This is a genomic window from Aureimonas ureilytica DSM 18598 = NBRC 106430 (genome assembly GCF_000382705.1).
Classification (GTDB): Bacteria; Pseudomonadota; Alphaproteobacteria; order Rhizobiales; family Rhizobiaceae; genus Aureimonas; species Aureimonas ureilytica.
The window spans coordinates 1-112912 of the sequence record NZ_ARQE01000011.1; the positions used below are offsets into that span (position 1 = coordinate 1).

108 protein-coding genes, 1 pseudogene and 1 riboswitch (1 of these 110 cut by a window edge) are annotated in these 112912 nt (G+C 67.0%); of the genes and pseudogenes, 60 read left to right on the forward strand and 49 right to left on the reverse strand.

Annotated elements, in window-relative coordinates; all coding sequences use genetic code 11:
• The first annotated feature begins 14 nt into the window (after nt 1-14).
• From B146_RS0119625 to B146_RS29935, 5 genes and pseudogenes are all read left to right on the forward strand, one after another.
• On the forward strand, nt 15-287 hold the full coding sequence (locus tag B146_RS0119625; protein WP_026358772.1) for a hypothetical protein: 273 nt from the start codon (nt 15-17) through the stop codon (nt 285-287).
• Between the two features lie 35 nt (nt 288-322).
• Nucleotides 323-484, forward strand: coding sequence for a hypothetical protein (locus B146_RS0119630; RefSeq protein ID WP_155897603.1), 162 nt, complete (start codon nt 323-325; stop codon nt 482-484).
• Entirely contained in the window at nt 481-1587 is a 1107-nt protein-coding gene (dnaN, locus tag B146_RS0119635) for a DNA polymerase III subunit beta (RefSeq protein WP_019998189.1), read from the forward strand. The genes B146_RS0119630 and dnaN overlap by 4 nt, the downstream gene beginning before the upstream one ends.
• Before the next feature lie 2 nt (nt 1588-1589).
• Nucleotides 1590-1703 (forward strand): annotated as a pseudogene (locus B146_RS29930) (helix-turn-helix domain-containing protein); the annotation flags it as partial.
• A gap of 59 nt (nt 1704-1762) precedes the next feature.
• Nucleotides 1763-2839 (forward strand): tyrosine-type recombinase/integrase, encoded by a 1077-nt coding sequence (locus tag B146_RS29935; protein ID WP_019998190.1) that lies wholly within the window; start codon nt 1763-1765, stop codon nt 2837-2839.
• A 208-nt stretch (nt 2840-3047) separates the two neighbouring features.
• On the opposite strand, the gene B146_RS29155 is transcribed toward B146_RS29935, so the two are convergent.
• Entirely contained in the window at nt 3048-3656 is a 609-nt protein-coding gene (locus tag B146_RS29155; RefSeq protein WP_155897604.1) for a hypothetical protein, read from the reverse strand.
• Between the two features lie 397 nt (nt 3657-4053).
• Here B146_RS29155 and B146_RS28515 point away from each other — a divergent pair, with 397 nt between their 5' ends.
• The 3 genes from B146_RS28515 to B146_RS0119650 all read left to right on the forward strand — a co-directional run bounded on the left by B146_RS28515 (nt 4054) and on the right by B146_RS0119650 (nt 9531).
• Nucleotides 4054-4935, forward strand: coding sequence for a helix-turn-helix transcriptional regulator (locus tag B146_RS28515; protein ID WP_162141958.1), 882 nt, complete (start codon nt 4054-4056; stop codon nt 4933-4935).
• Between the two features lie 1284 nt (nt 4936-6219).
• Nucleotides 6220-6540 carry a helix-turn-helix domain-containing protein gene (locus B146_RS0119645; protein ID WP_051091607.1) on the forward strand — a complete coding sequence of 107 codons (321 nt, stop codon included), beginning with the start codon at nt 6220-6222 and terminating at the stop codon, nt 6538-6540.
• 330 nt (nt 6541-6870) lie between these two features.
• A complete protein-coding gene (locus B146_RS0119650; protein ID WP_019998192.1) occupies nt 6871-9531 on the forward strand; it encodes a beta strand repeat-containing protein in 2661 nt (886 codons plus the stop codon).
• Nucleotides 9532-9629: 98 nt separating this feature from the next.
• Here B146_RS0119650 and B146_RS29590 read toward each other — a convergent pair whose 3' ends face one another.
• The gene (locus B146_RS29590) at nt 9630-9944 is read right to left on the reverse strand and encodes a hypothetical protein (RefSeq protein WP_155897605.1); all 315 of its coding nucleotides are present in this window, start codon (nt 9942-9944) and stop codon (nt 9630-9632) included.
• Between the two features lie 71 nt (nt 9945-10015).
• Complete coding sequence (locus tag B146_RS0119660; protein ID WP_019998194.1) at nt 10016-11098, reverse strand: 2'-deoxycytidine 5'-triphosphate deaminase; 1083 nt, start codon at nt 11096-11098, stop codon at nt 10016-10018.
• Between the two features lie 125 nt (nt 11099-11223).
• A riboswitch (SAM riboswitch) is annotated at nt 11224-11301 on the forward strand.
• Between the two features lie 56 nt (nt 11302-11357).
• On the opposite strand from B146_RS0119660, the gene B146_RS0119665 reads away from it, so the two are divergent.
• On the forward strand, nt 11358-12551 hold the full coding sequence (locus tag B146_RS0119665; RefSeq protein ID WP_026358774.1) for an O-succinylhomoserine sulfhydrylase: 1194 nt from the start codon (nt 11358-11360) through the stop codon (nt 12549-12551).
• A gap of 118 nt (nt 12552-12669) precedes the next feature.
• The gene (gene apaG, locus B146_RS0119670; protein ID WP_019998196.1) at nt 12670-13062 is read left to right on the forward strand and encodes a Co2+/Mg2+ efflux protein ApaG; all 393 of its coding nucleotides are present in this window, start codon (nt 12670-12672) and stop codon (nt 13060-13062) included.
• A 54-nt stretch (nt 13063-13116) separates the two neighbouring features.
• On the opposite strand, the gene B146_RS0119675 is transcribed toward apaG, so the two are convergent.
• From B146_RS0119675 to B146_RS0119685, 3 genes are read right to left on the reverse strand one after another with little or no spacing between them, the layout of a single operon-like run.
• The gene (locus B146_RS0119675; RefSeq protein WP_019998197.1) at nt 13117-14130 is read right to left on the reverse strand and encodes an Hsp33 family molecular chaperone; all 1014 of its coding nucleotides are present in this window, start codon (nt 14128-14130) and stop codon (nt 13117-13119) included.
• Nucleotides 14123-15079, reverse strand: coding sequence for an ornithine carbamoyltransferase (gene argF, locus B146_RS0119680; RefSeq protein WP_019998198.1), 957 nt, complete (start codon nt 15077-15079; stop codon nt 14123-14125). The genes B146_RS0119675 and argF overlap by 8 nt, the downstream gene beginning before the upstream one ends.
• Nucleotides 15076-16284: an aspartate aminotransferase family protein gene (locus tag B146_RS0119685; RefSeq protein ID WP_019998199.1), complete on the reverse strand. Its 1209-nt coding sequence runs from the start codon at nt 16282-16284 to the stop codon at nt 15076-15078. The genes argF and B146_RS0119685 overlap by 4 nt, the downstream gene beginning before the upstream one ends.
• A 386-nt stretch (nt 16285-16670) precedes the next feature.
• Between B146_RS0119685 and B146_RS30200 the strand changes: the two genes are divergently transcribed.
• Both B146_RS30200 and B146_RS0119695 read left to right on the forward strand, forming a co-directional pair.
• Nucleotides 16671-17366, forward strand: a complete 696-nt coding sequence (locus tag B146_RS30200) for a GcrA family cell cycle regulator (RefSeq protein WP_019998200.1) — start codon at nt 16671-16673, stop codon at nt 17364-17366.
• A gap of 272 nt (nt 17367-17638) precedes the next feature.
• Nucleotides 17639-17893: a DUF3297 family protein gene (locus tag B146_RS0119695; protein WP_026358776.1), complete on the forward strand. Its 255-nt coding sequence runs from the start codon at nt 17639-17641 to the stop codon at nt 17891-17893.
• Nucleotides 17894-17981: 88 nt separating this feature from the next.
• Here B146_RS0119695 and phoB read toward each other — a convergent pair whose 3' ends face one another.
• From phoB to B146_RS0119735, 8 genes are all read right to left on the reverse strand, one after another.
• Nucleotides 17982-18713 carry a phosphate regulon transcriptional regulator PhoB gene (phoB, locus tag B146_RS0119700; RefSeq protein ID WP_019998202.1) on the reverse strand — a complete coding sequence of 244 codons (732 nt, stop codon included), beginning with the start codon at nt 18711-18713 and terminating at the stop codon, nt 17982-17984.
• 6 nt (nt 18714-18719) lie between these two features.
• Entirely contained in the window at nt 18720-19442 is a 723-nt protein-coding gene (gene phoU, locus B146_RS0119705; protein ID WP_019998203.1) for a phosphate signaling complex protein PhoU, read from the reverse strand.
• A 73-nt stretch (nt 19443-19515) separates the two neighbouring features.
• A complete protein-coding gene (gene pstB, locus B146_RS0119710) occupies nt 19516-20325 on the reverse strand; it encodes a phosphate ABC transporter ATP-binding protein PstB (RefSeq protein ID WP_019998204.1) in 810 nt (269 codons plus the stop codon).
• 17 nt (nt 20326-20342) lie between these two features.
• Nucleotides 20343-21668 (reverse strand): phosphate ABC transporter permease PstA, encoded by a 1326-nt coding sequence (pstA, locus tag B146_RS0119715; RefSeq protein ID WP_019998205.1) that lies wholly within the window; start codon nt 21666-21668, stop codon nt 20343-20345.
• Complete coding sequence (gene pstC, locus B146_RS0119720) at nt 21668-23143, reverse strand: phosphate ABC transporter permease subunit PstC (protein WP_026358778.1); 1476 nt, start codon at nt 23141-23143, stop codon at nt 21668-21670. Before pstC ends, pstA begins: the two co-directional genes overlap by 1 nt.
• 118 nt (nt 23144-23261) lie before the next feature.
• Complete coding sequence (locus B146_RS0119725) at nt 23262-24263, reverse strand: PstS family phosphate ABC transporter substrate-binding protein (RefSeq protein WP_155897611.1); 1002 nt, start codon at nt 24261-24263, stop codon at nt 23262-23264.
• Between the two features lie 165 nt (nt 24264-24428).
• Nucleotides 24429-25730: an ATP-binding protein gene (locus B146_RS26745; protein ID WP_019998208.1), complete on the reverse strand. Its 1302-nt coding sequence runs from the start codon at nt 25728-25730 to the stop codon at nt 24429-24431.
• 125 nt (nt 25731-25855) lie between these two features.
• A complete protein-coding gene (locus B146_RS0119735) occupies nt 25856-26848 on the reverse strand; it encodes a hypothetical protein (RefSeq protein WP_155897606.1) in 993 nt (330 codons plus the stop codon).
• A gap of 215 nt (nt 26849-27063) precedes the next feature.
• Here B146_RS0119735 and B146_RS26750 point away from each other — a divergent pair, with 215 nt between their 5' ends.
• Together B146_RS26750 and B146_RS0119745 are read left to right on the forward strand one after the other, a co-directional pair.
• Nucleotides 27064-28944, forward strand: a complete 1881-nt coding sequence (locus B146_RS26750) for a glycoside hydrolase family 15 protein (protein ID WP_040408810.1) — start codon at nt 27064-27066, stop codon at nt 28942-28944.
• Entirely contained in the window at nt 28931-29746 is an 816-nt protein-coding gene (locus B146_RS0119745; protein ID WP_019998211.1) for an SDR family oxidoreductase, read from the forward strand. Before B146_RS26750 ends, B146_RS0119745 begins: the two co-directional genes overlap by 14 nt.
• A 65-nt stretch (nt 29747-29811) precedes the next feature.
• On the opposite strand, the gene B146_RS0119750 is transcribed toward B146_RS0119745, so the two are convergent.
• Both B146_RS0119750 and B146_RS0119755 read right to left on the reverse strand, forming a co-directional pair.
• Nucleotides 29812-30510 carry a DUF1013 domain-containing protein gene (locus B146_RS0119750; protein ID WP_019998212.1) on the reverse strand — a complete coding sequence of 233 codons (699 nt, stop codon included), beginning with the start codon at nt 30508-30510 and terminating at the stop codon, nt 29812-29814.
• Between the two features lie 126 nt (nt 30511-30636).
• Nucleotides 30637-31638: an NAD(P)H-quinone oxidoreductase gene (locus tag B146_RS0119755; RefSeq protein WP_019998213.1), complete on the reverse strand. Its 1002-nt coding sequence runs from the start codon at nt 31636-31638 to the stop codon at nt 30637-30639.
• A 359-nt stretch (nt 31639-31997) separates the two neighbouring features.
• Here B146_RS0119755 and rcdA point away from each other — a divergent pair, with 359 nt between their 5' ends.
• Entirely contained in the window at nt 31998-32522 is a 525-nt protein-coding gene (rcdA, locus tag B146_RS0119760) for a protease adaptor protein RcdA (protein WP_019998214.1), read from the forward strand.
• Nucleotides 32523-32679: 157 nt separating this feature from the next.
• Here rcdA and rpmE read toward each other — a convergent pair whose 3' ends face one another.
• Nucleotides 32680-32901, reverse strand: a complete 222-nt coding sequence (gene rpmE, locus B146_RS0119765; RefSeq protein WP_019998215.1) for a 50S ribosomal protein L31 — start codon at nt 32899-32901, stop codon at nt 32680-32682.
• A gap of 171 nt (nt 32902-33072) precedes the next feature.
• Here rpmE and B146_RS0119770 point away from each other — a divergent pair, with 171 nt between their 5' ends.
• The gene (locus B146_RS0119770) at nt 33073-34884 is read left to right on the forward strand and encodes an ABC transporter transmembrane domain-containing protein (RefSeq protein ID WP_244498258.1); all 1812 of its coding nucleotides are present in this window, start codon (nt 33073-33075) and stop codon (nt 34882-34884) included.
• Nucleotides 34885-34897: 13 nt separating this feature from the next.
• Here B146_RS0119770 and B146_RS0119775 read toward each other — a convergent pair whose 3' ends face one another.
• From B146_RS0119775 to B146_RS28520, 7 genes are all read right to left on the reverse strand, one after another.
• Nucleotides 34898-35926 (reverse strand): peptidoglycan -binding protein, encoded by a 1029-nt coding sequence (locus B146_RS0119775; RefSeq protein ID WP_019998217.1) that lies wholly within the window; start codon nt 35924-35926, stop codon nt 34898-34900.
• Between the two features lie 4 nt (nt 35927-35930).
• Nucleotides 35931-36902: a flagellar motor protein MotA gene (locus tag B146_RS26755; RefSeq protein WP_155897607.1), complete on the reverse strand. Its 972-nt coding sequence runs from the start codon at nt 36900-36902 to the stop codon at nt 35931-35933.
• Nucleotides 36903-37118: 216 nt separating this feature from the next.
• Nucleotides 37119-37955: an inositol monophosphatase family protein gene (locus B146_RS0119785; protein ID WP_040408812.1), complete on the reverse strand. Its 837-nt coding sequence runs from the start codon at nt 37953-37955 to the stop codon at nt 37119-37121.
• 120 nt (nt 37956-38075) lie between these two features.
• Entirely contained in the window at nt 38076-38639 is a 564-nt protein-coding gene (gene efp / locus B146_RS0119790) for an elongation factor P (protein WP_019998220.1), read from the reverse strand.
• A 98-nt stretch (nt 38640-38737) separates the two neighbouring features.
• Nucleotides 38738-39961 (reverse strand): tetratricopeptide repeat protein, encoded by a 1224-nt coding sequence (locus tag B146_RS29160; protein ID WP_019998221.1) that lies wholly within the window; start codon nt 39959-39961, stop codon nt 38738-38740.
• Between the two features lie 2 nt (nt 39962-39963).
• On the reverse strand, nt 39964-40623 hold the full coding sequence (locus B146_RS0119800; RefSeq protein WP_019998222.1) for a thiamine phosphate synthase: 660 nt from the start codon (nt 40621-40623) through the stop codon (nt 39964-39966).
• A 212-nt stretch (nt 40624-40835) separates the two neighbouring features.
• Complete coding sequence (locus tag B146_RS28520; RefSeq protein ID WP_019998223.1) at nt 40836-41009, reverse strand: YdcH family protein; 174 nt, start codon at nt 41007-41009, stop codon at nt 40836-40838.
• Nucleotides 41010-41249: 240 nt separating this feature from the next.
• On the opposite strand from B146_RS28520, the gene B146_RS0119810 reads away from it, so the two are divergent.
• The 5 genes from B146_RS0119810 to B146_RS0119830 all read left to right on the forward strand — a co-directional run bounded on the left by B146_RS0119810 (nt 41250) and on the right by B146_RS0119830 (nt 44142).
• On the forward strand, nt 41250-41453 hold the full coding sequence (locus B146_RS0119810) for a YdcH family protein (RefSeq protein WP_019998224.1): 204 nt from the start codon (nt 41250-41252) through the stop codon (nt 41451-41453).
• Nucleotides 41450-41959 carry a 5-(carboxyamino)imidazole ribonucleotide mutase gene (gene purE, locus B146_RS0119815; RefSeq protein ID WP_019998225.1) on the forward strand — a complete coding sequence of 170 codons (510 nt, stop codon included), beginning with the start codon at nt 41450-41452 and terminating at the stop codon, nt 41957-41959. Before B146_RS0119810 ends, purE begins: the two co-directional genes overlap by 4 nt.
• Nucleotides 41956-43044 (forward strand): 5-(carboxyamino)imidazole ribonucleotide synthase, encoded by a 1089-nt coding sequence (locus B146_RS0119820; RefSeq protein ID WP_019998226.1) that lies wholly within the window; start codon nt 41956-41958, stop codon nt 43042-43044. The genes purE and B146_RS0119820 overlap by 4 nt, the downstream gene beginning before the upstream one ends.
• Nucleotides 43045-43194: 150 nt before the next feature.
• Nucleotides 43195-43320 carry a type B 50S ribosomal protein L36 gene (ykgO, locus tag B146_RS0119825; RefSeq protein ID WP_019998227.1) on the forward strand — a complete coding sequence of 42 codons (126 nt, stop codon included), beginning with the start codon at nt 43195-43197 and terminating at the stop codon, nt 43318-43320.
• Nucleotides 43321-43533: 213 nt separating this feature from the next.
• The gene (locus B146_RS0119830; protein WP_019998228.1) at nt 43534-44142 is read left to right on the forward strand and encodes a tetratricopeptide repeat protein; all 609 of its coding nucleotides are present in this window, start codon (nt 43534-43536) and stop codon (nt 44140-44142) included.
• A 153-nt stretch (nt 44143-44295) separates the two neighbouring features.
• On the opposite strand, the gene pyk is transcribed toward B146_RS0119830, so the two are convergent.
• Entirely contained in the window at nt 44296-45732 is a 1437-nt protein-coding gene (pyk, locus tag B146_RS0119835; RefSeq protein WP_019998229.1) for a pyruvate kinase, read from the reverse strand.
• Nucleotides 45729-46199: a DUF1036 domain-containing protein gene (locus B146_RS0119840; RefSeq protein ID WP_019998230.1), complete on the reverse strand. Its 471-nt coding sequence runs from the start codon at nt 46197-46199 to the stop codon at nt 45729-45731. The genes pyk and B146_RS0119840 overlap by 4 nt, the downstream gene beginning before the upstream one ends.
• A 206-nt stretch (nt 46200-46405) precedes the next feature.
• Between B146_RS0119840 and B146_RS0119845 the strand changes: the two genes are divergently transcribed.
• Nucleotides 46406-46711, forward strand: a complete 306-nt coding sequence (locus tag B146_RS0119845) for a DUF1244 domain-containing protein (protein WP_019998231.1) — start codon at nt 46406-46408, stop codon at nt 46709-46711.
• Between the two features lie 168 nt (nt 46712-46879).
• Nucleotides 46880-47137, forward strand: coding sequence for a DUF2312 domain-containing protein (locus B146_RS0119850; RefSeq protein ID WP_019998232.1), 258 nt, complete (start codon nt 46880-46882; stop codon nt 47135-47137).
• Between the two features lie 217 nt (nt 47138-47354).
• Here B146_RS0119850 and B146_RS0119855 read toward each other — a convergent pair whose 3' ends face one another.
• The 3 genes from B146_RS0119855 to B146_RS0119865 all read right to left on the reverse strand — a co-directional run bounded on the left by B146_RS0119855 (nt 47355) and on the right by B146_RS0119865 (nt 51943).
• Nucleotides 47355-47783 (reverse strand): Ros/MucR family transcriptional regulator, encoded by a 429-nt coding sequence (locus tag B146_RS0119855; RefSeq protein ID WP_019998233.1) that lies wholly within the window; start codon nt 47781-47783, stop codon nt 47355-47357.
• 732 nt (nt 47784-48515) lie between these two features.
• On the reverse strand, nt 48516-50366 hold the full coding sequence (locus B146_RS26765) for a DUF882 domain-containing protein (RefSeq protein WP_019998234.1): 1851 nt from the start codon (nt 50364-50366) through the stop codon (nt 48516-48518).
• A gap of 185 nt (nt 50367-50551) precedes the next feature.
• Complete coding sequence (locus B146_RS0119865; protein WP_019998235.1) at nt 50552-51943, reverse strand: sigma-54-dependent transcriptional regulator; 1392 nt, start codon at nt 51941-51943, stop codon at nt 50552-50554.
• A gap of 95 nt (nt 51944-52038) precedes the next feature.
• On the opposite strand from B146_RS0119865, the gene B146_RS0119870 reads away from it, so the two are divergent.
• A complete protein-coding gene (locus B146_RS0119870) occupies nt 52039-53880 on the forward strand; it encodes a M3 family oligoendopeptidase (RefSeq protein WP_019998236.1) in 1842 nt (613 codons plus the stop codon).
• Between the two features lie 9 nt (nt 53881-53889).
• On the opposite strand, the gene B146_RS0119875 is transcribed toward B146_RS0119870, so the two are convergent.
• A complete protein-coding gene (locus B146_RS0119875) occupies nt 53890-54861 on the reverse strand; it encodes a small ribosomal subunit Rsm22 family protein (RefSeq protein WP_019998237.1) in 972 nt (323 codons plus the stop codon).
• A gap of 175 nt (nt 54862-55036) precedes the next feature.
• Between B146_RS0119875 and B146_RS0119880 the strand changes: the two genes are divergently transcribed.
• From B146_RS0119880 to hemH, 4 genes are all read left to right on the forward strand, one after another.
• Nucleotides 55037-56482, forward strand: coding sequence for a homospermidine synthase (locus B146_RS0119880; RefSeq protein ID WP_019998238.1), 1446 nt, complete (start codon nt 55037-55039; stop codon nt 56480-56482).
• Nucleotides 56483-56611: 129 nt separating this feature from the next.
• Nucleotides 56612-57070: a hypothetical protein gene (locus B146_RS0119885; protein ID WP_019998239.1), complete on the forward strand. Its 459-nt coding sequence runs from the start codon at nt 56612-56614 to the stop codon at nt 57068-57070.
• 62 nt (nt 57071-57132) lie between these two features.
• Nucleotides 57133-57507 (forward strand): hypothetical protein, encoded by a 375-nt coding sequence (locus tag B146_RS0119890; RefSeq protein WP_019998240.1) that lies wholly within the window; start codon nt 57133-57135, stop codon nt 57505-57507.
• Between the two features lie 157 nt (nt 57508-57664).
• On the forward strand, nt 57665-58729 hold the full coding sequence (gene hemH / locus B146_RS0119895) for a ferrochelatase (protein ID WP_019998241.1): 1065 nt from the start codon (nt 57665-57667) through the stop codon (nt 58727-58729).
• 30 nt (nt 58730-58759) lie between these two features.
• Here hemH and B146_RS28525 read toward each other — a convergent pair whose 3' ends face one another.
• From B146_RS28525 to efp (B146_RS0119910), 3 genes are all read right to left on the reverse strand, one after another.
• Entirely contained in the window at nt 58760-60739 is a 1980-nt protein-coding gene (locus B146_RS28525) for a methyl-accepting chemotaxis protein (protein ID WP_019998242.1), read from the reverse strand.
• Nucleotides 60740-61035: 296 nt separating this feature from the next.
• The gene (locus tag B146_RS26775; RefSeq protein WP_019998243.1) at nt 61036-62376 is read right to left on the reverse strand and encodes an O-antigen ligase family protein; all 1341 of its coding nucleotides are present in this window, start codon (nt 62374-62376) and stop codon (nt 61036-61038) included.
• A 150-nt stretch (nt 62377-62526) separates the two neighbouring features.
• Entirely contained in the window at nt 62527-63096 is a 570-nt protein-coding gene (gene efp / locus B146_RS0119910) for an elongation factor P (RefSeq protein WP_019998244.1), read from the reverse strand.
• 96 nt (nt 63097-63192) lie between these two features.
• Between efp (B146_RS0119910) and epmA the strand changes: the two genes are divergently transcribed.
• From epmA to B146_RS0119940, 6 genes are all read left to right on the forward strand, one after another.
• Nucleotides 63193-64245 (forward strand): EF-P lysine aminoacylase EpmA, encoded by a 1053-nt coding sequence (epmA, locus tag B146_RS0119915; protein WP_019998245.1) that lies wholly within the window; start codon nt 63193-63195, stop codon nt 64243-64245.
• A complete protein-coding gene (locus B146_RS0119920; RefSeq protein ID WP_019998246.1) occupies nt 64242-65288 on the forward strand; it encodes a lysine-2,3-aminomutase-like protein in 1047 nt (348 codons plus the stop codon). The genes epmA and B146_RS0119920 overlap by 4 nt, the downstream gene beginning before the upstream one ends.
• A gap of 202 nt (nt 65289-65490) precedes the next feature.
• Nucleotides 65491-65664, forward strand: a complete 174-nt coding sequence (locus tag B146_RS29950; protein WP_244498257.1) for an HNH endonuclease — start codon at nt 65491-65493, stop codon at nt 65662-65664.
• A gap of 176 nt (nt 65665-65840) precedes the next feature.
• Entirely contained in the window at nt 65841-66023 is a 183-nt protein-coding gene (locus B146_RS0119930; RefSeq protein WP_019998248.1) for a hypothetical protein, read from the forward strand.
• A gap of 125 nt (nt 66024-66148) precedes the next feature.
• Nucleotides 66149-67036 carry an EamA family transporter gene (locus B146_RS0119935; protein WP_019998249.1) on the forward strand — a complete coding sequence of 296 codons (888 nt, stop codon included), beginning with the start codon at nt 66149-66151 and terminating at the stop codon, nt 67034-67036.
• Nucleotides 67037-67099: 63 nt separating this feature from the next.
• Nucleotides 67100-67306, forward strand: a complete 207-nt coding sequence (locus B146_RS0119940; protein WP_019998250.1) for a hypothetical protein — start codon at nt 67100-67102, stop codon at nt 67304-67306.
• Nucleotides 67307-67434: 128 nt separating this feature from the next.
• Here B146_RS0119940 and B146_RS30130 read toward each other — a convergent pair whose 3' ends face one another.
• Nucleotides 67435-67566 carry a hypothetical protein gene (locus B146_RS30130; protein ID WP_019998251.1) on the reverse strand — a complete coding sequence of 44 codons (132 nt, stop codon included), beginning with the start codon at nt 67564-67566 and terminating at the stop codon, nt 67435-67437.
• Nucleotides 67567-67987: 421 nt separating this feature from the next.
• Here B146_RS30130 and B146_RS0119950 point away from each other — a divergent pair, with 421 nt between their 5' ends.
• The 3 genes from B146_RS0119950 (at nt 67988) to B146_RS0119960 (ending at nt 69896) form a co-directional block, all read left to right on the forward strand.
• Nucleotides 67988-68197: a cold-shock protein gene (locus B146_RS0119950; RefSeq protein WP_019998252.1), complete on the forward strand. Its 210-nt coding sequence runs from the start codon at nt 67988-67990 to the stop codon at nt 68195-68197.
• A 680-nt stretch (nt 68198-68877) separates the two neighbouring features.
• Complete coding sequence (locus B146_RS29955) at nt 68878-69021, forward strand: hypothetical protein (RefSeq protein WP_019998253.1); 144 nt, start codon at nt 68878-68880, stop codon at nt 69019-69021.
• A 218-nt stretch (nt 69022-69239) separates the two neighbouring features.
• Nucleotides 69240-69896 (forward strand): Crp/Fnr family transcriptional regulator, encoded by a 657-nt coding sequence (locus B146_RS0119960; protein WP_155897615.1) that lies wholly within the window; start codon nt 69240-69242, stop codon nt 69894-69896.
• Here the strand turns inward: B146_RS0119960 and cydC are convergent.
• Nucleotides 69893-71551 carry a thiol reductant ABC exporter subunit CydC gene (gene cydC, locus B146_RS0119965; RefSeq protein ID WP_019998255.1) on the reverse strand — a complete coding sequence of 553 codons (1659 nt, stop codon included), beginning with the start codon at nt 71549-71551 and terminating at the stop codon, nt 69893-69895. The genes B146_RS0119960 and cydC overlap by 4 nt on opposite strands.
• Nucleotides 71548-73326 carry a thiol reductant ABC exporter subunit CydD gene (cydD, locus tag B146_RS0119970; RefSeq protein ID WP_019998256.1) on the reverse strand — a complete coding sequence of 593 codons (1779 nt, stop codon included), beginning with the start codon at nt 73324-73326 and terminating at the stop codon, nt 71548-71550. Before cydD ends, cydC begins: the two co-directional genes overlap by 4 nt.
• Before the next feature lie 146 nt (nt 73327-73472).
• Here cydD and B146_RS0119975 point away from each other — a divergent pair, with 146 nt between their 5' ends.
• The 7 genes from B146_RS0119975 to B146_RS26785 all read left to right on the forward strand — a co-directional run bounded on the left by B146_RS0119975 (nt 73473) and on the right by B146_RS26785 (nt 83644).
• On the forward strand, nt 73473-75059 hold the full coding sequence (locus B146_RS0119975) for a cytochrome ubiquinol oxidase subunit I (RefSeq protein ID WP_019998257.1): 1587 nt from the start codon (nt 73473-73475) through the stop codon (nt 75057-75059).
• A 12-nt stretch (nt 75060-75071) separates the two neighbouring features.
• Nucleotides 75072-76217 carry a cytochrome d ubiquinol oxidase subunit II gene (cydB, locus tag B146_RS0119980; RefSeq protein ID WP_019998258.1) on the forward strand — a complete coding sequence of 382 codons (1146 nt, stop codon included), beginning with the start codon at nt 75072-75074 and terminating at the stop codon, nt 76215-76217.
• A 12-nt stretch (nt 76218-76229) separates the two neighbouring features.
• Complete coding sequence (cydX, locus tag B146_RS0119985; RefSeq protein WP_019998259.1) at nt 76230-76385, forward strand: cytochrome bd-I oxidase subunit CydX; 156 nt, start codon at nt 76230-76232, stop codon at nt 76383-76385.
• On the forward strand, nt 76382-77713 hold the full coding sequence (gene hemN / locus B146_RS0119990) for an oxygen-independent coproporphyrinogen III oxidase (RefSeq protein WP_019998260.1): 1332 nt from the start codon (nt 76382-76384) through the stop codon (nt 77711-77713). The genes cydX and hemN overlap by 4 nt, the downstream gene beginning before the upstream one ends.
• A gap of 122 nt (nt 77714-77835) precedes the next feature.
• Nucleotides 77836-78705, forward strand: a complete 870-nt coding sequence (locus B146_RS0119995; protein WP_019998261.1) for an aldose 1-epimerase family protein — start codon at nt 77836-77838, stop codon at nt 78703-78705.
• A gap of 115 nt (nt 78706-78820) precedes the next feature.
• A complete protein-coding gene (locus tag B146_RS27970) occupies nt 78821-81100 on the forward strand; it encodes a methyl-accepting chemotaxis protein (RefSeq protein ID WP_019998262.1) in 2280 nt (759 codons plus the stop codon).
• Nucleotides 81101-81307: 207 nt separating this feature from the next.
• Entirely contained in the window at nt 81308-83644 is a 2337-nt protein-coding gene (locus tag B146_RS26785) for a DUF3772 domain-containing protein (RefSeq protein ID WP_162141959.1), read from the forward strand.
• Between the two features lie 16 nt (nt 83645-83660).
• On the opposite strand, the gene B146_RS0120010 is transcribed toward B146_RS26785, so the two are convergent.
• The 7 genes from B146_RS0120010 to B146_RS0120040 form a co-directional block, all read right to left on the reverse strand.
• The gene (locus tag B146_RS0120010; RefSeq protein WP_019998264.1) at nt 83661-84905 is read right to left on the reverse strand and encodes a cytochrome b/b6 domain-containing protein; all 1245 of its coding nucleotides are present in this window, start codon (nt 84903-84905) and stop codon (nt 83661-83663) included.
• Nucleotides 84906-84999: 94 nt separating this feature from the next.
• Nucleotides 85000-85611 carry a YceI family protein gene (locus B146_RS0120015; RefSeq protein WP_026358787.1) on the reverse strand — a complete coding sequence of 204 codons (612 nt, stop codon included), beginning with the start codon at nt 85609-85611 and terminating at the stop codon, nt 85000-85002.
• Between the two features lie 188 nt (nt 85612-85799).
• Nucleotides 85800-86675 carry a DMT family transporter gene (locus B146_RS0120020; protein ID WP_019998266.1) on the reverse strand — a complete coding sequence of 292 codons (876 nt, stop codon included), beginning with the start codon at nt 86673-86675 and terminating at the stop codon, nt 85800-85802.
• A gap of 48 nt (nt 86676-86723) precedes the next feature.
• Nucleotides 86724-87701 carry an FCD domain-containing protein gene (locus B146_RS26790; protein ID WP_019998267.1) on the reverse strand — a complete coding sequence of 326 codons (978 nt, stop codon included), beginning with the start codon at nt 87699-87701 and terminating at the stop codon, nt 86724-86726.
• A 38-nt stretch (nt 87702-87739) separates the two neighbouring features.
• Nucleotides 87740-89275, reverse strand: a complete 1536-nt coding sequence (locus B146_RS0120030) for a UxaA family hydrolase (RefSeq protein ID WP_019998268.1) — start codon at nt 89273-89275, stop codon at nt 87740-87742.
• Between the two features lie 136 nt (nt 89276-89411).
• Nucleotides 89412-89870 (reverse strand): RbsD/FucU family protein, encoded by a 459-nt coding sequence (locus tag B146_RS0120035; RefSeq protein ID WP_019998269.1) that lies wholly within the window; start codon nt 89868-89870, stop codon nt 89412-89414.
• Between the two features lie 13 nt (nt 89871-89883).
• Nucleotides 89884-91167 (reverse strand): L-fuconate dehydratase, encoded by a 1284-nt coding sequence (locus B146_RS0120040; protein ID WP_019998270.1) that lies wholly within the window; start codon nt 91165-91167, stop codon nt 89884-89886.
• 101 nt (nt 91168-91268) lie between these two features.
• On the opposite strand from B146_RS0120040, the gene B146_RS0120045 reads away from it, so the two are divergent.
• From B146_RS0120045 to B146_RS0120055, 3 genes are read left to right on the forward strand one after another with little or no spacing between them, the layout of a single operon-like run.
• A complete protein-coding gene (locus B146_RS0120045; protein ID WP_019998271.1) occupies nt 91269-92072 on the forward strand; it encodes an IclR family transcriptional regulator in 804 nt (267 codons plus the stop codon).
• A gap of 56 nt (nt 92073-92128) precedes the next feature.
• On the forward strand, nt 92129-92869 hold the full coding sequence (locus tag B146_RS0120050) for an SDR family oxidoreductase (RefSeq protein WP_019998272.1): 741 nt from the start codon (nt 92129-92131) through the stop codon (nt 92867-92869).
• Between the two features lie 36 nt (nt 92870-92905).
• Nucleotides 92906-93748 (forward strand): fumarylacetoacetate hydrolase family protein, encoded by an 843-nt coding sequence (locus B146_RS0120055; protein WP_019998273.1) that lies wholly within the window; start codon nt 92906-92908, stop codon nt 93746-93748.
• Between the two features lie 44 nt (nt 93749-93792).
• Here the strand turns inward: B146_RS0120055 and B146_RS0120060 are convergent, their stop codons facing one another.
• Nucleotides 93793-94485 (reverse strand): FadR/GntR family transcriptional regulator, encoded by a 693-nt coding sequence (locus tag B146_RS0120060; RefSeq protein WP_019998274.1) that lies wholly within the window; start codon nt 94483-94485, stop codon nt 93793-93795.
• A gap of 302 nt (nt 94486-94787) precedes the next feature.
• Here B146_RS0120060 and B146_RS0120065 point away from each other — a divergent pair, with 302 nt between their 5' ends.
• From B146_RS0120065 to B146_RS0120115, 11 genes are all read left to right on the forward strand, one after another.
• Entirely contained in the window at nt 94788-96341 is a 1554-nt protein-coding gene (locus B146_RS0120065) for a sugar ABC transporter ATP-binding protein (RefSeq protein ID WP_026358789.1), read from the forward strand.
• 7 nt (nt 96342-96348) lie between these two features.
• A complete protein-coding gene (locus tag B146_RS0120070) occupies nt 96349-97374 on the forward strand; it encodes an ABC transporter permease (protein ID WP_019998276.1) in 1026 nt (341 codons plus the stop codon).
• A gap of 77 nt (nt 97375-97451) precedes the next feature.
• Entirely contained in the window at nt 97452-98399 is a 948-nt protein-coding gene (locus B146_RS0120075) for an ABC transporter substrate-binding protein (protein WP_019998277.1), read from the forward strand.
• Between the two features lie 71 nt (nt 98400-98470).
• Nucleotides 98471-99484, forward strand: a complete 1014-nt coding sequence (locus tag B146_RS0120080) for an aldo/keto reductase (protein WP_019998278.1) — start codon at nt 98471-98473, stop codon at nt 99482-99484.
• Between the two features lie 46 nt (nt 99485-99530).
• Entirely contained in the window at nt 99531-100544 is a 1014-nt protein-coding gene (locus B146_RS0120085) for a zinc-binding alcohol dehydrogenase family protein (RefSeq protein ID WP_019998279.1), read from the forward strand.
• A 188-nt stretch (nt 100545-100732) separates the two neighbouring features.
• Nucleotides 100733-101407, forward strand: coding sequence for a FadR/GntR family transcriptional regulator (locus B146_RS0120090; protein WP_019998280.1), 675 nt, complete (start codon nt 100733-100735; stop codon nt 101405-101407).
• Nucleotides 101404-102573, forward strand: coding sequence for a PLP-dependent transferase (locus B146_RS0120095; protein WP_019998281.1), 1170 nt, complete (start codon nt 101404-101406; stop codon nt 102571-102573). Before B146_RS0120090 ends, B146_RS0120095 begins: the two co-directional genes overlap by 4 nt.
• Before the next feature lie 34 nt (nt 102574-102607).
• Complete coding sequence (locus B146_RS0120100) at nt 102608-103879, forward strand: ABC transporter substrate-binding protein (protein WP_026358791.1); 1272 nt, start codon at nt 102608-102610, stop codon at nt 103877-103879.
• A gap of 70 nt (nt 103880-103949) precedes the next feature.
• The gene (locus B146_RS0120105; protein WP_019998283.1) at nt 103950-104885 is read left to right on the forward strand and encodes a carbohydrate ABC transporter permease; all 936 of its coding nucleotides are present in this window, start codon (nt 103950-103952) and stop codon (nt 104883-104885) included.
• A 4-nt stretch (nt 104886-104889) separates the two neighbouring features.
• Complete coding sequence (locus tag B146_RS0120110; RefSeq protein ID WP_019998284.1) at nt 104890-105723, forward strand: carbohydrate ABC transporter permease; 834 nt, start codon at nt 104890-104892, stop codon at nt 105721-105723.
• Nucleotides 105724-105734: 11 nt separating this feature from the next.
• Nucleotides 105735-106814, forward strand: coding sequence for an ABC transporter ATP-binding protein (locus B146_RS0120115; protein ID WP_019998285.1), 1080 nt, complete (start codon nt 105735-105737; stop codon nt 106812-106814).
• Nucleotides 106815-106873: 59 nt separating this feature from the next.
• Here the strand turns inward: B146_RS0120115 and B146_RS0120120 are convergent, their stop codons facing one another.
• The 5 genes from B146_RS0120120 to B146_RS0120140 form a co-directional block, all read right to left on the reverse strand.
• Nucleotides 106874-107605, reverse strand: a complete 732-nt coding sequence (locus B146_RS0120120) for a copper homeostasis protein CutC (protein WP_019998286.1) — start codon at nt 107603-107605, stop codon at nt 106874-106876.
• The gene (locus B146_RS0120125) at nt 107602-108627 is read right to left on the reverse strand and encodes an SIS domain-containing protein (RefSeq protein WP_019998287.1); all 1026 of its coding nucleotides are present in this window, start codon (nt 108625-108627) and stop codon (nt 107602-107604) included. Before B146_RS0120125 ends, B146_RS0120120 begins: the two co-directional genes overlap by 4 nt.
• A 10-nt stretch (nt 108628-108637) precedes the next feature.
• Entirely contained in the window at nt 108638-109462 is an 825-nt protein-coding gene (locus B146_RS0120130) for a carbohydrate ABC transporter permease (RefSeq protein ID WP_019998288.1), read from the reverse strand.
• Between the two features lies 1 nt (nt 109463).
• Entirely contained in the window at nt 109464-110336 is an 873-nt protein-coding gene (locus B146_RS0120135; RefSeq protein WP_019998289.1) for a carbohydrate ABC transporter permease, read from the reverse strand.
• Between the two features lie 226 nt (nt 110337-110562).
• Nucleotides 110563-111810 (reverse strand): ABC transporter substrate-binding protein, encoded by a 1248-nt coding sequence (locus B146_RS0120140; protein ID WP_019998290.1) that lies wholly within the window; start codon nt 111808-111810, stop codon nt 110563-110565.
• Nucleotides 111811-112000: 190 nt separating this feature from the next.
• Here B146_RS0120140 and B146_RS0120145 point away from each other — a divergent pair, with 190 nt between their 5' ends.
• Together B146_RS0120145 and B146_RS0120150 are read left to right on the forward strand one after the other, a co-directional pair.
• Nucleotides 112001-112765: an SDR family oxidoreductase gene (locus B146_RS0120145; protein WP_019998291.1), complete on the forward strand. Its 765-nt coding sequence runs from the start codon at nt 112001-112003 to the stop codon at nt 112763-112765.
• Nucleotides 112766-112775: 10 nt separating this feature from the next.
• Nucleotides 112776-112912 carry the 5' end (the start) of an ABC transporter ATP-binding protein gene (locus tag B146_RS0120150; protein ID WP_019998292.1) on the forward strand. It continues 928 nt past the right edge of the window, so only the first 137 of its 1065 coding nucleotides appear in the window; its start codon is at nt 112776-112778; its stop codon lies beyond the right edge, outside the window.

The window sequence follows — 112912 nt, forward strand, 5'->3', positions numbered from 1 at the left end:
GAGGGAGAGGCCGCATGAACCGCGACCAGCTCACCCTTGCCCGTCAGGCCCTCGGCCTGCCCAACCCGCGCCGGCAGTCCTATGCGAACCACTTCGTAGCGCCCCCGCGCGGCGAAGCGCTGGAGGCCTGGGGCGAGATGATCCGTGCCGGCCTCGCGATCTGCCGCACCGGCTCGGCCGAGGCCGGCCCCGCTACCTTCGCCCTCACCCGTGCTGGCGCCGATCGCGCGCTCGCGCCGGGTGAACGCCTTAACCCCACTGACTTCCCGCCGATCGGAGCGCACTGATGGCTTGCGAGTTCTGCGATAACGAACGGTCTGGCGTGTCGCTCATACCTGACCTCCGCCGCCTCTATGACCTCGTGGCGGAGCAGCGCACGATCGAAGCGCTGACGATGATGCATGAGGCGGCCCCAGAGGAATTGCCGATGCCGCGCACGATCCTGCGGCTTCGGCAGCACGAGAACGCGGGGACGGACCTATGACCATCCTCGCCTTCGCCTGCCAGCGCGACACGCTCTCGGCCGCGCTGGACCGCGCCCGCAAGATCGTCGCTGGGCGCAACACGATCCCGATCCTCAGCAACCTACTCTTGCGCCTGGACGCGGACGGAACGCTGACGATCAAAGGCACCGATCTGGACATTGAAACCTCAGTCCAGGTCGAGAACGTGGACGTGGTGACGCCCGGAGCCACGACCGTTCCCGCTGCCGCCTTCGCGGCCACTGTCGCCAAGATGGCGGCTGGGCGCGTGATCATCGATGCGACGGACACCGCCCTTACGGTCCGCGCCGGGCGCGCCCGCACCACATTCCAAACCTTCCCGGCGGACGACTTCCCCGACATCTCTGCGAAGGTGGCAACCCACACCTTCACGATCCCGCATTTGGACCTTCGCAGGATCTACGAGAAGTGCGACTTCGCGATCTCCAACGAGGAAACGCGCTACTACCTGTGCGGCGTCTACCTGCGCACGATCGACGGCCAGCTGGTGGCGACGGCGACGGACGGGCATCGCCTGTCGCGTCTCGCTCTCGAAATGCCCGATGGCGCCGAGGACATGCCCGGCATCATCATCCCCGACCGGACGGTGAGCATGTTCCGCGAGCTGGCGGATAAGGAGGACGTGCCGATCCAGGTCGGGCTGTCCGAGAACTTCATCCGCCTGCGCAGCCCGAAGATGACGATCTATTCCAGACTCGTGGATGGCACCTATCCCGATAGCGAGCGCATCATTCCGCGCGGCAACAACCAAGTCGCGATCGTCGAGCTAGCCGCCCTCGTGGCGGCAATCGATCGCTTGATCGTGCTGACGGACAAAGATCGACGCGCCTACCGGATGGAGTTCACGGCCGGGCAGATCACCATGTTCTCGAAAGCCGATGCCGGCGAGGCGGAAGACACGATCGACGCCGCCTGCGACTTCGATCTGACCGTTGGGTTCAACGGCAAATATCTCCAGGACATGTGCAAGACCATGATCGGCCCGAAGCTGCGCCTGGAGATGGGCGACGCTGGCTCGCCGCCCCTTATTCGGGACGAGGGCGACCCCACCCGCGAACTCGTTCTCATGCCAATGAGGGTTTAGCCATGGGAACCCTACTTACGCCCGAACAGGCCGCCGAGCGGCTTGCCATCTCCACCCGTCAATTGCGCGATCTCACACGCAGTGGCAGCATTCGCTACATCGACATCGGAATGCACGAGCGCGAGACGAGGCGGTACGACCCCGCCGATCTCGCAGCCTTCATAGAGGAACGCAGATGTCAGTCTTCAAGCGCGCCGGTTCGGAGGTCTATTCCTACGACTTCCGTTATCGGGGCCGCCGCCTTTCAGGAACGACTGATTGCACGACAAGACGCGCGGCAGAAGCGTTTGAACGCCAAGTCAAAGACGAAGCCAAGCGCGACCAGCTCGACACCTCCAAGCCCCTGACGTTCCAGGCCGCCGCGTTCCTGTATTGGAACGAGGTCGGCCAATACCACAGCGATCCGTCCGGCCCCGAGCGGAACATCGCATGGCTGCAAGCCGAGATCGGGGCCAACACCCTCCTATCCGACATCACGAACGCCACCGTCGCCCGCTTGGTCGCCAAGCGGCGTGGTGAAGGCGTAGCGAACGGGACAGTCAACCGCACCGTGGTCGAGCCACTGCGCACGATCCTACGCCGGGCCGTCAAAATGAATGGCGCGAAGGTCCAGGCGATCGACTGGATAGCGCACCGTTTGAAGGAGCCCCAGGAGCGAGTGCGCGAGGCCAGCGCCGTCGAGGAAGAAGCCGTCCTGAAGGTGACGCCCGAGGACTATCGCCCTTTGATCCGGTTCGCGATCATGACGGGATGCCGGCGCGCCGAGATCGTCGGCCTGACATGGCAGGACGTGAATTGGTTCGCCCGAGAGTTCCGCGTCACCGGCAAGGGCGAGCGCTCGCGCACCATCCCCATGACGGCGGCCGTCTACGATCTTCTGTTCAGCCTGAAGGATCACCACAAGACGGCGGTGTTCACGTTCAAGGCCGCTCGCACTCGCGCCGGTCGCGTGAAAGGCAAGCGCTACCCGATCACGGCCGAGGGCTTGCACACAATCTGGCACCGCTACATTCGGGCGGCTGTTCCCGACTTCCGGTTCCACGACACACGGCACACAGCGGCCACGCGCCTCGTGCGCACGACCGGCAACCTGAAGATGGCGCAGAAGCTACTCGGCCACACGAACGTCACCACCACGGCGCGCTATGCGCACGTCACGCACGACGATCTACGTCTCGGACTGGAAGCCGTGGATGCGGCAGGGCCCGAGACGCAGCGTGCCACAGTCATACGGAAGGTGGCCACGCCCTAAGCCCCACCCCGGGGTTATTGATGCGACGAGCGGGCGGGGAGCGTTCGATCGCACACGCCTGCCAGCTGCCGCGCCAGCCGCGAAGAAGTCATAGTGGGTGTCTGGTGACACTTTCTCACCGGATCAAGCGTGCCCTTGCGAAACTAGCGCCTGTTTGCACGTGATCTTATCGACAGCAGCGGTGAGGAAAGAGGATGCCCAAGCGTCTTCATCTCTGTTCGTAATGCGGCTCCGCATCCGAAAGAGGGGTTCCTCCTGTCCGAAAATATTCTGGCTCCCGAGGACTCAGAACAAGACTATTCTTTTCAAGGACGTAGTATTCGTCTCGATCAGGTCGCGCTTTACTCATCCCCTGCGTAGAAGACCCCGGCATCAATGGAACTTTGTTGATATTCCGGAGTACGGTTTTATTTTTTAATAAAGCCTTATTTACAGGAACCTTTCGGATAAAAATCGGAAAGAACCGCCCGTCCTTTCCGTCGCTCCCGTCCCCAAAGATTTGCTTCTCGGGAACCTGTTCAAGGCGTGCATGATATCCATTTCCGTTCAATAACAGAGTCAGATCGTGCCAGAAACGAAAAGTGCTGTTTGGCATCTGTACCCATTCGAAATTGACAACAAACACGACCCCCCTTTTATTGATGTTGTTCGTCTGTACGACGGTCGTATTTTTCAGCGCAGCGGCGAGCTTTCCAGCGGACGCGTCATTTGAGCTTTTACTCAGGAAACGCAAAGCACGCATTTCAGCAATTCGCCATTCCTGCTGCGCGCAAGTGCCGTATTTTATTTCGTTTATGAAGTCAAAACATACAGTCATCGGTCAACCCCGCACTGAATCTAGCGTGTTTTACTCCTTTCGATCGATGGTGAGCAATCATTCCTTTGGAATGTCAGTCTCGAAATTCGTCCCAGCGTCTACTTTCGGATATCCGATCCGACGACAAAGAGCGCGGGTTTTTGGTTGACATCCCACACATCGACGTGTGGTAGATCGGTCCAGGTCGTTGAGAACCGCATCTACAGATCATGGCTAAGCTGATGCAGGATGCCATTCATACTACGTCGCCCAATATCCGTTCATGATTGAGCCTCTACCGAGTGTCCACCTCAGTTCGACCGAGCTCGGGCAGGAAACCGCGCTGTCGGCTTGGAACTCCCTCCTTCCGCCATACAGGGTTCGCCTACCCATCGACGCTGATCCTAACGACTTCCGTATGGACGTCTCAGCTTGGCTACTGGACCCACTCGTTATCGTAACCGGAACAACGTCATCCATTCGGATCGACTGCGAAGGAAGCACAAGAAAACAGGGCGACGGCAACGTCGCCTTCGTCTTGTATCTGGATGGAGAGTGGACAGGCGACGCGGACGGTAAACCTTTCGCCGTTAGCTCAGGGCAGCTGCTCGCACTCGACAACCTCCGACCATCTGGAGGGATCGCAACTGAAAGCCGCTGGGTGATCGTCAACGTGCCGAAGCTTGCCTTCGCACAAATGTTTTCTGAGTTTCCAGATCTGCACGGACAAGCATTCCAATCCGCAAACGGAGAATTCCTCGCAGAACATATCGGATCGCTCGCTCGGTACCTGCCGCGACTAGCGGTTGGTCATACAGATAAGTTTTCCCGGGCGGCTATCAATTTGATGGCTGCAGCAATGCAAGATGTGGTGGTTCGAACCGGGGCGAATTTGTCGCTAGACCATTCTGCGGTTCGCGCTCGCGTGGAGCGCTACATCCGACAGAATTTGTCGAACTCGACACTCTCGCCGCAAGCCATCGTTCAAGATTTAGAAATAGCACGTGCTACTCTTTATAGAGCGTTCGCGCCGTTAGGAGGTGTTCTAAACTTCATTACGCAATGCCGCTTGGAAGCAGCCCGAGCGATTTTGCTCCATCCCGAAGATCATCGGACGATAGGTGAAATTGCGGACGTCCTAGGTTTTTCGAGCCCTGCGGTATTCGCGAAGACATTCAGTCGCGTTTACGGCTGCTCCCCGCGAACGGCTCGTTCGAAAGGTGTAACAAGCCTTCCATTGAGTGGTCGCCTTCTCTTCGATTCATGGAGAGACTTTTTGAAATCTGCTTCTAGCAAGTGAGGCTAGAACACCTCGATTTGTGGCGTGCCGCTTCGTCTATGCCCCGCAAGGAATTACGTACGTGAGACCTATCGCTCATGACTAACGTACCACTTCGAGCTTTGGTCTTGGATAGCGAGCATTCGCAACGACGAGGCCGGGATGGATTAATAGGCCATGTTTTACGCCAAGGCAGATTATCGCGGTTCGGCAGCACCCCTATGGCGTGTTAGCCCATGAAGCGAGCCGGGCTCCAACCGCGAGGGCGCGCTAGACGTAGAGATCGTTCTGAGGGTCTCTTAGGAACGGCCGAAAGCGAGAACGCGGCAAGGCGTGGCAGCAGACCTTGCACAAAGTGTCCAGCAGCTTGCCGACCTCATCAGGCGAGATCCACGGGTTTGGTCCGAGCACTCCCGGACGCAGCAGCACGTCTTCGTATTCGATGACCAACCGCCGGAGAGAGCGCGAAGTCGATCTCCCCGGCCAGCATCCCGCGCAGGATGCGGTTTGACGCTCCGTTCCTAGAGCGCAGGACGCGGACTATGACGTTGGCGTCGGTGACGGTCATGATCCGAAAGTGATGTCGCGGGAGACATCAGTCAAGCATCGGAGGTGTCAGCGAGGCGCGGCGCCAACGACGCCTAGCGCGCGATGATGACCGCGAGATCATGGATGCGCTTTGCGCGACGGGGCTTACCAGCAAAATCGCCACGGCGATGCACGATCTGTCAGCTAACCGCCGATAATCTATATGTAAATTCAATTGGGGAATACGGCTTGGGAAGCTGGCGTTCTACCGCTGAACTACGCCCGCGCTCACATCGAAAATCGTAGAGGCAAAGGGATTGAGGCGCAAGGGCAAAAGGCGTCGTGAACTTGGGGGCGCGACGGGCGAGGAAGGGGCCTCTTGCGATACCCGGTCCGTCGTTCGGGATACCCGGCCCTCTCGCGGACATCGGCCCCGGGCGCTTTGCTTTCCGCTTTCGGCGAAGAGCCTTTCGCGCATCCGGTGGAAACGCCGGACGCCAGCGCCGCGGGGTTCGGGCGTCGGTCCGCACGCAGCGCCCCTTCCCGCTCTGTGCCGGCGACGGTGGAAAGGCGTTCGCCCCCGCGCGCGCGCCCTCGACAGAGCCGACCGAACTGCAACCCGCCAGTTGCAGGCATAGGCGAAATTCACCCAAAAACACTCGCAATAAGCGCAAATGCTGTTGGCTTTTCTCTACCTATGGTGTACCCATCAGGAGGCACGAGGCGGTGGACCGCGTGGCAGTTTTTCTACACTATATCGTCCGACGGATCGTCCTTATGGTTGTTCAAACCATCCTCAAAGACGCCCATCGCCAGCGCCTTCGAGAGGAAGGTGGCTCTTGGTTGCGAAAGAAGCGTGAAGACGCTGGTCTAACGCAGAAGCAACTATCGGAAATACTCGACCTGAAAATCTACACGTTCATCTCGCAGGTCGAACTTGGGCGGGGACGAATTCCCTTCGAGCGTTACGCCGAATGGGCGCGGGCGCTGAAGATCGACGAATACGAGTTTGCTGCAAAGGTTCTGTCATTCTACGAGCCGGCGATTTTCGACATCGTCATTTCCGGGCGCGATCAGGGGACAACCAACGCGCTCTGACGCGCATCTTGCCGATATTGGAACATTATACTTCAAGCGATGGCCTTTTCCGCTCATCGCCCCCGTCACGCCGTAGACTACAGTGATACCTATAGTTGCAAAATTGCTCGCATAGGTATTGCGGGTGTACAGCAAATGCTTTAGTCGTACCGCAGCTTCGGGGGTACGTTCCAAAGTTGCAGATCGGTGGGTCCGAAAGAGGGGATCAGGTCGGTCCGGACGCCAGTCCATCGCTCGTCTTGACGGCGCGGAGCGATGAACTGGCGGTCGAGATACTCGCGATGCCAGCAGGGCCGGCGCCGGCCCAAATTACGACAACGGAGACTCCAAATGTCGAATACCATCGGCTTTGATTCAGCCTTTTACGCCTCGCAGAACCTGGACGTCGTTGCTGCCGTCTCCCGTGGCCAGTTCACGAGCTACCAGCAGCACTACGACCTGTTCGGCCGCTTCGAAGGTCGCAACCCGAACGCCTTCTTCAACACGTCGTTCTACCTTCAGACGTACCAGGACGTGGCGCGTGCCGGCGTTAACCCGCTGACGCACTTCCTGAACAACGGCGCAGCCGAAGGCCGTTTCGCGAACGCGAACGAAAAGGCCGCGATCGACCTGAACAACAATGGCGGCGCGGACGACTTCAACGAGACCGTCTACCGCACGACCTACACGGACGTCGACAACGCCATCAAGGCCGGCACGTTCAAGAACGCCTACCAGCACTTCGTGCAGTTCGGCCAGTTCGAAGGCCGCACGGCGACGCTCTCGAACGGCACGACGATCACCGGCCCGTTCTCGAACACCGGCTCGGGTACGGGCAACTTCATCACGCTGACCAACGGTCTCGATGGTCCCAATGCCGTGGCGCCTGCCGCAAACACCAACGGCACCACCGGCGACGACATTTATCTGGCTGACAACAACACGCTGTCGGCGGACACGATCAACGGCAACGCCGGCAACGACACGTTGCGCGTGACGACGGCCGCAAGCGCGACGTACACGCCTACCCTCAACTCCGTCGAGCGTATCGAAGCAACTACGACGAATGGTACCGCTACGTTCGACCTGACGAATGCAGCTGGCGTACAGACAGTGGCTCGCACGTCGGGCGCTGGCAACCTTGAAGTCAACAACCTAAAGAACATCGTCTCGCTCGAGAATGGCGCTGTCACTGCTGGCACTCTGGTCGTTGGGTATGCAGCCGCTACGGTTGCAGGCACGACCGACACGCAGAAGATCAGCTTCAGCGGCACGACGTCCGGCGCCGTGACGGTGAACGGAATCGAGACGTTTGACGTCACCTCCACCGGCACTAACACGATCGCTTCGCTGAACAGCAACTCGCTGTCTTCGGTCAAGTTCGCTGGTGGCGGCAACACGACGGTGACGGCGGCGCTGACCGGCGCAACGACGGTCGACGCATCGACGGCCACGGGCAGCATCAAGGTCTTGCTCGACGCTACGAAGAACGTGACTGCTACCGGCGGCACGGGCAACGACGTCTTCAACTTCGGCACCGGCTTCAACGCCCAGGATAAGGTCGACGGCGGCGCTGGCACCGACTACATCGGCTTCAGCGATCTGGCCAATGGCCTGACGGCCAATGCGTCGAACATTTCGAACATCGAAGGCGTCCTGATCGCCACGAACACTGGCGCGACCACCGGCACCATCAATGTCGACAATTTCGTTGGCAACAGCATCTCGCTCTTCCGCTTCGGCAACGACGCGACGGCGGATAGCATCGGCATCGCCAACGGCGCCACTGCCAACATCACGAACGCGGTGACGGGGTCGACGGTGTTCGTGAACACCGACAACGGTGGCACGACTGGCGCGTTAACTTTTGGCCTGAAGAACAATGGCACGGCCGACGTGCTGAACCTGAAGCTCATCAACACCGACACGACCGGTGTTGCCGAAACGCACGGCTTGGCTTCGTTGATTGCCGATCAGATCGAGACGATCAACATCGACAGCAGCAAGCTCGTTCTGACCGGTGCGACGATCGACACGAGTGACACGATCAGCATTGCGACGCTGACGTCTGCTTCGGCGACGACGCTGAACCTGACCGGCAACACCAACCTGTCGATCGGCACGACGGCCAGCACGCTGACGTCTTTGGCCACGGTCGATGCGAGCGGCGTGACCGGCGATGTCACCCTCGGTACCGTTGCGAACGCGCTCAGCACCACGACCACCGGTGCAACGATCACGACGGGCGCTGGCAACGACTTCGTCTCGCTCAACGTCGGCGGCAGCGCTGTACTGAAGGCGATCGCTCTGGGTGCGGATACTTCGGGTGCGGCGGGCGCTGGCGATACGCTGGCTCTCTCGGGTGGCGGTGCACTCAACGGTGTCACGATCGTTGACCTTTCGTCCTCCACGGATCAGGTTTCCCAGCTCCTCGGTTCTGCGAACTCGGCTTCTCAGACGGGCATCGAGAACGTGAACCTTTCGGGCCTGAACGGGACCGCGCAGATCACTGGCACCGCCGGAAACAACATCCTCATCGGTACGGCCGGTGCGGATGCGATCAGCGCCGGCGCAGGCAATGACATCGTCACCGGCGGCACTGGCGCGGATCGCATCAACGTTGGATCGGGCACAGATACTGTGGTGCTCGCCAACGGCGACTCGGGAACGTTCGCTGTGCCAGTCGCAAACACGATCTCTACAACAACATTCGACATCATTTCGGGTGCTGGCGCTGGAGATCGCATCGACCTGACGGATGCAGCACGTACGGTTGCGACTGCGACTGACCTGACAGCCGTCGCCCTTGCAGACAACAAAGCCACGTTCGTTCGCGGTACCTACGACGCCACTGCTAACACGTTCGTTGGTAGCGCAACGGGCGCTGATACGCTGCTCGTTTATGACGCCGATGCTGCGGCCACGACAGCTCACCAGTCGGTGGTTCTGACCGGCTTCGTCAATACCGCTACTGCAGCGGCAGGTGCTGATGGCATCTTCACGCTTGCCTAATTCATGAATGCATACGGAAAGGGGGGCTCTCAGCCCCCCTTTTTTCGTTTGGCGAATCTCGTTCGTCCCATAGCGCCGACATTCCACATTTTCGGATATCAATAGCCGTTAGACACGCGCACGAACGCGCCCATGGCGACCTCGAAGGACAGGCGCCAGTCCGGTTGCCGGTCGCGGATCCAATCGTCCAGCGCGTAGAGAACCTTCACCGCTTCCTTGTTCACGGGGCGCACGGCGCGAAGACTGGCGCCCGCAATGAAGCGCAGCTGGTTGCTGCTGCGGGACAGGTCGTTCTCTTCGAAATAAAGGCGCCGCCGCTCGGCCTCCTCCTCGCGCCTCGCCTCCTCGTCCCGCAGCCGCGCGATCTCGCGCCGGGCCGCAGCCGCCACTCGTCGCGCGCGGCGCAGGAACAAGGCGAGCGCCGCCGCAAGGCCGATCAGCCCCGCGATGACGACCAGCGTCAGCTCGCCTTCCCCCTCGCCCGTCAGCGGAAGTGCTTGGACAGCTTCAGGCCTTGCGCCTGATAGTTGGAATTGAGGTCGAGCCCGTAGAGCCGGCTGGGGAGCGAGGCCATGCGCTCGTAGACGAGGCGGCCGACGATCTGGCCGTCTTCGAGGATGAAGGGCACGTCGTGGCTGCGCACTTCGAGAACCGCGCGGCTGCCGGTGCCGCCCGCCGGCGAATGGCCGAAGCCGGGGTCGAAGAAGCCGGCGTAATGGACGCGGAACTCGCCGACCAAGGGGTCGAAGGGCGTCATCTCGGCGGCATAGGCGGGCGGCACATGCACCGCCTCCTTCGAAACGAGGATGTAGAACTCGTCGGGGTCGAGCACGAGCTCGCCCGTGCCGGCGCGGTGGATCGGCTCCCAGAAGTCGAGCACCGGCTGCGCGGCGCGTTTGTCGACATCGACGACGCCCGTGTGGCGCTTGCCGCGATAGCCGACGAGCCCTTCCGCATTGCCCATGAGGTCGATCGAGAGGGCGATGCCGCCGCCCGAAATGTTGGCGTCCGCCGCGCTGGTCAGCCGGTCGCTGGCGTGGAGCGCGGCGAGGTCGGCCTCGCCGAGCTGCGCGTCGCCGGTGCGGAAACGGATCTGGCTGAGGCGCGAGCCCGGCCGCACCACGATCGGAAAGGTGCGCGGGCTGATCTCGATGAAGAGCGGGCCGTGATAGCCCGCCGGCACCTTGTCGAACTCCTGCGCGCCATCGACGAGGACGCGCGTGAAGATGTCGAGCCGGCCGGTGGAGGATTTGGGGTTCGCCGCCGCGCGGATTTCGGCCGGCAGCGCCAGTCCTTCCTGAAGCGGCACGACATAGACGCAGCCGGTTTCCAGAACCGCCCCGCCCGACAGGTCGATCTCGTGCATGGAGAAACGGTCGAGCTTGTCGGCGACGCTGACGCCGCGCCCCGGAAGGAAGCTCGCGCGCACGCGGTAGGCCCGCGCGCCGAGCCGGAGGTCCAGGCTCGCGGGCTGGATCTGATCGGTGTCGAAGGCCCGTTCGGCCGTGATGCCGCCCGCTTCGAACAGCGCCGCAATGTCTCGATCAGGAAGAATACCGCCGGTCATAGACGGGTCCTACAGGCGTCGCGCGTAAAAATCGAGATGGCTGGCGCGCTTACCCAAAGGCAAAGTCAAAATCGCCTCGCGCGGGGGCTCACCGGTGATTGATTTGTGCGGATTTGCGGCTTATGCCTCGTTCCCGTGGTGATTTTGCCGGCCGGCTTGCAGCCACGTTAAACAACTCGCTAAAGGGCCGTTTCTCGAGTTCTCCCGAGCGGTCCCGTTGGCGTGTGCTGTCTTCAAGCCGGCCCTCGGAGTGATCCTCATGTCCAAGTCCGACGCGCCCCCGCGCCTGCGGCCCGCCACGCAGATGGTCCATGGAGGCACGATGCGCTCGGGCTTCGGCGAAACCTCCGAGGCGCTCTTCCTCACCCAAGGCTTCGTCTACCCGACCGCCGAGGCCGCCGAAGCGCGCTTCAAGGGCGAGGAGCCGGGCTTCGTCTATTCGCGCTACGCCAATCCGACGACGCGCATGTTCGAAGAGCGGATGATGGCGCTGGAAGGCGCCGAGGACGCGCGCGGCACGGCCTCCGGCATGGCGGCGATCTCCACCGCGCTGCAATGCGCCGTGAAGGCGGGGGACCATGTGGTCGCCGCCCGCGCCCTGTTCGGGTCCTGCCGCTACATCATCGAGACCGTGCTCGGCCGTGCCGGCGTGTCCTGTACGCTGGTCGACGGGCGCGATCTCGACCAGTGGCGCGCGGCCGTCCGTCCCGAAACCAAGCTCTTCTTCCTGGAAAGCCCGACCAACCCGACGCTGGAACTCGTCGACATCCGCGCCGTCGCCGACATCGCCCATGCGGCGGGCGCGGTGCTGGTCGTGGACAATGTCTTCGCCACGCCGCTGCAGCAGAAGCCGCTGGAACTCGGCGCCGACGTCGTCGTCTATTCCGCGACCAAGCATATCGACGGCCAGGGCCGGTGCCTGGGCGGCGTGATCCTCTCTTCCAAGGAGTGGATAGAGACGAACGTTCAGGACTTCTTCCGCCACACCGGCCCCTCGCTCTCCCCCTTCAACGCCTGGTGCCTCCTCAAGGGCCTGGAGACCCTGCCGCTGCGCGTCGCGCAGCAGACGGCGAACGCCGCGCGCATGGCCGACGCCTTCGCCGCCTCGCCGAAGGTCGCCAAGGTCCTTTATCCCGGCCGGGCTGACCATCCGCAGGCCGAGCTGGTGAAGCGGCAGATGACGGGCGGCTCGACGCTGCTCGCGGTGGAGCTGGCCGGTGGCAAGGAAGCGGCCTTCCGCTTCTCCAACGCGCTGCGCATCATCCTCCTGTCCAACAATCTCGGCGACGCCAAGAGCCTCATCACCCATCCGGCGACGACCACCCACAAGAGCCTGACCGACGAGGCGCGCGCCGAACTCGGCATCGGGCCCGGCCTCCTGCGCCTGTCGGCCGGCATCGAGGATGCCGACGATCTGGTGGAGGATATCGAGCAGGCGCTCGCGGCGGTCTGACGCATCGAGCGGGGCGAGCGCCTCTGCCTTGCGCTCGCCTCGGTCGGCTGGCAGAGGTTTCGTCATCCCATCCATGCGGGCCGCCCCGGCGGCCCGTTTCCGCAGGCAGGCGATCGGCATGTATCAGGCGACGACACGGCATATCACCGTCCGGGTAAGCCCGAGCTTCCTGCCCGAGGAGTCGGAGCCGACGGAAGGGCGCTGGGTCTTCGCCTATCGCATCGAGATCGAGAACGGCTCGCGCGAGACCGTGCAGCTGCGCTCGCGGTATTGGCACATCACCGATGGCCGGGGGCAGGTCGAGGAGGTGCGCGGGCCCGGCGTCGTCGGCGAGGAGCCGATCCTCTCGCCGGGCGACAGCTTCACCTACATGTCGGGCTGCCCGCTGGCGACGCCGTCGGGCATCATGCGCGGCTCGTTCCGCATGGAAACGGCGGACGGGCGCAGCTTCGACATCGAAGTGCCCGCCTTCTCGCTGGATGCGCCGGAAACGAAACGCCTTCTCAACTGACGCAAGGCCAGACGCGGGATCGAAAAAAGGGCGCTCGAAGCGCCCTTTTCGTTGTCAGTCGGTCTCGTTGGTCTCGTTGCCGCCGAATTCCTCGGGCGCGAAACTATAGGCCTCGCCGCAGAATTCGCAGGTCACGTTGATCTTGCCGTCCTCGACGCTCTCGGCGATGTCCTCGGCGGAGAAACTGTCGAGCACGCCCTTGATCTTCTCGCGCGTGCAGGAACAATCGTCGCGCACCGGCACGCCGGGGAAGACCCGCACGCCGCGCTCGTGGAACAGGCGGAACAGAAGCCGCTCGACGCCGACTTCCGGGTCGGCGAGTTCGGAGGCCTCGATCGTGCCGACCAGTGCCTGAACCTCGGTCCAGGCGTCGTCTTCCTCGAAATGCGGCTCCTCGGACCCTTCCGGCGCGTCGCCGCCCGGCAGATCGGGCAGGCGCATGCGCTCGGGCGAGGACGGCAGGAACTGCGCGATCAGGCCGCCCGCACGCCAGGTCTCGCGGAAGCCGCCGCCTTCGGCGCGGCGCGACATGCGCGCGACCGCGAGGCGGATCGTGGTCGGGATCTGCTCGGACTGGCGGAAGTAACTTTCCGCCACGCTTTCGAGCGAGTCGCCATTGAGCTCCACGATGCCCTGGTAGCGCTGCGTGTGCGCGCCCTGGTCGATCGTCAGCGCCAGAATGCCCTGCCCCAGAAGCGAGGGCGGGTCGGCCCGATGCGCCGCCACCGCTTCGGCCAGCCTCTCGGCGTCGAAGCGCGCATAGGCGCGCACGCTGGAGGGCGCGGTGTAGTCCACCACGAGAAGATCGACGGGGCCGTCGGTCTGCGTCTGCGCGATGAACTTGCCGTCGAACTTCAGCGAGGTGCCCAGCAGCACGGTGAGCACGATCATCTCGGCCAGAAGCTGCGCGACGGGCGCGGGATAGTCGTGGCGGGCGAGGATCTGGTCCACCATGGCGCCGAGCTGCACCGCGCGGCCGCGCGCGTCCAGCGCCTCGACCGCGAAGGGCACGACCGCGTCGTCGCCGGCGAAACCGAACTCGCCGAGTTCCAGATGATCCTCAGCCATGCGTCGCGACGTTCCCGAACACCCAGGCGAGGATCGACTTCTGCGCGTGCAGACGGTTCTCCGCCTCGTCGAAGACCACGGACTGCGGCCCGTCGATCACCTCGTCCGTCACCTCCTCGCCGCGATGGGCGGGCAGGCAGTGCATGAAGAGCGCTTCCGGCTTGGCGTGGCTCATCAGGCGCTCGTTGACCTGATAGGGCAGGAACACGTTGTGCCCGCGCGCCTGATCCTCGCGGCCCATGGAAACCCAGGTGTCGGTGACGACGCAGTCCGCGCCGCTCACCGCCTCCTCGGGATCGCTCGTCAGGTGAAGCCGCGTGCCGGCCGCGCGCGCCGCCGCGACATAGCGCGGATCGGGCTCGGAGCCTTCGGGCGTCGCGACGCGAAGCGAGAAGTCGAACCGGCCCGCCGCCTCGATCAGCGAGTTCAGGACATTGTTGCCGTCGCCCGACCAGGCGAAGGTCTTGCCCTGGACCGGGCCGCGATGCTCCTCGAAGGTGAGGAGATCGGCCATGATCTGGCAGGGATGGGTGTCGTCGGTCAGGGCGTTGATGACCGGCACGGTCGCGGCCTCGGCCATTTCCAGAAGGCGCGAATGCTCGGTGGTGCGGATCATGATCGCGTCGACATAGCGCGACAGGACGCGCGCCGTGTCGGCGATCGTCTCGGCGCGGCCGAGCTGCATTTCCGAGCCCGACAGGAACAGCGTCTCGCCGCCGAGCTGGCGCATGCCGACATCGAAGGACACGCGTGTGCGGGTCGAGGGCTTCTCGAAGATCATGGCGAGCATGCGCCCTTCGAGCGGGCGCGGGCCCTGCCGGCCGAGCGCCTTGCGCTGGCGCGCGTCGGCGAGGATGGCGCGCAGGTCGCGCGCCTCCATCGTGGAGAGATCGATGAAGTGCCGGACCGAGGACGGGGCCGTGGGTGCGGAGGCGAGGACGCTGCTCATGCCGCGCTGCTTTCCGATTGGGACTGGGACAGGTCGGCGACGGCGGCTTCGAGCCGGTTCATCGCCTCGCGGATTTCGCTTTCGCTGACATTGAGCGGCGGCAGGAAGCGCACGACATTGTCGCCGGCCGGGGCCGCGAGCATGGCATGGTCGCGCAGGGCCTCGATCAGGCGGGTGTTGGGCACCACGGCCTTGAGGCCGATCAGGAGCCCCTCGCCGCGCACTTCGGAGACGACGTCCGGATAGCGATCGGTGAGCGAGGCGAGGCTCTGCTTGAACAGGAGCGCGTTGCGCCGCACGTCGTCGAGGAAGCCCTCCGACAGGACGACGTCGAGAACCGCGTTGCCGACCGCCATGGCGAGCGGGTTGCCGCCGAAGGTCGTGCCATGCGTTCCCGCCGTCATGCCCTTGGCCGCTTCCGCCGTGGCAAGGCAGGCGCCGAGCGGGAAGCCGCCGCCGATGCCCTTGGCCGAGGCGAGGATGTCGGGCGCGACGCCGGAATTCTCGTAGGCGTAGAAGCGCCCGGTGCGCCCGACGCCGGTCTGCACCTCGTCATAGACGAGAAGCAGGCCATGCTCGTCGCAAAGCGCGCGCAGGAGCGTCAGGAAGCCCGTCTCGACCGAGCGGATGCCGCCCTCGCCCTGGATCGGCTCGATGAGGATCGCGGCGGTCTCGGGGCCGATCGCGGCGCGCAGCGCCGCCTCGTCGCCGAAGGGCACCTGATCGAAACCCTCGACCTTCGGGCCGAAGCCTTCGAGATACTTGGCCTGTCCGCCGGCGGCGATCGTCGCGAGCGTGCGGCCGTGGAAGGCGCCCTCGAAGGTCACGATGCGGAAGCGCTCGGGATGGCCCGAGACATACTGGTAGCGCCGCGCCGTCTTGATGGCGCATTCCAGCGCCTCGGCGCCGGAATTGGTGAAGAAGACCTTGTCGGCGAAGCTCGCCTCGACCAGCCGCTGGCCGAGCTTTTCCTGCCCCGGCACGTGGAAGAGGTTCGAGGTGTGCCAGAGCTTGCCCGCCTGCTCGGCGAGTGCCGCCACGAGAAGGGGATGGGCGTGGCCGAGCGAGTTCACCGCGATGCCGCCGGTGAAGTCGAGGAACGTGCGCCCGTCGCTCGTGTGCAGCCAGACCCCCTCGCCTCGCTCCACGCGAATGTCCGCGCGCGCGAAGGTGGCAAACAGCGGATTGTCGTGGGTCTCGGCCATGGCGATACTTCTCGTTGGCATGGACAATTGAGGAAACGGCGGCGCAGCGGCGGCCGGAGCGGCGGGCAAGAACAGACCCTGCCCGCTGCGCTGCCTATACCATGGGGACGGCGCAAATTGTCAACGAATGCGGGCGGTTTCGCGCGCTCGCGCGGGACAATGCTTCCCGAGACGTCATTTTCCGGCCATAAGCTGTTGAAAAGGGGCCGAAACGATTCGCCTCACCCCGGCCGCTCTTGCCGGCCTTCGCACTCGCGTTCTAAGAACCCTCAAGGACACCAGATTTCGTGTGGGAAGCCCCGCCGATCCGCAAGGGATCGTCCGGGGCTAAGGATGTTGGCATCAGGCCACCCGCCCGCAGCGACTTGAGTACGAGGAGTCTGTTCATGAGTTGGACCGAGGAGCGCATCGAGCTGCTCACACGCCTTTGGGGCGAAGGTCGCAGCGCCAGCCAGATCGCGGCGGAGCTCGGCGGCGTCACCCGCAACGCGGTGATCGGCAAGGTTCACCGGCTGAAGCTCGACAATCGCCCGAAGAGCGGCGCCGACGAAAGCGCGATCGAGATCGCCCCGAGCCTGGTGGCGGCGGTCGCCCCCGCCCCGGCCGAGCCGACCCCGGCGCCGGTTCCGATCGTCGTCGCGGCGCCGGTGATCGCGCCGGCGGAAGCGCCTGCGCCCAAGCGCGAGTTCACCGCCCCCGCGCCGCAGCCGAGCCCGGCCCCCGCGCCGCGCGTTCTGATGCCCTCCATCCCCGCATCGTCGCCGGCGCGCGCGCCGATGCCCGCCCGCCAGCCGATGATCCATTCGGTCATGGGCGCGACGGCGCTGAAGATGGAGCCGGAAACCGAGGCTTTCGAGGAAGCGCAGCCCTTCGCGCATTCCGAAGGTGGCGAGGTCGTTCCGATGTCGCGCAACCTGACGCTGGTGCAGCTGTCGGAGCGCACCTGCAAATGGCCGCTCGGCGATCCGCTGAGCCCGGATTTCCGCTTCTGCGGCAACCATTCGCAGGATGCCTCGCCCTACTGCAAGTATCACGCGCGCATCGCCTTCCAGCCCGTGTCGGAGCGCCGCCGCGTCCGCTGAGGGCGGTGCCCGTCCGGCCAGATTTCGAAGCCCGGCCCCCGCGCCGGGCTTTTTCGTCGCCGGGCTGTTCGTCCCTCCCCTCCCCACAGGCCGCCGGCGATTGCGCGGCTCACCTGTGATCCGGGCGGGGCGATGCGCCGTTCCGCTTCGCGCCGTCCTGCGCTATGACCTTCGCCGACCCCAAAAGCCTGCGCCGCTGCCGAGCTTCCGGCTCGGCGAGCGTCGTTCTCGACGCGAGCGCGCGGCAGGCCCCCATTCGAAAAGGCTTTGAGATGACCGACACGACCCTTCCCGACCGCCTCGCGATCGATCCCGACAGCCCGTTCTTCGACGAGGCGCTGCTCGCGCGCGGCATCGGCATCCGCTTCAACGGCGCCGAGAAGACCAATGTCGAGGAATATTGCGTCAGCGAAGGCTGGGTCCGCGTCGCCGCCGGCAAGGCGAAGGACCGCCAGGGCAAGCCGCTCCTGATGAAGCTGAAGGGCACGGTCGAGCCCTATATCAAGGACGACGCGGCCGAGGGCTGACATCGGCCCTATCCGCAAAAGAAAGCGCCGCGAGAGACAGGGTCCCTCGCGGCGTTTTTCGTTTCGGGAACGCTCGGTTCGTCCGAAATCAGCTCGCTTCGGCCCGCTGGGCGGCGGGCTTGGCGGCGGCCGTGAAATTCTCGTCCAGCGAATAGCCGGCGCCGCGCACGGTGCGGATCGGATCGCGCTGGCGGCCCCGGTTGATCGCCTTGCGCAGGCGGCCGACATGAACGTCCACCGTGCGCTCGTCGACATAGATGTCGCGGCCCCAGACGCCGTCGAGCAGCTGCTCGCGCGAGAAGACGCGGCCGGGCGACTGCATCAGGAATTCCAGAAGGCGGAACTCGGTCGGTCCGAGCTTCACCTCGCGCCCCGCGCGCCGAACGCGATGGGTTTCGCGGTCGAGATCGAGATCGCCCGCCACGAGCTGGCTGGAAATGCGCTCGGGCTTCACCCGGCGCAGCATGGCGCGCACGCGCGCCATCAGCTCGGGCGTCGAGAAGGGTTTCACGACATAATCGTCCGCGCCGACCGACAGGCCGCGCACCCGCTCGGATTCCTCGCCGCGCGCCGTCAGCATGATGATCGGCAGGCGCTCGGTCTCGGGCCGCGTGCGCAGGCGCCGGCAAAGCTCGACGCCCGACAGGCCGGGCAGCATCCAGTCGAGGAGAAGAAGGTCCGGCACGCCTTCCTTCAGGCGAAGGTCGGCTTCGTCGCCCCGGCCGATCACGTCGACATCGTAGCCTTCGGCTTCGAGATTGTAGCGCAGGAGGACGCCGAGCGCTTCCTCGTCCTCCACCACGGTGATCCGCGCGCCCATACGGGTTTATCCGTTCACGCTGGAGGTGGGAGCGGCGATCGAGGTCGTGATATCGCCCTTGGGACGCTCGGCCTCCATCTGCTTGCCGGTCTTGATGTAATAGACCGTCTCGGCGATGTTGGTCGCATGGTCGCCGATGCGCTCGATGTTCTTGGCCGAGAACAGAAGATGCGTGCAAGCCGTGATGTTGCGCGGGTCTTCCATCATATAGGTCAGGAGTTCGCGGAACAGCGAGGTGTAGAGCGCGTCGATCTCGGCGTCCTGCGCGCGGATTTCGAGCGCCCGCACGTCGTCGCGCGTGGCATAGACGTCGAGCACGTTCTTCAGCTGCGCCAGCGCGAGTTCCGACATGTGCTCGATGCCGCGCACGAGCTGCACCGGCTGCTTGTGGTCGGTGACCGCGATGACGCGCTTGGCGATGTTCTTGCCGAGATCGCCGATGCGCTCCAGATCGCTGGAGATGCGGATCGCGCCGACGATCTCGCGCAGGTCGTGGGCCATGGGCTGGCGCTTGCCGATCGTCATCACGGCGCGCTCGTCCACCTCGCGCTGCAGCGTGTCCAAAAGGATGTCGTCGGCGACCACGGACTGCGCCAGACCCCAGTCGGAGCGGATGAGCGCGGAAACGGCCTGCTCCACCATGCGCTCGGCCTGGCCGCCCATCTCGGAAATGCGACGCAGGATGAACTTCAGTTCTTCGTCATAGGACGAAACGATATGGGTTTCCATGGAGCGAACTCCTCCTTGCTTGCGGCGGAGGGCCCGCCTCGCGCGGGGCGCGCGGGCGGGCCAGCGGCGGACGTCAGCCGAAGCGGCCGGTAATGTAGTCCTGCGTGCGCTTGTCGTCGGGATTCTGGAACATCTTCTCGGTCGGGCCGACCTCGACGATCTTGCCCAGATGGAACATGGCGGTGCGCTGGGACACACGCGCGGCCTGCTGCATCGAGTGCGTGACGATGACGATCGTGAAGTTCTGCTTCAATTCGTCGATCAGTTCCTCGACGGTCGCGGTCGCGATCGGATCGAGCGCCGAGCAGGGCTCGTCCATCAGGATCACCTCGGGCGACACGGCGATGGCGCGTGCGATGCACAGGCGCTGCTGCTGGCCGCCCGACAGGCCGGTGCCGGCGTCATGGAGGCGATCCTTCACCTCCTCGAACAGGCCCGCCTTGCGCAGCGAGGTCACGACGACCTCTTCCAGATCGGTCTTCGACTTGGCGAGGCCGTGGATCTTGGGTCCATAGGCGACGTTCTCGAAGATCGACTTCGGGAACGGATTGGGCTTCTGGAACACCATGCCGACGCGGGCGCGCAGTTCCACGACGTCGATCTGCGGGTCGTAGATATCCTCGCCGTCGAGCGTGATGAGGCCCTTGACCTTGGCACCCTCGACCGTGTCGTTCATGCGGTTGAGCGAGCGCAGGAAGGTCGACTTGCCGCAGCCCGAAGGCCCGATCAGCGCCGTCACCTGCCGCTCGTAGACGTCGAGATTGACCTCGAACAGGGCCTGCTTCGCGCCGTAGAAGACCGAGACGTTCTCGCCCTTCATCTTGGTCGCAAGGATCGGCGCGTTGGCTTTCGGGGCGGCGGTCAAATGAAGATTGTCCATCATAATCAATCCGTTCGGTCCTACCAGCGGCGCTCGAAGCGACGACGAAGCAGAATGGCGGTGATGTTCATGACCGCCAGGAAAAGGAGAAGCACGATAATCGCGCCGGACGTGCGCTCCACGAAGGCGCGCTCGGCCTCGTTGGCCCACATGTAGATCTGTACGGGCAAGGCCGTGGCCGGGTCCATGGGCGTCGCGGGATAGTTCGCGACGAAGGCCACCATGCCGATCAGGAGGAGCGGCGCGGTTTCACCCAGCGCATGGGCGAGGCCGATGATCGTGCCGGTGAGAATGCCCGGCATGGCCAGCGGCAGGACATGCTGGAACACCATCTGCATCCGGGAGGCGCCGAGCCCGAGGGCGGCGGCGCGGATCGAGGGCGGCACGGCCTTCAGCGCCGCGCGGGTCGCGATGATGATCGTGGGCAGCGTCATCAGCGTCAGCACCAGACCGCCGACCAGCGAGGCCGAGCGCGGCAGCCCCATCCAGTTGACGAACACCGCAAGGCCGAGAAGGCCGTAGACGATCGAAGGCACGGCGGCCAGATTGTTGATATTGACCTCGATCAGGTCCGTGAAGCGGTTCTTGGGCGCGAATTCCTCGAGATAGATCGAGGCGGCGACCCCGATCGGCAAGGCGAGCGCCAGGACGATGCCCATCATGTAGAGCGAGCCGATGAGGGCCACGCCGACGCCGGCGGTCTCGGCGCGCGCCGAGGCGCCGAAGGTGAAGAGGCCGGTGTTGAAGCGTTGCTCCAGGTCGCCCTTGGCCTCGAGCTGGCGGATCCATTCGAGCTGCTGGTCCTTGATCGGCCGGCGCGCTTCGGGAACCGAAAGGTCGTACTGGCCCTTCACCGCCGAATCCACGGTGGAGTTGGCGTAGATCCAGATTTCCTGCGTGGTGCCGATGATCGACAGATCGTCCATCACCATGTTGGCGAGCTGGGCGCGCACGCCCTGCGAGACGAGCTGCATGGCCGAACTCATCGCGGCGCGATTGTTCGGGTCGATGCCGAGCTCCTGGGCGAGCGAATCCTGCACGAGGCGCGGATAGTTCACCGTGCGCAGCACCGTCGGATCGGCCTTGGCCTTGTCGTTCGGGTCGATGATGCTCTTGGAGAAGGTGATCGGTAGGCGGATCTGCGTCTGGAAGAAGGCGGTGTAGCCCTGCCCGATCACCGTCCAGAGGAGGACGGCGAGGAAGATCATGCCGATCGCGATGGCCGTCAGGCCATAGGCGCGGAAGCGGCGCTCGGAGGCGTAGCGGCGACGCAGGCCGATGTCGCGGCGCTCGGGGCGCGCGGATGTCGGGACGGCCTGGCCCGGGGAGATCGTCGTATCGCTCATCAGTCGTACTGCTCCCGATACTTGCGCACGATGGCAAGGGCGATGATGTTGAGGATCAGCGTCATCACGAAGAGCGTGATGCCGAGCGCGAAGGCGACGAGGCTCTGCGGCGAGGTGAAGTCGAGATCGCCGGTGAGCTGCGAGACGATCTTGACCGTGACCGTCGTCATGGCCTCGAACGGGTTGAGCGTGATGTTGGCCGCGATGCCCGCCGCGAGCACGACGATCATGGTCTCGCCGATGGCGCGCGAGGCCGTCAGCAGAAGCGCCGAGACGATGCCGGGAAGCGCCGCCGGCAGCACCACCCGCTTCACGGTCTCGGACGGGGTCGCGCCGAGGCCCATCGAACCGTCCCGCAGCGAACGCGGCACGGCGGTGATGATGTCGTCCGACAAGGAGGACACGAAGGGGATCAGCATGATGCCCATCACGAGGCCGGCGGTGAGGATCGACTGCGCCTGGATGAAGCCGGTGTAGTCGCCGGTCAGAAGACCGTTGATGTCGGCCGAGATGTCGCGAAGGAAGGGGCCGACCGTGATCAGCGCGAAGAAGCCGTAGACGATGGTCGGGATGCCGGCCAGCACCTCGAGCAGCGGCTTGACGATCGAGCGCACGCGGCTGGAGGCGTATTCGGCCATGTAGATCGCGGCGAAGAGACCGACCGGCACGGCGAAGACCATGGCCACGAAGGCGATGTAGAGCGTGCCGGCGAGAAGCGGGATGATGCCGAACTGACCGGCGGCTTCCGACCCGGCGGCGGCGAAGCGCGGCTCCCACACCGTGCCGAAGAAGAAGTCGGCGGGCGAGATGCGCTGGAAGAAGTCGATCGATTCGAACAGCATCGAGCAGACGATGCCGACCGTCGTCAGGATGGCGATCGAGGAGCAGACGACGAGGAAGACCTTGACGACCTGCTCGACCTTGTTGCGGGCCCGCAGGCGAACCGCGATGCGCGACTGGGAGAGGAAGAGGCCGCCGAGCGCGAGCGCCACGATGACGACCGTCATGGCGATGCTGCTCGTGTCCTCCATCCGGTTCTTTTCGACGGCGATCGGGACCATGGCGTCCGTCGCGCCGCCCGGCAGCGGAATGGAGCGCCGCTCGAACAGGGGCTGGAGCTGCGCGATGCCGGCGTTTTCGAGGCCGCGCTGCTCCTCGGCCGGCAGGGCGCGTATGCCCTGGCCGAGCGAGCGCACGAGGCTGCGGCCGAGCGAGATCGAGGCGCTCTGCGTGTCGCTTTCCAGGCGGCTCTCGACGGTCGCGAAGATCACCGCGGGGGAGATCGCGAGCCAGAGCGCCATAAGCAGAAAGGCGGGCACCGTCGCCCAGCAGAAGACATAGGCGCCATGATAGGTGGGGCGGGAATGCACCTTGGCATTCGGCGCGTCGGGCAGCGCGGCGCCCTTGCGACGGCCGAGCACATAGCCCGCCACGCCAATCGCCAGGACAATCAGAATCAAGGCAAATACGGACACCGTTCGCCGTCTCCAACGAGGATCATGAGCTGGCCCGTCCCTCCCGGGACCGGAGACCGGCTCGCGGTGAAAGTGAAGAGGCCGGCGCTAGCGGCCGGCCTCCCTGTCGATCCGAGGATTACTCGGCGATCGTGGTGCCGGCTTCGAAGGCCTTGCGGGCCTCTTCGCGCTGCGCCTCGGGGGCGGGCACGAGGCCGTACTGGGCGAGCGGGCCGTCGGGGCCGATCATCTGGTCGTCGAGCCAGAAGGTCACGAACTCCTTGAGGCCCGGGACGACGCCGACATGCGCCTTCTTGACGTAGAAGTAGAGCGGACGCGACACCGGATACTCGCCCGAGGCCACGGTCTCGACCGAAGGGGTGACGCCGCCGACGGTGGCGACCTTCAGCTTGTCCTGGTTCTGCTCGTAGAAGGCGAGACCGAACACGCCCACGCCCTGCGGGTTGGCGGCAATGCGGGCGAGCGTCTCGGTGTAGTCGCCGGCGATGTCCACCGCCTTGCCGTCGTTGCGGACCTGGTGGCACTGCTGCGCCGCCGCCTTGTCGTCCAGGCCGGACTTCTTGAAGGCTTCCAGAGCGCCCGTGGCCTTGCAGCCGGCGACGACGGTCTTCTCTTCGAAGACTTCGCGCGTGCCGTGGTTCTCGGCCGGGATGAAGGCGATGATGTCCTGGCTCGGCAGCGAGGGGTCGACGTCGGACCACTTGGTGGCGGTGTTGTCGACGACCTTGCCGTCCTTGACGACCTTGGCGGCGAGCGCCTTGAAGATCGTGTCCGGTGTCAGGGCGAAGCTCGGGCCGGACGCGGCCGAGGCGAAGACGATGCCGTCATAACCGAAACGGACCTCCTGGATCGCCGTCACGCCGGTGTCCTTGCAGGCCTTCTTCTCGGAGTCCGAGATCGCGCGCGAGGCGTTGGCGATGTCGATCGTCTCCGGGCCGACGCCGGCGCAGAACTGACGGAAGCCGCCCGACGTGCCGCCCGACTCGACCACCGGGGTCGGGAAGTCCGGGAAGATCTCGCCGAAATTCTGAGCCACGATCTGCGCATAGGGCAGAACCGTGGACGAGCCGGCGGCGTGAACCGGCTGCGTGGCCTGCGCGAAGGCAGCGCCCGTGGTCATGACGGACGCGCCGAGAACGAGGCTGGCGAGAAGGGATTTGGTCACAGGCGTTTCTCCATCGAAACGTTTCGAATGCGAACCGCCGCGAGCCCATTCGTCGTCGGCGCCGTTCGATGTCGGTCTAGCCGTCCGACGCAACCTATCTATGACAAATCCGCATCCGATTTATGACACTCTATCCCTCTGTTTCATAACGGTTTTTCCGAAATCACCGGAAATGCGCCTGCGGAAGCGAACGCTGAAGGTCGAGCCCTCGCCGGGAATCGATGCAATCGAGAGCCGCGTGTTGTGCCGAATGAGGACGTTGCGCACGATGCTGAGCCCGAGCCCGGTGCCCCGCACGCGCCCGCTTCCGTCCTCGACGCGGTAGAAGCGCTCCGTCAGGCGCGGCACGTGCTCGGGCGCGATGCCCTGCCCGAAATCGCGCACGAAAGCGTCCACGGTCTCTTCGGTGCGCAGGAGGCCGATCTCGATCCGCCCGCCCCCGTCGCCGTATTTCATGGCGTTCTCGGCGAGATTGCCGAAGACCTGGACGAGCTCGTCATGGTCGCCGTTGACCAGCGCGTCCTCTTCCAGCCCGACGAGGTCGAGGGCGAGGCCCTTCTCGGCGGCGGTCGGCGCGGCCTGCTGCGCGACGACGCGCAGGACCGAGGCGAGGTCGGTGAGTTCGTTCGGCTCCAGGCGCCGGCGCATCTCGACGCGCGACAAGGACAGGAGATCGTCGATCAGCCGCGACATGCGCCGCGCCTGCTCCTGCATGATGTCGAGAAACTGCGCGCGGGCCTTGGCGTCGTCGCGCGCGGGGCCTTTCAGCGTCTCGATGAAGCCCGAGAGCGAGGCGAGCGGCGTGCGCAGCTCGTGGCTGGCATTGGCGACGAAATCGGTGCGGATGCGCTCTATGCGCCGCATCTGCGTGCGATCGCGAAACAGGGCCAGGAAGAACAGGGGCTGCGGCTCGCCCGGCATGGGCATCGGCAGGATATCCACCGCCCAGGCGCGCTCGGAGGGTGCGCGCTCGGCATATTCGGTCATCTGCGCCTCGCCGCTCTCGATCGATTCGGCCATGGCCGCGATCAGTTCGGGGGCGCGAAAGCGCATGGCGATCGGGTCGCCCAGCACCATGTTGCCGAAGGTCTGGATGCCGACCGTGTTGGAAAAGCGAAGCGCCAGGTTGCGGTCCAGCACGAAGGCGGGCTCGCGCATGGCGTCCACCACGCTCTTGACGCTGGCATTCGGCCAGAGCGGCGAAGGCAGAACGGTCTTGGCCGCCTTGCGCCGGCGCGAGGCGCGCGCCCCGCGCTGCACCAGCCAGGCGCAAGCGGCCGCCGCCAGCGTCGCGAGCGCCAGGACGCGCACCTCGGGCTCGGCATAGGCGATCACGAGGAGCCCCGCCACGCAGACGAGGGTGGCGAGGGACGGGAGGGCACGGCGACGGGCGTCGTCGGAATGAGGAGCAGGTTCGGCCATGCCGGAAAGGTCTACCGCTTCGTTAACGCGTTTTCACTGAACGAAGGGCAGGCATCGCACGCCCAATCGTCAAACGCATGACACCGAGCCCGCCGCCTCGCCCGATGGCGGCGGGTGGAGCGCGATCAGCTGAGGTCGCGAAGGCGCAGCGAGTAGAGGTCGACATCGCTGGGGCTCGTTCCCAGGCCCGGCGCGATGGCGAGGTTCACGTCCCTGCTGGCCACCGCCGGCACGGTCACGTCGAACACGAAGGCTTCCTCGGGCATGTCGGTGGAAAAACGCTGGTCGTTGCAGACGTTCTGCTGGCCGACGAGGCACCGCACGCTGAATTCGCGCATCGCGCCGTCGGGCGAGCCGGCGACCACTTCGATGCGAACCTGCCGGCCGGCGATCTGCTGAACGATCCCCGGTCCGATCTTCAGGAGCGCCTCGTCCCGGCTGCCGGCGGGCGTGGAAATGCGCACCGCCTCGCGGTTGTCGGGCTTGGCCACCGCCTCGATGCGCCCGCCCGTCGGGGTGGACAGGGATTCCAGATCGTTGCCGTCGAACACGTCGATCCAGGCGAGCTTGGGCAGCCCGTCGCTCGGCTGGATGGCGCTCGTGGTGGCCGGGTCCGCCGACGAGCCGCCGCGCAGCGCGCCGGTGATGGCATAGGCCAGAAGCGCGAGACCGAGCGCCAGAAGCACCGCCAGCGCCGGGACCTTCCAGTTGAAGGCCGCGCTCGGGGCCTCGCCCGCCGGGCGTCCGCCCCCCGGCGTCCAGCCGGCCCCTTCGTGCGGCTCGTCGTCAGCGGGTCCGCCCGCGCCCGGAAAGGCCGCGGTCTCGCCTGAAGACACGGTCGGCAGTGCGGGCTCGTAAGGGTCGGCCTCGGCCTCTTGGAAACCGTCCGGCTGGGCGTTGGCCGGATAGCTGTGCGGGGCGAAGTCCGCTTCCACGCGGTTGATCGTCTCGGCGAGACGGGTCCGCTGGTCCAGCGCGCTCGCCTCGTCCGCGCCTCGCGATTCCAGCATCCGCTCCAGGGCTCGCTCGGACGCGGCATAGATGCTCTCCCGAAAGGCGGGATCGCGCGTGTCGCCACCTTCCAGCGCCCGTCGCAGGCTGTCTTCCATCGCGCTCATGATGTCTCCGAACTGGGCAGCGAGCGGACCGGAGGCCAAGGCCCCCGTCCACCGCTTCGAACCGTGTGGATACTGAAAGCAGGCCGATGGAGCAATTGAAAGGCACGCGCGGGCCGACTTATCTCCTTTCGCGCCTCGGGCGAAACGCGGCATCCGACTTTACTTCGCCGTCGAACGACCAATCTCAGACGCTGGTTCGACCAACAGGCGCCCTGATGCAGACTGACCCGTTCTCCCCCGCCCCCAACCCGATCTCGGATCACGGTGTCATCGGGGACATGAACACGATCGCTCTCGTGGCGCCGGATGGGCGGATCGACTTCTTCTGCCATCCCAGCATCGATTCCCCCTCGCTGTTCTGTGGCCTGCTCGACACCGGCAAGGGCGGCGAGTTCCGCCTCTGGGCCGATGCCGAGGGGCTGACCTATCGGCAGATCTATCTGCCCGACACCAACATTCTCCTCACCCGCTTTCTCGGCAAGGAGGGGATCGGCGAGATCACCGATTTCATGCCGACCGACGGTTCGGGGCGCATCGTACGCCGCGCCAAGGCGATCATGGGGCCGATGCGCTTCCGGGTGGAGATCCGCCCCGCGCCCGAATACGGCGCGTCGAGCCCGAGCTTTCGCGCCGTGCCCGGCGGCTTTGCCGTGAGCTGGACCCGCGCCTCGGACGGCGGACGCGAGGAGGTCTTCTTCTATTCCTCGATCGAGCTGCGGCTCGAGAACGACACGATCACCGGCGCCGCCGATCTGTCGGAGGACCAGTCGATCTATGTCGTGTTCTGTCCCGGCCGGGCCGAGGCGCCACCGATCGAGCCGGGCTACGCCCGCCGGGCCTTCTTCCAGACGCGCGAATTCTGGCATGGCTGGGTGCGGCAGGGGCGCTACCCGACCTTCTGGCGCGAACTCGTGGTGCGCTCGGCGCTGACCCTGAAGCTCCTCACCTCGGCGCGGCACGGCTCGATCGCGGCGGCCGGCACGTTCGGCCTGCCCGAGGTGATCGGCGGCGAGCGCAACTGGGACTATCGCTTCTGCTGGGTGCGCGACAGCGCCTTCACGCTCTACGCCCTGTCGCGGCTCAACTATTTCGACGAGGCCGAGACCTTCATCCACTTCCTGATGGAGCGCATCGTCGAGCCGCATGACGGCGCCGAGTCCGGCCTTCAGATCATGTATGCGATGGACGGAGCGGAGAAGCTGCCCGAAGTCTCGCTCGATCATCTGGCCGGCTATCGCGGCTCGCGACCCGTGCGCGTCGGCAACGCCGCCTATCGCCAGCGCCAGATGGACATCTACGGCGAGTTCATGGACGCGGTCTATATCGCGACCAAGGCGCGCGGAAAGCCGGCTTATGCGGTCTGGACCAAGCTCGCGCGACTGATGGACTGGCTCTGCGACCATTGGCACCTGCCCGACAAGGGCATCTGGGAAAGCCGGGGCGAGGACCGCGAATATCTCTCCTCGCGCCTCATGTGCTGGGTGGCGCTCGATCGCGGCATGAAGATCGCGGAGGGCCAGTCCCTGCCCGCCGACATCCAGCGCTGGCGCTCCGAGCGCGACGCGATCCAGCGCAGCATCATCGAGGAGTTCTGGAACAAGGAGCTCGGCGCCTTCACCCAGTTCAAGGGCTCCAAGACACTCGACGCGGTCGTTCTCCTGATGCCGCTCGTCAAGTTCATCAACCCACGCGACCAGATGTGGACCTCGACGCTGAAGGCCGTGCAGGCCAATCTCGTCCACGACTGCCTCGTGAAGCGCTACATCAACGCCGACGAGAACGACGACGGGCTGGAGGGCGAGGAAGGCTTCTTCACCATCTGCTCCTTCTGGTATGTCGAGGCCCTGGCGCGCTCGGGCTTCGTGGCCGAGGCGCGGCTTCTGTTCGAGAAGCTGCATTCCTACGCCAACCATCTCGGCCTGTATTCGGAGGAACTGTCCTCCTCGGGCGACCATCTCGGCAATTTCCCGCAAGGGCTGACGCATCTGTCGCTGATCTCGGCCGCGATCTGGCTCGACCGCGCCCTGTCGTCCGATCGCGGCGACCCCGCCAACATCTCCCATCAGATGATCGAGGACCCCGATGGCATCTACTGACCTCCACTCCCTCGCCGGACAGACGGCGCTCGTCACCGGCTCCTCCTCCGGCATCGGCGAAGCCATCGCGGTGGAACTCGCGCGGGCGGGCGCCGACATCGTCGTCAACTACCACGGCAAGCCCGAAAGCGCCGAGGACACGGTGAACAAGGTCAAGGCGCTCGGCCGGCGCGCCCTCGCCGTGCAGGCGGACGTCTCCTCCGAGGCGGACGTGATCGCGCTGTTCGACCAGGGCGAGGACGCGCTCGGGCCCCTCGACATCGTCGTCTCCAATGCCGGCCTGCAGCGCGATGGCGCGATCGCCGACATGTCGCTGGACGACTGGAACACGGTGATCTCGACCAATCTCACCGGCGGCTTTCTGGTCGGGCGGGAGGCGATCCGGCGCTTTCGCAAGAAGGGGATGCGCGAGGATGTCAGCCGCTCGCTCGGCAAGCTCCTGTTCGACAATTCGGTGCACCAGCGCATTCCCTGGGCCTTCCGCGTCAATTACGCGGCGTCCAAGGGCGGGCTCAAGCTCCTGATGGAATCGCTGGCGCAGGAGGTCGCGCACGAGAAGATCCGCGTCAACGCCGTCGCCCCCGGCGCCATCGCCACGGCGATCAACCAGTCCGAGCGCGAGAAGCCGGGCGGGCTCGAAGCCATGCTGAAGCTCATCCCCTATGGCCGGGTCGGCGAGCCCGTGGATATCGGCCGCGTCGCCGCCTTCCTCGTGTCGGACGCCGCCGAATACATCACCGGCCAGACGCTGTTCGTCGATGGCGGCATGACGCTCTATCCGGGCTTTCGCGGCAACGGCTGACCGCCCAGCAAAAAAGGCGGCCCGGGAGGCCGCCTTTTTTGGGATAATCCGACAATGCCGAAGGGTCAGACGATCTCGTCTTCCTCGCCTTCCTCGGGCTCCGTGCGGCGCATGGAGGAGAGCTTGGCGAAGACGGCGGCGGCATCCAGTTCCTCGTCCTCGCGCGGGGCGGGACGGTAGTTCTGGGTCTGCGCGGCCGACAGAAGACGCTCCTCCTCGGCGAGTTCCTCGGGACGGGGCATGCCGCGCGAGGCCTTCTCGACTTCGAGATCGAGGTCGATCTGCGAGCAGAGGCCGAGCGTCACCGGGTCCATCGGCTGAAGGTTGGCCGAGTTCCAGTGCGTGCGCTCGCGGATCTGCTCGATCGTGTGCTTGGTCGTGCCAACGAGGCGCGAGATCGCGTTGTCCTTCAGCTCGGGATGGTTGCGCACCAGCCAGAGAATGGCGTTCGGGCGATCCTGGCGCTTGGAAACGGGCGTGTAGCGCGGTCCCTTGCGCTTGGCCTCGGGAACGCGAACCTTGGGCGGCGCGAGCTTCAGCTTGTGGCGCGGGTCCTTCTCGGCGCGCACGATCTCGTCGCGCGTCAGCTGTCCCGTGATGATCGGGTCCATGCCCTTGATGCCCTGCGCCGCCTCGCCGTCCGCGATCGCCTTCACTTCGAGCGGATGCAGCGTGCAGAATTCCGCGATCTGTTCGAACGACAGCGAGGTGTTGTCCACCAGCCAGACGGCCGTGGCCTTCGGCATCAGGAGCTGCTGAGCCATGGGTAATAGTCTCCTAGTGGCCCACCCGGAGGAGCAGGCTGTGGTCATGCCACGAATGCGGGAATTAACGCGAACTATAAGGGCTCCGTCCCGCGTTCGCAAGGAAGTCCGATGCTTGGGGGCGGACTATCGCCCTTCGGGAAGGAGCACGAGCTTGCCGATATGGTCGCGCTCCATGTGCCGGTGCGCTTCGGCCGCCTCGCGCAGCGGGTAGGTCGCCTCGATCAGGGGTTTGACGCGGCCCGATTCGAGAAGCGGCCAGACATGGGCCTGAAGATCGGCGGCGAGCGCCGCCTTGAAGGCGTGGTCGCGCGCCCGGAGCGTGGAGCCGGTGAGATGAAGCCGCTTCTGCATCACGAGGTTGAGATCGATCTCGACCCTGGCGCCCTGAAGAAAGGCGATCTGCACGATGCGCCCGTCGCTCGCCGCCGCCTGGAGATTGCGGTTCGTGTAGTCGCCGCCCACCATGTCGAGCGTGAGGTCGGCGCCGCGCCCGTCGCGCCAGGTCTTCAAGCTCGCGACGAAATCGTCCTCGCGGTAGTTGATCGCGAGATCGGCGCCGAGCCGACGCGCGGCCTCGGCCTTGTCGGCGCTGCCCACCGTGGTCGCGACATGCGCGCCCAAAGCGTGGGCGAGCTGGATCGCCGTCGTGCCGATGCCCGACGTGCCGCCGTGAACGAGGAAGGTCTCGCCCTCCCGCAAGGCGCCGCGCTGGAAGACATTGTGCCAGACGGTGAGGAAGGTTTCGGGCACGGCGGCGGCTTCCGCAAAGCCGAGGCCGCTCGGCACGGGCAAGGCGCTGCCCGCGTCCGCCAGCGCATAGTCGGCATATCCGCCGCCCGGCAGGAGCGCCATGACACGGTCGCCCTCGCGCCAGTTCGCGACGCCCTCGCCCAAGGCGGCGACGCGGCCGGCGACTTCGAGCCCCGGCCAGTCCGGCGCGCCGGCGGGCGCGGGATAGGCGCCCTTGCGCTGGAGAATGTCGGGCCGATTCACACCCGCCGCGTGAACCTCGATCAGGATCTGCCCCGCGCCGGGCCGAGGCACGCTCGCTTCGCGCGGCACCAGCACCTCCGGCCCGCCATGGCCGTTGAGGGCGACGATCGTCATCTGATCCGGCAGGCTCATGGGCTTCACCCCTTTTCTCGTCTCGGTCCGCTAAGGATAGGGTCTTGAGACGAGTGTCGAGGCGCTAACGGCTCATTTACCGCATTCGATTAAAACTGTGGGTGTCCAATTCGTTGGATGGCGACCCTGATGGTTGTCGACGTCTCCCTGTTGAAACTTGAAAGAGCCGCCCCGTGCGGCTCTCTTTTTTCCAGGCGTGCGCCCGAAGCGGCGCATCTATGGCGAACGCGCGTTAACCAATTCGGTGCGAAGCGGCTTGCACGCGGTCGAGCTTGCGTAGAGGATTCCGGTCAACAGGCTGGCCGGCATTATGCCGCGCGGGCCGTGCAACGATTCTTGCTCAGGCTGGTTATCTCCGCATGTCACAGAAGCCATCCGATCAGACCTCGTTCCAAACCGTGCGGATCGCCGAACGCCTCGCCTTTTCGGCGTCGTTCCAGCCGATCTTCGATGCTGGAATGAATCTGGTCGATGAAACCGCCGCCTATCTCGACGGAGACGGGCGCCGGGACGTGAAGACCCTGTCGCGCGGCGCAGCGACGCTTTACGCCGCCGAATCCATGCGCCTGACGACACGCCTCATGCAGGTCGCCTCCTGGCTCCTTCTCCAGCGCGCGGCCAACCAGGGTGACATGTCCCGGTCGCAGGTCGAGGCGGAAAAGGGCAAGGTGCGCCTCGACAGCAGCGCCGAGGGCGTCGATTCGCCCTTCTACGACGAGTTGCCCGAGAGCTTCCGCGACATCGTGGAGCGCGCGCTTCTTCTGGAGCGCCGCATCGCCATGCTGGACCGCGAAATCTACGGCTCGCCTGCCCCGGTGGAGACGGTCGCCCCCAATCCGGTCGGCCAGCAGATCGACCTCCTGCGCACCGCCTTCGCGATGTAACGCGAGTTCCCCATTCCATTCGAACGCAGCGCCGTCGGAGCCCTTCCGGCGGCGCTTTTTCGTGCCGTGTGCGCGCGTTGCGCGACGGCGGGCAGGCAACAAAAAACCCGGCGCGACGGCCGGGTTTCCTGCGATCCGAAACGGATGGGCGTCGGGCTTAGATGCCGAGGCCTTCGTAGCGCTTCTTGAAGCGCGACACGCGGCCGCCGCGATCCAGCATCTGCTGGTTGCCGCCGGTCCAGGCCGGGTGGCTGGTCGGGTCGATGTCGAGGTTCAGCTTGTCGCCGGCCGAGCCGTAGGTCGAGCGGGTCTGGTACTCGGTGCCGTTGGTCATCACGACGGTGATGGTGTGGTAGTCGGGGTGGATTTTCTGCTTCATGATGTCCTCACAGCCGATAACGCGCTCGCACTCACCAAGTCCTTCGGGCCTTTCCCAAGCGCGGGAACGGGCCGTTCGGGCCGGAATGAGGAGCGCGATCGCTTTCAAATTCAAGGGCGAGCCTATACATGAGGGGCCGATAGCGCACAAGGCCGCAAAGGCGATCCGATCTTGGCACGTTCCATCAGGAAGAGCGCGGGGGAAAAGAAGTCCCGCACGTTGAAACCGCTCGCGCGCCTCTGGCCCTATGTGAAGCGCCACCGGGGCCTCGTCGCCGGCGCCCTCGTCTTCCTGCTTCTCGCCTCGATCACCACCCTGTCCTTTCCGCTGGCCGTCCGGCGCGTCGTGGATCACGGCTTCATGTCCGGCGACACGGGATTCGTGGACACCTATTTCGGCATGCTGGCCGTCCTCAGCATCGTTCTCGCGCTCGCCAGCGCCGGGCGCTATTATTTCGTCATCACGATCGGCGAGCGCATCGTGGCGGAGCTGCGCAAGGACGTGTTCCGCCACGTCATCGGCCTGTCGCCGAGCTTCTACGACCGCACCCTCTCGGGCGAGATCGTCTCGCGCCTGACCGCCGACACGGTGCAGATCAAGTCGGCCGTCGGCGCCACCGCCTCGCTCGCGCTGCGCAACGTCATTCTCTTCGTCGGCGCCGTGGCGATGATGGCCTTCACCAGCCCCAGCCTGTCGCTGATCGTGATTCTCGCCATTCCCCTGATCGTCCTGCCGCTCGTCGCCTTCGGCCGCTCGGTGCGCCGGCGCTCGCGCGCCGCGCAGGACCGGCTCGCCAGCGCCAGCGCCTATGCCGGCGAGGCGATCGGGGCCGTGCGCGCCGTGCAGGCCTTCACGGCCGAGCCCGGCGCCAACCGGCGCTTCGGCGCGGCGGTGGACGAGGCCTTCGAAGCCGCCCGCCGCTCGGTGACCTCGCGCGCGCTGCTCACCGCCTTCGCCATCTTCCTGATCACCGTCTCGATCATCATCGTGCTCTGGATCGGCGCGCATCGCGTGGTGGACGGCACGATGAGCGCGGGCACGCTCGGGCAGTTCCTGCTTTATGCCGTGTTCGCCGCCTCCAGCCTCGGCCAACTCAGCGAGGTCTGGGGCGACCTGACGGCGGCGGCCGGCGCCACCGAGCGCCTGTCGGAGCTTCTGGACGAGGAAGCGACCATCCGCTCCCCCGCCGCCCCGCGCCCCTTCCCCTCCCCCGCGCGCGGCGCCCTGCGCTTCGAGGCCCTGTCCTTCCGCTATCCCGGCGCGCCGGAGCGCCCGACCTTGAGCGGCATCGATCTGGACATCCGCCCCGGCGAGACGGTCGCGCTCGTCGGCGCGTCCGGGGCCGGCAAGTCGACGCTCTTCGCGCTCATCGAGCGCTTCTACGATCCGAGCGAAGGACGCATCCTCGTCGATGGCCTGGATATCCGCGAGGTCGATCTGCAGGCCCTGCGCTCGCGCATCGCCTTCGTGCCGCAGGATTCCAATATCTTCGCCGGCACGGTCGCCGATAACATCGCCTTCGGCACCGAGAACGCCTCGCGCGAGGCCATCGTCGCGGCGGCCAGGGCGGCGCAGGTGGACGGGTTCGTCTCGGCCCTGCCGGACGGCTACGACACGCCGATCGGCGAGCGCGGCGTGACCCTGTCGGGCGGCCAGCGCCAGCGCATCTCGATCGCCCGCGCGATCCTGCGCGACGCGCCGATCCTGCTTCTGGACGAGGCGACCTCGGCGCTCGACGCCGAAAGCGAGGTTCTGGTGCAGCGGGCGCTGGAAGGGCTGATGGGCCAGCGCACGACGCTCGTCATCGCGCACCGGCTGGCGACCATCCTGAAGGCCGACCGCATCCTGGTTCTGGAGGGCGGGCGCATCGTCGAGGAAGGCACCCATGCGGCGCTGATCGGGCGCGGCGGCCTTTACTCCCGTCTCGCCCGCTTGCAGTTCGACGCCGGCCGCGAGGCGCTCAGCCCCGCGGCGGCGGAATAGCGAAGGCGGGCTCTCAGCGCTCGGTCAGCTTCAGCTCGATGCGCCGGTTGCGCGCGCGCGAGTCCGCGTCGTTGCCGGCGACGAGCGGCTGGAACTCGCCAAAGCCCGTCGCGGCGAGGCGCTGCGGCGGCACGCCGGCCGACACGAGAAAGCGCACCACGGCGGCGGCGCGCGCGCTGGAGAGCTGCCAATTGTCGGCAAAGCGCCCGCTGCTGACCGGCACGTTGTCGGTGTGGCCATCGACGCGGATGATCCAGTTGATGTCCGAGGGGATTTCGCGGTTGAGCTGGATGATCGCCTCGGCGAGCTTGCGCATCTCGTCCTGCCCCGCCGCCTGCAGCACGTCGGAGCCCGACGAGAACAGCACCTCGGACTGGAACACGAAGCGATCGCCGACGATGCGGATATTGTCGCGATCGGCCAGGATCTCGCGCAGGCGACCGAAGAAGTCGGAGCGGTAGCGCGCCAGTTCCTGCACCCGCTGCGCCAGCGCCACGTTCAGCCTTCGGCCGAGATCGGCGATCTGCACCTGCGATTCGCGGTCGCGATTTTCCGACGCGCCGAGCGCGTCTTCCAGCGCCGCGATCTGCTGGCGCAGCGCCGACAATTGCTGGTTCAGGAGGTCGATCTGCGCGCGCGCCTGCGCCGACACGCGCTGCTCGCTCTGCACCTGCGCCTGCAACTCGCCGACCGTGGCGCCGCCCGCGCCAGGCGCCGCCGCGCGGCCCTCGTCCAGCGCCGCCTGAAGGCGCGTGCGCTCGGTTTCGGCGCCGGCGAGCGAGGCGCGCAGCGCCGCGATCTGGTCCTGGAAGTCGCCGGACTGGGCCCGCTCCAGCGCCAGAAGCTGGTTCAACTCGGCGATCTGCGCGTTGAGCCGGCCGAGAACCGTGTCGCGGCCCGACAGGTCGCGGCTGAGAAGAAACTGCGCGATCACGAAGACCGACAGAAGGAACATGATGGCGAGAAGGAGCGTCGACAGGGCGTCCACGAAGCCCGGCCAGTAATCGACCTCCCGGCGCTGGCGGCGGCGCGACAGGGCCACGGCGTCAGGTCCGCTCGGCTTCGGACAGGGAATGGTTCAGGCGGTCGAGCGCGCGGCGCATCTCGCGCTGCTCGTCGGCCTGCGCTTCCACGAAGTCGCGCAGCATCTGCTGCTCGCCGCGCATGTGCTGGACGAGGCCCTGAATGCTTTCGGCCAGACTCGCCATGGCCGCGCTGGTGCGCGGCAGGTTGCTTTGTTCCAGCACGAGCCGGTTGATCCGGTCGGCCAGGACGCGGAACTCCTCCGCCCCGTTCGGCACGTTGGGCAGAACCGAGAGCGTGCCGGGCATCTCCGCCTCGAAGGTCAGGAGGTCTTCCAGCTCGGTGTAGAAGCGGTTCTGCGCGCGGCCGACCTGAAGGTCGAGAAAGCCGAGGACGAGCGAGCCGCTGAGACCGAAGAGCGAGGAGGAGAAGGCCGTGCCCATGCCCGACAGGGGAGCGGACAGCCCGTTCTTGACGGAATCGAGAACGGTGGCCGCATCGCCGGCCGCCGGGTCGAGCGACTGGATCGTCGTCGTGATCGAGCCGATCGTGGTCAGAAGGCCCCAGAACGTGCCGAGAAGGCCGAGGAAGACGAGAAGCCCGACGAGGTAGCGGGACATGTCGCGCGCTTCGTCCAGCCGGGCCGCGACCGAATCGAGGATCGTGCGCCCGGCCGAGAGCGACAGGCGCGGACGGCCGCGCCGCCCCTGCATCATGGCTTCCATCGGCGAGAGAAGCACGGGATGGCGCGTGCGCCCGCCGCGCGCGACCTCGCCGTCGCGCAGGCCGTTCACCCAGCGCACCTCGCGCGCGATCTTCAGGATCTGCCCGAGCGACAGGAGGACGCCGATCACGAGAACGCCGAGAATCAGCCCGTTCAGCCCGGGATTGGTGAAGAAGGCCTGATAGACCTGCCGGCCGAGGATCAGCGCCACGAAGCCGGCGAGCGCCAGGAACACGAGCATCACGCCGAGAAAGACTAGCGGACTGCTCAACGGCTCCGCCTGAGGGGGAGCCGCCTGGGGCGGCGTTTCGGGCGAAGGAGAATGAACCTGCATGACGCCTCATCCGCTGGCCCGGCGGTGGAGCGCCGCGCGGCAGAACCCGGAACGGTGGAGGCTTCTTCTAACCCGCCCGGCGAGCGAGCGCCAGCAAATGTGGCGCCCGCTCAAGCACTTGATGAATCGGGAGGCGCGGGGCGCGCCGCCGTCTCAGACGTCGCGGTCGACCGGCTCGATCTTGGGCGCACGGAAGGCGGTGTTGGCCTTCTTGAGTTCGGCCAGAAGCTGGCGATGGATCAGCTCGTTGCCGCAGGCGACGTCGCCCTGCAAGAGGTCGAACTTGTTGCCCTCGGTGTCGGTCACGAAGCCGCCGGCCTCGCGCACGAGAAGCGATCCGGCCGCGATGTCCCAGGGCTTCAGCGCGTGTTCCCAGAAACCGTCGAAGCGCCCGGCCGCGACATAGGCGAGGTCCAGCGAAGCCGCGCCCATGCGGCGGATGCCGGCCGTCTCGGACATGAGCTTGCGCGCCTCGAACAGGAAGCGGGCATGGTCGCCATGGCCGAGGAAGGGCATGCCCGTCGCGATCACCGTCTCATGCAGCTTGGAGCGCGCGGCGACGCGGATGCGGCGGTCGTTGAGGAAGGCGCCCCCGCCCTTCTCGGCGCTGTAGAGTTCGTCCAGGGCCGGGTTGAAGACGATCGCCGCCACGATCTGCCCGTCGCGCTCCAGCGCGATGGAGATGGCGAACATCGGGATGCCGTGAAGAAAGTTGGTGGTGCCGTCTAGCGGATCGACGATCCAGCGATGCTGGGGGTCGCGCCCTTCCACCGTGCCGCGCTCCTCCATGAGGAAGCCCCATTCGGGCCGCGCGCGCGACAGTTCCTGATACACGATCTCCTCGGCCTTGCGGTCGGCGTTGGACACGAAGTCGGCCGGCCCCTTCATGGACACCTGAAGGTTCTGGACCTCGCCGAAATCGCGGGTCAGGGAACGGCCGGCCTTCATGGCGGCCTGCGTCATGACGTTCATCAAAGCCGAACGGGCCATGGCTGGGCAACTTTCTTCTGATCGTGAAAAAGAACACGCGGGGGACCATCTGGCGCACCCCACGGAAAAGCGAAGAACCGGCCGGGACCTTGAGGGCGCCGGCCGGGCAGCGTCGTCTGTTCAGTCCGCGCGGCGGACGTAGGTGATCTCGTTCGTGTCCACCACGATGCGCTCGCCGGCGCCGACGAAGGGGGGCACCATCACGCGAAGGCCGTTCTCTGTGATGGCGGGCTTGTAGGAGGACGCGGCGGTCTGCCCCTTCACCACCGGATCGGCCTCGGCGACGGTGAGCGTCACCTGATCGGGAAGCGAGATGCCGATCGGCCGGCCGTCGAAGCTCTGCACCGTCACCTTCATGCCGTCCTGCAGGAAGGCGGCGCGCTCGCCGACGAAATCGGTCTGGAGTTCGAGCTGCTCGAAACTCTCATTGTCCATGAAGACGAGCTGGTCGCCCTCGGCATAGAGGAACTGGTAGTCCTTGAGATCGAGATGGACGCGCTCGACGGATTCGGAGGCGCGGAACCGCTCGTTCAGCTTGGTGCCGTCCACGAGGTTCTTCAGCTCGACCTGATTGAACGCCCCGCCCTTGCCCGGCTTCACATGCGCCGTCTTCACGGCAGCCCAAAGCCCGCCATCGTGCTCGATGACGTAGCCGGGACGGATTTCGCTGCCGTTGATCTTCATGAAACGGGACGGCTTTCGGATTTTTCAAGGGAAACGCAAGGCGGCTTGGAACCACAAAAGCCCCGGCTGTTCAAGCCCGCGCCGCATTTGCAGGGGTTCTATCCGGCGCGAAAACGGTTGGCGGCCTCGAGCGCGGCCTTCTGATCGGTCTCCGGCAGGCCCCGAAACCAGCCGTCGAGCCCCGCGTCGCTGTTCGACGCGCGGCGGGCGAGAACCGTCCATTTGGCCGCCTCGGCCCGGTCTCGCGTCGTGCCGACGCCGTCCTTGTAGAGATGGGCGACGCGGTTGACGGCGATCGGATTGCCGCGCTCGGCCGCGCCCTTCAGCCAGCGGAAACCCTCGGTCGCGTCCGGCGCGCCGCCGCGCCCGTTGATCAGCCAGATGCCGAGTTCGATCTGCGCGAGATCATGGCCCGAGCGCGCCGCTTCGCTGAGCCAGGTGCGGGCCGTCGCGTCGTCCTTCTCCACGCCCTTGCCATAGGCATAGAGCTGCGACAGCGCATATTCGGCGTCCGGCACGTTCTTGTCGGCGGCCATGCGGAAATAGCTGATCGCCTCGGCAAAGCCGCCGGTGGGCGCGGACTGGATCAGCATCTGACCATAGTTGAAGGCCGCCAGCGGATTGCCGGCATCGGCCGCCGCCTTCATCAGATCGCGCGCCGTGGCGTCGTCGCGCTCCACGGTCTTGCCTTCCAGAAGCAGCAGCGCGTAGCGGAACTGCGCCTCTGCGACGCCCGCCTTGGCGGCGATGCCGTACCAGCGGGCCGATTCCTTTTCGTCGCGCGCGACGCCGAGACCGCGCGCGTAGATTTCGCCGAGCAGCGTCTGCGCTGCCGGGTCGCCGAGATTGGCGAGCGGTTCGGCCAGCCGCATGGCCGAGAGATAATAGCCGCGCTGGAAGGCCCCGTAGGCTTCGGCCGAGGGCGAGGACGGCGCACCGTCGTCGCTCGGCGTGGCCGGCGCGCTGTCGAGCGAGGCGCCGCCGAGCGCCGCGCCCGGCTGCGGCGCGGGGCCGACCGGCGTCGGCAGGAAGACCGGCGCGGCCAGCGCGGCCGGCTGGTCGCTCGATGCCGTGGAGGGCGGCGCGGTGGAGGGCGGCGCGGCGGATTGCGGCGCGTCGGAGGAGGGAACGCCCGGCAGGGGCGCGATCATCGGCGGCTCGAAGGGCGAGCTCGACATCATGGACTGCGGCAGAAGCGTGCTCGGCGGCACGAAGGCCGCGCCGGCGGGCGATGCGCCCGGCGCGTCCGCCCCTTGCGCGAGCGCAGGCCCGGCCGAGACGACGGCGAGGCAGAACCCGAGAACCGGCCGCAGCGCGCCCATGGTCAGGCCGCCTCCGCCGCCACGGCCTCGTCGAACAGGCGGTTCGCTTCGGCGACGCGCTCGGCGACGCCCTCGGCCTGTCCGAAGATCGCGCGCGACAGGAGAATGAACTCGGCGCCCGTGGCGATCGCCTGGGGCAGCGTCGCGAGATCGCCGCCGCCCTGCACGATGCAGGGGATTTCGACGATCGAGGCCCACCATTCGGCCAGATCCAGATTGCGCCGATGCGGCTCGGCCTCGCCATCGGCGCCGAGCTTGCCGAAGAGGACATAGTCGGGCATCCGCTCGCCCGCTTCCAGCGCGTCATGGCGCGTGTTGAAGCCGGACGTGCCGACGATGAGGCGCGGCGAGAAGCGCGCCATGGCCTCGCCCAGCGCCTCGATCGTGCCCTCCGGGGCGTGGAACCCGTCGGCCTTCACTCTCCCTGCGCAGCGCGTGTCTTCCACCACGATCGCAGCGGCGCCCGCGTCCTGCACCATCGGCACGACGGCCTCGCAGAAATCCTGGAAGGCGGCGGCCGAATGGCCGGCGGGGTCGATCAGGACGGAGGCGACATCGCCCGCCTCGAGCGCGACGCGCAGGCGCTCCACACCCTCGGGCCCCTCGGGAAGAAGGGTCGTGGCGAGAACAAGGCGGGGGCGGATCGGCGCGTCGTCGGTCATCTCGAAACTCTTGAACGGCCGGGCATGAGGCCCGGTTTTTTCTCCTGTAGATACGCATTGCGGCAACACTACAAGAGTTTTGCCCGAACGGCGGACCCTCGCAGGACCTTCGTCGGGGCGGGCGAAACCCGAGCGAAACGAAGGCGCGGACGCGCGAAGGGCGCGGCCATGACCGGCCGCGCCCTCCTTTTACGCAAACATGGGAATGGTCGTCAGTGAGCGGAGCCGCGCAAGCGCTCCATCTCGTCCTTTAAGAGCAGCTTTCGCCGCTTCAGGTCCTGCAACTCGGCGTCGCTGATGGCGGGTTTCGCCTTCGCGGCGACCAGTTCCTGCTCCAGCGCCGAGTGGCGCTGCTGCAAAGTCGCAAGATGGGCATCCAAGGACATTCTTGAGCTCCTTCTGACTTCTTTCCTCCCACCGGCTCCCGGACGGGACACCGTCGTGGACGCTAGGAAAGTGTCACATAAGGTTTGCACTGTCGAATGAGGATCAAGTGCCGGGTTTCGATTTTCGAGCGAGACTGGTACGAGATTTCGTGAACACCAGGCGCCCGCGCGGTCGGGCGTCGCCCGCGCGACCCGGCGATCCGGGCCGGCGGGCCGTGTCAAGCGTTCGAGGGGACCCGAGTGGCGGATCAGGAACAGGCCGAGCTCAGACTGCAGTTGGCGCGGCTGCGGCAGGAGCACATGGATTTCGACTTGGCGATCAACGCGATGGAATCGACCGGCTGCGATCGGCTCGCGGTGCAGCGGATGAAGAAGAAGAAGCTCGTCATCAAGGATCGGCTTCAGGACATCGAGGATCAGGTCATCCCGGATCTGACGGCATGAGCGACGCCCCTCCCCGCGTCGCCATCATCATGGGCAGCCAGTCGGACTGGCCGACCATGAAGAACGCCGCCGACACGCTGGAGGCGCTCGGCATCGCCTTCGACGCGCGCATCGTCTCCGCCCACCGCACCCCCGAGCGCATGTTCGACTTCGCCAAAGCTGCGAAGGGCGAAGGGTTCCAGGTGATCATCGCGGGCGCGGGCGGCGCGGCGCACCTGCCGGGCATGACGGCCTCGATGACGCCGCTTCCCGTGTTCGGCGTTCCCATCGAAAGCCGCGCCCTGTCGGGCCAGGACAGCCTTCTCTCCATCGTTCAGATGCCGGCCGGCATTCCCGTCGGTACGCTCGCCATCGGTCGGGCGGGCGCGGTGAACGCCGCGCTTCTGGCCGCCAGCGTTCTGGCCCTGCACGACGAGCCGCTCGCCGAACGCCTCGACGCCTGGCGCCGGCAGCAGACGGAGGCCGTCGCGGCCCGGCCGCGCGACGAGGCGGGAGCCGCGCATTGACCGACCGCTTTCCTCTAGCTCCCGGCGCCGCGATCGGCATGATCGGCGGCGGCCAGCTCGGCCGCATGATGATCTCGGCCGCCGCGCGTCTGGGCTTTCGCACGATCGTTCTCGACCCGGATGCCGCCTGCCCCGCCGCCCAGCTCGCCAACGAGACGATCACCGCCGCCTATGACGATCGGGACGCCCTGGCGCGTCTGGCCGGCCGCGTGGCGGTCGTCACCTACGAGTTCGAGAACGTGCCGGTCGCCCCGGTCAGCGCGCTCGCCCGCATCGTGCCGATCTTCCCGCCGCCCGAGGCGCTGGAAGTCGCGCAGGACCGCGTGGTGGAAAAGGCCTTCCTGAACGGCATCGGCATCCGCACCGCGCCCTGGCGCGCGGTGGACGATCCGCAGGAGCTCGAACACGCCTTTCTCGATCTCGGCGGCGACTGCATCCTGAAGACCCGCCGCCTTGGCTACGACGGCAAGGGGCAGGCCGTCCTGCGCGAGAATGGCAATCATGGCGAGGCCTTCGGAACGCTCGGCGGGGTGCCGGCGATTCTGGAAAAGAAGATCGGCTTCGAGCGGGAAATCTCGGTGATCGCCGCGCGCGGACAGGACGGCAGCTTCGCGGCCTACGATCCGGCCGAGAACGTCCACGGGCTCGGCATCCTGAAAAGCTCCACGATCCCCGCCTCGGTCTCGCCCGAACAGATGGAGGAAGCGCGCGGCATCGCCAAGCGCATTCTCGACAAGCTGAACTATGTCGGCGTGATCGGCGTCGAGTTCTTCGTGGGGCGCGACGGCGCGCTTCTCGTCAACGAGATCGCCCCGCGCGTCCACAATTCCGGCCATTGGACCGAAGCGGCCTGCACGATCTCTCAGTTCGAGCAGCACATTCGCGCCGTGGCCGGCCTGCCGCTCGGCAGCCCGGCGCGCCACAGCGACGGCGTGATGGAGAATCTCATCGGCTCGGATGTCGAGCGCGTGCCCGCGCTTCTCGCCGAGGCTGACGTGATGCTGACGCTCTACGGCAAGACGGACGCGCGTCCGGGCCGCAAAATGGGGCATTTCACGCGCGTTTCACCGCGTTCGGAGCGCTGAGAGCCCGCTTCGGTTGATGTCGCATGGTTGACAGAAACCGCGCCGACAGCTATCGAACCAACCAGGCAAGCGCGCCCTCCGGGCGCGTTTTTCATTGTGCGGCAGAGCGGATTGATCCGATCGTCGCCATCCTCACCGACGGTCAAACCCATGAAGATCAAGAACTCGCTGAAGTCGCTCAAGGGCCGCCATCGCGCCAACCGCCTGGTTCGTCGCAAGGGCCGCATCTACATCATCAACAAGCTGGCTCCGCGCTACAAGGCGCGTCAGGGCTGACGAGACAAGGGCCGGCGCAATGCCGGCCTTTTCTTTTGGGCGGTGCTTGGGTCCTTTCGGGTCGTGCCTGGTTCTTTTGGGCGATGCCTGGCTGCGAGACGCGCCGCTTCGCCCGCATGATGACGGTCTCACCGGGCGACACCTCTCCCCTCCGCCAGCGTCTTTCTTCCCCCGGATGATTGACGGCGCGCGGAGAGGGTCTACTCTCCTTCCATGCGCATCCTGACCCGCCTCGCTTTCGTGGCCGCTCTCCTGCCCGCCTCGGCGCTTGCCGAAGAGCCGGCAGCCGCGCCCTCTCCTTCTCCCGCGCCGGCCGCCGCCGCGCCCCTGCCCGGCGACCATGTCGGCCGGCTGGACGCGCTCTTCGCGCGGCTGAAAAAGGAAGCCGATCCGGCGCTCGCCTTGGTGATCGCAAACCAGATCCAGGCGGAATGGCTGCAGAGCGGCAGCGCGACGACCGATCTCCTGATGCAGCGCGCCGCGCAGGCCGTGGCCAACAAGAGCACCGCCGCCGCGCTCGATCTCCTGGATCAGGCGATCGTTTTGCAGCCGGACTTTCCCGAGGCCTGGAATCGGCGCGCCACCGTGCATTACGCCGAGGATCGCTACGGCCTCGCGATCGCCGACGTGGAGGAAACGCTGCGGCGCGAGCCCCGGCAGTTCGCCTCGCTCATGGGTCTCGCCGCCATGCAGGAGGAGTTCGGTCGGGACCGCCAGGCGCTCGCGACCTATCGCCGGGTTCTCGACATCTACCCCGCCCTCAAGGACGCGCAGGACGCCGTCCTGAAGCTCTCGGACGCCCTCGCCGGCGATCCCGCCTGAACCCACGCTCTTCGACGCCGAGGCGCCTTTCTGACGATAGGGAGCGGGCCGCGCAGGGCGCGCCCCCTCCGCCTTTCGGCGTGACGGACAGCGGATACGAAAAAGGCCGCGGATAGCCGCGGCCTTTTCCATTTCTCGTTGACCCTACGATCCTCAGGCGGCGTGAACGCCGTCCGAGCCGATCGTCGCGATGCGGATCATGTTGGTGGCGCCGGGCGTGCCGAGCGGGACGCCGGCGGTGACGATGATGCGCTCGCCGGGCTGGGCGAAGCCGTGCTCCACCGCAAGGCGGCAGGCCTTGTCCACCATGTCTTCCATGTCCTTGGCGTCTTCCGAGATGACGCAGTGCAGACCCCAGCCGAGGCTGAGGCGGCGCACCGTGCTTTCGATCGGCGACAGGGGCAGGATCGGGATCTGCGGCCGCTCGCGCGCCATGCGCAGGCCGGACGCTCCGGAGCCCGTATAGGTCACGATCGCCGCCACCTTCAGCGTCTCGGCGATCTGACGCGCGGCGAGCGACACGGCGTCGGCGCCCGTCGCCTCGGCCGAGGGGCGCTGGGCGAAGATGATGCCGGGATAAAGCGAGTCCTTCTCCACCTCGATCGCGATGCGATCCATCGTGGCGACGGCCTCGACCGGATACTGGCCGGCGGCCGATTCGGCCGAAAGCATGACGGCGTCCGCGCCCTCGAACACGGCGATCGAGACGTCGGACACTTCGGCGCGGGTCGGCACCGGCGCGGTGATCATGGATTCCAGCATCTGGGTCGCGACGACGACCGGCTTGCCGGCGCGGCGGGCGGCGCGGGTAATGCGCTTCTGGATGCCCGGAACCTGCTCCAGCGGCATCTCGACGCCGAGATCGCCGCGCGCCACCATGATGGCGTCGGACATCTCGATGATCTCGTCCAGCCGCTCGACGGCCTGCGGCTTCTCGATCTTCGACAGAAGGCCGGCGCGCCCGCGCGCCAGCTTGCGCGCCTCGGCCAGATCCTCGGGACGTTGGATGAAGGACAGGGCGAGCCAGTCGACATTCTCGGCGAGCACGGCCTCGAGGTCGCGGCGGTCCTTCTCGGTCAGCGCGCCGGACGTCAGGAGCGTGTCGGGCAGGCTGACGCCCTTCTTGTCGGAAATGCGCGTGCCGGCGACGACGAGGCAGCGGATCGAGCGCCCGTCGCATTCCAGCGCCACGAGATGGAGGCGACCGTCGTCGATCAGCAGGCGATGACCGGGGCGCACCGCTTCCAGGATCTCGGGATGGGGAAGATGGACGCGGGTCGCGTCGCCCGGCTCGGGATTGTCGTCCAGCGTGATCTTGTCGCCGGGCTGGAGGTCGACCTTGCCCTCCTTGAACTTGCCGACGCGCAGCTTCGGCCCCTGAAGATCGGCCAGGATGCCGATCGGGCGCCCCACGGCCGCCTCGACATTGCGAATGCGCCGCACGAGCTCGCGCATCGCGTCATGCTCGGTGTGGCTCATGTTGATGCGGAACACGTCGGCGCCCGCGTCGAAAAGCTTGCGGATCATCGCCTCTTCGGAAGAGGCCGGTCCGAGCGTCGCGAGAATCTTGACCCGTCGGTTGCGTTTCATGGCTTAGGCGTCTCCACGCGAGGCGATTCGGTGAGCTGAACCATCCAGCTTCCTTGTCCGCCGGTGTCATACTCCCGGAACCCCATCTTCTGGAACCCGCGAGCGAAGCAATCCTTGACCCCGACGATGCGGAACTCGTTCTCCGCGATGCACATGTCGACGGGGCCGGCCCAACGGCCGAGGCCTTCGGCATCCTCGGCATAGAGATAGTAGTAGCGCGAGTGCAGCTCGCCCTCGACGACCGAGCGGCAGGTCGTGGCGGGAATGCGCCACCATCCCTCGCTGACCCAGCCTTCCGCCGTGCGCTGGCCGACGGCGACGCCGACCAGCGTCTGCGTGCCGTTGCAGACGCGAAAATCCGCGCGGGCGGGACGCGACAGCGCCGGGGCGCCAAGAAGCGAGGCGCCGAAGGCAAGACACAGGGCGGCAACTGGAGCACGCAGCCCCCTGAGCGAACGGAACGGCATGGGCGATCCTTGCGCGAGGTAAGGGTTCGAACGGTCCGCACTGGAATAAGCGATCGAACCCGCAACGCAAGAGCCGCGTCGGCCAAGGCCGATCACGTTCGTCACCCGCCCTGCGTCGGCCTTGCGGCGGGCGGGCGCCGGGGCGATATCCGGACCGACGCAACCGGCACGGCGATCTGCCTTGCCACCGACCGGGAATCCAGCCCATGAGCCTGACGCGCGAACAGGAAATCGAGATCGAGGCCGCCGTCTTCCGTCGCCTGCGCGACCATCTGCGCGAGCGGGGCGACGTTCAGAACATCGACCTGATGAACCTCGCGGGCTTTTGCCGCAACTGCCTCGCCAACTGGTATCGAGACGCGGCCGAAGCCGGGGGAACCGCGATGACCAAGGAGGATGCGCGCGAGATCGTCTACGGCATGCCCTATGACGAATGGCGGGCGCAGAACCAGCGCGAGGCCTCGGGCGAGCAGCTGGCCACCTTCGAGCGGAACCGCCCGGGCGAACATTGATCAGGCGATCCCTCGCCGCCCTCCCCTTTCCGGCGCGGGTGGCGAGGGATCGACCGGGCGGGCGCGAAGCCTTGGCAATCGTCCGTTAACCATTCCACGTCATCGAAGAGAGCAGGAAAACGCGGCCGGCTCGTCCGGCGCCTTTGTCGTTCTTGAGAAGAGGCTCCCATGTCGAACGCCACCGATGATGTCGCCCAGGACCAGCTCCGATCCTTCGTGGAGCGGATCGAACGCCTGGAAGAAGAGAAGAAGACGATCAGCGACGACATCAAGGATGTCTATGCCGAGGCCAAGGGCAACGGCTTCGACACCAAGGTGCTGCGCAAGGTGATCTCGCTGCGCAAGCAGGACGCACAGGAGCGGCAGGAGCAGGAGGCGATCCTCGACCTCTACCTCCAGGCCCTCGGCATGGCCGCCAGCGCCTGACGCGGCCGATCCGCCTGTCCCCGGCTCTGCGGCCGGGGACAGGCAAGGCTGGACTTCACAGGCATGGAATACGAAAGGAGCGTCGCCCGGGAGGCGATCGCTCCCGCGCGGCCGTTCGGGTGCCACAAGGGCAAGCGAGCCGGGCTTGCGCCTTACCCGTAAAATGCGAAAGGGCGCGACCGGGGTCGCGCCGCCTTCGAAGGATGCCAGGGTGTATTCAGCCGCGCGCGCGGCGGCGGGTGTAGCCAAGGCCCATCTGCTTGGCGAGGCGCGAGCGGGCGGCCGCATAGTTCGGCGCGACCATCGGATAGTCGGACGGAAGGTCCCACTTCTCGCGATAGTCCTCGGGCGACATATTATAGTGCGTCATCAAGTGGCGCTTCAGCGACTTGAACTTCTTCCCGTCCTCGAGACAGACGATATAGTCGTCCGTCACCGATCGCTTCACCGACACGGCCGGCTTGGGCTTCTCGGCCTGCGGCGCGGGGGGCTCGACGCCCGCCTGGCTGAGCGCGGAATGAACGTCCAGGATCAGGCTCGGCAGGTCGCTGACCGGCAAGGAATTCTTGCTGACATAGGCTGCCACCACCTCGGCGGTCAGTTCCATCAACATGTCGGAGTTCTGGACTCCGTCGATCTCGCTCATCGTTTCAACCTGTCTAGAGACAACCATTCACGCCTGGAACAAGCCGCGAACACAACGAATTTAGAACCATTCCAAACAGCAAAAGCCAAGAAACGGTGAAGGGTTCCCAGTACGGAAAGTCCGCCTGTCCGGAAGCAGACTCAATCACTATGCCGGATCGCCAGAAAGCAGCCGGTTGGTATTCTGTGAATCCAGTTGCCATGTCAACTGCCACGATGCAACGGGAAACAAGGTGCCGGCTTTCGCGTCAATAGGATGCCGAACTTGCCAACACAACCAGCCGGTTTAGACGATAACCGTTAGGCCTCCAAACTTCATTTCAATTGCAGCGCAATATGTAAAGCGGAGGAAATTAGGCAAGTCCAACTCTTGCAGACCGTTTCCGCATGTCGGCGCAATATCGGGCAAATACACGTGTTAGCCGCGCTTCTCCGACAATTGAACCTCCCGAAATAGCGCAACGAGACTGCGAAAAGGCGGACTTCGACACAGTGAGGAGTTGTGCCCGGCGAGGGGCCACGTCGTCTGAAAAGAGGCGATAGGCCCCGTCTGGAGCGCCGCACTCTGACACCGGCAACCTGTCAGGCTGTTGTGTTCGCTTGGTGTCACCGGGTGCACCCTGTGCACAATGAGACGGAATGCCGCATGTTTTTCGTCATGGAGAAAAAAAAAGGGCGCCCGGAGGGGCGCCCTTTCGCGTTCGGTGAATGATGGGAGCCATCCCCGTTGGAGTCAGTCGAACTTGTGCACCGGCAGGAAGTTGACGGCCTTGCCTTCGAAATGCTGCGGGCCGGCGGGCGAGCCACCCTTGCGGGAGAACCCACGCGAGAACACCGCATTCGGGACATTGCTGATCAGCGTGTCGGCCACGGGCCGGGCCAGCTTCTCTTCGATTGCCCGGCGTTCGGGGCTGGTGATCAGGGAGGCGATGGCGATGCGCTTGGCGATCTGATCGGGACTGGCGCGGCGCACAGTGGTTTCCGCCTGGGGCTCGGCATCGCCGACCACGCGTCCGCCCCGCGCCGTCTGCGCAGCGCTCTTGCCCTTGGCCTTGGCGGACGCGACGGCCCCGGCGATGGGAGAGCGCTGCGGCGCGGCCGTCGGCTCCAGCGATGCGACCTGAAGGGTGGGCGCGGCCTCGGCGGGTCGGGCCAGCGCCTGGGCGATCGTCGATTGCGGCCGGGCGGAGGGCGTCACGACATGCTGGGCGACGGTCGTGACCGGAGCCTGCGGGACCTCGGCGGGCGAGGCGCTCGGCGGCACCGCGGGCATGGCGGCGGCGATGATCGCTTCCGGGGTCAGGCCCTTCTCGGCTTCCGCGACGATGCTTTCCTGCGAGGGGAGCGCCGGCTTGTCGCCTCTCAGGACGGCCTCGAAGGGCGGGCGCTCACGCGGCATGGGAACGGCATAGGCGAGCTGACCGGGCGCGGCGGGAGGCGGCTCGGCCTCTTCGAGCGCCGCGACCAGCGTCTCATCGAGCGCCTTGGCGGCGGCCGGTCGAGCGGGCGCGCTGGAGGGAAGAGGAACGCGCGCGGGCGAAAGCGCGGCGACCTCGACCTCCGCCGCCTCGTCCTCGCGGCGAACCGGCGCAACGGGAATGGCGGCGGGCGGCGTGGAGCGGCGGGGCGTGGAACTGTCGAACATGTCGCGCTCGGCCATCGCCACGCCGGCCGGCAGGGCGGCGGGGGGAGCGGGGCGGCTCGGGCGCATGGTGGCGACCTGAACCTCGGGCTCGGGCGTCGGCGCGGCGCGGGCCGGCGCCGGAGCGCGGGCCGGCTTGTCCACCGGCGCGGCCTTGGCCTCGGCCTCGTCCTCGGCCTCCTCGTTGCCGCCGCCGAACAGCATGGCGAGCAGCGAGCGGCCACCGCCCGAGCGCGAGGACGCGATCTGGATGTCGTTGGAACCCTTGCGCTTGTTGTAGGAGGCGAGCGCCGTCTCGTAGCCCGGCAGCGGCTTGCCGTCGGCGGGAAGATGGATCGTGTTGCCTTTCGGGAAGACGGACGCCAGTTCCTGACGGCTCATGCGCGGCCAGTAGCGGCCCTTGCCGGTGTCGTAATGGACGAAGGGCGAGCCGGAGCGCGGATAATAGCCGACGCCGCCGATCTGCATGCGAAGGCCGATGTCGCGCAGCTTCTTCAGGGGCACGTCGGGCAGATACCAGTCCACCGCCTTGCCGGCCATGTGCAGGCTGCTGCCGGCGACGCCCGAGGAGCGCGAGCGCAGCATGGCGTTGGTGCCGGGCGAGCGATAGCCGCCGATGATGTGGATGTAGGAGCGCGAGCCGGACTGGCGATAAGCCTCCCAGAGCACGTCCAGAAGGTTCGGGTCCATGTTGGTGGGCTTGTTCTCGCGCCAGTCGCGCAGCGCCCAATTGGCCTTCTTGAGGCCGTCGGGAAGGAACTTGCCGTCCCGCTTATAGGTGATTTCCGTCTTCTCTTTGAGATGGACGTGGTAGATTTTCAGCGTCCGCGTTTCGGCGCGCGCCGCTTCCGCTCCCGCCGAGGTCATCGCCACCAGGCCGACCAGGAAGATCGCGGCTCGCTGCAAGGCGCGTCGCGATACGCATTCGGTCCATCCGAACATGCGGACAAATTCCCCCGGTGTGTGTGTCGACGCTCCTGCTGCGGACCGCGACCTGTCCCCCGACCGGGCAACAGATCACAGCGGACTGCGGCATGAAAATGACACCTCTCCAATTTCTCGCCCAGTACACAAGAAACTGGTTAACGACCAGTAAAAATTCTGCCTTGCCCCGGCGCGGCCGGGCCCTAGGTCCCTGATTCGGGGGTCGAAACCCCGTAATCCCTGAGCTTTCGATAAAGCGTCGTGCGACCGATTCGAAGCAGCTTGGCGGCCTTCGAGGGCTGGCCGCCGCAATGTTGCAGCGCCCGCAGGATATGCGCACGCTCGACTTGCGCGAGCGTGGGGAAGCCCAGTCCCTCCCCCGTGCCGAGCGCGGGTTCGAGTGGGGGCGACGGCATCTCCTCCCGCCTCTCCGGCGTCCATCCGTCAGGCAGCGCGAAATCCTCAGGCCCGAGAATGGGACCTTCGGCCATCACGGCGGCGCGTCGCACGGCGTTTTCCAGCTCGCGGATATTGCCCGGCCAAAGGTGGCGGGACAGGCGCTCCAGGGCCTCCGGGCTCACCGTCGCGCCGGGGAGATGACGGGCGGCGAAGAGCCGGGCGAGCGCCGGGATCTCTTCCCTTCGCTCGCGCAAGGGTGGCAGCGCGAGGGGAAACACGTCGAGCCGGTAGAACAGGTCCTCGCGGAACCGGCCGGCCTCGACATCGGCGCGAAGGTCGCGATGCGTGGCGGCGATGATGCGAAGGTCCACGCGCAGGGGGCGCGCCGCTCCGATCGGATCGATCTCGCCTTCCTGCAGCGCGCGCAGGAGCTTGACCTGCGTGTCCGGCGCGAGATCGCCGATCTCGTCCAGAAACAGGGTGCCGCCGTCGGCTTCCGCGAACTTGCCGGGGCTGCGGCGCTCGGCGCCCGTGAAGGCGCCGCGCTCGAAGCCGAACAGGATGCTCTCGGTGAGATCGCGCGGAAGCGCGCCGCAATTGACGGCGACGAAGGGCTGATCGGCCCGCGCGCCGCCCGCCACGATGCGCCGCGCCAGCCATTCCTTGCCGGTGCCGGTTTCGCCGAGCAGCAGAACCGGCACCATGGAGCGCGACACGCGCTCGGCCGCCGTGAGAACCGGCCGCATCGCGGGGCTCGGATCGGGCAGAGGCTCGACGGCCCCGCCCCGCTCCTCGCGCCGCGCGCGAATCGCGGCCTCCAGCGCGGCGCGCGCCTTGTCGGGCGAAACGGGCTTCACCAGGAAGTCCGTCGCGCCGGCGCGCATGGCCTCCACCGCGCGGTCGAGCCGGCCCTCGCCCGTCTGGACGATCACCGGAACGGCATCGCCCTGCCCGCGCAACGTCCGCAGCAGGTCGAGCCCGTCGCCATCCGGCAGGCCGAGGTCGAGAAGGAGAGCAGAAAAGCGGCCGGGCTTGTCGGCGAGAAGCGCGCGCGCTTCGGCAAGGCTCCCCGCCCCGTCGCTCGCACCGCCGGCCCGCGCCACATGCGCCTCGCTCAAGCGCCGCTGCACTGGATCGTCGTCGACGATCAGGACATGAAAGGGCCTTGCAGCCGAGGGTTCGCTTTTCACGCTCATCGGCCCCATTTGACACGGCAGATGTGAAGAGTTCTCTGCCCGTCGGAGAGAGAACGGCTGACCGGCCGCTCCCCGACCCGTTTCGCGAGGTGTCCATGATCCGATCGTCCGCCGCCCCTTCGTCGTCCCCCCGCACCGGAGAGGAGGATTGGAGCGACCTGCCGCGCTGGAATCTGGCCGACCTCTATGCCTCGATCGACAGCCCGCAGATCGCCGACGACATCGCGCGCTCGCGCTCGCGCGCCAAAGCCTTCAACGAGCGCTGGCGCGGTCGTCTGGCGGAGGAAGCGCAAAAGCCCGGCGGCGGCGAACTGGCCTCCGCCATCGTCGAGTTCGAGGCAATCGAGGAAATTCTCGGCCGGCTCGTGTCCTATGCGGGCCTCGTTTATTCCGGCGACACGTCCGACCCGGCGAACGCCAAGTTCTACGGCGACATCCAGGGCGAGGTGACGGACATTTCCTCCGCGCTCCTGTTCTTCGGGCTGGAGCTGAACCGCGTGGACGACGCGGCGATGGACCGTGCGATGGACGCCAATCCGGCACTCGGTCGCTACCGGCCGTGGATCGTGGACCTTCGGCAGGACAAGCCCTACCAGCTGGAAGACCGGGTCGAGGAACTCTTCCACGAGAAGTCCGTCACCGGCCATGGCGCGTGGAACCGCCTGTTCGACGAGACCATGACCTCGCTGCGCTTCGAGGTGGACGGCGAGACGCTGGCGCTCGAGGAAACGCTGAACCTCCTGCAGGATGCCGACCGCGATATCAGGCGCAAGGGCGCCGAAGCGCTGGCCAAGGTCTTCGGCGAGAACGTGCGCACCTTCGCGCTGATCACCAACACGCTCGCCAAGGACAAGGAAATTTCCGACCGCTGGCGCGGCTTTGCGGACGTCGCCGATTCCCGCCATCTCGCCAACCGTGTCGAGCGCGACGTGGTGGACGCGCTGGCGAAGGCGGTGTCGGAGAGCTACGGGTCGATCTCGCATCGCTACTACAGCCTGAAGGCCAAGTGGCTGGGGCTGGATGCCCTTGAGTTCTACGACCGCAACGCGCCGCTGCCGGGCGCCTCGCGCCGCAGCATCCCCTGGGCGGAAGCGCGCGAAACGGTGCTCTCGGCCTATCGCGGCTTCGACCCGGAGATGGCCGAGATCGCCGACCGCTTCTTCGAGCATCGCTGGATCGACGCGGGCGTGCGGCCGGGCAAGGCACCGGGCGCCTTCTCGCACCCGACCGTGCCCTCCGCGCACCCCTATGTCCTCATGAACTATCTCGGCAAGCCGCGCGACGTGATGACCCTCGCGCACGAGCTGGGGCATGGCGTGCATCAGGTTCTGGCCGGGCCGCAAGGCGCGCTCATGGCCTCGACGCCCCTCACGCTCGCCGAGACGGCCTCGGTCTTCGGCGAGATGCTGACCTTCCGCTCGCTTCTGGAGAAGGCCACCGACAAGGCCGAGCGGCGCACGCTGCTCGCCTCCAAGGTGGAGGACATGATCAACACGGTGATCCGCCAGATCGCCTTCTATCTCTTCGAGCGCGAAATCCACACTGAGCGCCGCAAGGGCGAGCTGACGGCCGAGCGGATCGGCCAGATCTGGGTCGAGGTCCAGTCGCGCTCGCTCGGCCCCGCCGTGCGGCTCGGTCCGGGCTATGAAAGCTTCTGGACCTATGTCCCGCACTTCATCCACTCGCCCTTCTACGTCTATGCCTATGCCTTCGGCGACTGCCTCGTGAACTCGCTCTATTCGGTCTACGAGCAGGCCGATCAGGGCTTTCAGGAGAAGTATTTCGCCATGCTGCGCGCGGGCGGCACGAAGCATCATTCCGAGCTCCTGAAGCCCTTCGGCCTCGATGCGTCCGACCCGGCCTTCTGGCAGCGCGGCCTGTCGATGATCTCCGGCTTCATCGACGAGCTGGAGGCGATGGACCGAGAGACCAACTGAGCGGAGGGCTCAGGCGAGGTCGATGGCCTCGCCCCAATCGGCCCGGCGGGCGCGGCGGAAGGCGTCGCCGTCCCGCTTGGTCAGGAGGCGACGGCGCATCTCTCCATCGCCCTCGCAGAGCTTCAGATGCACCTTGCCGCTGCCGGTCTCCGGCGGCGCGAGGATGCGGGCCGCGCGCGAGGCCGGGGCGAGCCGCGTCGCCGCGACATAGCTGAACTTCTCGTCCTCCCAGGGCACTTCGGCGGATTTCGTTCGCAGATGAACGCGAGAGCGCGCCACGCGCCGCGCGAAATGGCACCAGTCCGGCGCCTCCAGGGGGCAGGCCTCCTCGTGCGGGCAGGGCGCGGCGATCGCGGCGCCGCTTTCGATCAAGGCGCGGCGCGCTTCCAGAATGCGCGCGTAACCGGCGGGCGTGCCGGGCTCGACGATCAGAAGCAGGCCTTGCGTGCGCGCCCAGAGCGCCTCCACGAGGGGACGCAGGCGCGCTGGCGGCAGTTCGTCGAGGACATAGGAGAGCGTCACGAGATCGGCCGACGGCGCGGCGTCCATGTCGCGCTCGACATGGCCCTCGCGCCAGTCGGGTCGAAAGCCGAAGGCCCCCTCGCCCAAGCGCTCGCCCATCGCGCGGATCGGCCGGCTGGCTTCCAGAAGCGTCGCGCCCTCCAGCGTGTCGAAGCGCTCGGTGGCGGCCCAGAGCGCGGTTCCCGGCCCCGCGCCGACATCGAGAAGCGTGAGCGGCGAGAAGTCGGCAAGCGCGTCGGCGGCCTCCCCCAACGCGCTCGAAAGCGCCGCGAAGGTCGCGGGCATGCGCGCGGCGACATAGGCCTTGGCGAAAAGATCGTCGGAAAGATGCAGCCGCCCGTCGCGCGTTTCGGCGCGGTATCGGCCCGACAGGATGTCGGAGGCCTTGCGCAGCGCCTCCCCGGGCACGCCCTCCAGCTCGGCGTCGATCGCGGCGCGCAAGGGGCGCGGCAGTTCCATCGAATGGTCCTTTCGCAAAGCGGGCGCGGCACGGGGCGAGACCGGGCCGATCGGCCCAAAAACGGAGCCCTTGCGGGCCTGCATAGCTGCCCGCCGTCCGCCAGCCTCTTTTATTTGACAGCAATCTGCTCTAGCCCGACCGGGAGAATCCAGTCCAGATCGAAAGGATCGTCGAATGACGAACGAGAACCACCCGATTCACGCCGAGATCACGGGTCCGATCGTGATGATCGGTTTCGGCTCCATCGGGCGCGGCACGCTTCCGCTCATCGAACGTCACTTCACCTACGACAAGTCGCGCTTCACCGTCATCGACCCGCGCGACTCGCACCGGCACCTTCTCGACGAGCGCGGCATCCGCTTCCGTCAGGAAGCCGTCACCAAGTCGAACTATCGCGACCTCCTCACGCCCCTTCTAACGGAAGGCGGCGGCCAGGGCTTCTGCGTCAATCTCTCGGTCGACACCGGCTCGGTCGATCTCATGCGCATGTGCCGCGAGCTCGGCGTTCTCTACATCGACACGGTGATCGAGCCCTGGCTCGGCTTCTATTTCGACGACAAGCTCTCCAATGCCGACCGCACGAACTACGCGCTGCGCGAGACGCTGCGCAAGGAGAAGCGCAAGAACCCGGGCGGCACCACGGCCGTTTCGACCTGCGGCGCCAATCCCGGCATGGTCTCCTGGTTCGTGAAGCAGGCGCTGGTCGACATCGCGCGCGACACCAATCTCGACTTCGTCGAGCCCGGTCCGAACGACCGCGAGGGCTGGGCGAAGCTGATGAAGAAGGTCGGCGTCAAGGGCGTCCACATCGCCGAGCGCGACACGCAGGTTGCCGCCAAGCCCAAGCCCCGCAACGTGTTCTGGAACACGTGGTCGGTGGAAGGCTTCCTGTCGGAAGGCATGCAGCCGGCCGAACTCGGCTGGGGCACGCATGAGAAGTGGCGCCCGAAGAACGCCAAGGACCACGAGAAGGGCTGCAAGGCCGCGATCTATCTGGACCAGCCGGGCGCCAACACGCGCGTTCGCACCTGGTGCCCGACGCCTGGGCCCCAGTACGGCTTCCTCGTCACTCATAACGAGTCGATCTCGATCGCCGACTACTACACGCATCGCAACAAGGAAGACGAAGTCACCTTCCGTCCGACCTGCCACTATGCGTACCATCCGGCGAACGACGCGGTCCTGTCGCTGCACGAGCTGTTCGGCGCGGCCGGCAAGATCCAGCCCGAGCACCACGTTCTCGACGAGAACGAGCTGGTGGAAGGCATCGACGAGCTGGGCGTCCTGCTCTACGGCCACGAGAAGAACGCCTACTGGTACGGCTCGCAGCTTTCGCTGGAAGAAACGCGCCGCATCGCCCCCTACCAGAACGCGACGGGCCTTCAGGTGACCTCGGCCGTGCTCGCGGGCATGGTCTGGGCGCTGGAGAACCCGGAGGCCGGCATCGTGGAAGCCGACGAGATGGACTATCGCCGCTGCCTCGAAGTGCAGCGTCCCTATCTCGGCCCGGTCAAGGGCTACTACACCGACTGGACGCCGCTGACCGACCGTCCGGGCCTCTTCCCGGAGGATCTGGACGAGAAGGACCCCTGGCAGTTCCGCAACATCCTCGTTCGTTGACATCTGACTAACGAAAAGTTGGTGAAAAGCCGCGGATTCGTCCGCGGCTTTTTCTTTAGCCGCTGGTCATGCTGGCGCCACGCGCTACCCTTTGGCTCGTTAACTGCTTGATGCGCCTTAGGAGTTGTCGTGGGCGAACCATCCGATGTTGCCCAGCGCAAGCGAATCGTCGTCAAGGAGATCATGGACGCGGTGATGTCCGGCTCGTCCGGGTCGATTGCGCGCCATTTTGCGCCCGGCGCGATTTTCTCCAACAAGAACAATGCCGGCGTGATCGACGCGCCCTGGTTCGACCGGATGGAGGGCGAGTATCGCCTGGCCGGCGAGGACGAGGCCAAGTCCTTCCTCAACGAGCTCTTGCGGCGGGCGAGCTACATTTCCTACAAGCCGCGCGGCACGATCGTCGAGGACGACGACGCCGCCAGCCGATGCGACTGGACGCGGCAGGACGAGAACGGCTCGCTCGTGACCGGCACGACCATGTACTGGTTCGGCTTCACCAGCGACGGCCGCATCCGCTCGATCGAGACGATCGCCTCGATCCATTCCGTCATCTCGGCGCGCCGCAACGACGAAACCGCCGCTTGACCGCACGCCTCCGAACCCCTCTTCCTGTTTCCAGCCCAACCTTCCTGCCGGAGCTTTCGACCATGCGCCCCGCCCTCGTCCTCGCCAGCCTTCTCGGCGCCGCTTGCGTGCTTTCGGGCTGTCAGCTCGAACCGCAGCAACAGATCGCCGTCGCCCCGCCCCGTGCGACGATCGAGGGCCAGTGGAACTCGGTCGGCGGTCCGGTCGCCTATATCTCGTCCTTCTCGGCCGGGCGCTTCTCCTCGCGCACGGCGGACGGATCGCGCGTTCTGGCCGATGGCTCCTACACCAAGACCAGCCCGACGCAGGTCGCCATCGTCTTCACCTCCACGACGCGCAACACGCGCGAGTCGGTGAACTGCAACCTGATGTCGGCGGACCGTCTGGCCTGCGTGAACTCGGCCGGCGCCCGCTTCGATCTGTCCCGTCGCGGCTGAGAGGCCGGGTCCCCGCGCGGCTTCGCCCGAGGGGAGCCGACCCACCTGTCGCATTGCCGGCCAAGCATCCGGCTCCCATATGCCCGGCGGCGCTCCTGGAGCGCCGCCGCTTTGCTTTCGCCGGCCCGAACGGCCCCCTTGTCCGGACACACCCCGCATGAACGCTCACGCCTCGCCCTCCTCCGCCAGCACCGCCATCGGCCCCCTGCCCGTCGGCCATCCGCCGGTGAAGCCGAAGAGGGTCGGCGTGCTCCTCGTCAATCTCGGCACGCCCGATGGCACCGACTTCAAGCCGATGCGGCGGTATCTGAAGGAATTCCTGTCGGACAAGCGCGTCATCGAATGGCCGCGCGCGGCCTGGTATCCGATCCTCTACGGCATCGTCCTCAACACGCGGCCGAAGAAGTCCGGCCATGCCTATGAGCAGATCTGGAACCACGAGCGCAACGAGAGCCCCTTGCGCACCTTCACCCGCGCGCAGGGCGAGAAGCTGGCGGTGCGCATGGCGGGCGAGGCGAATGTCGTCGTCGACTGGGCGATGCGCTACGGCAATCCCTCGATCGCCGAGCGGACGGCGGAGCTGCAGGCGCAGGGCTGCGAGCGCATCCTCTGCTTCCCGCTTTATCCGCAATATTCGGCCTCCACCACGGCGACGGTGAACGACAAGTTCTTCGAATATCTCTCGGCGCAGCGCTGGATGCCGGCCGTGCGAACCGTGCCGGCCTATCATGACGACCCCGTCTATATCGACGCGCTGGCCCGCTCGATCGAGACGCATCTCGCCACGCTCGATTTCGAGCCCGAGCGCGTGATCGCCTCCTATCACGGCATTCCGCAGAGCTATTTCCGCAAGGGCGACCCCTATCATTGCCATTGCCAGAAGACCTCGCGCCTCGTTGAGGAGCGGCTCGGCTGGGCCAAGGGCCGCTTCATGACGACCTTCCAATCCCGCTTCGGGCCGGAGGAATGGCTGCAGCCCTATACCGACAAGACGGTGGAGGCCCTGGCGAAGGAGGGCGTGAAGCGCATCGCCGTGCTCAATCCCGGCTTCGTGTCGGACTGCCTGGAAACGCTGGAGGAAATCGCGGGCGAAGCCGGCGACATCTTTCGCGAGCATGGCGGCACGCATTTCTCGCACATCCCCTGCCTCAACGATTCCGAGCCGGGCATGGACGTGATCGAGCACATGGTGCGCCGCGAGTTGCAGGGCTGGATCGGCTGAACGCCGACCCCTCGTGAGCGAAGGCGCGTCTCAGGCGGCATCGCGGCGATGCGCTTCGGTCCGCTCGTCCTCCGAGGGTTCAGCGCTCGTTCGCGCCTGCGCTGACGCCTCGGCCACGGGCTGGCTCGGTTCCAACGCCGGCTCGGGCGCTTGCCCCGCCTCGCCCGTGCGAAAAAAGGTCATGGTGTCGGCGAGCCGTCCGGCTTCGCTCGAAAGGTCGCCCGCCGTTCGGGCCATGCGGTCGGCGCCGTCGCGATTGCCCTGCGTCACCCGGTCGAGCTGGTGGATTGCCTGAGCGATCTGCTCGACGCCCACCGACTGCTCGCGGCAGGCGGCCGAGATTTCCGACACGAGGTCGGCCGTTCGATTGATCTCGGGCAGAAGCTCGGCGAGTCGCACCCCCGCGCCCTCGGCCACTTCGAGCGTTTCAGCGGAAACGCTCGCGATCTCGTCGGCGGCCTCGCCCGAGCGCTCGGCGAGCTTGCGCACTTCCGAGGCCACCACCGCGAAACCCTTGCCATGCGCGCCGGCGCGCGCGGCCTCGATCGCGGCGTTGAGCGCCAGAAGGTCGGTCCGACGCGCGATCTCCTGCACGATCCGCACCGAGGCGGCGATCGACTTCATCGCCTCGACGGAGCGCGCCACCGCTTTGTCGGTGGACACGGCATGTTCGCGGGCGGTCGCCGCAATCCGCTCCGTCACCGCCGCGTTGTCGGCGTTCTGGCGAATATTGGCCGACATTTGCTCGATCGCGGCCGAGGCCTGTTCGGACGCCGCGCCGCCCTTGTGCGAGCCCGTGGCGAGATCCCCCGCCGTCGCGGCCGACAGCGCCGAGCCGGAGGCGACCAGCGCCGAGGAGGCCCGCACGTCGGTCACGATGGCGGACAGTTTGCCCGTCATCTCGCCGACGGCGCGCTGGAGTTCGGCGATCTCGTCGTTGCCTGTCGGGGCAACGGTCTGGGTCAGGTCGCCCGACCCCACGGCATCGACGAGCCGCACGGCTCGGCGCAGGCGGGTGGCGATGGAATGGGTGAGCCAGAGCATCATGCCGATGCCGAGAACGAGCGCGGCGCCGACGAGGGCGGCGAGACGGTCGCGCGTGTGCCCATAGGACGCCTGCGCCTCGTCGAGGAAGCCGCGCGCCTGCGCCTGCGCCGCTTGCGTCAGCGCATCCAGCCGCGCCTCGACGCGCTCGGCGGCCGGCCGCTGCACCGTGTCGAGATAATGGGTCGTCTGCGTGGCGCGCGCCTTCATCCCCTCCTCGGCCAGCGGCTGCATGGCGTCGAAGGACTGGTTCCAGGTCTCGGAAATCTGAGCGATCATGCGTTCGGTGCCGATCGGGGCGATCTCGCTCAGGCCGTCGAACTTGCGAGCCACCAGCTTCTTCAGCCCTTCGAACCGCTTGAACGCCGCCTGGCGCGCATCGTCCTCGGCGGTCGAGAGAATGTCGACCAGCGACAGCCGGGCTTCGAACATGTTGGTCTCGATGTCCGACAGCGTCTGGCGCGCCTCGAAGGCGGACGCCCCCTTGCCGGCGAGCTGACTGCGCAGCATGCGCAGCTTTCCGGTCAGATCCTTCTCGATCGGGGCCAGCGCCTCGCGCGCATGGGCGACGGCCCATAGGTCGGTTGCGGCCGCCCCGGCGAACGCGGCATCCGACACCGGTCGCAGATCCCGCACCAGCGCCACGAGATCGCCGTCGGCCGACGGCCCGGCGGCTTCGACCTGCGCGAGCCGCTTGTCCAGAAGCGTCCAGGCGCTCGCATATTCGGCGCTCATGTCGACCGATCCGGTCGAGGAATAGGCCGCGCGGACGATGCGGTGGATGCGCTCCAACTCGCCGGAGATGCCGATCGTCGCCTGCACCATCTGGAACGGCCGGCTGGCGAATTCCGCCATGGTGCGGCTGCTCTGGTCGAGCGAGACGAGGGCGCTGACGCCGACGCCCGTGGTGAGAAGGAGAAGCGCGCCGAAGGTGGCGGCGAGCTTGGTTCGAATGGTGATCTTCATGCCACTTTTCCCGCCCTTGCGGGGCGGCCCTGGTCCGAAAGCGGCCCTGGGTTGCCGTCTTCGACCTTGCCAGTGGGTGAAGATACCCGTCTCAATTGACGGCTGTCGGGAGCTGAAACACGGTCTTGTTTCACCCGGAAATCCGCAAAGCCCTCCGGGTCAGTCCCTTGCCGCGATGGCGGACGTCATGAAATCTTCACGATGAAATTTCGGCCACGGAGGGCTCGCGGACCGGTTCGGGAGGGTTTCGCCCTGCCTGCACCTCGCGAGACTCGCTCTCGCTCGAAGCCTGTCGGTCAGGCCGTGCGGAAGCGGCCGAGAAGGTTGAGGCCCGCGACCATCAGGAAGGTCATGATCCAGAGCGTGTTCGCCCGCTCGAAGAAGAAGCTTTCCAGAAGCGCGTTCAGGAGCAGGAACAGGAGCGACATCAGGAAGAAGTCGGCGAGATGCGCGCTCTCGCGCCCGCCGCGCACACGCAGGTAAGCCACAAGCGGCGCGCCGACGAGCACCCAGAGCGCCAGCACGAGGCCGGGCCAGCCGATCGACAAGGCGATGTCGAGATAGCCCTCATGCGCGTTCACCGCGCCGCGCGGGTCCCAGGCGAACTCCATGGGCACTTCCTGCTGGGCGAGATTGGCCGCCGTCCAGAAGGCGCCGAAGCCGTAGCCGGTCCAGCCGTGGCTCTGGAGGGCGTTCAGCGCGAGACGCCAGAGTTCGAGACGCCCCGTGAAGCTGGTGCCCGGCGCGATGGACTGCACGACCCGGTGGGAAAAGGGGAAGATCACCGACCCCACGGTGAAGAAGGCGGCCCCCGCGAGCGCCACGACCGACACGATCACCGGCGCGGCGCGCACTCGCAGGACATGCGCCGACATGACCACCGCGAAGACGATGACCGTCAGGCCGAGCGAGGTCTTGGAGCCGGTGCGCAGGATGAAGATGGCGGACAGGACGGCGATCAGCGCTCCGAGCACCCAATGGCCCATGCGGAACAGATAGACGCCGGAGAAGAAGAACACGGCCATCACGGCGCCCGCCACGTTCTTGTGGCTGTAGATGCCGCGCCAGAGCCCGGCATGGACATCGCCCACATGGCGCCCGAGGCTCGGCCAGACGAAGACGCCGAGATAGGACAGGAACAAGGCCGCGAGAACCGCGACGGCCAGCGCGAAGCGCAGGGCGCGCCCGTCCGGCGGCAGGCACAGGGCGCCGGTGACGGCCACCATGGAGATCGTGGAGAACACGACGCCGCGCATCGTATCGCTGGGATCGGACGTTTCGAAGGCGGACAGGGCGAACCAGAGCGTCAGCAGGACCCAGCTCGGCCGCAGCAGCGAGCGGGCGACACGCCGGTCGGTGAACACGAGATGGCCCACCAGCGCGATGCCGGCCAGAAGACCGTAGCCGAGCTGGTTGAGGATATTGCCGCCGGTGTCGCCCGTATACACGGCCGCATAGGGCGTCAGGCTGACGAAGCCGACGGTGAGGATGACACTCGCCAGAAGCGTGCGAAGCGCATAGACGGCCTGCGCCGAGGCGTCCGCCGGCGCGGAGCCGGCACGACCATGGCGGGAGCCGAGCGCTCCCGCGCCTTGGCCGGAGCGACCCGGCAGGTTCGACCCCGCGAACGACGACATGACCCAATCCCCCGCGCGAGCGATGCCGGGACGATCTTCGCCTCGTCCCGCGCATCCGCATCCTTGCGCGAGGATGGTTAACGGCGCCTCACCGAGGGGGCAAGGCGCCGCTGGCGTTCGGTGCTTTCGAAAACCGCTTAAGGCCCGCGATCAGTCCTTGGCGCGCTCGACATAGGAGCCGTCGGCCGTCATGACGACGATGCGCGTGCCGGCCGCGATATGCGGGGGAACCAGCGTGCGAACGCCGTTCGAGAGAACCGCCGGCTTGTAGGACGAGGACGCCGTCTGGCCCTTGGTGGTGGGCTCGGTCTCGACCACTTCGTAGATCGCGCGCTGCGGCAGCTCGATCGAGATGGCGCTGCCATCGTAGACCGAGAGCTGCACGGTCATGTTTTCCTGGAGATAGGGGGCCGCGTCGCCGATCACGGATTCGGGCACGGTCAGCTGGTCGAAGGATTCCGGGTTCATGAAGTGGAAGCCGTCGCCGTCCGAATACAGGAACGTGTGGTCGCGCTCCTCCACGAAGGCGCGCTCGACCTGCTCGGTCGTGCGGTAGCGCTCGGAGACCTTGGTGCCGTCCGAGATGCGGCGCATGTCGAGCTGCGTGACGGGCGTGCCCTTGCCAGGATGGATGTTCTCGGCAAAGAGAATGACATAAAGCTTGCCGTCTTCGCGTTCGACGACGTTCCCCTTGCGGAGCGAGCTGGCGATCACCTTCACGGGTGTTGTTCCCTCTTATGGCTTTGGTTGGGAGCGCCCTAACGCATCTTCGCCCCGTAAGCCAGCCGCCAACGCCTTTTCGAGTTCCGAGCCGCCATGACCGACCGATCGCCCTGGTGGGCGCCCCATGTCCATGCCGACCGCCGCCCGCGCCTTCTGCAGCGCGGACGGATCAAGGCCGCCATCCGCGGTTTCCTGGGGGATCAGGGGTTCGTCGAGGTCGAAACGGCGGCGCTTCAGGTCTCCCCCGGCAACGAGGCGCATCTTTCCGCCTTCGCCACGCAAATGCAGCGCATCGAGGGCGGGAGCCAGCCGCTCTATCTCCACACCTCGCCGGAATTCGCCTGCAAGAAGCTGCTCGCTGCGGGTGAAACGCATCTCTTCACCTTCGCGCCGGTCTTTCGCAACCGCGAGCGCGGCGCGCTGCACTCGCCCGAATTCACCATGCTCGAATGGTATCGCGCGGGCGAAAGCTACGAGCGGCTGATGGCGGATGCGAGCGCCCTCCTGCGGCTGGCCGCCGAAACCGCCGGCGCGAGCGAGTTCCGCTTTCGCGGCCGCACCGTCGATCCCTTCGCCGAGCCGGAGCGGATCAGCGTGTCCGAGGCCTTCCGGCGCTTCGTCGGCTTCGACATTCTGGCAACCGTCGACGAGACCGGCGCGACGGATCGCGACGCGCTGGCCGGGGCCATGCGCGAGGCGGGGCTGCGCGCGACAGTCGAGGACAGCTGGTCCGATCTCTTCAGCCGCGCCCTCGTGGAGCGCGTCGAGCCCGCGATCGGCAATGGCCGCGCGACGATCCTCGACGAGTATCCCGTCGCGGAAGCCGCGCTCGCCCGCCGCTCGGCGCGCGATCCGCGCGTGTCCGAGCGGTTCGAGCTCTATGCCTGCGGCGTGGAGCTGGCCAACGCCTTCGGCGAGCTGACCGACGCCGCCGAGCAGCGCCGCCGCCTCGAGGCCGAGATGGACGAGAAGCAGCGCGTCTATGGCGAGCGCTATCCGCTGGACGAGGATTTCCTCGCAGCGCTCGCGCGGATGCCGGAAGCGTCGGGCATCGCGCTCGGCTTCGATCGCCTCGTCATGCTGGCGCTCGGCGCGTCCCGCATCGACGACGTGATCTGGACGCCGGTCGCGGAGCCCGCGCCGTGAGCCGCCCGCTGCGCTCGGCCGAGGCGATCGTCGCCGCCGGCCTCGCGCCGGCCGAGCGGCTGGACGCGCTCTCGAAGGTCGCGGCGCGCTACGCCGTGTCGGTGACGCCGGACATGGCCGACCTGATCGAGGCGCCGGACGATCCGATCGCGCGCCAGTTCGTGCCCGACGAGGCAGAGCTTCTGCAGACGGCGGACGAGGACGCCGATCCGATCGGCGACGGGGCGCATTCGCCCCTTCCCGGCATCGTCCATCGCTATCCCGACCGCGTGCTCCTGAAGCCGCTGCATGTCTGCCCGGTCTATTGCCGCTTCTGCTTCCGGCGCGAGATGGTCGGCCCGGAAGGGCTCGGCACCCTGTCGGAGGTCGAACTTGCCGCCGCGCTCGCCTATGTCGCGAGCCATGAGGAGATCTGGGAAGTGGTGGTGACGGGCGGCGATCCCTTCGCGCTGTCGCCGCGCCGCCTCGCCGATCTCTGCGAGCGGCTCGGGCAGATCGCGCATGTGAAGGTTCTGCGCTTTCACACGCGCGTTCCCGTGGTGGAGCCGGCGCGCGTGTCGCCCGAGTTGGTGGCGGCGCTGCGGCGCTTTCCCGGCGCCGTCTTCGTCGCGCTTCACGCCAACCATCCGCGCGAATTCGCCCCGGCGGCGACGGAGGCGATCGCGCGGCTGGTGGATGCCGGCCTTCCCATGGTCAGCCAGAGCGTGCTTCTGCGCGGCGTCAACGACGATCCCGAAACCCTGGCGCTTCTGATGCGCCGTTTCGTGGAGAACCGGATCAAGCCCTATTATCTCCACCAGGGCGATCTCGCGCCAGGCACCAGCCATCTGCGCACGGAGATTTCCGAGGGCCAGGCTCTGATGCGCGGGCTGCGCGGGCGTGTGTCGGGCCTTTGCCAACCGACCTATGTGCTCGACATTCCCGGCGGCCACGGCAAGGTTCCGATCGGCCCCGCCTATCTCTCGCAGACGCCGGACGGCTGGCAGGTGGAAGACCCCGGCGGCACGATCCACGACCATCCGCCGCGCCGGCCGGCCCGGTGATCGTCCCAAGGATTCCGCCCGAGTGATCGCCCGGCTGGCAGGGCGCTGATCCGTTTCGCCGCAGCGCCTTGCCGCCGGGCGCGCTGCCCGCCACCTTGGCTCCATGAGCGCGCTCGAACCCTGTTCCTGCTGGTTGTGCGGTCGCCCGCTCGGGCGGCGCGTCGAATGGCATCACCCGCGCCCCAAGAGCCGGGGCGGGCGCGTGACCGTTCCCGTTCACCCGATCTGCCATCGCACCATCCATGCGAGCTTCACCAATGTGGAACTCGCGCGGCTGGAGGCCGAGGGCGTCGCCCTGTCGGGCCATCCGAAGCTGGAGCGCTTCCTCAGCTGGATCGCCCGCAAGCCGCCCGACTTCCACGCGCCGACGCGGTGAAGCCGCGACTCGGGGGGTGCTGGAGCGCCGCACTCTCGGGGCAAGGCGGGCGGCTCGGTTTTCCAAAGGATTAAACGTCGCCAAGTGCTGATTTTGCCGGGGAAATCCAGCCGGACGCAAGTCCGCGCAAACGCTCCCCATGCGATGCTCGCTCCATCAGAATCGGAGATCGAGCCATGGCGCAAACCGCCCTCCAGACCCAGGACGACCTCGACCGCACCGTCGAATTGGCCCTTGCCGAAGTCGATGGCGACACGCTTCAGGCGCTGCGCAATCTCGTCCTGCGCCAGCGCGAGCTGGAGATCGAACTGAGCCGCACCGTGTCGGCCGGCTATGTCCGTCGCCGTCCGGCTGCCTGACGCATCCAGTCACCGCGAGGGGCGTTCCGCGCCCCTTGCCCCGAGCCTGTTCAAGGGAGGGGGAAAGGCCTAGAGCGTATCGCTGAGCCCCGCGCGGCTTTTGAGGACGCTCCGAAAGGCCGGCCATGGACACGCCCCTCCTTCCGCTTCGGCATTTTCTTCTCGGCCTTGCGGTGGTCGCCGTCTGGGGCACCAATTTCGTGGTGATCCATGTCGGGCTGGAGCACCTGCCCCCGCTCCTCTTCGCCGCGCTGCGCTTCTTCTTCGCCGCTCTCCCCGGCGTCTTCCTTCTGCCGCGCCCCCGCGTGCCCTGGCTTCATCTCGCGGCCTATGGCGTCCTGATCGGGGCCGGGCAGTTCGGTCTTCTCTTCGTGGCCATGCGCAGCGAGATTTCGCCGGGCCTCGCCTCGCTGGTGGTCCAGTCGCAGGTCTTCTTCACGATCGGCCTGTCCATGTGGCTGTCGGGCGAGCGTGTGCGGCCGTATCAGGGCGTCGCGCTCTTGCTCGGCATCGCCGGCCTCGGGGTGATCCTCACCCATACGGACGGCTCCACGACGCCGCTCGGCCTCGGGCTCGTCGTTCTGGCGGCCATGTGCTGGGCCGGGGGCAATATCGTCGCGCGGGCGAGCGGCGCGATCAACATGCTTCCCTATGTGATCTGGGCGAGCCTCTTCTCGGCGCCGCCGCTCTTCGCCCTGTCCTTCCTGGTGGAAGGCTGGCCCGCCATTCGCGAGGGGCTGGCGGCGGCGGATGCGGTCACCTGGGCCGCCGTTCTCTGGCAGACGGTCGGCAACACGCTTTTCGGCTATGCCGCCTGGGGCTGGCTCCTGTCGCGGCACCCGGCCGCGCTGGTGACGCCGCTCGCCCTGCTCGTGCCCCTGTTCGGCATGGGCGCGTCCGCCCTCCTCCTCGGCGAATCGCTGCCCTTCTGGAAGATCGGCGCCGCGCTTCTGGTCATGAGCGGCCTCGTGATCGGAATGCTCTACCCGCGCTGGAAGGCGCGGGGCGCCTGACGCCGGACACCTTTTCCGCTCCCGCGCGTTGACGCCGGAGAGACATGGAAACGAGGCGCCATCATGAGCCATGAAACAGAGCGCGACGCGCTGTCGACGGGAGCGAACGCAAGGCCCCTGGACACCGGTATCGCGCAGACCGCCGCCGGCCTTCCCGACGACACCGGCCGCCCCGTGCCGCTCGGCGACGCCGAGGAACGCCGCATCGCCGAGACGCTGACCGGAGACCGGAGCGAGGCGGAAGCCGAAACCGAGGCGCATCCGTCCTGACGCTTCGCCGAAGGCCTGACGAGGCCGAACAGGCGAAGCAGCCGAGAAAAAACGCGAAGGAGGCGGAACCCCGCCTCCCGAGCACCGTTAGCAAAGGTGCGCGGCTCGATGAGCTCGCGCGGGACGTCTCACCCGACCATGCGCAGGATGTATTGCGGTAGCGGCGGGAACGCCAGACACGCGGCGGCGAAGATCCCGGCGGCCGTCAGGGCGAGGGCGGTCATATCGACGACAAAGGTCATCACGCGATCGAGAAGCATGGTGTTCCATTCCTAGCTGGCAGGACAGAAATTCGGCCGATTCGGTTTAGGAGTGGTTAGGAACGATGGCCAAAACCCGACATCGTTCCCCCTGTGTTCCCCATGCCACAGATCTGGGTGAGGAACCCATCGGTTCCGCCGGCTCAGGTTACGCAAGCAACGCGCCGTCGCTCGTCTCTGGAACTGTTCCAAGCTCGGGGAGCGGCAGCGCGTGGGCTTTCGCGCGACATAAAATTATCTGAATCACCCGCTTGAAAAACAGGGGAGTGGTCCTCATAGTATTCCCATCGAACGATGGCCGGAAAGTTTGTCCCCGCGCTGCGGCCCAGCGCAAGATCAACCCACTTCTTCGCAGACTTCGATCACAACGGGGCGCACTCCTTGCGCCTCGAAGGCACAAGACTATATAGAAAGGTGTCCCATGGCTACGGGAACCGTTAAGTGGTTTAATACGGACAAGGGCTACGGCTTCATCGCTCCGGACAATGGTGGTCAGGACGCGTTCGTCCATATCAGCGCCGTGCAGCGCGCTGGTCTGCAGACGCTCCAGGACGGCCAGAAGATCAGCTTCGAGCTGGTCGCGGACCGTCGCACCGGCAAGATGTCGGCAGACAGCCTCAAGGCTCTCTGAGACTGGCCCCAGGTTCGGGCAAGCCCGACCTGTCACAACAATTCTCGCATCCCTCCCGCCGACCACGGATGTACTGGCGGCAGGAGGGGAGCGATCCAAGCGGGTCGATCGAAAGATCCCCGCTGCTTGCGGACCCTGCGCTCACCCGAGCCGCAGGGTTTTGCTTTTTGGGGCTCTGGCGTCCTCCTCCCGGGCGAACAACCGCAGTCGTGTTCCGGCTACGTCGGGGTCCGGTCGCGGCTGGCCTCAACCCTTCCGAGGCGAACGATCGCATCGAAAAGCCGAGGGATCGCCAGCGCATTGGGACCAGCCCCCACCGTCTCCAAATCGCAAGGCAGGTTTGAGCGCGGCGGTCACTGCGGATCTGGGATAAACGTCGAGATCACGATGGCGTGACTGCCCCCCCCCTTTTTTCCCCTCCGACACGCCGACTTCGATCGCGAGCGATCTTCGATCTCAAAACGCAGTTGAACGTTTCGCGCCCATGAGACCCCCTTCTGGGACGCGCGACTGCAGAAGGTCCGTGGTGACTACGGTCTGTCACCGCCATCGGGCGAAGCGCCGCCTTCCGTTCCCGCGGAAGTCTCTTCGCCGCCGGCGTCTTCCTCGCCATCGCCCTCGTTGCGGCGATCGGCTGCTACTCGATCAACAACAAGCCGTTCGACATCTCCACGATCGGCGTGTTCGGCCTCCTCGGCTATCTCCTGATCCGCCTCGGCTGCAAGCCGGCGACGCTGCTGGCGCTGGGCCTTGCCGCCGTGATCGTCGCGCTCCTCCCCTCCATCCGCGCCAAGCGCAAGGAGGTCTTCGTCGAGGACGATTGAGCCAGACCCGCATCGCATGGCAGCACCGGTTCCGGCGCGGGTTGACCCCGCGCCGGAACCGACGCACGTCTAGGGCATCGTGAAGGAAAGCCTTCCTGATCGATTTCTCGAGAGACCGATCCCGCGTGTCCGCTCCCGCTCTGTCCGCTTCGCGCCATCCGGCGCCCCGTTCCCATCGTGCCGCCTGCGGCGCCTGCGCGGATTGCGGCGTGCGCACCATGGCGGTCTGCGCCGCGATGGAAGAGGACGAGATCGGTGCGCTGGAGCGCATCATGACCGGCCGCCGCCTCCAGGCCGACGAGGTCCTGGTGGAGGAAGGCGAGCCGCGCCGGCGCGTCTACAGCCTGACCGACGGCATGCTGCGCCTGTCGATCGCCCTGCCGGACGGGCGACGCCAGATCACCGGCTTTCTCCTGCCGGGCGATTATCTCGGGCTTGCCGACGACGAGACCTATTCCGCAACGGTCGAGGCCGTCACCCCGTCGGCGCTCTGCTCCTTCCCGGTGCGGGAGATGGAAGCGCTCGTGGACAGCCATCCCAAGCTCAAGGACCGCCTGTTCCGCTTCACCCGCGCCGCCCTGCGGCAGGCGCGCGAGAACCAGCTCATTCTCGGCCGGCTCGCGCCCGTCGAAAAGCTCGCCGCCTTTCTGCTGGCCCTGTCGCGCCGGCTGGAAGAGCACAGGCTGCCGGACAACCCGATCCCGCTCGCCATGACGCGCACCGACATTGCCGACTATCTCGGCCTGACCGTGGAAACCGTGTCGCGCTCCTTCACCAAGCTGCGCAACAGTGGTCTGATCCGCCTGCCCGACGCGCATCTCGTTGATATTATCGACCGACCGAGCCTCGAAGCCGTGGCGGGAACGCTGCGCTAGAGCGGCGTCAGACGGCCCTGGTCCAGCCGCAACACGCGGTCCACGACCCCGGCCGGAAGGCGCGCATGGGTGGCGAGAAGGACGCTACGTCCGGCAAGCGCCTTCGGCAGATCGCGAAAGAAGGCGCTTTCCGTTTCCGGGTCGAGCCCGCTCGTCGGCTCGTCCAGAAGGAGGATCGCGGCCGGCGAGAGAAGCGCGCGCGCCAGAACGAGACGCCGCGCCTGCCCCACCGAGAGCGTACGCCCGCCCTCCCCAAGCCAGGTTTCCAGACCGGCCGGCAGCGAGGCGACGAAGTCGGCGAGCCTGGCGCGGTCGAGCGCCTCCCAAAGGGCGTCCTCGTCGGCGTCCGGCCGGCCGATCCGCAGATTGTCGGCAACGGTTCCCAGAAACACCGGCGCGTCCTGTTCCAGAAGCATCACCCGGCGGCGAAGCTCGGCGCTCGCGACCCGCTCGATCGCCTGCCCGCCGATCGCGATCCGTCCGGCCGTCGGCACCTCCAGCCGCACGAGGAGCGACAGGAGCGTGGACTTGCCGCAACCGCTCGGCCCCTCGATCGCGATCCGCTCGCCAAGGTGGAGATCGAGATCGAGGCCGGCGAGGATCGGGCGTTCCGCGCGATGGCCGAACCGGACGCCGCGAAGGCTGAGAGCGCCGGCCTCGGGCAGCGGCACCGGGGCGACGGGCTCCGGCGCGCCGGGCGACAGACGCGACAGGGCGTCCAGCCGCTCCGCCGCCGCCACGGAGGCGCCGAGCCGCGCGACGCTGCGCACCGTGCCTGCCACGGCCTCGAAACTGCCGAGAACGGCGAGCGTCAGTCCGACGAGGAGCGGCGCGCCGATGGCGCCGCGTTGCAGCGCGGCTAGGCCGGGAAGGAGCGTGCCGATCAGCGCCGCGCCACTGAGGGTGTGGATTGCGGCGGTCGCGAGCGCGCTGCGCGCGGCAAGCGCCCGTCGCGCCCGACCGAGGGCGTCGGCGCGCTCCGCAAATCTCTGGCGGGCCGCGCCCATGGCGGCGAAGAGACGAAGGTCCGCCTGCCCTTCGATCGTATCCAGCGCCGCCTCCCGCAGCCGCGCGGCGGCGGCGATGGTGGCCGCGCCCGGCGCGCGCGCGGCGCGGGCGAGCGCCAGCGGCACGAGAACCGTCGCCGCCAGAAAGGCCGCGCCATAGGAGGGCGCCGCGCCCGGCAGGGTGAAGAGGAGCACGGCGAAGGTCAGCCCGCCCGCGCAAAGGCCCGTCACCATCGGCCCGACCGCCAAGAGGAATACGACGTCCAGCGCTTCCACGTCGCCCGTCAGACGCTGCACGAGATCGCCACGCGTGAGGTCCCGCCGCAGCGCCGCGAAGCGCGGCATGGCCTCGCGGAACACATGGGCGCGAATATCGGAGAGAACGCGCAGCGTCGCGTCGTGCCCCACGAGCTTCTCGCCATAGCGCGAGAGGATGCGCAGGAGCGACAGGCCCCGCACCGCCGAGGACGGGCCGAAAAGGTTGAAGCCGAGGGCGGCCGTCGTCAGGAACGCGGCGGTGAGAAACCAGCCCGACAGCGCCAGAAGCGCCGCGCCGGCGAGAAGCGTCGCGAGCGACAGGAGAAGCGCCGCGAGGAACTGGCTTCTGCGCGCGAGAAACAGGGGCGCAAAACGCCGGATCGCCTTCATGCGGCGTCCTCCCTTCTGGCGGCAAGACGGGGGTGGAGCGGGCCGCCGGCCGGGATCAACCGGCCGTTCTCGATGCGCAGGGTCAGGTCCATGCGCGCGGCGACGGCGGCGGAATGGGTGGCGACGAGAAGCGTGCGGCCCTCGCTTCGGACAAAGCGCAGGATGTCGTAGAGAACCTCGGCTTCCGTCTGCGGATCGAGATGCGCCGTCGGCTCGTCCAAGAGCAGGATGGCCGGGCGGCGGAGGTAGAGCCGGGCCAGCGCCACGCGATGCCGCTCGCCGCCCGACAGGCCGAAGCCGCCCTCGCCGATGCGCGAGGCGAGCCCGTCCGGCAGGCCCAGCGCGACGTCGAGAACGCGGGCGCGCTCGGCCGCTTGCGCGACCGCCTCGTCGGAGGCGAGCGGATCGGCCAGGCGAATATTCTCGGCGATGGTGCCGGCGAAGAGATGCGGGCGCTGCGGCAGGAGCGCGACGGCCTCGCGCAGCTGCGCCTCGTCGATGCGATCCAGCGCATGACCGCCGAGGCGGATCGTGCCATCCGCCGCGCGAAGCCCGGCCAGCGCCTCCAGAAGCGAAGACTTGCCGCAGCCGCTTTCGCCGAGCAGCGCCACATGGCGGCCCGGCGCGATCAGGAGGTCCGCGCCGTTCAGGATCGTGCGCGCGCCATCCGGCGTGCGCAGCGTCAGGCTGGAGACCTCGATCCCCGCCGGCTTGGGGAACGCAAGAAGCGGGCGCGAGGACGCGACGCCCGGCGACGACGTGACCACGGGCAGGGTCTCGAACTGCCGGGCGATCTCGGCCACAGCCGCCTTCGCGCCGGCCCGGTCATGGTAATGGGCGGCGAGCTGGCGGAGCGGCTGATAGACCTCCGGCGCCATCAGGAGGCAGAAGAGGCCCGCTTCCAGCGTGAAAGGCGAGACGCGAAGATCGACGAAGCCGAGAAAGGACAGGCCGACATAAAGCGCGACGCCGGCGACCCCGAGCGCGGCGAAGAATTCCAGGACCGCCGAGGAGAGGAAGGCGATGCGCAGGACCCGCAGGGTGCGCCGACGCCAATCCTCGCTCGCTTCCGCCATCCGCTCGGCCTCCGCCTCGGCCCGGCCGAACAGGACGAGGGTCGAGAGGCCGCGCAGCCGATCCCCGAAAAACGCCGATAGGCGCGAGAGCGCATCGGCCTGCGCCTCGCCCGCCGCCTGCGCGCCCCAGCCGACCAGCGCCATGAAGAGCGGGATCAGCGGGGCGGTGGCGAGAAACAGAAGGCCGACCACCCAGTCCACCGGAAAGACGAGCGCCGCGAAGGCGAGCGGCAGAAGCGTCGCCGCGATCATCGCCGGCAGGAAACGCGCGAAGAACCCGTCCAGCGCCTCGACCTGTTCCAGAAGAGCCGAGGCGAGCGCGCCCGAGGCGCGGGACGCCGCCCAATCCGGCTGGCGGGCGGCGAGCGCGTCGAACAGGGCAAGACGCAGGCGCGCCTTGATGCGCTCGGCGCCGGCCGCCCCGGCCCGCTCCGCGCCATAGGCAAGCGCCGCGCGGGCGGCGAACAGCGCGGCGAGCCCGGCAAGCGGGCCGAACGCTTCGCCCGAGCGAAGCTCGCCCGTCGCCGCCGTCCCGAGAAGCCCGGCGAGGATCGAAGCCTGCCAGACGAGAAGCCCGCCCGAGACGAGCGGCAGCGCGAGCGCCCCTGCGAGCGGCGCGCCGCCATGGCGGCGCAGGCCGCTCATCCATCGCCCTTCGCGACGGGCGATGTCCCGCGCCTTTTCCGTGTCCGCCTTCATGGCTCGCTCCGCTTTCGATTGCGGGCGAAGGCGTAGGCCGGCGGCGGCACGGCGGCATTGATTCAAATCAAGGCGCGCCACGCGCGACGGGTCTAGGCCTCGTCGCAGCCGGGCCGTTCCGGCACTTTCCAAAGGCGGGCAGACCCATGATCGACATGACGGTCGTCGACCTGTCGCGACTCCAGTTCGCGGCGACGGCGATGTACCATTTCCTTTTCGTACCCCTGACGATCGGCCTGTCGGTTCTGATGGCCATCATGGAAAGCGTCTATGTGATGACCGGCCGCGAGGTCTGGCGCCGCATGACGCTGTTCTGGGGCACCCTGTTCGGCATCAACTTCGCCATGGGCGTCGCCACCGGCATCGTCATGGAATTCCAGTTCGGCATGAACTGGAGCTATTACAGCCATTATGTCGGCGACGTGTTCGGCGCGCCGCTGGCGATCGAGGGCCTCATGGCCTTCTTCCTGGAAGCGACCTTCATCGGCCTCTTCTTCTTCGGCTGGGACCGCTTGAGCCGCGTCGGGCATCTCGCCGTCACCTGGCTGACGGCGCTCGGGGCCAATTTCTCAGCGCTCTGGATCCTGATCGCCAATGGCTGGATGCAGAATCCGGTCGGCTCGACCTTCAATCCCGAGACGATGCGCATGGAGATCACGGACTTCATGGCCGTGGTGTTCAATCCGGTGGCGCAGGCGAAGTTCGTCCACACCGTGTCGGCCGGCTATGTCACGGGCGCGATGTTCGTGATCAGCATCAGCGCTTGGTTTCTCCTGCGCGGCCGGCATGTCGATCTCGCCAAGCGCTCGATCGCGGTGGCGGCGAGCTTCGGCCTCGCCTCGGCCCTGTCGGTCGTCGTGCTCGGCGACGAGAGCGGCTACACCGCGACCGAGCATCAGAAGATGAAGCTCGCGGCCATGGAGGCCATGTGGCACACCGAGCCCGCGCCGGCCGGCTTCAATCTCTTCGCCATTCCCGGCGACAAGGAAAACTCCTTCGAGGTGCAGGTGCCCTATGCGCTCGGCCTCATCGCCACGCGCTCCATCTCGGGTGAAATTCCCGGCATTCTCGACCTCGTGCAGACGGCCGGCCAGCGCATCCGCAACGGCCAGATCGCCTATGCGGCGATGGAAGCCGTGCGCGCCGACCCGGCCGACGCCAAGGCGCGCGAGACCTTCGCGGCCACCTGGAAGGACCTCGGCTACGCGCTGCTTCTGAAGCGCTACCGCGAGGATGTCGTGAACGCGACGCCTGAGGAGATCACGCAGGCCGCCTTCGACACGGTGCCGGGCGTGGCCCCGCTCTTCTGGGGCTTCCGCCTCATGGTGGTGATCGGCTTCTATCTCATCGCCTTCTTCGCCACCGCCTTCTGGCGTGCCTCGAAGCACCGGATCGGCACCAATCGCGGCCTTCTCTGGATCGCGCTTCTCTCCTTGCCGACACCCTGGATCGCCATCGAGGCCGGCTGGTTCATCGCCGAATATGGCCGCCAGCCCTGGGTGGTGGAAGGCGTGCTGCCGACCTTCTACGCGGCCTCCGGCCTGACGCTGACGGATCTCGCGATCAGCCTCGCCTTCTTCCTGACGCTCTACACCGCGCTCGCCATCGTCATGGTCTTCCTCATGCTGAAGACGATCAAGGCCGGCCCCAAGGCGACCGCCGACCTGATCGACGGCGCGGGCGGCTCGCGCTTCGTGCCCGAGGGCGCCGCCGCATCCCCCGACCATCGCTGAAAGCGGAAACCCATGACCCAACTTCCCCTCGACTACGAAACGCTTCGGCTGGTCTGGTGGGTGCTTCTCGGCACGCTTCTCATCGGCTTTGCGATCATGGACGGCGTCGATCTCGGCGTCGGCGCGCTCCTGCCCTTCGTCGCGCGCTCGGACGAGGAGCGGCGCATTCTCATCAACCTCATCGGCCCGACCTGGGAAGGCAATCAGGTCTGGCTGATCCTGGGGGGCGGCGCGATCTTCGCCGCCTGGCCGGCGCTCTATGCGGCGAGCTTCTCGGGCTTCTACCTCGCGATGATCGTGATCCTCCTGGCGTTGATCCTGCGGCCCGTGGGCTTCAAGTTCCGGGGCAAGGTGAAGGACGCGCGCTGGCGCGCGACCTGGGATGGGGCGCTCTTCGTCGGCGGCTTCGTGCCGGCGCTGATCATGGGCGTCGCGGTCGGCAATGTGCTGCTCGGCGTGCCCTTCGGCCTCGATGCGACGCTGCGCCCGCATTATGCCGGCAATTTCTTCGGCCTGCTGCGCCCCTTCGCGCTTCTTTGCGGCCTCGTCTCGGTGTCCATGGTGGTGACGCTCGCCGCGAGCGTCATCGCCGCGCGCTGCCCCGGTGCGGTCTCCGATCGGGCGAGGGCCTATGGCCGTCTGAGCGCGCTCGCCACGCTCGCGCTCTTCGCGCTCGGCGGGCTCTGGGTGGCCTTCGCGCTCGACGGCTATGTCGTCACAAGCCAGCAGGTCGGCACGGCGGCGTCCAATCCGCTGGCAAAAAGCGTCGCCGTGGAAGCAGGGGCCTGGACGGCCAACTACGCCCGCCACCCCTGGATGCTGATCGCCCCGGCGCTCGGCTTTCTCGGCTCGGCGCTCGCCTTCCTCACGCTCGGCAAGCGCGGCGTGGCGGCGATCCTGGCGTCGGCGGCGGCCGTGTTCGGCATCGTTTCCACCGCCGGCCTGTCGCTCTTTCCCTTCCTCCTGCCGTCCAATCTCGATCCGAATGTCAGCCTCACCGTGTGGGACGCCTCGTCCAGCCATCTGACGCTCTTCGTCATGCTGATCGCGACGCTCGTCTTCCTGCCGATCATCCTGGCCTACACGACCTGGGTCTATCGCGTGATGCGCGGGCCGGTGACGGCCATGTCCATCGGCCGCAACCCCAACGCCTACTGAGGAGCCTGTCCCATGTGGTATTTTTCCTGGGTTCTCGGCCTCGGCCTCGCCTGTGCCTTCGCGATCCTCAACGCCATGTGGTTCGAGATGAAGGAGGACCGCCGCCTGTCGGCCCTCGCCATCGAGCCGGAAGGCCGGCCGGGCACGGCGGACGGGGCGCGGCCATGAGCGGGACGCTGGCCCAAAGGCTCGGCGCCCTCACCGTGCCGCGCTACACGTCCTATCCGACGGCGGCGGACTTCTCGGCCGATGTCGGCCCGACCGAGACCGCAGGCTGGCTTGCCGGTGCCGACCCCGCCGAGCCCGTGTCGATCTATCTCCACGTCCCCTATTGCCGCGAGCTTTGCCACTATTGCGGATGCCATGCGAAAGCCGCGCTTCGGGCCGACGTGGTGGAGCGCTACCGCGAGACGCTGGAAGCGGAGATCGCTCTTGTCGCCGCGCGCCTTCCGGGGCGGCTCCCGGTGTCGCGCATCAGTTGGGGCGGCGGCACGCCCTCCATTCTCGGCCTGTCGGGCCTCGGCTCGGTGCTGCATGTCCTGTCGCGCCATTTCGACCTGCGGCCGGGCCATGAGCACGCGATGGAACTCGACCCGAGGCGCATCGACCGGGGCTTTGCCGACGGTCTCGCGGCGCTTGGGCTCAACCGCGCGAGCCTGGGCGTCCAGGATCTCGACAGGCAGGTGCAGCAGGCGATCGGCCGGGTGCAACCAGCCGAGACCGTGCGGACGGCGGTCGCCATGCTGCGCCGCGCAGGGATTGCCCGGCTCAACTTCGACCTCGTCTACGGCCTGCCCCGGCAGAGCGTCGACAGCCTCCGGCGCACCTGCCGCGAGGTGATCGACCTCGCGCCGGACCGCGTCGCCTGCTACGGCTACGCCCATCTCCCGGCTCGCCGCGCCAACCAGCGCCTGATCGACGAAACGCTCCTGCCCGGCGCCGACGAGCGTTTGCGCCAGCAGGATGCGGTCGCGGCCGCGTTCACCGAGGTTGGCTACCAGAGCATCGGCATCGATCATTTCGCCTTGTTCTGCGATCCCCTCGCCGTCGCCGCGCGCAGCCGGCGCCTGCATCGCAATTTCCAGGGCTATACGGATGACGGCTCGCAGACCCTGATCGGCTTCGGCGCCTCCTCCATCTCGCGCCTCTCCGGTGGCTTCGCGCAGAACGAAAGCGCGATCGAGGCCTGGCGGGCGCGGATCGAGGCGGGGCAGCTCGCCACCCGGCGCGGCCATGCGTTCCGGCAGGACGACCGCGAGCGCGCCGCGATCATCGAACGTCTCATGTGCGACTTCCGCGTCGATCTCGGCCATCAGGCGCGGCTCTATGCCGACGAACTGGCGCTTCTACGCCCGCTGGTCGGCCAGGGACTGGTGGAGATGCGCCACGACACGGTGACGCTGACGCTGAAGGGCCGGCCCTTCGTGCGGCTGGTGTCGGCCGTGTTCGACCGATTTCGCACCGAGGGCGAGCGGGGCTTCTCGAGCGCCGTGTGAGGCTTGCGGGGCGCTGGCGGGCGCGGCCCATGGCCTCAATTCGGGCGAGCGGCCGGGCCGGGCTTTGGCTAGAAGGGGAGAGAACCGACCTCGCCTCTCCCCCCGCCCCGGAGCCTTTTCCCATGTCCGACACGCATCGCATCGGCACGAGCCGCATCTCCGCCCGCATCAAGTCGGAAGGGGCGGAGCTCGTGTCGCTGCAGGATGCGGCAGGCGAGGAGCTTCTCTGGCAGGCCGGCCCGGAATGGCCGCGCCACGCCCCGGTCCTGTTTCCGATCGTCGGCCGCCTGCCGGGCGACGCGCTGCAGGTGGACGGGCAGGTCTATCCGATGACGCAGCACGGCTTTGCCCGCGACAGCCGCTTCGAATGGCTGGAGCGGAGCGAGACGGTGGCGCATCTGCGCCTTCGCGACAGCGAGGCGACGCGCGCCCGCTTCCCCTATGCGTTCGAGCTCGACCTTCTCTTCCGCGTCGAGGACCGAACGCTCGGCGTCGAAACGCATGTGCGCAATCCCGGTCCCGGCGATCTCTCCTATGCCGTCGGCGCGCATCCCGCCTTTCGCTGGCCGCTCGTGCCGGACGTCGCCAAGGCCGACCATGGGCTCCGCTTCGAGAAGGGCGCGCCGCGCGAGGCGAGCCGGATCGAGGGCGGCTTTCTGTCCGGCATGCGCCCGGTGCCGGTCGAGGGCGACCGGCTGCTCCTGTCGGAGGCGCTGTTTGCCGGCGACGCGCTCGTCTTCGGAGGGATCGGCGAAGGCGCGGTGCGCTTCGAGGCGGCCGACGGGTCCGCGCCCGCCCTGCGCGTCGCCTGGGAAGGCTATCGCGACCTCGGCGTCTGGTCGAAGCCGCAGGGCGCGCCCTTCCTGTGCATCGAGCCCTGGGCCGGCACGGCGCCGCCGCTCGGCTGGAACGGCGAGTTCGCCGACAAGCCCGGCAACACGCGCCTTCAGCCCGGCGAATCGCGCGTCTATGTCTGGAGCGTTAGCGTGTGACGGGACCGGTAAGGCCCGGCTAACCAGCCGGCCAGATCGGACTTGCCCTCGGGCCGCGCCGAACCCTCCGTTAATTTCACCCATCCATGGTCTCGGTCAGGCGAACGAAGAAAGCATGACCATGTTGCAGCGCGTGCGAATGGGCCTGAAGGCGAAGATCATCGGCGGGATCGGTCTCGGCCTCGTCGTGGCGCTGGTTCCGATGGCGGGTCTTTTGGCCTACCAGACCGAGCGCCAGTCCGCGGCGGCGGCGGATCAGATCATGACGAGCGAAGCCGGCCGGGCCGCTCAGTTCATCAAGACGGGCGTTCTGGAGCTCGACGGCGCGGCTCGCCTGACGGCGGCCAATGTCGGCGAACGGCACGCGCGCCTCGACATCGCCCGCAAGGACGTGATCGAAACGCTGCGCCTCAATCTCGAAGCCAATCCGCTCGCCTATGGCTCCTGGTTCCTCGAAGCGCCCAAGGCCTTCGACGGCGAGCAGGAGTCCATGCGCAGCAACGCGGCGCAGGGCGCCAACAAGAACGGCATTCTCGCGCCCTGGTGGAATCGCGGCACGGGCAGCGAAATCAAGTTCCAGACCTTCGACGAGGACTATACGGCGACCTGGTGGAAGCTCGTGGCCGACAGCAAGAAGGCCGCGCTGACCCCGGCCTATCTCTCCTCCAGCGTCAATCCGCCCACGCTCCTGAGCAGCGTCGTGGAGCCGGTCTTTTCCGCCGGCCAGTTCATCGGCGTCGCCGGTCTCGACATGCGGATCGACCAGATCAGCGCCTTCCTGAAGGACATCAAGCCCTTCGGCACGGGCAGCGTGAAGCTTCTGGCCGCCGACGGCACCTGGCTCGTCCATCCCGACACCAAGCTCTGGACGAAGCCCTATGACGAGACGGAGGGCCAGGACGAGCTGCGCGCCGCGATGGCCGACACGAAGCCCCGTACGGTCGCCGGGATCGAGGACCGGGACGGACATGTCGTGCGCCGCATGTTCTATCCCTTCCCCATGCCCTCGCTGAATGCGACCTGGATCGCGGTGATCGACGTGCCGGAAGCCACGATCACCGCGCCGGTCGAGGATCAGCTCCGGACGCTCGTCTTCGGCTTCGTCGCCGCGTTCTTCGCCATTCTCGTGGCCGTGGCGCTGATCAGCCAGTTCACCATCGTCCGCCCCCTGCGCCGCGCCGTGGCGCTGGCCCGCCAGATCGGCTCGGGCGACCTGACGCAGCATGTCGAGGCCAAGGGAAGCGACGAGATCGCCGAGTTGCAGCGGGCGATGGGCGACATGACCGTGAAACTCTCCGAGATCGTCTCGGGCGTGCGCTCCTCCTCCTCGCTGGTCGCCGCCGGTTCGGCTCGCTCGGCCGAGACCGCAGAGCGCCTGTCGTCGGGCTCGACGGAGCAGGCGGCGGCATCGGAGCAGGCCTCCGCCGCGATCGAGGAAATGTCGGCCAATATCCGCCAGAACGCCGACAATGCCTCGACCACGGAGAAGATCGCCGCCCAGGCCTCCGAGTACGCCGGCACGACCGGCGAGGCCGTGGCGCAGTCCACCAAGGCGATGCGCGAGATCGCCGAAAAGATCGCGGTCGTGCAGGAGATCGCCCGCCAGACCGACCTGCTCGCCCTGAACGCCGCCATCGAAGCGGCCCGTGCCGGCCAGCATGGCAAGGGCTTCGCGGTCGTCGCGTCGGAAGTGCGCAAGCTCGCCGAGCGCTCCCAGGCGGCCTCCAGCGAAATCAGCGATCTCTCGACCAAGACGCTGGTGGTCGCCGAGGAAGCGGGCTCGCGTCTGGAGCGTCTGGTGCCCGATATCCGAAAGACGGCGGAACTCGTTTCCGAAATCTCGGCGGCGTGCCGCGAGCAGTCGATCGGCGTCGAGCAGATCAACCAAGCCATTCAGCAATTGGATCAGGTGACGCAGGCCAATGCCGGCGCGGCCGGCGAGATGACGGCCACCGCCGAACAGCTCGCGGCGGAGGCCGGGCGGCTGGAAGAGCGCGCGGGCTATTTCCGCATGACGGATGCCGAGCGCGAGCATCTTCTCCAGGCGGAAGCCGCCGAAATCGAAGCGGCGAACCGGCAGCGGGAGCGCGAAGAGGCGCGGCGGGGCGAGGCCCCCACCCAGTCCGCATCCTCCAAATCCGCCCCTTCCAAGCCGGCCTCCGCCAAGTCCACCTCCGCCAAGCCGGTCGCGGCGGTCCTGTCCAAGCCGGTCCGCGCGAAGCCGCCGGTCGCGGCGGTGGCGGACGACGATCTCTTCGCGGAGGGCGGCGACAATCCTGTCCACTCGCTTCAGGCGCAGGCGGCGGATTTCGCGGCGCGCCCGGGCAGCGGGGCCTCCAAGGCCGGCTTCGCGCTGGATCTCGGCGACAGCGGCTTCGAGCGCATGAGCCGTTAGAACCCGATCTCCTTCCCGTCTCGAAAGAGGTCCGCGCCCCCGCGCGGGCCTTTTTTCTTTTCAAAAAGTGCGGCAGAGGCGACGGCGGCCCGGCGGCCCTGCCCGCGCCACAGTGCTGTGGTCGAGCGCGGCGGATGGTTTCGGGCGACTTGCGAGCCGGCGCGGCCGGGGCGACAAGGCGAGGGCTTCGGCCCGCATGGAGGGATGATGGGTTTCCTGCGTCGATTGTGTCTGATCCTGCCGCTTCTCTGCCTTCTCGCCGCGCCGGCGGCGATGGCGCAGGACAAGATCGCAGCCAATGCCACGAGCGCGCAGGTCATTTCCGACCTCGACAGCAAGGCCGCCGACTACGAGGCGGCGAAGGCGGCGATGGCGCAGGCCCAGTCGAGCGACGACCGCTCGGCCCTGCGCGAGCGCATGCTCGCCATCCAGGCGGCGGCCGACCAGAGCGTGACGGCGCTGACCCCGATGCTGGATGCGATGGAAAAGCGCATCGGCGATCTCGGCGAAGCGAGCCCCAACGAGGCGGCCGACATCCAGACGCAGCGCGAGCAGCTCGGCAAGGATCGCGCCGATCTCGACTCGGCCATCAAGCGCGCGCGGCTCCTCTCCACCAACGCGCGCGATTCCGTCGAGACGATCAACCGGATGCTGGCCGAGGAGTTCAACCGCTCGACCTTCGAGCGCGTTTCCTCCCCGCTCACCGGCCGGTTCTGGAACTCGCTGGCGCTGAGCATGCGCTTCGACGTGCTGCGCGCCTCGGCCTTCGGTCACGACACCTGGGAAGGGCTGAGGGACGGAGCGAGCGGGGCGAGCGCGCTCGTCGTGGCGGCGACGCTCGGCGCCAGCCTCGTGCTCCTCTTTCCCGTGCGCCGACGCCTGCGCGCGATGGGCCGGCGCGCCGCCATCTCGCAGGCGCCGGGCACGCGCTTTCGCCGCTCGGGCCTCGCGCTCTGGTTCATTCTCGTCGGCACGCTGACGGCGAGCCTCAGCTTTCTTCTCTTCGGGCAGGGCCTGCGCTGGGCGGGCATTCTCACCGAGGAAGCCGACGAGGTCGTCACCGCCCTCCTCAACGCCGCGTCCTTCGGCGCCTTCATCGTGTCGCTCGGCGGCGGGCTTCTCCTGATCCACCAGCCCTCCTGGCGCCTTCTGCCGATCGGCAACGAGGCGGCGGCGCGCCTGCGGCCCTATCCGGCGGCGGCCGCGATCCTGGTGACGATCGGCATCACCGTGGTCGCCTTCAACCGCGTGGTGGGCGCCAGCCCCTCTTCCACGGTCGCGGCCAATCTGGCGATCGCGCTCGCCTATATGGTGCTGATCCTCTCGGTGCTGCTGACGCTGCGGCGCCTGCGCCAGGAAAAGCGCGACAGCGACCAGCCACCCAACGCGCTGCGCAGCGTGGTGACGCTGACGACGCTCGTGTGCTGGCTGGCGCTCATCGTCAGCGCGCTCGCCGCGCTTCAGGGCTATGTGAACCTGTCGCTCTTCATCGGCCGGCAGACCGTCTGGATCACGGTGGTCTGCGCCTCGGCCTATCTGCTTCTCGTGGTGGTGGACGATGTCTGCACCACGCTCCTGTCGCCCGACGCCTGGTCGGGCCGGGCCGCGCACGAGGCGCTGGGCCTGAAGCCTTCGACGGTCGGCCAGCTCGGCGTCGCCCTGTCGGCGCTCCTGCGCATCGGTCTGGTGCTGCTCGCGCTCGCAATGATCTTCGCGCCCTTCGGCCCCGGCACGGACGCCATCTTCAGCCAGCTCGGCGATCCCCTGATGATCACGGTCGGCGGCGTGACGCTGGAGCCCGGCGCGGTGCTGCGGGCGCTCATCGCGCTGGCGCTCGGCATCGCCGCCATGCGCCTCGTGCGGCGCTGGCTGAACGAAACCTATCTGCCGACGACGGAACTGGACGCCGGCGCGCGCAACTCCGTCTCGATGATCGTCTCCTATGCCGGCATCATCCTTGCCGGCTTCTGGGGCCTCACCTCGCTCGGCATCGGGCTGGAGCGCATCGCGCTCGTCGTCAGCGCGCTCTCGGTCGGCATCGGCTTCGGCCTTCAGGCCATCACGCAGAACTTCGTGTCGGGCCTCATCCTTCTCGCCGAGCGTCCGGTGAAGCTCGGCGACAGCGTGCGCATCGGCACGGACGAAGGCGATGTCAGGCGCATCAGCGTGCGCTCCACCGAGATCCAGCTGCCCGACCGCTCGACGCTGATCGTGCCGAACTCGGAGCTCATCACCAAGCCGATCCGCAACATGACGCTGGCCGATCCGGTCGGCCGGGTGCAGATCGCCTTTTCGGTTCCACCCTCGGCCGACCTGCTTCTGGTGCGCAAGACCATCCTCGCCCTGTTCGAGGAGCACCCGGCGGTGCTGGACGATCCCAAGCCCAACGTGTTCATCGACTCGATCACGGACGGCAAGGTGAACTTCAACTGCCTCGCCTTCGTCGCCTCGCCCCGGCAGGCCTATTCGACGCGAAGCGCCCTGTTCTTCACGCTTCTGGAGCGCTTCCAGAACGAGGACGTGCGCCTCGCGCCGACCGTCTGACCCGCCGGCCGGGCGGTCAGACGCCGGGCGTGCCGGCTCGCGCCGCCTTCCAGTCGAAGCGCACGGTGATCTCGCGGCCGAGCCATTGCGCGGCCGGGTCGTTCTTGGCGCCGAGGTCGAAGGCGAGCCGGTCGAGCGTGGCCGAACCCGTCACATGGGCGGTCCCGTCCGCGCCGGGCGTGAAGCTGAAGGGCACGCTGACCGGCGCGCTGCGGCCCTTGATCGTCACGCTGCCCTTGCCGAGGAAGCCGCCCTCGGTGCGCTCGAAGCTGTCGATCGCGACGGAAAGCGTCGGATGGGCGGCGGCGTCGAGCCCGTCCGGTCCGGGCGCGCTGGAGCGCACGAACGGATCGCCGACCGTGATCGAGGCGGCGTCGATGTCGAGCGTGGCCTTGGCCGCGTCGAGACGGTCGGGATCGAAGCGGATCGCCGCGTTCCAGGAGCCGATCGTGCCCGTCATCGGCTTGCCCGAGAAGGGAACCTCGTAGGACAGGCTGGAGGCCGCCTTGTCCACGACCCAGGCGCCGGCCTCCGGCGCGGCGACGGGCGTCCCGGCGGTGGCGGCGAGCGTCGGCGAGGCCCCGGTCGTTTCGGCCTGCCCGAGGCCGAGGCCGCCGCCGAGAAACAGCGCCGCGAGACCCGCCGCCAGCGGAATGGCGAGAAGCGCGGTGGACTGGCGCGGGAGATGGCCGGCCGGGATCATGCGCGAAAACGAAGCTTGCCGGTCGAGAACGGAATGTTTCACCGCGCCCGCGACGTGCAGGACCAGAAGCGCCAGCGTCGAATAGGCGAGCCAGGTGTGGAGCGTCGCCGCCACGGCCTCGCCCCCTTCCCCGCGCCAGCCAGCGGGGATCGGCAGGTTCGGCCAGACGAGGCTTTCGCGCAGGAACAGAAGCGTCGGGATCGCGGTCGGCGAGGCGGAGACGACGAGCCAGCCCGACAAGGGCACGAGCAGCATGAGCGCGTAGAAGAGCCCGTGGACGAGATGGGCCGCGCCCGCCTCCCAGGGCTTCATCGGCGCATGGGCCGGCGGCGGGTTGAGAAGGCGCCAGGCGATGCGCGCGACCGTCAGGGTCAGCACGAGAAGGCCGACCGTCTTGTGCCACTGGAAGAAGGCGAAGCGGCTGCCGTCGGGCAGGACGTCCAGCCGCATCATGGCGAAGCCGCCCGCGAGCTGGAAGAGAATGGCGAGCGCGATGGCCCAGTGAAGCAGCATGGCGCCGGCATTGTAGCCCTTCACGCCGTCGGGTCCGGTCCGCATCGTGTCGCTCGTTTCGTGTTCGCGAGAGAAAGAAGGCCCGGCGAAACAGCGCCGGGCCTCGGATGGATGGATCGATCGTCCGAAGCGACGCGGCTTACGCTTCAGGAACGAACTCGGTCTCGATCGTGAGCTTCACGTCGTCGCCGACCGGGCCGACCAGCGCGGTGACGCCGAACTCGGAGCGCTTGATCGTGCCGGTGGCCGAGAAGCCGACGACCGGCTTCTGCGTCATCGGATGCGGGTTCAGCGCGGCGTTCATCTTGACGTCGAGCGTGACCGGCTTGGTGACGCCGTGGAAGGTCAGGTCGCCCGTGACCTTGCCCGTGTCGTTGCCGGTGGTCTCGATCTTGGTGGAGACGAACTTGATCGTGTCGAACTTGGCGGCGTCGAAGAACATCTCGCCGGAGATCTCGGCGTTGAAGTCCTTGTCGTCGGCCGGGTAGTTCGTGTCCACCGACTTCGGGTCGATCGTCGCCATCAGCTTCGACTTGGTGGGATCGGTCGGGTCCAGAACCAGCGTCGCCTCGATGTCGCTGAAGCGGCCGATATAGTTCGACGTGCCGAAATGGCTGACCGTCCAGAGCACGTTGGTGTGCGTGCGGTCGGCGACATAGGTGCCGGCCGGAACGCCGATGGTCTGGGCCGAGGCGGTGCCGAGGCCGACGAGAAGAGCGCCAACGGTGAGGGCGGATTTCAGAAGCGACATCGCGGTTTCCTTCATTTCCGGGATCGGAAGTGGGGCGAACCTACGGGTCATCTCGCGGCTGCGAAATCCCCGTAGACGTGACGGACTGTCTACGTGGGACGCGGCTTTTCGCGGGCTTGTAGCCAACAAACCGTCGTGATGAGGACTTGAAGCCTGGGGTCAGGTCTGATCCGCGCTGCGGTGCGGGATCATAGCGCCTCCAGCCGCTGCCGGTTTTCCCGCCACCAGATATAGACGCCGCTCGCCACGAGAATCACCGTGCCGGCCACCATGGCGGGGCGCAGCGGATCGCCGAACAGGGCGACGCTGAGAAGGCTGGCGGCGATCACCTGCGAGTAGAGGAAGGGCGACAGGAGCGAGGCCGGCGCATGGGCGAAAGCTCGCACCAGGATGAAATGGCCGACCGTCCCGAACGTCCCGATCGCCACCATCAGGAGGCCGGTGCCGAGATCGGGCGTCTGCCAGTTCGGCGCGACGAGAAGCGAGAGAATCACCGCGCCCGCCGCCGTGGTGTTGAACTGCGTGGCGGCGGCGTCCTCGCGGCCGGCGAGATGCCGCGTGAGGAGAAGATAGACGGCATTCAGGATCGAGGCGACGAGCACGAGGCCGAGGGCTGGATGGAACGTGCCGAAACCCGGCGAGAGGATCAGCATCATGCCGCCGAAGCCGGCGAGAACGGCCAAGATTCGATGGACGCCGATGCGCTCGCGAAGAATGAGAACCGAGAGGATCGTCACCACGATGGGAGAGAAGAACAGAACCGCCGTCGCGTCCGCGAGCGGCACGTAGCGCAGCGCCTGATACATGAGAAAGGTCGTCACCAGCAGGATCAGCCCGCGCAGGATCTGCAGGAACGGATGACGCGTGCGCAGGAAGCCGGTTCCGGTGCGTGCCGACAGATAGGCGCCGAGCAGCACGGTCTGCACGAAATAGCGCCCCCAAACGACCTGGACGAGCGGCAGCACGAGGGTCAGATGCTTGCCGAGCGCATCCATTCCCGAGAACAGGGCGCCGGCGATCGTGGTGAGGAGAATGCCGATGAGAAGCGGATTGTCTTTGCGCAAAGGGTCTGTTTTCCGGTTTCGGCGGGGACGACAGGCGAGCCGGCCGCGTCAGGAGAGAAGGTCGATCTCCGAGGGTTCGTCCGCGACATAGGCGAGCGGCGGCGGGCGCGGACCGGCGCGGTGGTGCGCGAGACGCGCGCAGCCCTTGTCGCGCGAGGCCTGCAGGTGGCTCGCCAACGCCTGCGCGGCCGTGCCGCCCTCGCCGCGCTCCAGCGCGCCGAGGATCGCGCCGTGTTCGCCCAGAAACGGATCGGTCGTGTCCGGCCCGCAGAGCATGTGCTGCAGATGCTTGCCGCAGACGAAGGACGCGCGGGCGCGCGACAGGGCTTCCACGAACTCGCCGTTCGGGCAGAAGCGCAGGAGCGTGACGTGGATGTCCTCTTCGAGCGCGTCGAGCTCGCGGGTGGACAGGCGCGGAAAGCGGCGTTCGGCTTCCGTGAGGCGCTGGCGCGCAGCGCGCAACGGGTCGGCCGGCAGCACGGGCGCGGCGAGCGCCAGGGCGGCGGGCTCCAGAAGGCGGCGGAGTTCATAGAGATCGGCGAGGCGCTTTTCGTCGAGCGGCACGGTCCACCAATGGGCGTCGCGCTTTTCCGTCAGCCCCGCGCCCCGCGCGCGCAGGAGAAGCTCGCGCGCCTGCGGCCGGCCGATCGCATGGTGGCGCGCCAGAGCCAGCTCGCTGACGCGGAAGCGCCCGAACAGGGCGCGTTCCAGAAGCTCGCGCTCGACGCGGTAATAGAGATCGTCCTCCCCCCTCGGGGACAGGGAATGCGCGCCGACCTGCTCCGGCGTCAGCTCGATGCGGCGCGGCGCGCCCGCGCGGCCGGCCAGGACGCCGCGCCCGTCGAAGCGGCGCACCAGACCTTCGGCCTCGAGTTCGGCGAGGGCCTGGCGCACGGGCTGGCGGCTGGAGCCGAAGAGCGTCGCAAGCGGCCCTTCCAGAAGCACCGCGCCTTCGGGCAGCGCGCCCGCGCCCATTCGCTCGCGCAGCGCCTCCACGATGCGGCGATAGGCCGGGCGCCGCGCCACCGAGGGCGCGCCGGCGCCCCCGGTGCTGCCGGGGGCGCTCAGGTGATCGCGCCGATCTGCCAGGGCACGAACTCGTTGTCGCCGTAGTCGTAGATTTCGCTCAGCGTCTGCTTGCCCGAGGCGACGTCGAGGATGAAGTCGAACATGCGCTGGCCGGATTCCTCGATCGTCTCCTCGCCGGTGACGATGCCGCCGCAGTTGATGTCCATGTCCTCCTTCATCCGGTCGAACATCTCGGTGTTCGTCGCGACCTTGATGGTCGGCACCGGCTTCCAGCCCGAAACGGAGCCGCGCCCGGTGGTGAAGACCAGCATGTTGCAGCCGCCCGCGATCTGCCCGGTGACGGCGACCGGATCGTATCCCGGCGTGTCCATGAAGACGAAGCCCGGCTTGTCGATCGTCTCGGCATATTCATAGACCGCCTCGAGCGGCATGGTGCCGCCCTTGGCGACCGCGCCGAGCGACTTTTCCAGGATCGTGGTGAGGCCGCCGGCCTTGTTGCCGTGCGAGGGATTGTTGTTCAGCTCCGCCCCGTGGCGCGCCGTGTAGCCGCGCCACCATTCGATGCGCGCCATCAGCTTTTCGGCGACTGCCGGCGTCACCGCGCGGCGGGTGAGAAGGTGCTCCGCGCCGTAGATTTCGGGTGTTTCGGCCAGACACGTCGTGCCGCCATGGCGCACCAGAAGGTCGGAGGCGTAGCCGAGCGCGGGGTTGGCGGAGATGCCGCTATAGCCGTCCGACCCGCCACATTCGAGCGCGAGCTTCAGGCCCGAGAGCGGCTGCTCGGTGCGCTCGGCCGCGTTCACGGTCGGCAGCATCTCGCGGATGATGGAGGCGGCTTCCTCCACCGTGCGCCTGGTACCGCCCAGTTCCTGAATGGTCATGGTACGCAGGAGCGGGCCTTCGGTGAGGCCGTATTTGTCTGTGATGAGCGAGATCTGGTTGGTCTCGCAGCCGAGACCGATCATCAGGATCGCGCCGAAATTCGGGTGCCGCGCATAGCCGGACAGCGTGCGCGTCAGCACCTCGTAACCCTCGGTCTTGACCGAGAGAGCGCAGCCCTGGCCATGCGTGAGGGCGACGACGCCGTCCACATTCGGGAAACCGTCGAGCCCGCCCTTGTTGTTGAAGTGGTCGGCAATGGCGCGAGAGACCGTGGCCGAGCAGTTCACCGAGGAGACGATGCCGATATAGTTGCGCGTTCCGACCTGCCCGTCCGCGCGCGCATAGCCCATGAAGGTGCGCCGCTCGGCCTCGGGAAGAAGCGGCGTCGCGCGCGCGTCGGAGGCGAAGTGATGATCGGCGTGGCTGTCCTGCATGGCGAGATTGTGCAGGTGGACATGCTCGCCGGGCGCGATCGGGCGCGAGGCCGTGCCGATCACCTGCCCGTATTTCAGGACCGGCTGGCCTTCCGCGATGGCGCGGAGCGCGACCTTGTGGCCGCTCGCGATGTCCACGGTTGCACGCAGGCCCCCCGGCAGCGGATCGCCCGCCTTCACCGGACGGCGCGCGACGGCGACATTGTCCTCGCCGTTCAGGACGATGATGGGGGAAACCTCTGAGACGACGGACATGACCCCTCCCGGGAACGAAGAAGGGCCGCGCCAGAGGCAGCGGCCCTTTTCGATGAAAATGACTTTTGCTGACAAAAGTCATTCCATTTTGGTCCCGTGCCGTCAAGCGCCGCGAGGCGTCAGGCGGCGCGGAAGGTCAGTAGGCGGGACGCTCGCCCGCCACGACGCCCTTGCGCAGGAGGAAGCAGCCGTAGAAGCGCGGGTCGGCGACCTTCACCACGGCAAAGCTCCGCTTGGCCGCCTCGTAGAAGGCGTAGCGCTCGATCGCGACGATCGGCACGGTCTCGCCGGCCGCCTCGATCTCGGCGCGCACCGCCGCGCGGGGCTCCGGCACCTCGTCCGGCTTGCCGACGACTTCCATGCAGCGCACGGGATCGTCCACGAACCCGTCGAGCGGCAGGAGGCTGAGAATGGCGCGGGCGGCGCGGTCGATCGGCACGGCGCCGAGATTGACGAGTTCGCCCGAGACCGTCTCGGCCGCAACCGCTTCGGCCGGGAAGTTGCCGTCCACCAGCGTGATGTCGTCGCCATGGCCCATGGCCGCCAGAACCCAAAGGAGGTCCGGCGTCAGAATGGGGTCGAGTGTCTTCAGCATGGGTGTCTTGCCCTTAGGAACGGTGGAGATGCGCTTCGATGGACGCCGGCTTCATCTCGATGGAGAAGCCGGGCGCCTGGGGCGGGAAGTAGCGGCCGCCACGCACATCGCAGGGCTCGAAGAAATGCTCGTGCAGATGATCGACATATTCGGCGACGCGTCCGTCCCAGCTTCCCGAGATCGAGAGATAGTCGATCATCGAGAGATGCTGAACATATTCGCACAGGCCCACGCCACCGGCATGGGGGCAGACGGGCTTCTCGAACTTGGCGGCCATCAGCATGATCGCCAGATTCTCGTTGAGGCCACCGACGCGCGCGGCGTCGATCTGCACCACGTCGATCGCCTCGGCCTGGAGGAACTGCTTGAAGAGAATGCGGTTCTGGCACATCTCGCCGGTCGCGACCTTGACCGGGGCGACGCCGCGCCGGATCGCCTGATGGCCGAGCACGTCGTCGGGCGAGGTCGGCTCCTCGATGAACCACGGGTTGAACTGGGCGAGTTCCTTCACCCAGTCGATCGCCTCGCCGACTTCCCAGATCTGGTTGGCGTCGATCATCAGCATCCGATCCGGGCCGATTTCCTCGCGCAGGATGCGGCAGCGGCGCTTGTCGTCCTCGAGATCGCGCCCGACCTTGAGCTTGAAATGCGACCAGCCCTCGGCAATGCCCTCGCGGCACAGGCGGCGGATCTTGTCGTCGTCATAGCCGAGCCAGCCGGCCGAGGTCGTGTAGCTCGGATAGCCTTCCGCCATCAGCTTCTCGCGGCGGGCGGCCTGACCGTCCTTGGCGCGCTTCAGAATTTCCAGGGCTTCGCCTTGCGTCAGCGCGTTGGAAAGATAGCGGAAATCGACGAGACGGACGATCTCCTCCGGCTGCATGTCGGAGACGAGCTGCCAGACCGGCTTGCCCTCGGCCTTGGCGTAGAGGTCCCAGACCGCGTTGACCACGGCGCCCGTCGCCAGATGCATGACGCCCTTGTCCGGGCCGACCCAGCGCAGCTGCGAATCACCCGTCACGAAGCGCCAGAACTCGCCCATGTTCCGGGTGATCTCGGAGAGCTTCAGCCCGTGGAGCTTGGGCGCCAGAAGATCGATCGCCGCGCGGCAGAGATCGTTGCCCCGGCCGATCGTGAAGGTCAGGCCGTGCCCTTCCGGCCCGCCATCGGTCTCGAAGGCGACATAGGCGGCGGAATAATCCGGGTCCGGGTTCATCGCGTCCGACCCGTCCTTCTGCAGGGACGTCGGAAAGCGGATGTCGTAGGAGCGATGCGTTTGGATCGTCCAGTCCTGAGCCATGGTTCCTCCCGAGCGCCCGGCCAATGGACGCGCTCTTGGTTTCTGATATGAAATGGGTAATCATGAGTGAAACGGATCGTCAAGCGACAGGGAGCGAGCGGATGGCAGACGAGGACGCCGATGACGGCACCGGCCGCCCCGATCGCGAGCGGCGCTACACCGCCCCGGCGCTGGAAAAAGGGCTGGATATTCTGGAGCTTCTGTCGGCCTCGCGCGAGGCGCTGACCCTGCAGCAGATCGGCGACGGGGTGGGCCGCACCAAGGGCGAAATCTTTCGCATGGTAAGCGTGCTTCAGGACCGGCTCTATATCGAGCGCACCGAAAGCGAGGATCGCTTCCGCGTCACCGACCGCCTGTTTCGCCTGGGGCTCAACCGCCCGGTGAACCGCTCGCTGGTGGAAACCGCCCTGCCCTTCATGAACGCCTTCTCGGACGCGACCGGCTATGCCTGCCATCTCGCCGTGCCCAGCGAAACGCAGATGGTGGTGATCGCGCGCGTGGAAAGCACCAGCCATATCGGCTTCACCGTGCGCATCGGCTATCGCCAGCCCCTCACGCTGACCGGCTCGGGGCGCTGCCTTCTCGCCTTCATGAGCGCGCGCCGCCGCCATCGCACGCTGCTCGACATTCACCGCGAAGACCCCGCCTTCGATCTCGACGCGCTGGAGCCGGAACTGTCAGCCATCCGCGCGAGCGGCCATGTGGCGCGCCCGAGCGGGCTTTCGGAGGCGGTGATCGATCTTTCGGTTCCCGTGTCGGAAGCGCACGAGGGCGGGGCGATCGCGGCTCTCACCTGCCCTTACCTGCGCATTCGCCTGAACCCCTGGGAGCCGGACGCGCTGATCGCCGAGCTCGCCCAGGCCGCCGGCCGCATCGGGCAAGGGCTCGCGCTGCAGCAGGATTGATTTACCCGCGCATCCATGATGTACCCTTGAAACGACAGACCGGAGGAGAGAAGCGGATGGCTGGACGGCTCGCAGGCAAGACGGCGGTGGTGACGGCCGCGGCGCAGGGGATGGGACGCGCGGCGGCGCTGGAGTTCGCGGCGGAGGGCGCCAAGGTTCTGGCGACCGACATCAACGCGGCGGCCCTCGAAGAGCTGAAGGCCCATGGCATCGAGACGCTGGTTCTCGACGTCACCGACGCCGAGGCGGTGAAGGCCTTCTGCGCCGCGCACGACGCGCCGGATATCCTCTTCAACTGCGCGGGCTACGTCCACGCCGGCACGATCCTCGAATGCGAGGAAAAGGATTTCGACTTCTCGGTCGCGCTGAACGTGCGCTCCATGTACCGGCTCATCCGGGGCTTCCTGCCGGGCATGATCGACCGGGGCGGCGCGTCCATCGTCAACATGGCGTCCGTCGCCTCCAGCGTCATCGCCGCGCCCAACCGCTTCATCTACGGCACCACCAAGGCCGCCGTCGTCGGCCTCACCAAGTCGGTCGCGGCCGATTTCGTGACCAAGGGCATCCGCTGCAACTGCATCTGCCCCGGCACGGTGGAAAGCCCCTCGCTCGGCGACCGGATGCGCGCGCTCGGCGACTACGAGACGGCGCGGGCCGCCTTCATCGCGCGCCAGCCCATGGGCCGGCTCGGAACGCCCGAGGAAATGGCCAAGCTCGCCACCTTCCTCGCCTCCGACGAGTCCGGCTTCATGACGGGCCAGGCGCTCGTCGTGGATGGCGGCTGGTCCAACGTCTGACGCACGACACGCACTGAGACACCAAGGGAGACTGCCATGAAACTGCTTCGCCACGGCGCGCCCGGCGCGGAAAAGCCCGGCCTTCTGGACGCGGACGGCCGCATCCGCGACCTGTCGGCCCATGTGAGCGACCTCGCCGGCCGCTGGCTGACGCCGGAGGGCCTGGCCGAGATCGCCGCGCTCGACGCCTCGACCCTGCCGCTCGTGGACGGCAACCCGCGTCTCGGCGCCTGCGTGGCCGGCACCGGCAAGTTCATCTGCATCGGCCTCAACTATTCCGACCACGCGGCCGAAACGGGTGCCACTGTGCCGTCCGAGCCGATCATCTTCATGAAGGCGACCTCGGCCATCGTCGGCCCGAACGACGACATCGAAATCCCGCGCGGGTCGCAGAAGACCGACTGGGAGGTCGAGCTCGGCGTCGTCATCGGCAAGACCGCGAAGTATGTCTCGGAGGCCGAGGCGCTGGATCACGTCGCCGGCTATTGCGTCATCAACGACGTGTCCGAGCGCGCCTTCCAGACCGAACGCCAGGGCCAGTGGACCAAGGGCAAGAGCTGCGACACGTTCGGCCCGACCGGCCCCTGGCTGGTGACCAGGGACGAAGTGGCCGACCCGCAGAATCTCGGCATGTGGCTGGAGGTGAACGGCCATCGCTACCAGGACGGCTCCAGCCGCACCATGGTCTATGGCGTCGCCCATCTCGTCTCCTACCTGTCGCAATTCATGAGCCTGCAGCCGGGCGACATCATCTCCACCGGCACGCCTCCGGGCGTCGGCCTCGGCCAGAAGCCCAACGTCTTCCTGAAGGCGGGCGACGTGATCGAACTCGGCATCGAGGGCCTGGGCACGCAGCGCCAGACCTGCCGCCAGGGCTGATGACTTTCGGGCGCGGGAGGCTCTTCCAATCCCGCGTCCATCTTCTAATCCCGCGTCCATCGCTCGCGCGAGGCTTCGAGATGCATCCGCATGGCCGATTGCGCCAGAAGCGGATCGCCCGAGGCCAGCGCGTCGAGGATCGTCTCATGCTCGGCGAGCGCCACGCGCCAGGTTTCCGGCGTCTCGAAGCGCACGCTGAGCTGGGCCGAGATCGGGCTGTGGCGGTCGTCGAAAAGCTCGCGCACGATGCGCACCAGAACGGCATTGCCGGTCTGGGCGGCGATGGTGAGGTGAAACAGCCGGTCCTGCTCCAGCGGCTTGCGACCGGCCTCGATATCGGCCGCCATGGCGGCGAGCACCTGGCGAAGCTGCGCCAGCGCCTCCGGGGTCATCCGCCCGACCGCCAGAAAGGCGACCGTGCTTTCCACGGCGGCGCGGGCGCGCATGAGTTCGGACGGGCTTTCGCCGAGCGGGCGCGTCGGCTCGTCAGCCGCCTCGCCCGGCGCGCAGACATAAACGCCCGACCCCATGCGGATTTCAACGCTGCCGTCGATTTCCAGCGCGATCAGCGCCTCGCGCAGGGACGGGCGCGACACGCCGAGCTGCCCCGCCAGCTCCCGTTCGGCGGGAAGGCGCGAGCCCGGCGGAAACTGACCCTCGCGGATCAGGCCGCGAATCTGGTCGGCCACCTGTTGGTAAAGGCGTCGTCCATCCACGACCTTGATGGCTTCTGACATGCATCCCTCCCGGATTGGCCTGACCATAGCGCCGATCCAACCGAACTGGAAAGGTCATTCCGCCGCACAATCGCGATGATGCAGCGCATCAAACGCGCGCCGTGAGAATAACTCGGACTAGATCTTTCTCAGATCAAAAACTGGCTTGACCAATTTTCAAGAGCGGCCTAACCCTACAGGCAACGGGCCGATGGCCTGACGGCGGACCGGGAGGAACGGGCCGCGCGACGCTTCCTTTGCGAGGCGGGAGGATCAGAATGCAGGAGATGACTTCCAGCCCCGCCCAGGCGGGTGGCGGCGCCATGCCGCGCGCCGATCGGGGCGCCTCGTCGGCACCGGCCGGCGAGACCATTCTGCAGCTTCGGGACATCACCAAGGAATTTCCCGGCGTGAAGGCGCTCGGCGGCGTGTCCTTCGACCTGCGCCGGGGCGAGGTTCATGCCGTGTGCGGCGAGAACGGCGCCGGCAAGTCCACCCTGATGAAGATCATCAGCGGCCTGTATCAGCCGACCTCGGGGACGATCGTCTACAAGGGCGAGGAGCGCCATTTCGCGTCGACCACGCAGTCCGAAGCGCTCGGCATCGCCATCATCCACCAGGAGTTGAACCTCGTTCCGCACCTGTCGATCGCCGAAAACATCTATCTGGCGCGCGAGCCGCGCGTCGCCGGCCTTTTCGTGGACCGCGCCAAGCTGCGCCGCGACGCGGGCGCCTGCCTCCAGCGCCTCGGCCTGTCGCTCGATCCCGATGCCCAAGTGCGCGGTCTCTCGGTCGCCCAGTGCCAGATGGTGGAAATCGCCAAGGCCCTGTCGCTGAACGCCGAAGTGCTCATCATGGACGAGCCGACCTCCTCGCTCACCGAAAGCGAGACGGCGGTTCTGTTCGACGTGATCCGCGACCTGAAGGCGTCGGGCGTCGGCATCGTCTATATCTCGCACCGCCTGGACGAGATGGCCGAGATCGTGGACCGCGTCACGATCCTGCGCGATGGGCGCTATGTCTCGACCGACGACTTCGCCGCCCTCACCGTCGACGACATCGTCGCCCGCATGGTCGGCCGCTCGCTCGAAGAGAAGTTCCCCGATCGCATTTCCGTGCCGACCGAAGACGTGTTGATGCGCGTCGAAGGCCTGTCGCGCGCCGGCGTCTTCGAGAACATCGACTTCACGCTGCGGCGGGGCGAAATCCTCGGCTTTGCCGGCCTCATGGGCGCGGGGCGCACGGAAGTCGCGCGCGCCATCTTCGGCGCCGATCCGCTGGATTCCGGCACGGTCGAGCTCTTCGGCCGCAAGGTGTCGATCCAGTCGCCGCAGGACGCGATCCGCGAAGGGCTCGCCTATCTCTCGGAAGACCGCAAGAGCCATGGGCTCGCGGTGAAGATGCCGGTCGCCGCCAACATGACGCTGGCCCATCTGGACGGCGTGTCGAAGGGCGGGTTCATCGACTTCGCCGAGGAAGACAAGGTCGCCCAGCGCTATGTCGACCTCCTCAGCATCCGCACCCCTTCCGTGCATCAGGTGACGCGGCTTCTGTCGGGCGGCAACCAGCAGAAGATCATCATCGGCAAGTGGCTGTTTCGCCAGTCGCGCATCCTGTTCTTCGACGAGCCGACGCGCGGCATCGACGTCGGCGCCAAGTTCCAGATCTACAAGATCATGGACGAGCTGGCCTCGCAGGGCATCGGCGTCATCTTGATCTCGTCCGAACTTCCCGAAATCCTCGGCCTGACCGACCGCGTCGCCGTGTTCCACGAAGGCCGCATCACCGGCATCCTGGACACCAGGCGGACCTCGCAGGAAGAGATCATGCTTTACGCCTCGGGCCACGCCCGCCGCGCGCCCAGCCTTGCGCATTGAGGACGCCATGACCACCATTCCCCAAGACAAGACGCGCGGCCCGCTCCTCAGCGACCGGCAGAAGGACATGATCCAGAAGTTCGCCGCGCTCGGCAGCCTTCTGGCCCTCGTGGTCGTGTTCTCGGCAACGTCGGACGCGTTTCTCTCCGTCAACAACGGCATGACGATCGCCCTTCAGGTCACGTCGATCGCGCTGCTCGGCATTGGCGCGACCTGCGTCATCATCACCGGCGGCATCGACCTCTCGGTCGGCTCGGTCCTGGCGCTGGCCGGCGTCTGCGCCGCCCTGGCGGTGAAGGAACTCGGAATGCCGGTTCCGATCGGCATGCTGCTCGGCATTCTCGTCGGCACGCTCTGCGGCGTCGTCAACGGCCTCGCCATCACCCGCGCCAAGCTGCCGCCCTTCATCGCGACGCTCGGCATGATGATGGTGGCGCGCGGTCTCGCCCTCCAGATCACCGGCGCGCGCGCCGTCTCGGGGCTCGGCGACAGTTTCGGCGAACTCGGCAACGGCGCCCTGTTCCGCATGGTGACGATCGGCGACGACGGCTTCCCGTCCGTCACCTTCCCCGGCATCCCCTATCCGGTCATCCTCATGATCGTGATCGCCATCGCGGTCGCCATCATGCTGCGCCGGACCGTGCTCGGCCGTCACATCTATTCGGTCGGCTCCAACGCGGAAGCGGCGCGCCTGTCCGGCGTCAATGTCGCCCGCGTCACGCTCTTCACCTATGTCCTGTCGGGCACGCTCGCCGGCCTCACGGGCTGCGTTCTCATGTCCCGCCTCGTCACCGCCCAGCCGAACGAAGGCGTGATGTACGAGCTCGACGCCATCGCCAGCGCCGTGATCGGCGGCACCTCGCTCATTGGCGGCGTCGGCACGATTTCCGGCACCATGATCGGCGCCTTCGTCATCGGCATCCTGCGCAACGGCCTTAACATGAACGGTGTCTCGGCCTTCACGCAGCAGATCATCATCGGCCTCGTGATCCTGGCGACCGTGTGGATCGACCAGCTTCGCAACCGCCGCTGACCATGCATGCCCGGCGCGTGCGGGAGATCGAAGAAGCGCGCGCCGGGTTCGTTCCAAGCTCAAAGGGAGAAACATTCATGCGCACATTCGCCGCCATTCTCGCCGGCTCGGCCCTCGCCCTCGTCTCCTTCGCCGCGCAGGCCGCCGAAAAGGAAGTCGCGGTCATCGTCAAGACGGTGAACTCGACCTTCTGGCAGAACGTCCAGAAGGGTGTCGACGCCGCCAAGAAGGACCTGCCGGAAGGCTACACGACGACCTTCAACGGCCCGGCCTCGGAATCGGCCATCGCCGATCAGGTCAACATGGTCGAGAACGCCGTGAACCGTCAGGTCGCCGGCATCATCCTCGCCCCGTCCGACCCGGACGCGCTCGTGCCCGCCATCAAGAAGGCCTGGGAAGCCCGCATTCCGGTCGTCCTGATCGACAGCCAGATCAACGAGAGCGGCGCGCAGTACTACCAGTCCTTCCTGGCGACCGACAACAAGAAGGCCGGCGAACTCTCCGCCAAGGCGCTGATCGACAAGGTCGGGACCGAGGGCAAGATCGCGGTCATGTCCTATGTCGCGGGCGCGGGCTCCGAGATCGGCCGCGTCGGCGGCTTCACCGACTATATCAAGGCGAACTCCAAGCTTCAGATCGTCGGCCCGTTCTACTCGCAGTCGCAGATGGCGACGGCGCTGAACCAGACGACCGACGTCCTGGCCTCGAACCCCGACCTCAAGGGCATTTTCGGCGCCAACGAGCCGACCGCCATCGGCATGGGCCGCGCCCTCGCGCAGTCCGGCAAGGCCGGCAAGGTCGTCGCGATCGGCTTCGACGGCAACGAGGACCTGCAGAACTTCGTCAAGGACGGCACGCTCGCGGCCATCGCGGTTCAGGGCTCGTTCCAGATGGGCGAACTCGGCACCCAGACCATCGCCAAGCTCCTCAAGAAGGAGAAGGTCGAGAAGATGCAGGACACCGGCGTCGTGATGGTCACCAAGGAGAACATCGACAAGCCGGAAGCCAAGAACGTTCTCTACTAAACCGATCTCCCGCCGGCGGCTTCCATGCCGCCGGCGGGCCTTTTCTTCTCTTCGATCGAAAGCCTGACGTGATGAAGACGACGGATCGCCGCGAACTGCCGAACGGCAAGGTCAGCCTCACCGCGCTCGGCCTCGGCTGCGCGCAGATGGGCAACCTCCTGAAGCTCATGCCCTTCGCCGACGCGCGCGACACCGCCGACGCGGCCTGGGATGCGGGCATCCGCTATTTTGACACCGCGCCCTTCTACGGATTCACGCGCTCCGAGCGCCGCCTCGGCGCGATCCTCGACGAGCGCCAGCGCTCCGACTTCGCCATCAGCACCAAGGTCGGCCGGCTCATGGTGCCGGACGCCGACGTCGGCGCGGAAGCCGAGGGCTATCTCAACCCCGCCCCGTTCCATCAGGTCTACGACTACAGCTACGACGCGATCCTGCGCTCCTTCGACGCCAGCCAGCAGCGCCTCGGCATGGTGCGCTTCGACATTCTCTATGTCCACGATATCGGCCGCGTCACGCATGGCGAGCGGCACGAGCATCACTGGAACCAGCTCACCAAGGGCGGCGGCTTCAAGGCGCTCAGCGAGCTTCGCCAGGACGGGCGCATCGGCGGCTTCGGCCTCGGCGTCAACGAGTGGGAAGCCGTCAGCGAGGCGTTGGACGAGTGCGACCTCGACGTGTCCATGCTGGCCGGGCGCTACACGCTGCTGGAGCAGGAAAGCCTCGGCCTTCTCCGGAAGTGCCTCGATCGCGGCGCGCGCATCGTGGTGGCCGGCGCCTTCAATTCCGGGGTTCTGGCCGGCAACAACACGTTCAACTACGGCGACGCGCCGGCCGAGATCATCGCGCAGGTGGAAAAGCTGCGGGCCGTCGCGGCCGAGTTCGGCGTCGCCATCCAGGCGGCCGCGCTGCAATTTGCCATGGCGCACCCGGCCGTCGTATCCTGCGTGTCGGGCGCGCGCAACGCACGGCAGATCCGCTCCAATGTCGAGTGGTTCGAGGCCGAGATCCCCACCGGCTTCTGGCAGGCGCTGCGCGAGCGCGGCCTTGTCGCCGAGGGCACGCCGCTGCCGGGTCTTTCCGGCTGACATTTCCGTTCCGTCTTCTCCTCCGCCCTTCCAGCGAGCCTGCCCCATGCTGACGATCACCTGCGAAACGCCCGGAACGCTCAAGGCCGAGACCCGGGCCAAGCCCGCGCGGCGCGAAGGCGAGGTTCTCGTGAAGATCCGCCGCATCGGCGTGTGCGGCACGGACCTCCACATCTTCTCCGGCAACCAGCCCTATCTCGCCTATCCCCGCGTCATGGGCCACGAGCTCGCCGGCACGGTGGAAGAGGCGCCGGAAGGCTCGGCTCTGGAAGCGGGCGAGCAGGTCTATATCATCCCCTATCTTTCCTGCGGCCAGTGCCATGCCTGCCGGCAGGGCAAGACCAATTGCTGCTCCAACATTCAGGTGCTCGGCGTCCACCGCGACGGCGGCATGACGGAATATCTCTCGCTGCCCGAGCGCTTCGTTCGCAGCGCCGAGAGCATCACGCTGGATCAGGCCGCGATGGTCGAGTTTCTCGCCATCGGCGCCCATGCGGTGCGGCGAGGCGCGGTGATGGACGGGCAGAACGTGCTCGTCGTCGGCGCGGGGCCGATCGGCATCGCCGCCGCGATCTTCGCCCGGCTGCGGGGCGGTCGCGTCACCATGCTCGACACGCGGGAGGATCGGCTCGACTTCGCGCGGGAACATCTCGGCATTCACGCCGCCGTGCAGGTCGGCGAGGGCGACCGGGAGCAATTGGCGGCGCTGACGAACGGCGACTTCTTCGACGCCGTGTTCGACGCGACCGGCAACCCGAAGGCCATGGAACGGGGCTTCGGCTTCGTCGGCCATGGCGGCTCCTATGTGCTCGTCTCGATCGTCGCGAGCGACATCAGCTTCAACGACCCGGAATTCCACAAGCGCGAAACGACGCTGCTCGGCAGCCGCAACGCGACGCCGGAGGATTTCGAGGCCGTGGTGGACGCGCTGCGCGCCGGGCAGGTTCCGAGCGAAGCGCTGCTGACGCACGCCATGACGCTGGACGAAGTGCCGGAGCGTTTCGCCGGCCTGCTCGACCCCGCCGCCGGCGTCATCAAGGCCATGGTGCGGATCGACTGATCCCTCTCCCCCTTCCGATCTGCCTCTCATCAACGCCTCGAACCTTTGGTTCGGGGCGCTTTTGTTTTGCGCTGCACAATCTTTAACCTTGAATAAGGATTGACCACGGTCTCCGAGGCCGTAAGATGTCAGACCAATTCCCTACGGTTTTGGTGGTCGACTTGGACGGTCTTTCTCCCCTTCCCCCGATGGATCGGCTGCGCGACACGCTGGACGCGCTCGGCCGTTTCATCGAAGGATCGGGCCTGAAGGTGGGCGACCGTCTGCCGGCCGAGCGCGAGTTGATGCAGGCGCTGGGCGTCGGACGCTCCACGATCCGCGAGGCGGCGCGCCAGCTTCAGGCGCTGGGCGTCGTGGAAACCCGCAAGGGGAGCGGCTCCTATCTCCTGCGCCCGCTTTCCGCCGCGACCGTCCACATGCCCTTGTCGATCACCGCGACGGGCCTGCGCGAGGCCTTGCTTCAGACGCTCGACATCCGCCGTGGGCTGGAGGCCGAAGCCAGCGCGCTCGCCGCCATCCGGCACACGCCGGACGATCTCGCCCGCATGGAGGAGCGCCTCGTCGAGATGGAGCGCGTGCACATCCAGAACGGCACGGCCGGTCCGGAAGACCTTCTCTTCCACCTGTCGATCTACGATGCGGCGCAGAACCCGCTGTTTCGCCAGCTTCTGGAGCAGATGCGCGAAGCCTTCGAGCGCTTCTTCGCCAAGCCCTTCGACCGGCCGGATTTCGCCGGCCGCTCCTTCCCCCTTCACCGCGAGATGTTCGACGCGATCGCCGCGCGCGATCCCGGCCTCGCGCGGGAAAAGACCCTCGCCATTCTCGACATCGTCGAGGAGGACATCAAGGACATGTCGCAATGAACGACACCGCCGGGCTCGACCCTTTCTCGCTGATCGCGGCCCATGACGAGCGCCACGCCTTCGACGCCGTGGTGCCGCCGATCGCGCAGACCTCGCTCTTCACGTTCAACTCCTTCGCCGAGATGGAGGAGACTTATCTCGGCCAGCGCGTCCGCCCGACCTACACGCGGGGCCTCAACCCGACCGTGCGCCTGTTCGAGGAAAAGCTCGCGGCCATGGAAGGCGCCGAAGACGCGATGGGGTTCGCGAGCGGCATGGCGGCCATTTCCTCGGCGGTTCTGGCCTTCGCCGAGCCGGGGGACCGGATCGTCGCGGTGCGCCATGTCTATCCGGACGCCTACCGCCTGTTCGAAATCCTCCTGAAGCGCATGCGCATCGAAGTGACCTATGTCGACGGGCGCGACGAGGAAGCCGTCGCCAAGGCACTGCCCGGCGCCAAGCTCTTCTACATGGAAAGCCCGACGAGCTGGGTGATGGAAGCGCACGATGTCGGCGCGCTGGCGGCGCTCGCCAAACAGCACGGCGTCCTTACCATGATCGACAATAGCTGGGCGACGCCGGTCTTTCAGCAGCCCATTTCGCTGGGTGTCGATCTCGTGATCCACTCGGCCTCGAAATATCTCGGCGGCCATTCCGACGTCGTGGCGGGCGTCGTCGCCGGCTCCAAGGCGATGATCCGCGAAATCCGCGCGCAGACCTATCCCTATCTCGGTGGCAAGCTTTCCCCGTTCGACGCCTGGCTCCTGATCCGCGGCCTTCGCACCCTGCCGATCCGCATGCGGGCGCACGAAGCGGATGCGCTCGCCGTCGCCCATCACCTGAAGGCGATGGATTGCGTGGAATCCGTCCAGCATCCCGCGCTCGCCAACGCGCTGCCGGCGGGGCTCACGGGCACGTCCGGCCTCTTCTCCTTCACCTTCAAGGACGGCGTGAACGTGCCGCGCTTTGCCGACACGCTGAAGCTCTTCAAGCTCGGCGTGTCCTGGGGCGGGCATGAAAGCCTCTGCGTTCCGGGGCAGGTCGTCCTGTCGCAGAACCAGGGGCCGAATTCCGGCCATGCCTTCGGCATCTCGCCGCGCTCGGTTCGCCTTCATGTCGGCCTCGAAGGCGCGGGCGCGCTGCGGGCCGATCTCGACGCGGCCGTCGCCGCCGCGCTCGCCGCCTGACCTCGATCCATCCAACACGGGAGACACAGAAGACATGAAACGCACCATCCTCACCGCGTCCCTCGCCTCGTTTCTCCTGTCGGGAACGGCGATGGCCGACACGACGCTGAAGCTCGTCGAGGTCATCACCAGCCCGTCGCGCACCGAGACCTTGAAGGAGATCGTCGCGAAGTTCGAGCAGGCGAACCCCGGCACCAAGGTCGAGATCACCTCGCTGCCCTGGGGCGAAGCCTTCGAGAAGTTCGCGACCATGGTCTCGGCCGGCGAAACGCCCGACGTCATGGAAATGCCGGACACCTGGGTCGCGCTCTATGCCAAGAACGGCGCGCTGGAGAGCCTCGAGCCCTATCTCGCCAAGTGGCAGGGCACGGCCGATCTCAACGACCGCGCGCTGGAATTTGGCCGGCAGGTGGACGGCAAGACCGCCTATATGCTGCCCTACGGCTTCTATCTCGGCGCCATGTTCTACAACAAGAAGCTTTTCGCCGAGGCCGGCGTCGAAGGCCCGCCGCAGACCATCGCCGAGTTCCAGGCGGCCTCCGAGAAGGTCTCCAAGCTGCCTGGCAAGTACGGCTACTGCCTGCGCGGCGCGCGCGGCGGCCTGAACGACTGGACGGTGTTCATGAACGCCATCGCCGGCAACAACACCTTCTTCAAGGACGACGGCACGTCCACCTTCTCCGATCCGGACAAGGTGAAGGGCCTCGCCTGGTTCATCGACTACTACAAGAAGGGCCTCGCCCCGAAGGACTCCATCTCCTGGGGCTTCAACGAGACGGTGGCGGGCTTCTATTCCGGCACCTGCGCCATGCTGAACCAGGACCCGGACGCGCTGATCGCGATTTCCGAGCGCATGAAGCCGGAAGACTACGGCGTCGTGCCGCTGCCCAAGGGCGAGGCCGGCAAGGCGTTTCCGGTGATCGGCTATGCCGGCTGGTCGATGTTCCAGACCTCCGAGAACAAGGATCTGGCCTGGAAGCTGATCGAGACGCTGCAGGGCACCGAGGGCAACGTCGCCTGGAACAAGAAGACCGGCGCGCTGCCGGCGCTCAAATCCGCCGAGAACGATCCGTTCTATGCCGGCGACAAGTTCAAGGGCTGGTTCGACGAGCTGAAGGACGCCAACACCGTCCCGACCTCGCTGCCGAGCTATCTCGAGGAATTCGCCTTCTTCAAGGACAGCCTCGTGCCGGCCTCCTCGCAGCGCGCGCTGCTCGGCGAGATCACGCCGGAGGAAATGGCCCGGGAATGGGCCGACTACCTCACCACGGCCCAGCAGACCTACCTCGCCACCAAGGGCCAGTAACTCGCGTCGCGCGGCGGCGGCTTTCGCGCCGCCGCGCCTCCTTCACCCCTCCCCGAAGGGATGACCAGACTTGACCAGCACCGCCGCCAGCCTCGCCCCACCGAGGGACCGCCGCACGCCGGGCCAGCGCTTTCTCCAAGCCGCCGAACCCTATCTCTACAGCGCGCCGGCGCTGATCCTGATCCTGGCCGTGATGCTCGTGCCGCTCACGATCGGCGTGTCCTACGCCTTTCGCGACATGCGCCTGCTCAACCCGTTCAGCGGCGGCTTCGTGGGCCTGAAGCATTTCAACGCGCTCTGGACCGACCGCAATTTCTGGCTGGCGCTCCACAACACGCTGGTCTGGACGTCGGTCTCGGTGCTTCTTCAGTTCGTGCTCGGGCTGACGCTGGCGCTGCTTCTGAACCGGCCCTTCACGGGCCGCGGCCTCGCGCAGGCGCTCTGCTTCCTCCCCTGGGCCGTGCCGACCTTTCTCTCCGGCCTCAACTGGGCCTGGCTGTTTAATCCCGTGGTCGGTCCGATCCCGCATTGGCTGGTGGCGCTCGGGATCATGGACGCGCCGACCAACATCCTTGCTGATCCGAACCTCGCGCTGATCGGCCCGATCATCGCCAATGTCTGGTGGGGCATTCCCTTCTTCGCCATCACCATGCTGGCCGCGCTCCAGTCGATCCCGCGCGACATCTACGAGGCGGCCTCGATCGACGGCGCCAATCCCGTGCAGCAATTCTTCTCGATCACGCTGCCCTTCCTCGCGCCGACCATGGCGATCACCATTCTCCTGCGCACCGTCTGGGTCGCCAATTTTGCCGATCTCATCGTCGTCATGACGGGCGGGGGCCCGGCCGACCGGACGCAGATCGTGGCGAGCTACATCTTCACCACCGCCTTCCGGAAGCTCGATTTCGGCTATGCCTCGGCGATCTCGCTGGTGCTCTTGGCGCTTCTCCTCCTTTATTCCCTCGCGCTGGTGTCGCTGCGCCAGATGCTCCTGCGGAAGGGCTGACCCCATGCGCCGCGCCCTCCCCCTTGGCACGATCGCCCATCGCCTCGCGATCCTCGCCTTCATCGCCTTCGCGCTGTTTCCGCTCTTCTGGCTGGTGAAGGTCTCGGTGACGCCGAACGACCTCATGTATTCCGAGGGGGTCCGCCTATGGCCCTCGCGCACGAGCTTCGAGCATTTCCGCTTCGTTCTGGAGAACTCGAACTTCCCGCTCTTCTTCCGCAACAGCCTGATCGTGTCGCTCTCGACGGCGGCGATCGTGACCCTCATCGCGGCCTTCGGCGGCTATGCGTTCTCGCGCTTCGAGTTTCGCGGCAAGCTCTGGATGACGGGGCTCCTCTTGGTGACGCAGATGTTCCCGCTGGTCATGCTCATCGCGCCGATCTTCAAGATGCTCTCGCCGCTCGGCCTCACCAATTCGCTGACCGGCCTGATCGTCGTCTACACCGCCTTCAACGTGCCCTTCGCCATCTTCCTGATGCAGAGCTTCTTCGACGGCATTCCGAAGGATTTGGAAGAGGCCGCGCAGATCGACGGGGCGAGCCGGTTTCAGGCCTTTCGCGAGATCATCGTGCCGCTCACCCTGCCCGGCATGGCCGCGACGCTCGGCTTCGTCTTCACCGCCGCCTGGAGCGAGCTTCTCTTCGCGCTGATGCTCGTGTCGAAGGTGGACGCCTCCACCTTCCCGGTCGGGCTCCTGTCCTTCGTGTCGAAGTTCGGCGTCGATTTCGGGCAGATGATGGCGGCCGGCGTGCTCGCGCTCATCCCCGCCGTCCTGTTCTTCCTTCTCATCCAGCGTTTCCTCGTGCAGGGCCTGACGGCCGGCGCGGTCAAGGGCTGAAAGGTCTCGTCATGGCTGCCATCGACATCCGCTCCGTCCACAAGGCCTTTGGCCCGCTCACCATCCTGCGCTCGGTCGACCTCTCCATCCGCTCCGGCGAGTTCATCGTTCTGGTCGGCCCGTCCGGCTGCGGCAAGTCCACGCTTCTTCGCATGATCGCGGGCCTCGAAGAGGTGACGGGTGGCGAGATCGCCATTGCCGGCCAGCGCGTCAACGAACTGCCGCCGAAAGACCGGAACCTCGCCATGGTGTTCCAGTCCTACGCGCTCTACCCGCATATGAGCGTCGCCGGAAACATGAGCTACGCGCTTCGCCTCAAGAAGACGCCGAAGGAGCGCATCGCCTCGGCCGTCTCAGGCGCGGCCGAAAAGCTCGGCCTGTCGAAGCTGATCGACCGCCGCCCCAAGGCGCTGTCGGGCGGGCAGCGCCAGCGCGTTGCCATGGGCCGCGCCATCGTGCGCCAGCCGCAGGCGTTCCTGTTCGACGAGCCGCTCTCCAATCTGGACGCGCGCCTGCGCGAGCACATGCGCGCCGAGATCAAGAAGCTGCACCAGTCGCTGAACGCCACCTCGATCTACGTCACGCATGACCAGATCGAGGCGATGACGCTGGCTGACCGGATCGTCGCCATGGAAGGGGGCGAAATCCAGCAGATCGGTTCGCCGCTCGATCTCTACGAGCGCCCCGCCAATCGCTTCGTCGCCGGCTTCATCGGCTCNCCCGCCATGAACTTCCTGGAAGGGCGCGTGCGCCAGACGGGCGATGTGGCCTTTCTCGACCTTGGGGGGACGCGCCGCATTCCGCTTCCCTCGACCGTCGCGGTTCTCGACGGCACGCCGCTGACGCTCGGCGTGCGCCCCGAGCATGTCCTGATCGGCGCGGACGCGGCGGGTTCGAACCTCGAATGCCCGGTGGAACTCGTCGAGCCGACCGGCATGGGCACGATCGTCCATTGCGACCTGAACGGCATCGCGATGAAGGCCTTCGTGCCCGGCGTCAGTTCCTTGCGCGCCGGCGACACGGTGCCGCTGCGCCTGGCCGGCGATCATCTCCATCTCTTCGCCGCCGATGGCGGAGCTCGGTTGAACTGAAGCAGTTCCAGGCAAAGCGGATACGCTTTGACGTCGGATAATGCGACCAAATTAGAGAGTTAAAGCAAGGCCTTCAGCGCGCGCACCACCGCCTCGTCGGTGCGCCGCTCGCCGGCATCGCAAAACCCGAGCCGCTCGGCCGCGGGGCTGCGCACGGGAACCGGCAGCGCGCAGGAGGCGTGGACCTCCACGATCGGCAGGCGCGAGAGAAGCGCCGGCAGCGTCTGGGGCGTGATGCCCGATCCCGGCATCACGGTAATGCGCCCTTCCGCGCGCTCCATCAGCCGGGCGAGCACGGGCAGGCCCTCCGGCGCCGTGCGCGCGCCGCCCGAGGTCAGCACCCGCTCGAAGCCGAGCCGGATCGCCTCTTCCAGCGCCGCCTCGAAAGCCGGTCCCGCCAAATCGAAGGCGCGGTGCAGCGTCGTGCCGAGCCCGTCCGCCGCCCGCAGGAGCCGTTCCAGAAGCCGGAGATCGAGCCGCCCGTCGGCGCGACCCGCCCCCAGCACCACGCCCGCCAGCCCTGCCTCCCGGACGGCGGCGATGTCGCGCACCATGAGGTCCGCCTCGCGCGGCGAAAAGCAGAAGTCGCCGGCGCGCGGGCGGATCATCGCATAGGCGGGAACCGGCAGCGCGCGCGCCAGTCGCATGAAGCCAAGCGAGGGCGTCAGCCCGCCGAGCGCCAGCGCCGAGCACAATTCGATGCGATCGGCCCCGCCCCGGATCGCGGCCTCCAGGCCCGCCGGATCGTCCACGCAGACCTCGAGGCGGCGCACCTCTCCCGCACCGATCACAGCGTTTCCGTGACCTTGCGCAGCTTGGCGGGGCGATCGGGGTCGTGGCCGCGTCGGCGCGCCAGCGCTTCGGCCATGGAATAGAAGGCGGCGATCATCGGGATCGGGTCGGTCAGCCCATGGCCGGTCGCGACGCAGGGCAAGTCGCGCCCCTCGCCGACCGACAGAACCGTGCCGCCGAAGCCGCGCAGCCGCTCCAGCGATTCAAGCGTCGAAGCCGCCGCCGCATCCTCCGGCACGAAGGCCAGAACCGGCACGTCCGGCCCGACGATCTGCATCGGACCGTGCGCGACTTCGGCCGCCGAGAAGGCTTCGGCATGGAGCCCGGCGGTTTCCTTGCATTTCAGCGCCGCTTCCAGCGCGATGGCGAAGGCCGGGCCGCGACCGACCGTGAACAGCGAGCGGGCTTCCGTCAGTTGCTCCAGCGCCGGCGTCCAGTCCATCCGCGCGCTGCGCGAGATCGCGGCCGGCAGATCGCGCACCGCGCGCTCCAGGGCCTCGTCGCCGCTCCAGACCGCCGTGATGGCGGCGGCCGCCGCGACCGAGGCGATGAAGCTTTTGGTCGCCGCGACGCTGCGCTCCTCGCCGGCATGAAGCGGAATCACGATGTCGGCGCCCTCGGCCAGCGGCGAGTCGGTGACGTTCAGAAGTGCGACCGCCAGCGCGCCGCCGCGCCGGGCATTGGCCTGGAGCGCCAGGATGTCCGGGCTCTGGCCCGACTGCGAAATGGTGAGAACGACGCCGCCCGGCAGGCGCAACTGCGCGCCGTAGACCGAGGCGATGGAGGGGCCGACCGATGCGACCGGCAGGCCGCAGGACATTTCCACCGCGTATTTCAGATAGCTCGCCGCATGGTCCGACGAGCCGCGCGCGCAGGTGACGATGGCAGCCGGCGGCATCATGCGCAAGCGCCGGCCGAGATCGGCGATGGCTTGGCCTTCCCGCTCCAGAAGCCGCGCGACGACCTCCGCCGCTTCCTCGGTCTCACGCCGCATGAGGGTGATGGTCGCCGCCTCGCTCATCGTCTTGTCCTCACTTCACCGCTCCGACCGACAATCCGCGCACGAGATAGCGTTGCAGCCAGGCGAAGGCGATGGCCACGGGAATGGTCGCGACGAAGGTCGCCGCCATGACATGGTGCCATTCCACCGTGTAGCGCCCCGCCACCAGCGAGAAGATCTGGATCGGCAGCGTGTAGCTGTCCTGCGTGCGCAGCATGGTCAGCGCGATCACGAACTCGTTCCAGGCGTTGATGAAGGCGAAGATCGCCGTGACCACGATGGCCGGCACGGCAAGCGGCAGGAAGACCGAGACCAGCGTTCGCCAGCGGCTCGCGCCTTCCATCCAGGCCGCTTCCTCGAGATCGCGCGGGATGGTCGCGAAATAGCTCTGGAGCATCCAGACCGTGAAGGCGATGTTGAACGCGCCGTAGACGAAGGCGACCGCGCTCACATTGTCGATCAGCCCGGCCCAGGCCACGAGCCGGAACAGGCCGATGACGAGCACGATGGGCGAGAGCATCTGCGTCACGATCAAAAAGACCCGGAACGCCCCCTGCCCGGCGAAGCGGAACCGGCCGAGCGCATAGGCCGCCGGGATCGAGACCACGAGCGCGACCAGCGTCGAGACCACAGAGACGATCAGCGAATTCAGGAGCGCCGGCCCGAAATTCGTCGCCTGCCACATGGTCACGAAATTCTCGAAGGCGAGCCGCGAGGGCCACCAGGTCGGGTTCAGCACCTCGTCCGGCGTCTTCAGCGCCGTGATCGCCATGACCGCGAAGGGAAACAGGCCCGCCACGACGAAAGGCAGGAGGATCAGCCAGCAGACGAGGCTGCGCTTCAGCTTCGAGCCCATCTCACGCCTCCCGCCGCATCGACAGCCGGACATAGATCAGCGTGAACACGAGCAGGATCGCGAACATCACCAGCGACACGGCCGAGGCCTCGCCGAGCTTTCCGAGCCGGAAGCCCATCTTGTAGAGATAGGTGACGAGAATATCGGTCGAATTGGCCGGCCCGCCCTGCGTCGTCGCCCAGATGATCGGGAAGGAGTTGAACACGTAGATCGTGTTCAGGATCATCGCGATATTCAGGAAAGGCTTCAGCAAGGGAAGCGTGATCGTGCGGAACATCGTCCAGCGCCCCGCCCCCTCCAGCGCCGCCGCCTCGTAGAGATCGTCGGGGATCGCCGACAATCCGCCGAGCAGGATCGTCACCGTGAAGGGCACGGTCACGATGATGGCGATGAAGATCTGCATGGGGAAAGCGGTGGACGCATCCGCCAGCCACTGGATGTTGGTGCCGATGATCCCCAGGCCCATCAGCGCCGAATTCAACATGCCGCTTTCGCCCGACAGCGCCCAGCGCCAGACGATGGCCGTCATCGTCAGCGACACCGCCCAGGGCAGCATGACCAGCACCCGCGCCAGCCCGCGCCCGTGAAAATCCTCGTTCAAGACCAGCGACACCGGGATCGCCGTCAACAAGGCGCCGCCGACCACGCACACCGTCCAGACCAGCGTTCGCCAGAGGCTGGCGATGAAGTTCGGGTCGTTCCACAGCGCCTCGAAATTCGCCAGCCCGACGAAATCGCGCAATTGCCCGAAGCGGTTCACGCTGTGGCTCGCGATCTCCGACAGTTCCACGATCGGCCACACGACGATCGCCAAGGCCAGCAGGAGGCTCGGCGCGATCATCAGATAGGGCAAGACGGGCCGCTCGGCGGTCATGGGCGATCCTTGAGGCTGTGGGCATGAGACTGGCGGGGCTGCCGCCCCGTGCCCCGCCCGGGGCCTGACGCCCCGGAGCCCCCGCTTTCCTTTGGGACCTTTTCCGAGATCGGGCGGGGCCAGCGGCCCCGCCCGATCTCGGACACATGCTCAAAAGAAAATGGGGTCCAGGGGCCTCGGCCCTTGGCAGGGGGTGCGGGGGACCGCGTCCCCCGCGATCACACACCTACTGCTTCAAGATCGCGTCCGCCTTTTCGGCGGCGGCCTTCAGCGCGGGCTCGACCTCTTCCTTGCCGAGATAGATGCTCTGGAGGGCGTTGGAGGTGAGGTCGGCGATTTCCTCCCAGCCGGGGATGACGGGCGCGAAGCGGGCGTCCGGCAGGAGGCTGGTGAAGACCTTGAGATCGGCGCTGTCGGTGAAGTGCTTGTCCTCGGCCTCTTCCTTCTCGACGGGCAGGAAGCCTTCGTTGACGGTGAAGGCGACGCGCTGCGGGGTCTGGAACAGGTAGTCGAGGAATTGGAAGGCCTCGTCCTTGTTCTTGGAGTTCTGGAACAGGATGATCGAATCGGTCACGCCATAGGTGCCCTTGTCGCCGGTCGGGCCGGCCGGGATGGCGGTGACGCCGTATTGGAGGTTCGGCGCCTCGTCGCGGATCTGGTTGGACAGGAAGGGCGCGGTGATGACCATGCCGAGCTTGCCCTGCTTGAAGAGGTTCTGCACGTCCTCGCGCGAATAGGACGTGACGCCCGGCTGGGTCGCCTTCTCGTCGATCATGCGCTTGTAGAGCTTGGCGGCCTCGGCGGCTTCAGGCGAGGACAGGCCGGATTTGCCGTCCTTCACGATCTCCGATCCGTAGGACCACATGCCGTAATAGTAATAGACGTCGGTCTCGATTTCCTTGCCCTGCAGGCCGAACCCGTAGACGCCATCACCGAGCGCGGAAATCTTCTTGGCGGCCTCCTCCAGTTCAGCCCAGGTCTTGGGCGCCTCGGCGACGCCGGCCTTCTGGAAGAGGTCCTTGTTGTAATACATGGCGCGGGCCGAGGCCGCGATCGGCAGGCCGTAGGTCTTGCCCTCCATCACGGAAGGGGTGAGGAAGGTCGGGATGAAGCGGTCCTTGAAGGCCTGGTCCATGTAGCCGTCGAGCGGCTCGGCGATGCCTTGGCTCACGAAGTCGAGGAGCCAGCGGGTGCCGATGATGGAGAGATCGGAATTGGTGCCGGCCGAGATGTCGGTGGTCAGCTTCTGCTGCAGGCTGTCCCAGGGCACGACCTCGATCTGGATGTCGGTGCCGGGATGGGCGGCTTCGAAGTCCTTGGCGACCTTCTCGAAATAGGGGCCGGTCTTGGCGGAATATTCGGCCACCGTGACGCGCACGGTGCCGGCCTCGGCCGCTGCGGACAGCGCCAGAAGCGCGACGCCGGAAAGAGCGAGGCGCGCGGCGCGCGGGGTCCAATGGGATGCGATGCGCATGGGAAACCGATCCTCCTTCGCGGCGCGGACCGATCGTTCGGTTCCCCTGCCGATGACGAAACGGGGCGATGGTTTCCCATGTAAAAAATTTTCGCAAGCCCATTCGTTAGGCATCTCATTCAGTTTTTCCCGTTGCTTTTTTTCATTTTGGCGAACAGCATCACGCCGAACGATCCAAATCCGGACCGCCATGTCGAACGCCTCCTCTCCCCTCGTTCTCATCACCGGCGCCGGCGGCGGCATCGGCGCGGCGCTCATCGCGCGCTTCGGCGAGGCCGGCGCGCGGCTGGTCCTGTGCGATCTCGACGGGCCGGCGCTGGAGCGGATCGACCATCCGGCGGTGACGCTCCGGCTCGCCTTCGACCTTGCCGACCCCGCCGCCTGCCGGGACGCGGCGGAGCGGGTGATGGAGGAAGCGGGCCTGCCCGATGTCTTCGTCTCGAACGCCGGCTGGACGCGGGCCGAAACGCTGGCGACGACGGACGACGCGGCGTGGCGGCACGAGCTGACCGTGAACCTCACCGGCCCGCGCGATCTGGCGACGCCGATCCTGGCGGCCATGCGCGCGCGGGGCTCGGGCGCCTTCGTCTTCGTGTCCTCCGTCAACGCGCTCGGGCATTACGGCAACCCCGCCTATGCCGCCGCCAAGGCCGGGCTTCTCGCCTATATGCGCGCCATCGCCGTGGAAGCGGGGCCGGACGGGGTGCGGGCCAATGCCGTCTGCCCCGGCTCGGTGCGCACGCCGGCCTGGGACCATCGCTTCGCCGAGAAGCCCGATCTTCTGGGGCGCATCGCGCCGCTTTATCCGCTGCGCCGCATGGTGACCCCTCGGGAAGTGGCGGAGGCCGTGGCCTTCCTCGCCTCGCCCGCCGCCTCGGGCATCACCGGCGTCGCCCTGCCCGTGGACGCCGGGCTCGGCGCCGGCAACCCGCCCTTCGTCGAGGCCATTTCCTAAAGGAGGCCGCGTGGCCGAACTCAGCCTTCACGCCCTCAAGAAGCGTTACGGACCGCTCGACATCCTGCACGGGCTCGATCTCGACGTGCGCGACGGCGAGTTCATCGTCCTCGTCGGCCCGTCCGGCTGCGGAAAGTCGACCCTCTT

Bases quoted from the DNA above. Each gene is read 5' to 3' on its own strand.
- pstB (WP_019998204.1), bottom strand. From the start codon at position 20,325: ATGATGGACAATCTTCATTTGACCGCCGCCCCGAAAGCCAACGCGCCG.
- B146_RS0119855 (WP_019998233.1), bottom strand. From the start codon at position 47,783: ATGAGCGAGATCGACGGAGTCCAGAACTCCGACATGTTGATGGAACTG.
- B146_RS28520 (WP_019998223.1), bottom strand. From the start codon at position 41,009: ATGTCCTTGGATGCCCATCTTGCGACTTTGCAGCAGCGCCACTCGGCG.
- B146_RS0119995 (WP_019998261.1), top strand. From the start codon at position 77,836: ATGTCCGACACGCATCGCATCGGCACGAGCCGCATCTCCGCCCGCATC.
- B146_RS26750 (WP_040408810.1), top strand. From the start codon at position 27,064: ATGCAGACTGACCCGTTCTCCCCCGCCCCCAACCCGATCTCGGATCAC.
- dnaN (WP_019998189.1), top strand. From the start codon at position 481: ATGACCATCCTCGCCTTCGCCTGCCAGCGCGACACGCTCTCGGCCGCG.
- B146_RS0119935 (WP_019998249.1), top strand. From the start codon at position 66,149: ATGGACACGCCCCTCCTTCCGCTTCGGCATTTTCTTCTCGGCCTTGCG.
- B146_RS0119625 (WP_026358772.1), top strand. From the start codon at position 15: ATGAACCGCGACCAGCTCACCCTTGCCCGTCAGGCCCTCGGCCTGCCC.
- B146_RS0120145 (WP_019998291.1), top strand. From the start codon at position 112,001: ATGTCGAACGCCTCCTCTCCCCTCGTTCTCATCACCGGCGCCGGCGGC.
- B146_RS0119735 (WP_155897606.1), bottom strand. From the start codon at position 26,848: ATGAGCGCGATGGAAGACAGCCTGCGACGGGCGCTGGAAGGTGGCGAC.
- B146_RS0120075 (WP_019998277.1), top strand. From the start codon at position 97,452: ATGCGCACATTCGCCGCCATTCTCGCCGGCTCGGCCCTCGCCCTCGTC.
- rpmE (WP_019998215.1), bottom strand. From the start codon at position 32,901: ATGAAGCAGAAAATCCACCCCGACTACCACACCATCACCGTCGTGATG.
- B146_RS0119685 (WP_019998199.1), bottom strand. From the start codon at position 16,284: ATGGCCGAGACCCACGACAATCCGCTGTTTGCCACCTTCGCGCGCGCG.
- B146_RS0120100 (WP_026358791.1), top strand. From the start codon at position 102,608: ATGAAACGCACCATCCTCACCGCGTCCCTCGCCTCGTTTCTCCTGTCG.
- B146_RS0120070 (WP_019998276.1), top strand. From the start codon at position 96,349: ATGACCACCATTCCCCAAGACAAGACGCGCGGCCCGCTCCTCAGCGAC.
- B146_RS0119960 (WP_155897615.1), top strand. From the start codon at position 69,240: ATGGCGGTCTGCGCCGCGATGGAAGAGGACGAGATCGGTGCGCTGGAG.
- B146_RS0120090 (WP_019998280.1), top strand. From the start codon at position 100,733: ATGGATCGGCTGCGCGACACGCTGGACGCGCTCGGCCGTTTCATCGAA.
- B146_RS0120135 (WP_019998289.1), bottom strand. From the start codon at position 110,336: ATGACCGCCGAGCGGCCCGTCTTGCCCTATCTGATGATCGCGCCGAGC.
- B146_RS26785 (WP_162141959.1), top strand. From the start codon at position 81,308: ATGGGTTTCCTGCGTCGATTGTGTCTGATCCTGCCGCTTCTCTGCCTT.
- B146_RS0119870 (WP_019998236.1), top strand. From the start codon at position 52,039: ATGATCCGATCGTCCGCCGCCCCTTCGTCGTCCCCCCGCACCGGAGAG.
- B146_RS0120055 (WP_019998273.1), top strand. From the start codon at position 92,906: ATGAAACTGCTTCGCCACGGCGCGCCCGGCGCGGAAAAGCCCGGCCTT.
- B146_RS30200 (WP_019998200.1), top strand. From the start codon at position 16,671: ATGAGTTGGACCGAGGAGCGCATCGAGCTGCTCACACGCCTTTGGGGC.
- B146_RS28515 (WP_162141958.1), top strand. From the start codon at position 4,054: ATGGACGTCTCAGCTTGGCTACTGGACCCACTCGTTATCGTAACCGGA.
- B146_RS0119880 (WP_019998238.1), top strand. From the start codon at position 55,037: ATGACGAACGAGAACCACCCGATTCACGCCGAGATCACGGGTCCGATC.
- B146_RS0119755 (WP_019998213.1), bottom strand. From the start codon at position 31,638: ATGAGCCTGCCGGATCAGATGACGATCGTCGCCCTCAACGGCCATGGC.
- B146_RS27970 (WP_019998262.1), top strand. From the start codon at position 78,821: ATGACCATGTTGCAGCGCGTGCGAATGGGCCTGAAGGCGAAGATCATC.
- B146_RS29935 (WP_019998190.1), top strand. From the start codon at position 1,763: ATGTCAGTCTTCAAGCGCGCCGGTTCGGAGGTCTATTCCTACGACTTC.
- pyk (WP_019998229.1), bottom strand. From the start codon at position 45,732: ATGAAACGCAACCGACGGGTCAAGATTCTCGCGACGCTCGGACCGGCC.
- phoB (WP_019998202.1), bottom strand. From the start codon at position 18,713: ATGGGCGCGCGGATCACCGTGGTGGAGGACGAGGAAGCGCTCGGCGTC.
- B146_RS0119865 (WP_019998235.1), bottom strand. From the start codon at position 51,943: ATGAGCGTGAAAAGCGAACCCTCGGCTGCAAGGCCCTTTCATGTCCTG.
- ykgO (WP_019998227.1), top strand. From the start codon at position 43,195: ATGAAGATCAAGAACTCGCTGAAGTCGCTCAAGGGCCGCCATCGCGCC.
- B146_RS0119800 (WP_019998222.1), bottom strand. From the start codon at position 40,623: ATGACCGACGACGCGCCGATCCGCCCCCGCCTTGTTCTCGCCACGACC.
- B146_RS29160 (WP_019998221.1), bottom strand. From the start codon at position 39,961: ATGGGCGCGCTGCGGCCGGTTCTCGGGTTCTGCCTCGCCGTCGTCTCG.
- B146_RS0119650 (WP_019998192.1), top strand. From the start codon at position 6,871: ATGTCGAATACCATCGGCTTTGATTCAGCCTTTTACGCCTCGCAGAAC.
- apaG (WP_019998196.1), top strand. From the start codon at position 12,670: ATGTATCAGGCGACGACACGGCATATCACCGTCCGGGTAAGCCCGAGC.
- B146_RS0120050 (WP_019998272.1), top strand. From the start codon at position 92,129: ATGGCTGGACGGCTCGCAGGCAAGACGGCGGTGGTGACGGCCGCGGCG.
- B146_RS0119745 (WP_019998211.1), top strand. From the start codon at position 28,931: ATGGCATCTACTGACCTCCACTCCCTCGCCGGACAGACGGCGCTCGTC.
- cydX (WP_019998259.1), top strand. From the start codon at position 76,230: ATGTGGTATTTTTCCTGGGTTCTCGGCCTCGGCCTCGCCTGTGCCTTC.
- B146_RS0120045 (WP_019998271.1), top strand. From the start codon at position 91,269: ATGGCAGACGAGGACGCCGATGACGGCACCGGCCGCCCCGATCGCGAG.
- B146_RS0119830 (WP_019998228.1), top strand. From the start codon at position 43,534: ATGCGCATCCTGACCCGCCTCGCTTTCGTGGCCGCTCTCCTGCCCGCC.
- B146_RS28525 (WP_019998242.1), bottom strand. From the start codon at position 60,739: ATGAAGATCACCATTCGAACCAAGCTCGCCGCCACCTTCGGCGCGCTT.
- B146_RS0119785 (WP_040408812.1), bottom strand. From the start codon at position 37,955: ATGGCCCGTTCGGCTTTGATGAACGTCATGACGCAGGCCGCCATGAAG.
- B146_RS0120085 (WP_019998279.1), top strand. From the start codon at position 99,531: ATGCTGACGATCACCTGCGAAACGCCCGGAACGCTCAAGGCCGAGACC.
- B146_RS0119750 (WP_019998212.1), bottom strand. From the start codon at position 30,510: ATGGCTCAGCAGCTCCTGATGCCGAAGGCCACGGCCGTCTGGCTGGTG.
- B146_RS0119725 (WP_155897611.1), bottom strand. From the start codon at position 24,263: ATGACCACGGGCGCTGCCTTCGCGCAGGCCACGCAGCCGGTTCACGCC.
- cydC (WP_019998255.1), bottom strand. From the start codon at position 71,551: ATGAAGGCGATCCGGCGTTTTGCGCCCCTGTTTCTCGCGCGCAGAAGC.
- efp (WP_019998220.1), bottom strand. From the start codon at position 38,639: ATGAAGATCAACGGCAGCGAAATCCGTCCCGGCTACGTCATCGAGCAC.
- phoU (WP_019998203.1), bottom strand. From the start codon at position 19,442: ATGGAAACCCATATCGTTTCGTCCTATGACGAAGAACTGAAGTTCATC.
- B146_RS0119845 (WP_019998231.1), top strand. From the start codon at position 46,406: ATGAGCCTGACGCGCGAACAGGAAATCGAGATCGAGGCCGCCGTCTTC.
- cydD (WP_019998256.1), bottom strand. From the start codon at position 73,326: ATGAAGGCGGACACGGAAAAGGCGCGGGACATCGCCCGTCGCGAAGGG.
- B146_RS0120110 (WP_019998284.1), top strand. From the start codon at position 104,890: ATGCGCCGCGCCCTCCCCCTTGGCACGATCGCCCATCGCCTCGCGATC.
- cydB (WP_019998258.1), top strand. From the start codon at position 75,072: ATGACCCAACTTCCCCTCGACTACGAAACGCTTCGGCTGGTCTGGTGG.
- B146_RS0119675 (WP_019998197.1), bottom strand. From the start codon at position 14,130: ATGGCTGAGGATCATCTGGAACTCGGCGAGTTCGGTTTCGCCGGCGAC.
- B146_RS0119890 (WP_019998240.1), top strand. From the start codon at position 57,133: ATGCGCCCCGCCCTCGTCCTCGCCAGCCTTCTCGGCGCCGCTTGCGTG.
- B146_RS0119665 (WP_026358774.1), top strand. From the start codon at position 11,358: ATGTCCAAGTCCGACGCGCCCCCGCGCCTGCGGCCCGCCACGCAGATG.
- B146_RS0119875 (WP_019998237.1), bottom strand. From the start codon at position 54,861: ATGGAACTGCCGCGCCCCTTGCGCGCCGCGATCGACGCCGAGCTGGAG.
- B146_RS0119930 (WP_019998248.1), top strand. From the start codon at position 65,841: ATGGCGCAAACCGCCCTCCAGACCCAGGACGACCTCGACCGCACCGTC.
- B146_RS26745 (WP_019998208.1), bottom strand. From the start codon at position 25,730: ATGGCCGAACCTGCTCCTCATTCCGACGACGCCCGTCGCCGTGCCCTC.
- B146_RS0120125 (WP_019998287.1), bottom strand. From the start codon at position 108,627: ATGAGCGAGGCGGCGACCATCACCCTCATGCGGCGTGAGACCGAGGAA.
- B146_RS0120060 (WP_019998274.1), bottom strand. From the start codon at position 94,485: ATGTCAGAAGCCATCAAGGTCGTGGATGGACGACGCCTTTACCAACAG.
- B146_RS0120095 (WP_019998281.1), top strand. From the start codon at position 101,404: ATGAACGACACCGCCGGGCTCGACCCTTTCTCGCTGATCGCGGCCCAT.
- B146_RS0120015 (WP_026358787.1), bottom strand. From the start codon at position 85,611: ATGTCGCTTCTGAAATCCGCCCTCACCGTTGGCGCTCTTCTCGTCGGC.
- B146_RS0120080 (WP_019998278.1), top strand. From the start codon at position 98,471: ATGAAGACGACGGATCGCCGCGAACTGCCGAACGGCAAGGTCAGCCTC.
- B146_RS0119940 (WP_019998250.1), top strand. From the start codon at position 67,100: ATGAGCCATGAAACAGAGCGCGACGCGCTGTCGACGGGAGCGAACGCA.
- B146_RS0120030 (WP_019998268.1), bottom strand. From the start codon at position 89,275: ATGTCCGTCGTCTCAGAGGTTTCCCCCATCATCGTCCTGAACGGCGAG.
- B146_RS0119695 (WP_026358776.1), top strand. From the start codon at position 17,639: ATGACCGACACGACCCTTCCCGACCGCCTCGCGATCGATCCCGACAGC.
- rcdA (WP_019998214.1), top strand. From the start codon at position 31,998: ATGTCACAGAAGCCATCCGATCAGACCTCGTTCCAAACCGTGCGGATC.
- epmA (WP_019998245.1), top strand. From the start codon at position 63,193: ATGACCGACCGATCGCCCTGGTGGGCGCCCCATGTCCATGCCGACCGC.
- B146_RS0119660 (WP_019998194.1), bottom strand. From the start codon at position 11,098: ATGACCGGCGGTATTCTTCCTGATCGAGACATTGCGGCGCTGTTCGAA.
- hemH (WP_019998241.1), top strand. From the start codon at position 57,665: ATGAACGCTCACGCCTCGCCCTCCTCCGCCAGCACCGCCATCGGCCCC.
- B146_RS0120035 (WP_019998269.1), bottom strand. From the start codon at position 89,870: ATGCTGAAGACACTCGACCCCATTCTGACGCCGGACCTCCTTTGGGTT.
- hemN (WP_019998260.1), top strand. From the start codon at position 76,382: ATGAGCGGGACGCTGGCCCAAAGGCTCGGCGCCCTCACCGTGCCGCGC.
- B146_RS29155 (WP_155897604.1), bottom strand. From the start codon at position 3,656: ATGACTGTATGTTTTGACTTCATAAACGAAATAAAATACGGCACTTGC.
- B146_RS0120040 (WP_019998270.1), bottom strand. From the start codon at position 91,167: ATGGCTCAGGACTGGACGATCCAAACGCATCGCTCCTACGACATCCGC.
- B146_RS0120065 (WP_026358789.1), top strand. From the start codon at position 94,788: ATGCCGCGCGCCGATCGGGGCGCCTCGTCGGCACCGGCCGGCGAGACC.
- argF (WP_019998198.1), bottom strand. From the start codon at position 15,079: ATGAGCAGCGTCCTCGCCTCCGCACCCACGGCCCCGTCCTCGGTCCGG.
- B146_RS0120140 (WP_019998290.1), bottom strand. From the start codon at position 111,810: ATGCGCATCGCATCCCATTGGACCCCGCGCGCCGCGCGCCTCGCTCTT.
- B146_RS26775 (WP_019998243.1), bottom strand. From the start codon at position 62,376: ATGTCGTCGTTCGCGGGGTCGAACCTGCCGGGTCGCTCCGGCCAAGGC.
- B146_RS0119850 (WP_019998232.1), top strand. From the start codon at position 46,880: ATGTCGAACGCCACCGATGATGTCGCCCAGGACCAGCTCCGATCCTTC.
- pstA (WP_019998205.1), bottom strand. From the start codon at position 21,668: ATGAGCGATACGACGATCTCCCCGGGCCAGGCCGTCCCGACATCCGCG.
- B146_RS0120010 (WP_019998264.1), bottom strand. From the start codon at position 84,905: ATGCGGACCGGACCCGACGGCGTGAAGGGCTACAATGCCGGCGCCATG.
- B146_RS0120130 (WP_019998288.1), bottom strand. From the start codon at position 109,462: ATGGGCTCGAAGCTGAAGCGCAGCCTCGTCTGCTGGCTGATCCTCCTG.
- B146_RS30130 (WP_019998251.1), bottom strand. From the start codon at position 67,566: ATGCTTCTCGATCGCGTGATGACCTTTGTCGTCGATATGACCGCCCTC.
- B146_RS0119950 (WP_019998252.1), top strand. From the start codon at position 67,988: ATGGCTACGGGAACCGTTAAGTGGTTTAATACGGACAAGGGCTACGGC.
- B146_RS0119840 (WP_019998230.1), bottom strand. From the start codon at position 46,199: ATGCCGTTCCGTTCGCTCAGGGGGCTGCGTGCTCCAGTTGCCGCCCTG.
- purE (WP_019998225.1), top strand. From the start codon at position 41,450: ATGAGCGACGCCCCTCCCCGCGTCGCCATCATCATGGGCAGCCAGTCG.
- B146_RS0119645 (WP_051091607.1), top strand. From the start codon at position 6,220: ATGGTTGTTCAAACCATCCTCAAAGACGCCCATCGCCAGCGCCTTCGA.
- B146_RS26765 (WP_019998234.1), bottom strand. From the start codon at position 50,366: ATGTTCGGATGGACCGAATGCGTATCGCGACGCGCCTTGCAGCGAGCC.
- B146_RS0119975 (WP_019998257.1), top strand. From the start codon at position 73,473: ATGATCGACATGACGGTCGTCGACCTGTCGCGACTCCAGTTCGCGGCG.